Annotated in this window: 85 protein-coding genes and 1 pseudogene; 42 read left to right on the top strand and 44 right to left on the bottom strand. The window is 64.1% G+C overall.

Going from position 1 to position 115,343, the window contains the following annotated elements; genetic code table 11:
* Positions 1 to 138: 138 nt before the first annotated feature.
* The 7 genes from LIX93_RS14235 (at position 139) to LIX93_RS14265 (ending at position 9,964) form a co-directional block, all read left to right on the top strand.
* Positions 139 to 951: a methyltransferase domain-containing protein gene (locus LIX93_RS14235; RefSeq protein WP_226504696.1), complete on the top strand. Its 813-nt coding sequence runs from the start codon at positions 139 to 141 to the stop codon at positions 949 to 951.
* A 211-nt stretch (positions 952 to 1,162) separates the two neighbouring features.
* A complete protein-coding gene (locus LIX93_RS14240; protein WP_226504697.1) occupies positions 1,163 to 3,103 on the top strand; it encodes a glycosyltransferase in 1,941 nt (646 codons plus the stop codon).
* Positions 3,104 to 3,267: 164 nt separating this feature from the next.
* Positions 3,268 to 4,188: an ABC transporter substrate-binding protein gene (locus tag LIX93_RS14245; RefSeq protein WP_226504698.1), complete on the top strand. Its 921-nt coding sequence runs from the start codon at positions 3,268 to 3,270 to the stop codon at positions 4,186 to 4,188.
* A complete protein-coding gene (locus LIX93_RS14250; protein WP_226504699.1) occupies positions 4,185 to 6,341 on the top strand; it encodes a phosphotransferase in 2,157 nt (718 codons plus the stop codon). The genes LIX93_RS14245 and LIX93_RS14250 overlap by 4 nt, the downstream gene beginning before the upstream one ends.
* Positions 6,342 to 6,441: 100 nt before the next feature.
* On the top strand, positions 6,442 to 8,598 hold the full coding sequence (locus LIX93_RS14255) for a TonB-dependent siderophore receptor (RefSeq protein WP_226504700.1): 2,157 nt from the start codon (positions 6,442 to 6,444) through the stop codon (positions 8,596 to 8,598).
* Between the two features lie 13 nt (positions 8,599 to 8,611).
* A complete protein-coding gene (gene pnuC, locus LIX93_RS14260) occupies positions 8,612 to 9,196 on the top strand; it encodes a nicotinamide riboside transporter PnuC (protein ID WP_226504701.1) in 585 nt (194 codons plus the stop codon).
* 48 nt (positions 9,197 to 9,244) lie between these two features.
* Entirely contained in the window at positions 9,245 to 9,964 is a 720-nt protein-coding gene (locus tag LIX93_RS14265) for a UTRA domain-containing protein (RefSeq protein WP_226504702.1), read from the top strand.
* A gap of 85 nt (positions 9,965 to 10,049) precedes the next feature.
* On the opposite strand, the gene LIX93_RS14270 is transcribed toward LIX93_RS14265, so the two are convergent.
* From LIX93_RS14270 to LIX93_RS14305, 8 genes are all read right to left on the bottom strand, one after another.
* Entirely contained in the window at positions 10,050 to 12,083 is a 2,034-nt protein-coding gene (locus LIX93_RS14270) for a M10 family metallopeptidase C-terminal domain-containing protein (protein ID WP_226504703.1), read from the bottom strand.
* A 251-nt stretch (positions 12,084 to 12,334) separates the two neighbouring features.
* Entirely contained in the window at positions 12,335 to 13,966 is a 1,632-nt protein-coding gene (locus tag LIX93_RS14275; RefSeq protein ID WP_226504704.1) for a rhodanese-like domain-containing protein, read from the bottom strand.
* A gap of 19 nt (positions 13,967 to 13,985) precedes the next feature.
* Positions 13,986 to 15,368: an MmgE/PrpD family protein gene (locus tag LIX93_RS14280; protein ID WP_226504705.1), complete on the bottom strand. Its 1,383-nt coding sequence runs from the start codon at positions 15,366 to 15,368 to the stop codon at positions 13,986 to 13,988.
* Between the two features lie 36 nt (positions 15,369 to 15,404).
* Positions 15,405 to 16,706, bottom strand: a complete 1,302-nt coding sequence (locus LIX93_RS14285) for an NtaA/DmoA family FMN-dependent monooxygenase (protein WP_226504706.1) — start codon at positions 16,704 to 16,706, stop codon at positions 15,405 to 15,407.
* Positions 16,703 to 17,944 (bottom strand): acyl-CoA dehydrogenase family protein, encoded by a 1,242-nt coding sequence (locus LIX93_RS14290; RefSeq protein ID WP_226504707.1) that lies wholly within the window; start codon positions 17,942 to 17,944, stop codon positions 16,703 to 16,705. The genes LIX93_RS14285 and LIX93_RS14290 overlap by 4 nt, the downstream gene beginning before the upstream one ends.
* 3 nt (positions 17,945 to 17,947) lie before the next feature.
* Complete coding sequence (locus tag LIX93_RS14295; RefSeq protein ID WP_226504708.1) at positions 17,948 to 18,961, bottom strand: hypothetical protein; 1,014 nt, start codon at positions 18,959 to 18,961, stop codon at positions 17,948 to 17,950.
* Positions 18,962 to 19,004: 43 nt separating this feature from the next.
* Entirely contained in the window at positions 19,005 to 19,763 is a 759-nt protein-coding gene (locus LIX93_RS14300) for an ABC transporter ATP-binding protein (protein ID WP_226504709.1), read from the bottom strand.
* Positions 19,750 to 20,637: an ABC transporter permease gene (locus LIX93_RS14305; protein WP_226504710.1), complete on the bottom strand. Its 888-nt coding sequence runs from the start codon at positions 20,635 to 20,637 to the stop codon at positions 19,750 to 19,752. The genes LIX93_RS14300 and LIX93_RS14305 overlap by 14 nt, the downstream gene beginning before the upstream one ends.
* Positions 20,638 to 21,615: 978 nt before the next feature.
* Between LIX93_RS14305 and LIX93_RS14310 the strand changes: the two genes are divergently transcribed.
* The 12 genes from LIX93_RS14310 to LIX93_RS14365 all read left to right on the top strand — a co-directional run bounded on the left by LIX93_RS14310 (position 21,616) and on the right by LIX93_RS14365 (position 34,824).
* Positions 21,616 to 23,208 carry an ABC transporter substrate-binding protein gene (locus tag LIX93_RS14310; protein ID WP_226504711.1) on the top strand — a complete coding sequence of 531 codons (1,593 nt, stop codon included), beginning with the start codon at positions 21,616 to 21,618 and terminating at the stop codon, positions 23,206 to 23,208.
* 26 nt (positions 23,209 to 23,234) lie between these two features.
* Positions 23,235 to 24,044 carry an SDR family oxidoreductase gene (locus LIX93_RS14315; protein ID WP_226504712.1) on the top strand — a complete coding sequence of 270 codons (810 nt, stop codon included), beginning with the start codon at positions 23,235 to 23,237 and terminating at the stop codon, positions 24,042 to 24,044.
* A gap of 1 nt (position 24,045) precedes the next feature.
* Positions 24,046 to 25,026, top strand: a complete 981-nt coding sequence (locus tag LIX93_RS14320) for an ABC transporter permease (RefSeq protein ID WP_226504713.1) — start codon at positions 24,046 to 24,048, stop codon at positions 25,024 to 25,026.
* Positions 25,023 to 25,853 carry an ABC transporter permease gene (locus LIX93_RS14325; RefSeq protein WP_226504714.1) on the top strand — a complete coding sequence of 277 codons (831 nt, stop codon included), beginning with the start codon at positions 25,023 to 25,025 and terminating at the stop codon, positions 25,851 to 25,853. The genes LIX93_RS14320 and LIX93_RS14325 overlap by 4 nt, the downstream gene beginning before the upstream one ends.
* Positions 25,850 to 26,878 (top strand): ABC transporter ATP-binding protein, encoded by a 1,029-nt coding sequence (locus LIX93_RS14330; RefSeq protein ID WP_226504715.1) that lies wholly within the window; start codon positions 25,850 to 25,852, stop codon positions 26,876 to 26,878. The genes LIX93_RS14325 and LIX93_RS14330 overlap by 4 nt, the downstream gene beginning before the upstream one ends.
* The gene (locus LIX93_RS14335; protein ID WP_226504716.1) at positions 26,875 to 27,846 is read left to right on the top strand and encodes an ABC transporter ATP-binding protein; all 972 of its coding nucleotides are present in this window, start codon (positions 26,875 to 26,877) and stop codon (positions 27,844 to 27,846) included. Before LIX93_RS14330 ends, LIX93_RS14335 begins: the two co-directional genes overlap by 4 nt.
* The gene (locus LIX93_RS14340; RefSeq protein ID WP_226504717.1) at positions 27,843 to 28,643 is read left to right on the top strand and encodes a class II aldolase/adducin family protein; all 801 of its coding nucleotides are present in this window, start codon (positions 27,843 to 27,845) and stop codon (positions 28,641 to 28,643) included. The genes LIX93_RS14335 and LIX93_RS14340 overlap by 4 nt, the downstream gene beginning before the upstream one ends.
* A 3-nt stretch (positions 28,644 to 28,646) precedes the next feature.
* Positions 28,647 to 29,789, top strand: a complete 1,143-nt coding sequence (locus LIX93_RS14345; protein WP_226504718.1) for an LLM class flavin-dependent oxidoreductase — start codon at positions 28,647 to 28,649, stop codon at positions 29,787 to 29,789.
* A gap of 26 nt (positions 29,790 to 29,815) precedes the next feature.
* Complete coding sequence (locus LIX93_RS14350) at positions 29,816 to 31,408, top strand: rhodanese-like domain-containing protein (RefSeq protein ID WP_226504719.1); 1,593 nt, start codon at positions 29,816 to 29,818, stop codon at positions 31,406 to 31,408.
* Positions 31,409 to 31,549: 141 nt separating this feature from the next.
* A complete protein-coding gene (locus LIX93_RS14355) occupies positions 31,550 to 33,127 on the top strand; it encodes an ABC transporter substrate-binding protein (RefSeq protein ID WP_226504720.1) in 1,578 nt (525 codons plus the stop codon).
* Positions 33,124 to 34,302, top strand: coding sequence for an alpha-hydroxy acid oxidase (locus tag LIX93_RS14360; protein WP_226504721.1), 1,179 nt, complete (start codon positions 33,124 to 33,126; stop codon positions 34,300 to 34,302). Before LIX93_RS14355 ends, LIX93_RS14360 begins: the two co-directional genes overlap by 4 nt.
* 132 nt (positions 34,303 to 34,434) lie before the next feature.
* Positions 34,435 to 34,824 carry an acyl-CoA dehydrogenase family protein gene (locus LIX93_RS14365; RefSeq protein WP_226504722.1) on the top strand — a complete coding sequence of 130 codons (390 nt, stop codon included), beginning with the start codon at positions 34,435 to 34,437 and terminating at the stop codon, positions 34,822 to 34,824.
* A gap of 36 nt (positions 34,825 to 34,860) precedes the next feature.
* Here LIX93_RS14365 and metC read toward each other — a convergent pair.
* From metC to LIX93_RS14415, 10 genes and pseudogenes are all read right to left on the bottom strand, one after another.
* Positions 34,861 to 37,576: pseudogene (gene metC, locus LIX93_RS14370) on the bottom strand (cystathionine beta-lyase).
* A 33-nt stretch (positions 37,577 to 37,609) separates the two neighbouring features.
* Positions 37,610 to 38,260: a glutathione S-transferase C-terminal domain-containing protein gene (locus LIX93_RS14375; RefSeq protein WP_226504723.1), complete on the bottom strand. Its 651-nt coding sequence runs from the start codon at positions 38,258 to 38,260 to the stop codon at positions 37,610 to 37,612.
* Entirely contained in the window at positions 38,257 to 38,847 is a 591-nt protein-coding gene (locus LIX93_RS14380) for a cysteine dioxygenase (protein WP_226504724.1), read from the bottom strand. The genes LIX93_RS14375 and LIX93_RS14380 overlap by 4 nt, the downstream gene beginning before the upstream one ends.
* 40 nt (positions 38,848 to 38,887) lie before the next feature.
* Positions 38,888 to 39,706: an amino acid ABC transporter ATP-binding protein gene (locus LIX93_RS14385; protein ID WP_226504725.1), complete on the bottom strand. Its 819-nt coding sequence runs from the start codon at positions 39,704 to 39,706 to the stop codon at positions 38,888 to 38,890.
* Positions 39,696 to 40,376 carry an amino acid ABC transporter permease gene (locus LIX93_RS14390; protein ID WP_226504726.1) on the bottom strand — a complete coding sequence of 227 codons (681 nt, stop codon included), beginning with the start codon at positions 40,374 to 40,376 and terminating at the stop codon, positions 39,696 to 39,698. The genes LIX93_RS14385 and LIX93_RS14390 overlap by 11 nt, the downstream gene beginning before the upstream one ends.
* Positions 40,366 to 41,091, bottom strand: a complete 726-nt coding sequence (locus LIX93_RS14395; RefSeq protein ID WP_226504727.1) for an amino acid ABC transporter permease — start codon at positions 41,089 to 41,091, stop codon at positions 40,366 to 40,368. Before LIX93_RS14395 ends, LIX93_RS14390 begins: the two co-directional genes overlap by 11 nt.
* Positions 41,088 to 42,308 carry an aminotransferase class I/II-fold pyridoxal phosphate-dependent enzyme gene (locus tag LIX93_RS14400; protein ID WP_226504728.1) on the bottom strand — a complete coding sequence of 407 codons (1,221 nt, stop codon included), beginning with the start codon at positions 42,306 to 42,308 and terminating at the stop codon, positions 41,088 to 41,090. Before LIX93_RS14400 ends, LIX93_RS14395 begins: the two co-directional genes overlap by 4 nt.
* Complete coding sequence (locus tag LIX93_RS14405) at positions 42,305 to 43,723, bottom strand: FAD-binding oxidoreductase (RefSeq protein WP_226504729.1); 1,419 nt, start codon at positions 43,721 to 43,723, stop codon at positions 42,305 to 42,307. The genes LIX93_RS14400 and LIX93_RS14405 overlap by 4 nt, the downstream gene beginning before the upstream one ends.
* Positions 43,720 to 44,556 (bottom strand): transporter substrate-binding domain-containing protein, encoded by an 837-nt coding sequence (locus tag LIX93_RS14410; protein WP_226504730.1) that lies wholly within the window; start codon positions 44,554 to 44,556, stop codon positions 43,720 to 43,722. The genes LIX93_RS14405 and LIX93_RS14410 overlap by 4 nt, the downstream gene beginning before the upstream one ends.
* A 22-nt stretch (positions 44,557 to 44,578) precedes the next feature.
* A complete protein-coding gene (locus LIX93_RS14415; RefSeq protein WP_226504731.1) occupies positions 44,579 to 45,418 on the bottom strand; it encodes a transporter substrate-binding domain-containing protein in 840 nt (279 codons plus the stop codon).
* 348 nt (positions 45,419 to 45,766) lie between these two features.
* On the opposite strand from LIX93_RS14415, the gene LIX93_RS14420 reads away from it, so the two are divergent.
* Positions 45,767 to 46,624 (top strand): LysR substrate-binding domain-containing protein, encoded by an 858-nt coding sequence (locus tag LIX93_RS14420; RefSeq protein ID WP_226504732.1) that lies wholly within the window; start codon positions 45,767 to 45,769, stop codon positions 46,622 to 46,624.
* A 114-nt stretch (positions 46,625 to 46,738) separates the two neighbouring features.
* Here the strand turns inward: LIX93_RS14420 and LIX93_RS14425 are convergent, their stop codons facing one another.
* The gene (locus tag LIX93_RS14425) at positions 46,739 to 47,623 is read right to left on the bottom strand and encodes a LysR family transcriptional regulator (RefSeq protein WP_226504733.1); all 885 of its coding nucleotides are present in this window, start codon (positions 47,621 to 47,623) and stop codon (positions 46,739 to 46,741) included.
* 144 nt (positions 47,624 to 47,767) lie between these two features.
* On the opposite strand from LIX93_RS14425, the gene LIX93_RS14430 reads away from it, so the two are divergent.
* Together LIX93_RS14430 and LIX93_RS14435 are read left to right on the top strand one after the other, a co-directional pair.
* Positions 47,768 to 49,135, top strand: a complete 1,368-nt coding sequence (locus tag LIX93_RS14430; RefSeq protein ID WP_226504734.1) for an MFS transporter — start codon at positions 47,768 to 47,770, stop codon at positions 49,133 to 49,135.
* A complete protein-coding gene (locus LIX93_RS14435; RefSeq protein WP_226504735.1) occupies positions 49,132 to 49,575 on the top strand; it encodes a type II 3-dehydroquinate dehydratase in 444 nt (147 codons plus the stop codon). The genes LIX93_RS14430 and LIX93_RS14435 overlap by 4 nt, the downstream gene beginning before the upstream one ends.
* Positions 49,576 to 49,685: 110 nt before the next feature.
* On the opposite strand, the gene LIX93_RS14440 is transcribed toward LIX93_RS14435, so the two are convergent.
* Complete coding sequence (locus tag LIX93_RS14440) at positions 49,686 to 50,141, bottom strand: bifunctional diaminohydroxyphosphoribosylaminopyrimidine deaminase/5-amino-6-(5-phosphoribosylamino)uracil reductase RibD (RefSeq protein WP_226504736.1); 456 nt, start codon at positions 50,139 to 50,141, stop codon at positions 49,686 to 49,688.
* A 158-nt stretch (positions 50,142 to 50,299) separates the two neighbouring features.
* Here LIX93_RS14440 and LIX93_RS14445 point away from each other — a divergent pair, with 158 nt between their 5' ends.
* Positions 50,300 to 50,608, top strand: a complete 309-nt coding sequence (locus tag LIX93_RS14445; RefSeq protein ID WP_226504737.1) for a putative quinol monooxygenase — start codon at positions 50,300 to 50,302, stop codon at positions 50,606 to 50,608.
* Between the two features lie 85 nt (positions 50,609 to 50,693).
* Here LIX93_RS14445 and LIX93_RS14450 read toward each other — a convergent pair whose 3' ends face one another.
* Positions 50,694 to 51,395 carry a CerR family C-terminal domain-containing protein gene (locus LIX93_RS14450; protein WP_226504738.1) on the bottom strand — a complete coding sequence of 234 codons (702 nt, stop codon included), beginning with the start codon at positions 51,393 to 51,395 and terminating at the stop codon, positions 50,694 to 50,696.
* Positions 51,396 to 51,505: 110 nt separating this feature from the next.
* Here LIX93_RS14450 and LIX93_RS14455 point away from each other — a divergent pair, with 110 nt between their 5' ends.
* The 3 genes from LIX93_RS14455 to LIX93_RS14465 are packed head-to-tail and all read left to right on the top strand — an operon-like array spanning position 51,506 to position 55,600.
* A complete protein-coding gene (locus LIX93_RS14455) occupies positions 51,506 to 52,615 on the top strand; it encodes an HlyD family secretion protein (RefSeq protein ID WP_226504739.1) in 1,110 nt (369 codons plus the stop codon).
* Entirely contained in the window at positions 52,608 to 54,179 is a 1,572-nt protein-coding gene (locus LIX93_RS14460; RefSeq protein ID WP_226504740.1) for an MDR family MFS transporter, read from the top strand. Before LIX93_RS14455 ends, LIX93_RS14460 begins: the two co-directional genes overlap by 8 nt.
* The gene (locus LIX93_RS14465; RefSeq protein ID WP_226504741.1) at positions 54,176 to 55,600 is read left to right on the top strand and encodes an efflux transporter outer membrane subunit; all 1,425 of its coding nucleotides are present in this window, start codon (positions 54,176 to 54,178) and stop codon (positions 55,598 to 55,600) included. Before LIX93_RS14460 ends, LIX93_RS14465 begins: the two co-directional genes overlap by 4 nt.
* Before the next feature lie 52 nt (positions 55,601 to 55,652).
* On the opposite strand, the gene LIX93_RS14470 is transcribed toward LIX93_RS14465, so the two are convergent.
* From LIX93_RS14470 to LIX93_RS14480, 3 genes are all read right to left on the bottom strand, one after another.
* Positions 55,653 to 57,041 (bottom strand): FAD-linked oxidase C-terminal domain-containing protein, encoded by a 1,389-nt coding sequence (locus tag LIX93_RS14470; protein WP_226504742.1) that lies wholly within the window; start codon positions 57,039 to 57,041, stop codon positions 55,653 to 55,655.
* Positions 57,042 to 57,169: 128 nt separating this feature from the next.
* Positions 57,170 to 58,795, bottom strand: a complete 1,626-nt coding sequence (locus LIX93_RS14475) for a methyl-accepting chemotaxis protein (protein ID WP_226504743.1) — start codon at positions 58,793 to 58,795, stop codon at positions 57,170 to 57,172.
* A gap of 218 nt (positions 58,796 to 59,013) precedes the next feature.
* A complete protein-coding gene (locus tag LIX93_RS14480) occupies positions 59,014 to 60,129 on the bottom strand; it encodes a Gfo/Idh/MocA family oxidoreductase (protein WP_226504903.1) in 1,116 nt (371 codons plus the stop codon).
* A gap of 349 nt (positions 60,130 to 60,478) precedes the next feature.
* Between LIX93_RS14480 and glgX the strand changes: the two genes are divergently transcribed.
* The 11 genes from glgX (at position 60,479) to prpF (ending at position 76,694) form a co-directional block, all read left to right on the top strand.
* On the top strand, positions 60,479 to 62,665 hold the full coding sequence (glgX, locus tag LIX93_RS14485) for a glycogen debranching protein GlgX (RefSeq protein ID WP_226504904.1): 2,187 nt from the start codon (positions 60,479 to 60,481) through the stop codon (positions 62,663 to 62,665).
* Between the two features lie 155 nt (positions 62,666 to 62,820).
* Complete coding sequence (locus LIX93_RS14490; protein WP_226504744.1) at positions 62,821 to 63,864, top strand: LacI family DNA-binding transcriptional regulator; 1,044 nt, start codon at positions 62,821 to 62,823, stop codon at positions 63,862 to 63,864.
* A 214-nt stretch (positions 63,865 to 64,078) separates the two neighbouring features.
* Positions 64,079 to 65,431 (top strand): glucarate dehydratase, encoded by a 1,353-nt coding sequence (gudD, locus tag LIX93_RS14495; protein ID WP_226504745.1) that lies wholly within the window; start codon positions 64,079 to 64,081, stop codon positions 65,429 to 65,431.
* 126 nt (positions 65,432 to 65,557) lie between these two features.
* Complete coding sequence (locus LIX93_RS14500) at positions 65,558 to 66,979, top strand: sodium:solute symporter family protein (protein ID WP_226504746.1); 1,422 nt, start codon at positions 65,558 to 65,560, stop codon at positions 66,977 to 66,979.
* Positions 66,980 to 67,036: 57 nt separating this feature from the next.
* Positions 67,037 to 67,990 (top strand): 2-hydroxyacid dehydrogenase, encoded by a 954-nt coding sequence (locus LIX93_RS14505; RefSeq protein ID WP_226504747.1) that lies wholly within the window; start codon positions 67,037 to 67,039, stop codon positions 67,988 to 67,990.
* A gap of 246 nt (positions 67,991 to 68,236) precedes the next feature.
* Positions 68,237 to 69,640, top strand: coding sequence for an MFS transporter (locus LIX93_RS14510; protein WP_226504748.1), 1,404 nt, complete (start codon positions 68,237 to 68,239; stop codon positions 69,638 to 69,640).
* Positions 69,641 to 69,740: 100 nt separating this feature from the next.
* Complete coding sequence (locus tag LIX93_RS14515) at positions 69,741 to 70,451, top strand: GntR family transcriptional regulator (protein WP_226504749.1); 711 nt, start codon at positions 69,741 to 69,743, stop codon at positions 70,449 to 70,451.
* Positions 70,448 to 71,338: a methylisocitrate lyase gene (prpB, locus tag LIX93_RS14520; protein ID WP_226504750.1), complete on the top strand. Its 891-nt coding sequence runs from the start codon at positions 70,448 to 70,450 to the stop codon at positions 71,336 to 71,338. The genes LIX93_RS14515 and prpB overlap by 4 nt, the downstream gene beginning before the upstream one ends.
* A 66-nt stretch (positions 71,339 to 71,404) precedes the next feature.
* Positions 71,405 to 72,532 (top strand): 2-methylcitrate synthase, encoded by a 1,128-nt coding sequence (gene prpC, locus LIX93_RS14525; protein ID WP_226504751.1) that lies wholly within the window; start codon positions 71,405 to 71,407, stop codon positions 72,530 to 72,532.
* A 251-nt stretch (positions 72,533 to 72,783) separates the two neighbouring features.
* Positions 72,784 to 75,378, top strand: coding sequence for a Fe/S-dependent 2-methylisocitrate dehydratase AcnD (gene acnD, locus LIX93_RS14530; protein WP_226504752.1), 2,595 nt, complete (start codon positions 72,784 to 72,786; stop codon positions 75,376 to 75,378).
* Between the two features lie 134 nt (positions 75,379 to 75,512).
* A complete protein-coding gene (gene prpF / locus LIX93_RS14535) occupies positions 75,513 to 76,694 on the top strand; it encodes a 2-methylaconitate cis-trans isomerase PrpF (protein ID WP_226504753.1) in 1,182 nt (393 codons plus the stop codon).
* Between the two features lie 170 nt (positions 76,695 to 76,864).
* On the opposite strand, the gene LIX93_RS14540 is transcribed toward prpF, so the two are convergent.
* Positions 76,865 to 77,941 carry a glycerophosphodiester phosphodiesterase gene (locus LIX93_RS14540; protein WP_226504905.1) on the bottom strand — a complete coding sequence of 359 codons (1,077 nt, stop codon included), beginning with the start codon at positions 77,939 to 77,941 and terminating at the stop codon, positions 76,865 to 76,867.
* Between the two features lie 303 nt (positions 77,942 to 78,244).
* Between LIX93_RS14540 and LIX93_RS14545 the strand changes: the two genes are divergently transcribed.
* From LIX93_RS14545 to LIX93_RS14560, 4 genes are all read left to right on the top strand, one after another.
* Complete coding sequence (locus tag LIX93_RS14545) at positions 78,245 to 78,973, top strand: DUF4198 domain-containing protein (RefSeq protein WP_226504754.1); 729 nt, start codon at positions 78,245 to 78,247, stop codon at positions 78,971 to 78,973.
* Between the two features lie 175 nt (positions 78,974 to 79,148).
* Positions 79,149 to 80,765, top strand: coding sequence for an acyl-CoA synthetase (locus LIX93_RS14550; protein ID WP_226504755.1), 1,617 nt, complete (start codon positions 79,149 to 79,151; stop codon positions 80,763 to 80,765).
* A gap of 111 nt (positions 80,766 to 80,876) precedes the next feature.
* Positions 80,877 to 83,816, top strand: coding sequence for a DUF6543 domain-containing protein (locus tag LIX93_RS14555; protein ID WP_226504756.1), 2,940 nt, complete (start codon positions 80,877 to 80,879; stop codon positions 83,814 to 83,816).
* Between the two features lie 198 nt (positions 83,817 to 84,014).
* The gene (locus LIX93_RS14560; RefSeq protein WP_226504757.1) at positions 84,015 to 85,346 is read left to right on the top strand and encodes a hypothetical protein; all 1,332 of its coding nucleotides are present in this window, start codon (positions 84,015 to 84,017) and stop codon (positions 85,344 to 85,346) included.
* A gap of 121 nt (positions 85,347 to 85,467) precedes the next feature.
* Here LIX93_RS14560 and LIX93_RS14565 read toward each other — a convergent pair whose 3' ends face one another.
* The 19 genes from LIX93_RS14565 to LIX93_RS14655 all read right to left on the bottom strand — a co-directional run bounded on the left by LIX93_RS14565 (position 85,468) and on the right by LIX93_RS14655 (position 114,167).
* On the bottom strand, positions 85,468 to 86,121 hold the full coding sequence (locus LIX93_RS14565) for a methionine ABC transporter permease (RefSeq protein ID WP_226504758.1): 654 nt from the start codon (positions 86,119 to 86,121) through the stop codon (positions 85,468 to 85,470).
* Positions 86,114 to 87,205, bottom strand: a complete 1,092-nt coding sequence (locus LIX93_RS14570; RefSeq protein WP_226504759.1) for an ATP-binding cassette domain-containing protein — start codon at positions 87,203 to 87,205, stop codon at positions 86,114 to 86,116. Before LIX93_RS14570 ends, LIX93_RS14565 begins: the two co-directional genes overlap by 8 nt.
* Positions 87,202 to 88,044, bottom strand: a complete 843-nt coding sequence (locus LIX93_RS14575; RefSeq protein ID WP_226504760.1) for a MetQ/NlpA family ABC transporter substrate-binding protein — start codon at positions 88,042 to 88,044, stop codon at positions 87,202 to 87,204. Before LIX93_RS14575 ends, LIX93_RS14570 begins: the two co-directional genes overlap by 4 nt.
* A 213-nt stretch (positions 88,045 to 88,257) precedes the next feature.
* A complete protein-coding gene (locus tag LIX93_RS14580; protein ID WP_226504761.1) occupies positions 88,258 to 89,109 on the bottom strand; it encodes an ABC transporter permease in 852 nt (283 codons plus the stop codon).
* Entirely contained in the window at positions 89,106 to 90,077 is a 972-nt protein-coding gene (locus tag LIX93_RS14585; RefSeq protein WP_226504762.1) for an ABC transporter permease, read from the bottom strand. Before LIX93_RS14585 ends, LIX93_RS14580 begins: the two co-directional genes overlap by 4 nt.
* Positions 90,078 to 90,141: 64 nt before the next feature.
* Positions 90,142 to 91,809 carry an ABC transporter substrate-binding protein gene (locus LIX93_RS14590; protein ID WP_226504763.1) on the bottom strand — a complete coding sequence of 556 codons (1,668 nt, stop codon included), beginning with the start codon at positions 91,807 to 91,809 and terminating at the stop codon, positions 90,142 to 90,144.
* A gap of 24 nt (positions 91,810 to 91,833) precedes the next feature.
* Positions 91,834 to 93,564: an ABC transporter ATP-binding protein gene (locus tag LIX93_RS14595; protein WP_226504764.1), complete on the bottom strand. Its 1,731-nt coding sequence runs from the start codon at positions 93,562 to 93,564 to the stop codon at positions 91,834 to 91,836.
* Positions 93,561 to 94,955, bottom strand: a complete 1,395-nt coding sequence (locus LIX93_RS14600) for an LLM class flavin-dependent oxidoreductase (RefSeq protein WP_226504765.1) — start codon at positions 94,953 to 94,955, stop codon at positions 93,561 to 93,563. Before LIX93_RS14600 ends, LIX93_RS14595 begins: the two co-directional genes overlap by 4 nt.
* Before the next feature lie 36 nt (positions 94,956 to 94,991).
* Positions 94,992 to 96,230 (bottom strand): SfnB family sulfur acquisition oxidoreductase, encoded by a 1,239-nt coding sequence (locus tag LIX93_RS14605; protein ID WP_226504766.1) that lies wholly within the window; start codon positions 96,228 to 96,230, stop codon positions 94,992 to 94,994.
* Positions 96,231 to 96,234: 4 nt separating this feature from the next.
* Positions 96,235 to 97,470, bottom strand: coding sequence for an SfnB family sulfur acquisition oxidoreductase (locus LIX93_RS14610; RefSeq protein WP_226504767.1), 1,236 nt, complete (start codon positions 97,468 to 97,470; stop codon positions 96,235 to 96,237).
* Positions 97,471 to 97,671: 201 nt separating this feature from the next.
* Positions 97,672 to 102,822: an AAA family ATPase gene (locus LIX93_RS14615; RefSeq protein WP_226504768.1), complete on the bottom strand. Its 5,151-nt coding sequence runs from the start codon at positions 102,820 to 102,822 to the stop codon at positions 97,672 to 97,674.
* Between the two features lie 331 nt (positions 102,823 to 103,153).
* Positions 103,154 to 103,894, bottom strand: a complete 741-nt coding sequence (locus LIX93_RS14620) for a GGDEF domain-containing protein (RefSeq protein WP_226504769.1) — start codon at positions 103,892 to 103,894, stop codon at positions 103,154 to 103,156.
* Between the two features lie 14 nt (positions 103,895 to 103,908).
* The gene (locus tag LIX93_RS14625) at positions 103,909 to 104,295 is read right to left on the bottom strand and encodes a DUF1987 domain-containing protein (RefSeq protein ID WP_226504770.1); all 387 of its coding nucleotides are present in this window, start codon (positions 104,293 to 104,295) and stop codon (positions 103,909 to 103,911) included.
* Positions 104,296 to 104,316: 21 nt separating this feature from the next.
* Positions 104,317 to 104,874, bottom strand: a complete 558-nt coding sequence (locus LIX93_RS14630; RefSeq protein ID WP_226504771.1) for a SiaB family protein kinase — start codon at positions 104,872 to 104,874, stop codon at positions 104,317 to 104,319.
* 11 nt (positions 104,875 to 104,885) lie between these two features.
* Positions 104,886 to 106,118, bottom strand: coding sequence for a SpoIIE family protein phosphatase (locus LIX93_RS14635; RefSeq protein ID WP_226504772.1), 1,233 nt, complete (start codon positions 106,116 to 106,118; stop codon positions 104,886 to 104,888).
* Positions 106,119 to 106,234: 116 nt separating this feature from the next.
* Positions 106,235 to 108,496 (bottom strand): catalase/peroxidase HPI, encoded by a 2,262-nt coding sequence (katG, locus tag LIX93_RS14640; RefSeq protein WP_226504773.1) that lies wholly within the window; start codon positions 108,494 to 108,496, stop codon positions 106,235 to 106,237.
* Between the two features lie 255 nt (positions 108,497 to 108,751).
* Complete coding sequence (locus LIX93_RS14645) at positions 108,752 to 109,444, bottom strand: HAMP domain-containing sensor histidine kinase (RefSeq protein ID WP_226504774.1); 693 nt, start codon at positions 109,442 to 109,444, stop codon at positions 108,752 to 108,754.
* Entirely contained in the window at positions 109,441 to 111,045 is a 1,605-nt protein-coding gene (locus LIX93_RS14650; protein ID WP_226504906.1) for a tetratricopeptide repeat-containing response regulator, read from the bottom strand. The genes LIX93_RS14645 and LIX93_RS14650 overlap by 4 nt, the downstream gene beginning before the upstream one ends.
* Positions 111,046 to 111,134: 89 nt before the next feature.
* A complete protein-coding gene (locus LIX93_RS14655; protein ID WP_226504775.1) occupies positions 111,135 to 114,167 on the bottom strand; it encodes an FAD-binding and (Fe-S)-binding domain-containing protein in 3,033 nt (1,010 codons plus the stop codon).
* Positions 114,168 to 114,314: 147 nt separating this feature from the next.
* On the opposite strand from LIX93_RS14655, the gene LIX93_RS14660 reads away from it, so the two are divergent.
* Positions 114,315 to 115,220: a LysR substrate-binding domain-containing protein gene (locus LIX93_RS14660; protein WP_226504776.1), complete on the top strand. Its 906-nt coding sequence runs from the start codon at positions 114,315 to 114,317 to the stop codon at positions 115,218 to 115,220.
* Positions 115,221 to 115,343: the final 123 nt, after the last annotated feature.

Raw genomic sequence — 115,343 nt, forward strand, 5'->3', positions numbered from 1 at the left:
TACAGCAAGCCATCAATACGACAGCCTCCAACGTCGTACACCTGTGGGAGCAGCGCTTGCTCGCGACGCGGCCAGTGCTGACACCCCCTCTCAACCTGCTACCTTAGATCCGGACCTTCTCTCAATCCAAGGACATCCATGAACCGTTCGCTACTGGCCCTGACCCTCGCCACTCTGCTGGCACCTGCCCTGTCCCACGCCGCGACTTCATCTGCCGCGATTACCGATACGCAATACCAGCAAGTCCTCAAAGGCCCATGGCGCGCGCCGGAAAACAGCGTCCGCGACCCGTACCGCCACCCCGAACAAACCCTGAAGTTCTTCGGCCTGCGCAACAACCAGACGGTCATCGAGATCACCCCAGGTGGCGGCTGGTACAGCGAAGTCCTCGCGCCCTTGCTCAAGGATCACGGTCGCTACATCGCCGCCCTGCAAGGCCCGACGCCCACCGACACCCTCAAGCGCAAGTTCGATGCCGACCCCGAGCATTACGCCAAGGCGCAATTCGTCACCTTCGATCCCGCTGCGCCGATATTCGGCAAACCGGCCTCCGCCGACCTGGTGCTGACTTTTCGCAACGTGCACAACTGGGTCATGGCCGATGACGCCGCGCAGATGTTCTCGGCCTTCTTCAAGGTGCTCAAACCAGGTGGCGTGCTCGGCGTGGTCGACCACCGCGCCAAGGATGGCGTCGACCTGCAGAGCATCAAGGACAGCGGCTACCTGCCCACCGCCTATGTGGTGAAGCTGGCGACCGCGGCGGGCTTCAAATTGCAGGCACAAAGCGAAATCAACGCCAACCCCAAAGACACCAAGGACTACCCGGCAGGCGTGTGGACGCTGCCGCCGACCCTGAAACTGGGTGATCAGGACCGGGCCAAGTACGTGGCGATCGGCGAGTCGGATCGGTTGACGTTGCGGTTCGTGAAACCTGGCAGAGTCGAGCAGTAGATCGCCTCCCCCGACAACAGGCAGCAATGCTCGTAGCAGAGCGCCTGCTTCGCGCAATCCGCGCAGGGGCCAAACCGCCCCTGTGCGATGGCTCATCGGCGATGCCATTACCCGCCAGGGGCGCCTCTGCGCGCACACCTGTCAGATCTGCTAGTACACCTTGCCCACCGAATAGCTGAGACTCGCACCTGTCGCAATGACCGGATGCAACGTGTTTGGCCTTGAGCGCCTTGCTGGATATCCGCCAATCACCACCAAGCGTGGCGATGCAACTGGTCAGCACAAAGCGTTTCATGCCCATGAGACAAGCGAGGACCTATATGTCATGGAAGGACTCTATTTTCCCGCGTTCTACTACTGCATCGCCCCCCTCATCATTTTCAACAGATACCGGTTCGGATTACTCAGCGACGGCCTGTGGGGGATCCTGTGGCTAGGTGGCCTGATCGGCGCCGCAGCTTTGGCCATATCGATCACAGCTAACGCGCACACGGTTTTGATCGCAAGCGTGGCGGTTCTCTCGTTCGGTGCCTTGGCCAAAACGTCGATGCCCTGCATCAATCTCTTCGGGGTAGGGTACCTGATGTGCAAATTCAGCTTGCCAGTGGGGGTCGTGGTTGCCGCCGATAACGCGATGCAATCTATAAACCCTGCACCCCCCGCAGCGTTCATATATTACTTGCTGCTAACACTGTTCTTGGGCGGAGCAATATTCTATACACTCTGCAGTCTGCTTGTAGACTTGCCGAAGTACACCCTCAACTACCCAAAACGTACGGCCACCCAAAAAATCATAGACGCGCAACAGAGCAAAACGACGCCTAAAGTATCTATTCATCTGCCCTGCTATTCAGAACCTCCGCATTTGGTGATCGACACATTGAATGCGCTGTCGCGACTCAATTATGTGAATTTTGAAGTACTGGTTATCGACAACAACACTCAGGATCCTGCTCTGTGGCTGCCCGTAGAGCAGCACTGCAGAGCGCTAGGTACCCGATTTCGCTTCTTCCACGTTGCACCGCTTGCCGGTGCGAAGTCTGGCGCTTTGAATTTTGCGCTTCGCCACACTGCGGCCGATGCGGAACTGGTCATGACCGTGGACGCGGATTATGAAGTGCTGCCCGATTTTCTGATCAGATTTGTGCCCCTCTTCGAAGACCAAAAAACAGGCTTCCTACAAACCAGCCAGGATTATCGTGAGTGGCAGCAAAACGAATTTCTCCGTGGCGTTTACTGCCATTACACTCCAGGCCACAAGAGCATCAACCCTGCGTTGAACGAGTACAACGTTGGTTGTCTGGCCGGTACGGTGTGCCTGATCCGCCGCACACTGTTCGACGAAGTCGGCGGCTGGGCCGAATGGGCTTTGGCAGAAGATCTGGAGCTTTCCATCAGGATAATGTCTGCGGGCTATACGGGGCACGTGATCGCTGAAACATGGGGCCACGGGCTGATTCCAGAGACGATCGAAGGCATGCATAAACAACAATTTCGCTGGTGGGCCGGCGCCAACCAGGATTTCCGAATACATTGGCGGCGATACATCGGCCTCGACAACACCCAAAAACTTACAACTGCACAGCGAAGTTTTCGATTCTATGCCTTTACCAAGGATCTGATGCATACCGGCCGCTTCATTACCGAGCTCCTGCTCTTGATTCCCTGCGTATACCTCATTGCCAACGACAAAGATATCTACCTCCCGTATGGGCTCATGTTTTTAAGCCTGGCGTTCATTCCAGAACAAAACATCAGGCTATGGATCGAGGTCAAGGATCTGGGGGGACGTCATTATAGCGACTATGTCCTGACGCTGTTGCTCAAAGGTTCTCTTCGGTGGATCAAAATTCAGGCGTTTGTGCTGCCAATGCTCGGCAAGAAAATGTCATGGGTAAGAACCAATAAATTCAAACAATCCAGCAGCCTCATCGAAAGTGTCTACTCCTCGCAGGCCGAAACGCTGATTGGCATCGGGTATCTGGCCGTTGCCGCTACGATATTTTGCTTTGCGCACTTCAGAAATCTCGATTTTTTGGCACTCGTAGCTATTGCGTCATTCGTCAACGGTGTGACTTTGATGTCCGCCCTGATCATGGCAATCATCAGCGACCGATCCCTGCAACGCCTGCGCGATACGCCAGCATCATGACGCTTGGACCCAGCGCTCAAAATACCGTGCTGGCATGCGCGTAGGCCGCCTGTTGCCCGGCCCACCCCGCTAACCGGATCTAAGCATAGGCTTATCTACTATTTGGTATATACCAAATATCTGGATTATAAAGAGCGCCCCCCACCGTGCAGGCAATCTGATTCATGGCGTCGCTGAAAATAATGCTCGAGTACTTCCACCCTTGGCCGAATTCGGCAGGGTTCTACCTGGCCCGCGAACGTGGCTGGTACGCCGAACTGGGCCTGGATGTAGAGCTGCGCGTGGCCGATCCGGAGCGCGGCGACAGCCTGCAGCACTTGGTCGAGCAGCAGGTGGAACTGGCGGTATGCCCAAGCAATCGTCTGCTGGTACGCCGCGATCGGGGTCAAGCGCTCACGGGCGTCGCCGCCATCAACCATGCCGGTCTGGAAGCGTTTCAAACCCTCAGGGAATTCGCCATCGAGCGCCCCCGCGATTTGATGGGCAAACGCCTGGCCCTGAATCCCACACCCCGTGGCCTGGCAATGGTCCGCGACTTGGTGCGCCGCGATGGCGGTGACCCCGATGCGGTGATCATCGTCGACAGCGGCGCCCGCGAACTGCGCCCAGAAGAACTCGCCGCCGGGGTCGCCGACGCCAGCTTTGGCGGCTATTGGGCCTGGGAAGCCTTGATGGACAGCCCCATACCCGCAGAACGTCGGGTGGTGCACCGCGTCAGCGATTGGGGGGCTGTGGCCTACCACAGCTATCTGCTGGCGGCAGGCGATGCCTGGCGGGCGGCCAACGAGGCAACGCTGCGAGCGTTTCTGCAGGCCAGCAAACGTGGCTTCGAGGCCGTTGCGCAAGAGCCGGGCCTGGCATTGGCGGCCTATGAGCGGGTCATTCCATACTTCCCCACCACACTGATCGAGCGCTCGCTGCACCTGATCGCGCCGACCTGGCTGCATCAAGGGCAATGGGGCCAGCAACGTCAGGCACTGGTGGAGCCTTATGCCCACTGGCTGCACGAACACGGTATCGTTACCCACCCGCATGCCTGGCAGCAGGCGATCACCAACGACTACCTGACGGAGCCTCAGGCATGAGCCAACCCCTGCACACCCATGGTCTGGCCGGCGAACAAGTGGCCGCCGACTGGCCGGCACTGAGCAGCAGCGACGTGAACAGTGTGCTGAGGCATTTCCCGCACCTGGGCGAACTGTTGCGCATCGATTGGCACAGCCCGCGGCCGTTCTCCTCGGCAGCGTTGATCAGCACCGATCGCGGTGAATGGTTCGTCAAGCGTCACCATCACACGGTGCGCGAGCCTGCGTGGCTGGAGGAGGAACACGCCTTTATCGCACATTTGCGCCAGCGCGGTATAGGCGCCCCCGAGGTGCAAGCCAGCAGTGACGGGCGCAGCGCTTTGCAGATCGGCGACTGGACCTACGAGATCCACCGCCGCGCCGGCGGCCAGGACCTGTACCGCGATGCGCAGTCCTGGTCGCCGTTCCAGACCCGCGCTCACGCCTATGCCGCCGGGAAAAATCTGGCGCAGTTGCACAATGGCGCCGAAGGGTTCAGCGCGCCACTGCGCCAGGCGCAGGTGCTGACCAGCCGTTGGCAAGTGTTCGCCGCTGAGGATCCCCTCGCAGCGTTGACGGGCTACCTGCGCGCACATCCGGCCGTGGCCGCGTACCTGGGGCAACGGGACTGGCAGGCCGAGCTGCAGCGCCACGTGCTGCCGGCACTGCATGCTCTGCGCCCCTGGCTGGCCGACCAGCCGCCCTTGTGGACGCACAACGACTGGCACGCTTCCAATCTGCTGTGGGACGCCCACGACCAGGTCGAGAGCGTGCTGGATTTCGGCTTGTGCGACCGCACCTTCGCGCTCTATGACCTGGCCACCGCGCTGGAACGCAATACCGTGCCCTGGCTGCAACTGGACAGCGACGGACAGGCCCGTGCCGACCTGGGGATGGTCGACGCATTGCTGGAGGGGTATCACGCGCTGCGGCCGTTGTCCGCGCCATCGATCACGGCCCTGACGGCTTTGCTGCCGGTGGTGCACGCCGACTTCGCGCTGTCGGAGATGGTCTATTTCGCCGAGGTCCTGGGCAATCTGGAGAGCACCGATATCGCCTGGCAGCGGTATCTGCTGGGGCATACCGAGTGGTTCGCCGGGGCCGAGGGGCAGCGATTGCTGGCGCATCTGCAGCGCAAACGATTTTCGTCGGGGCCGGCGCAGGAGCTGACGGATCTGTGCGAGCAGGGCTGGCCTCTTCGCGGGCAAGCCTTGCTGCCACAGAGACAACAGGCACAGAGTCGTCCACTTGCGGGAGCAAGACTTGCCCGCGAAAAGGCCCCTACAGACACCCGAGAAGACACTGACCCACTGGTATCCATAGATTGGCTCGCCGCCCATCTGCACCAGCCCGGCCTGGTCATTCTCGACGCCACGGTCGTGCTGCCCTCCCCGCGTTTCGACGGCGACTATCGGGCCGACAGCGGCTACCCAGGCTGGCTCGACGAGCACATCCCTGGCTCCCGCCATGCCGACCTGACCCGCGATCTGCACAACGCCGACGCTGCCTACAGCTTCGCCATGCCGGGCCTCGACGCCCTGGCTGCGCAGTTGCAACGCCTGGGCATCGACGATCACAGCCGCATCGTCATCCATGATCGCAACGACGGCTTCTGGGCCGCGCGCCTGTGGTGGATGCTGCGCAGCGTCGGCATCCAAGCCAGTCTCCTCGACGGCGGGCTGACAGCCTGGCGTGCTGCGGGCCTGCCGATCGACACAGGGCCGGGCCGCGAGCAGCCGAGCGTCTCGGTTCCGACGCTGCGCCCACAGCCCGGCCATTGGGTCGATCAACAACAGGTGCTGGCCGTCAGCCAGGGCCAAACTACGGGCCGACTGGTCTGCGCCTTGGGCCAAGGGGTGTTCGAAGGCACTGCCGCCACCCGCTATCAGCGCCGCGGGCACATCCCCGGCAGCCTCAATCGCCCTGCCCGGCAACTGTTCGACGAGCAAGGCCGCTACTTGCCCCGCGCTCAGCTAAAAGAAGTCCTGGGTGCGGCGTTGCTAGTCAGTCACGAGCCCCTGCTGCTGTACTGCGGCGGTGGCATTTCAGCGGCTGCCACTGCTTTTGCCCTGACCCTGCTGGGGCGCGCCAACGTGATGATCTACGATGGCTCGCTACAGCAGTGGAGCGCCAACCCCGCCTTGCCAATGACCACCGGACCAACTCCGGCCTGATTTGCCGATTCAATTCCAATGCCTCATCCTGCGCTCCCAATAAAAAACGGCGCAGCGGATGAGTGCGCTCGGCCATCCCTCTGTCATGCAAGGAGCTGTAATGATTCATCGCCTTCCCTTCCCCGTCCGGGCACTGGTCGCGAGCATGAGCCTGCTCTCGCCCTGGGCATTCGCCGACGACGCCACCACCCTGAGCGCCATCACCGTCACGGGTGAAGCCGCCGACAGTTATCGCGCCACCGAAGCCTCGGTCGGCGGAGGCAAGCCAGCGCCGCTGATCGATACCCCCGCGGCCATCTCGGTCTTCAACAGCCAGCTGCTGCAGGATCAGCAGGCCCGCTTGCTCAGCGAGGTGCTGCGCAACGATGCCGCGGTCGGCGACAGCTATGCACCGGTCGGCTACTACGAGAACTTCGTGGTGCGCGGTTTCTCCCTCAACGCCGCCAGCAGCTACAAGATCAACGGCCGCACCGTGACCGGGGAGCAGAACATCGCCCTCGAAAACAAAGAGCAGGTCGAGGTGCTCAAGGGCCTGGCCGGCCTGCAAAGCGGCGTCAGCGAGCCCGGTGGCGTGGTCAATTACGTGACCAAGCGGCCCAAGGACGTGCGCTCGATCACCGCCGGTACCGACGAGCAAGGCGGTCGCTACCTGGCCACCGACCTGGGTACCTGGTTCGGCAGCGAGCAGCAATTCGGCGTGCGCGCCAACTTCGCCCATGAAGACCTGCGCTCCTATGTCGACCACGCCGACGGCAAGCGCGATTTCGCCTCCCTGGCGGTGGACTGGAACATCGATCCACGCTCGACCCTGCAGCTGGACCTCGAGTACCAGAGCCGCGAACAACGCTCCGTGCCCGGCTATCAGCTGCTCGGCGGCACCGCACTGCCCCATCACGCCAATCCCCACGATCTGCTGGGCTATCAGAGCTGGTCGAACCCGGTCGGTATCGATTCGCTGAACATGAGCGGACGCTATGAATACCGCCTCAGCGACGACTGGAGCGCGCGCCTGAGCCTGTCGCGCAGCCGCGTGGTCATCGATGATTACAGCGCCTTCCCCTGGGCCTGCTACGGCGCTGCCAGTTGCGCCGACACGGCGGTGCCCAATACATTCAGCCGCGAAGGCGACTACGACATCTATGACTTTCGCAGCCCCGACGATACGCGGCGCACCGACGAAGCCGAAGCGGCGGTGTCCGGGGAGTTCTTTACCGGCGGCCTGCGCAATGAACTCGACCTGGGCGTGAGTGCGTTCCGCCGTACCGTCGACAAGCGCGAAGCCATCAACCAGTACGTCGGGGAAGGCAATATCAACGCGTATCCCGACACCTTCGCGCCCTACGATGGCGCCCTCAACCACACCTACCGCAACCTCGACAGCCGCCAGTACGGGTTGTTCTTCAACGACCGTTTGCATCTGAACGAGCAGTGGCAGCTGCTACTGGGCGGCCGCGAAGTGCGCCTCGACGAGAAGTCCTACGACACCGACGGCAGCGTCACCCGCCATACGCAAATGTGGGAGTTCTTGCCCAACCTGGCAGTGCTCTACAAACCGCGCGCCGACCTGTCGCTGTACGCCCGCTACAGCAAGGGTTTGTCGCTGGGCAGTGCGGCGGCCTGGTACACCACCAATGCCGATCAGACCCTGGCCCCGAGTGTCTCGCGGCAAGTGGAAATCGGCATCAAGCAGGACTGGCAACGCCTGAGCCTGGGCGCCGCGCTGTTCCAGATCACCCAGGCGTATCAATATTCGCGCCCCAACGACGATGGCACCAGCACCTACGTGCAGCAGGGTCAGCAGAAGAACATCGGCCTGGAGCTCACCGCCAGCGGCCGCGCCAGTGAGCGCTTGCAGGTGTCTGCCAGTGTCGCGGCGATACGGGCGAGGGTCACCGGCAGCGGTACCGATGCCTACGAAGGCCATCAATCGATCAATGTGCCAACGCTGCGTGCCAGCCTGTCGGCCGATTACAGCGTGCCGGGCATCGACGGTCTGTCGCTGCTCGGCGGCATGCAGTACAGCGGCGCCAAGTACGCCGACCGCAGCGCCGACGTCAAGGTCGGCGACTACGCGGTGTTCAACAGCGGCGCGCGATACACCACCCGCATCGACGGCTATGACACGGTGTTTCGCCTGACGGTCGACAACCTGTTCGACAAACGCTACTGGCGCGACGTTGGCGAGTCCGTCGGCGACGGTTACCTTTTCCTCGGCGCCCCGCGTACCGCGCGGCTGTCGGCCACAGTCAACTTCTGAAGGAGTCTGCGCGATGTCCCCTCTTGAAATCATTGCTGTACTGGTCAACGTCCTGGGTGTCTGGCTCACCGCGCGGCGCACGCCATGGTGCTGGCCGGTCAGCGTGGTCGCGGTGCTGCTGTACGTGTGGATTTTCTATGACGTGAAGCTCTACTCCGACATGCTCCTGCAAATCGTCTTCGCCTTCCTGCAGGGCTACGGCTGGTGGCGCTGGCAAACCGGGCGCATGGACCACGGCAAGGTGCGTATCGAACCCCTGGCACCACGCCTGGCGCTGGTCAGCCTGGCAGTGGGCGCCGTGATCTCGGTGGCGCTAGGCGCTAGCATGGCGCATTTCACCGATGCTTCGCTGCCCTGGCTCGACGCCAGCCTGACCGGCTTCAGCCTGGTGGCCAGCTACTGGGCAGCGCGCAAGTTCATCGCCAGCTGGTGGCTGTGGATCATCCTCGATGCCATCTACAGCGGCCTGTACTACTACAAGGCGCTGCCGCTGACCGCCGTGCTCTACGCCGGCTTCATCCTGCTGGCAGCCTATGGCCTGCGCGCCTGGCAGCGCGATGTGGAGAACGACAACGCCGCCGCGCCGGTGCCGTCATGAGCGCGGCCCCAGTATCGACATCGTCTGCATGCACGCACAGGTCCCGGAATGAGCAATAAAGCCCCGCAGCATCAGTACCTGCGCATCAGCGAGCAACTCAGCGCGGACCTCGATGCCGGCCGCCTGCAACGCGGCGAGCGGCTAGCCCCCGAACGCGAGATGGCCGAGCACTTCGGCTGCACCCGCGTGACCCTGCGCCAGGCACTGCAGCGCCTCGAAGCACAGGGCAGCCTGTACCGCGGCCCGCGCCGCGGCTGGTTCGTATCACCATTGGCGGTGCACTACGACCCGACCCGCACCACCAGTTTCATGGACTACGTCACCGCCCAGGGCCGCGAACCGCGCACCGAATGCCTGATCGCCGAATACCGCCCGGCCGGTCCGTGGCTGGCAGCAAAAATGCAGGTCGATGCCGCCGAGCCGGTGTACTGGCTGCAACGGCGGCGCTGGGTGGATGGCGTGCCGGTGCTGCTGGAGACCAACGTGCTGCGCGCCAGTAACTGCCCCGACCTGCTCGACCAGCCCTTGAATGGCTCGCTGACGACCCTGCTGCGCGAGCGCTTCGACCGCCGCCTGGCACGCAGCGAGATCAGCCTCAAACCGCTGCTGCTCGATCAGCAGCAGAGCGACCTGCTGGACATCGCCGAGGGCTCCAACGGCCTGCACCTGCAACGCCTGTGCTTCGATCAGAGCGGTGCAGTGGTGGAGTATGACCAGGAGCATTGGCGGGCGGATGCGGTAGAAGTGGTGATGGCGATCAGTGGGTGAGCGCTATCTTGTCGGGCCGATGCAGGCGCATGACCGGGCAGAGACCGGTCACACAGGTGCAAGGTGCTGCGAACCAAGTGGCTACTCAGCCCAGCACGTCATGATGCAAGGTGTCCGCCACCCCTAGCGCCACCAGTGGCACTTCGGGGGCTGCCAGCGCCGCCGCGGCCTTGGCGAAGGTCACGTTGGAGCGAGTCAGGTCGTACTCGACATCGCCCTGGATGGCGATTTCGAAGCGATGTCCTTGCGCATCCGGTTGCAGGTCCTTGAGGTAGGTGCGATCGAGCGCGCCGTTGTAACTGATCTTGAGGGTGTGGTCGGTGCCATCGCCATAGCCGGTGTAGCCCAGCCTGGAGACGTCGATGCGGTCCTGGTACAGCTCGAAGTCGGCGATCAGATCGCCGTGGCTGACCTGGGCGGTGCGATAGCTGTCACTGGCCGCAGTGTAGAGGAACACGTCCCTGCCGCTGCCGCCGTTGAGCACATCGCGGCCGGCGCCGCCCACCAGCACGTCACCACCGCCCGCCCCAGACAGCTGATCGTCGCCGGCGCGGCCGAGGATGATCTCGTCGATGGGCGAGCCACTGAGCACGTCATTGCCCGCCGTGCCGAGGATTTGCGGCGTGCTGAACAGCACGTTGTCGCTGTTGAGTTGCCCGGCATAGTCGCCGTTGAGGACGAGCTCGAAACGGTGGCCGCTGGCGTCGGCGTCAAAACTTTTCAAATAGGTGAAACTACTGTCGTTGTTGGCAACCACCGCCAGGGTGCCATTGTGGCCGTCGCCCAGGCCGGTAAAACCCAGGGTGCTGAGGTCGATGCGGTCCTGCTCGGCGTTGAAGTCGACGATATGGTCGCTGGCGCTGGTGGTCGCGGTGCGATAGCTGTCGTCGCGCGAGGTGAAACGGAACACGTCCGCGCCGCTGCCGCCTGCCAACTGATCGCGACCGCCACCGCCCTCCAGCACATCGGTACCGGCCAGGCCTTGCAGGGTCTCGGCGGCAGCGGTACCCACCAGCACGTCGTCTACCGCCGAACCCTGGATATAGGACTTGCCGTTGGGGCTGGCGAAGGTGGTGTCGAGCGAGCCGTCGCTGTCAAGGCGGATGATGCTGTAGTCCTGGTTGTTGCCCAGTGCACTGGTGCCGGCGACGAGGATCTTGCCGTCGGCAAGCACCGTTACCGAGTGGGCTGCGTCGTGGCCCTGGACGTCCAGGGTGGTCTGGCCATCACCGCTGAAGGTGGTGTCGAAGCTACCATCGGCGTTGAGCCGTACCAGGCCAAAATCCGCAGAACCGGCGCCGGCGATGAGGATCTTGCCATCGGCCTGCTCGGTCACCGCACTGGTGTAATCCAGGCCCGTGCTGTTGCCCAGCACCACCTGCCCATTCGTACCGAAGCGGGTGTCGAGGCTGCCATCGGCGTTGATCAGCGCCACGGCATATTGATAGCTGCCGTCGGCGTAGACGGTGCCACCGAGCAGCAGCTTGCCATCGGCCAGCAACGTGGCACGGGCGTCAAACAGCTCGATGCTGGAGATGATCATAGTGCCCTGGTCGCCGAAGTTGCGGTCGAGGCTGCCATCGGCGTGCAATTGGGTCACCACGACGTGATCGTCGGCAGTACCGGTCAGCAGGATCGAGCCATCGGCGTTGAGCTTGATCGTGGCGCTGCCCGGGTCGATCCCGGCGGCGATATCGACCCGGCCAGTGCCGTTGAACGCGCTGTCCAGCACCCCTTGGGCGGTGAAGCGGGTGACCTGGAAATCGAAGCTGCTGCCATTGTAGGTCATGTAGGACATCAGCAATTTGCCATCGGGCTGCACGGCCAGGGTGTAGCCCTGATCGATGGAGACCTCGGCATCGATCACCGTGCGCCCGTCCGTGCCGTAGCTGTGGTCAAGGGTGCCGTCGGCGTTGAGGCGCACGATGGAGTAGTCGTAGGCGGTCTCGATGATACCGCCGTAGAAGGTGAAGCCGGCGACGAGGATCTTGCCGTCGTCCTGCACGGCGATGCTCTGGTTGAGGTCGTCAAACCCGGTGACGTCGAGCACAGTCTTGCCTGGGGAGGTGCGGGTGGTGTGGGCTGTGGTGTCAAGTGCGGAGGTATCGAGAGCGGCCATGGGACAGTCCTTTGCGCGGGTGGTAAGGAAAGAGGCGTCGCGCCTCGGCTCCTTGACCCTAGCGGCTTTTCGGGCCTGCGCCAGAAGGGTGAAAGGTCAGTCGTCGGAGTGGTGCGGTGTGGCACATGGCCTCTTCGCGAGGAAGCGTTGCGCCCGTGGGTGTTAGCCGATATCGAGTCGTATTTAGCTGTGGGAGCAAGGGTGCGCGCCGGGCAGGTCGGGCCCACGGGGCGAGCCCCCTTGCGACAGGTTCAGAGTGCGGTCACCGCAGGAAAGGTCTTGAACCGCGATGTCCCATCGCGCTGCAACTGCTCTACCAGCCCCAGCTCCCAGTCCAGATACTCGCGGAACGCGGCGTTGCGATCCTGCAGCTGATACGGCGAACGCCACACATCATCGGTGCTGTCCCACAAGCGCTGCTCCCCTTGCTCGAGCTTTTGCCCGGCCTGGCGCCAGGCCTGGGTGCCCCCTTCAAGCACCAGCACCTGGCGCACCACGTGCGCCTGCACTTCGGCCGCAGCTAGCTGGGCGATACGTCCGTCACTGGAGGTGAGCACTACCGCGCCGCTGCCGGGCAACTCGCGCAACCGCTGGTCGAGCCGTGCGCGAATGGCGAACCAGGCACCCGGCACATGCCCCTCGCGATACGCCAGGCTGCTGTCCAGGTCGAGTACTACGGCGTCACCCGCAGGCAACAGCTCGGCCAACGCCGCCGGGGTCAGACGCTGCACCTTGGGCAACGGCGCGCGCAACGGCTGTGGATCATCGCCGCGTTCGCTGGCCTGCGCGGCGTCGACACGCAGGATCGACACCTCGGCCCAACCGATCTGCGCCAGCCACGAGCCCGCCGCCGCCGCGCGCACGCCATGCTCATCGTCGACCAGCACTACCCGCGCGTTCTGCACGCCGATGTACACGTCCACTCCCTGTACCAACTGCCCGCCTTCGGCCCAGCGTGCGCCCGGCAGATGCCCGGCCTGGTACTCGGCGCGGGTGCGCACGTCATACAGGTACAAGGTGCGCTGGGTCGCTTCCAGGCGGTAATGCTCCAGCGTCGGCAGATCGATCACCGGCACCCTGAAGTGCTCGATCAGGTGCCTGGCTGCGGCATCCGCGGCTTGCAAGCGTGCCGGGGCCGCCACTGTGGCCTCGACACCGCTTTGCAGATCGAAGCCAGCCGTGAGCCAATCCATGGTGCCGTTCTCCAGGGCCAGCACCGGGTTCTTGAGCCCGGCGTTGATCAGCGTCTGCGCGCCGATGATCGAGCGCGTACGCCCGGCGCAGTTGATCACCACTGGCGTGCTGTCGTCGGCCAGCAGCGGATGCACGCGATAGACCAGCTCGCCATTGGGGCACGCCTGGGCGCCGGGAATGCTGAAGGTGTCGAATTCGGCGAGGGTCCGGCCATCGAGCAGGACGATCCGTTCACCGTTGTCGAGGCGCTGCTTGAGGGCCTCGGCGCTCAGGTGCGGCGTGCCGTACTGATGCTCGACGAATTCGCCAAAGCCTTTGCTCAGGGCGCTGGTGCCGGTGAACAGCTCGCCACCCTGGGCCCGCCACGCCGCGACGCCGCCCAGCAGCACACTGACCTGGTTGTAGCCCAGTGCCTGCAGCTTGGCAACGGCGCGGCGGGCCAGGCTTTCGTCCCCGGCATCGGTGACGATCACCGGGGCGTGCAAGCGCGGCAGCAAGGTCGCCGCGCGCAACTCCAGTTGGCTCAGGGGCAGGCCGGCGCTGCGCAGGATGTAACCGTCGCGCGCCTGCACACCCTGCTCGCGGACATCGATCAAAGCGATTTCGCCGGTGCCGGCCAAGCGCTCGCGCAACTGGCCGACGGTCACGGTCGGGACGATGGCCTGTTCGGTATTTTGGGGAGCTGACATGTCGTGATCCTTCATCGAGTTAGTGAGTGGGCGAGGGACATCCGCGGGAAAATTGACGCAGCGCTTCGCGGGCAGAGCCCGCTCCCACAGGGACAGTGGCGTGTTCGAAATGGCGCAAGCGCTCCAGCAACGCCAGGCCGTCGATACCGGCTTGCGCGCCGCAGCTGGCAGCCTTGGCGGCAAATTCGGCAGCGCTCAGCGGTTGCTGACGCGAGCCCGGCAAGTGCGCCTGCAGCGCCTCCAATACCCGTCCGTCACGCAGGGTGATGGCCACGGTCACCGGGGCGAAATCATGGTTGTTGCGCGGGTCGACGCGCAGGTGCACCTTGCGCAGCACCCGGGCGATGTCGGCGTCCTGCAGCGCCTCCGGCCGCAGATGGGCGAAGGTCACCGGGCCGCGCAACACGGCGGTTGCCAGGTGGTAGCGCAGGTTGAACTGGGCGAGCATTTCCAGATCGCCCTCCAGGCTGAACTCGGCCCCCACATAGCGAAACATGAAGGGCGAGACGTAGGCGACGATCTCCAGAATTTCCTGCTCGTCAACCTCATGGCGCTGACGCAAGTCCAGGGTGGCTGCGATGGCCGCCTGGCTGCAAGCCGACACTGGCCAAGGCTTGAGCGAGGTGTCGAGCAGTTGCCAGTCTTGCCACAAAGCGCTGAACAGGCGCTTGTCGTCGCCTGCCTCATACAGCGCACGCAAGCCGAAACGCCCCTCTACCGCCTGGCTAGCCGCCGTGGCACCGGCCGCAGCCAACTGCGCGGCGAACACGCCGTTGCGGCTGGCGAAGGCCGGTTGCAAACGCCGACTGATCGCTGCTTCCAGACTGCCCTGCTGGGTGCCCGCGCCCTGGGCCAGGGCCAGGCCCATGGCATCGGCCAACTGCTCGGGCGCTAACTTCATCAGCAATCCTGCGGCCAGTGCCGCGCCCAGGCATCCGTACAAAGAGGTGTGCGACCAGCCCGCGCTGCGCTGGGTGGCATGGTGGGACAAACGCCCGACGATCTCGCTGGCGGCGACGAACGCCAGCAGCAACTCGGCGGCGCTGCTGCCCAGGTGTTCGGCCATGGCCCAAGCGGCCGGCAGGCACACGATGTCGGCATGGACCTTGTCATTGATGCTGGCGTAACCGGGCATCGCCGCGTGCAGGCTGTTGATGAAGGCCGCGTCCACCGGCGACATCGGCGCGCGGTCGTCGACGAACCAGGCGTGGCAGTTGCCGACCGAGGGCGCCAGGGTGGCGCACAGGTTGCGGGCCAGGGTCGAGGTCTGCCCGGCGGCCGCAACCAGCAAGGTGTCGGTCATCAACAAGCGTGCCTGATCCACCACCTCGCCAGGCAGATCGTCGTAGCGCAGGCGGCTGGCGGCCGTGGCCAGGCGCAGCGTGATGGAGTCACCGCGCATGCGCCCTCCTCCAGCCCCCGTCGAGGCGTCGCACCTTCACGACCACGGCAATTGCAGCCCGAGGTTGCCGCGCAAGGTGCTGGCCTCGTATTCGCGGCGGAACAGCCCGCGGCGCTGCAGTTCCGGCACCAATTGCTCGACGATCGCTTCCAGGCCCTGGGGAAAATAGTCGGCGTTCAAATTGAAACCGTCGGCGGCATGCCCGCGAAACCACTGCTCGATGGAGTCGGCGACCTGCTCGGCGGTGCCGACGATATTGCGGTGGCCATTGGGGTTGCGCTTGAGCAGCTCGCGCACGGTCAGGCGTTCGCGCGCGGCCAAGTCCAGCACCGCCTTGGCAAAGCCCTGGCCCGCACGGCTGCGGGCGGCATCTTCGATTTTCGTCCACGGCAGTTGTTCGTCGAGTTTCAGGTGTTGCGCGTCGATGGCCAAAGAGTTGGCCAGGTCAAGGCGCTCGCGCTCAAAGCCGGACACTTCATCGAGCCAATCCTTGCGCGCGATGGCCTCGGCTTCGGTACTGCCAAGAATCGGCAGCAGCCCTGGGAGAATCAATATTTCGTCGGCGCCACGCCCGTATTGCGCGGCTTCGGACTTGATGCTGCGATAGAAGGCCTGCGCCGCCTCGAGGCTGTGATTGACGGTAAACACCGCATCGGCATGCCGCGCCGCCAGGCCCATGCCCTGCGGCGAGCCGCCAGCCTGGAGCACCACCGGACGGCCCTGGGGCGAGCGCGGCACGTTCAGGGCGCCCTTGACCTTGAAGTAGGTGCCCTGATGATCGATGGGGTGAATGCCCCGCACATCGACGAACTGGCCGCTGCGCTGATCGCCGCGCAGCGCATCCTTGTCCCACGTGCCCCACAGCGCCTTGACCACTTCAACGGCCTCCTCGGCGCGGGCGTAACGGGCGTCGTGGTCGAGCAGTTGCTCCAGGCCGAACAGCTGCGCCACTTCCGGGGTGCGCGTGCCCACCACGTTCCAGGCCGCGCGACCGCCGCTGATAAAGTCCAGCGACGCTACAGTGCGGGCGATGTTGTAGGGCTCGTGAAAGCTCGATGACACCGTCGCCACCAGGCCGACATGCTGGGTCACCCGCGCCACGGCGGTGAGAGGAATGAAGGGATCGAGGGCTTGCCAGGGGCGCTCCACATGGGGGCCGCCATAATCGAAGCCGTCGGAGAAAAACACCGCGTCGAGCTTGCCGCGCTCGGCCAGGCGGCCGATGTTCTCGTAGAACTCCAGGCTAAGAAACCCCAGCGGATCATCGGCCACGCGCCACGAGGCGGGATGACGACCACTGTTGTTGACGTTGACGTTCAGGTGCAATTGGCGGGTCATGCGGGTACCTCCTGAGCTGCGGCGAGGCGGGCAAGGCGGTGTGCGGTCAACAGCTCGTCATAGGGGCGATACGGATGGCCGATGCTCCAGGGGTCGGCGACGATCCGTTGGCTGGCCCACAGGCCGATGGAATGGGGTTTCCAGCGCACCGCATCGTGCAGAGTGTGGGTGCGCGCATCGCGCCAGTAGCGATCCAGGCCGCTGCCGACCCGCGCCGAACTGGCACCGCCGACATCGAAGAGCGCCGAGCTGACCTCCAGCACCGCGCGAGTCGTGAGAACCTTGGCCTGGGCCACTTCATAGAAGATATCCAGTACCGTCGCCAGCTCGGTGTGCGCGTCGCTGGCCGCCAAACGCCGCGCGGCGCTTTCGGTCAAGCGCCGCGCGGCACCGGCCAGCAGCACCAGTTCGCCCAGCTGCGCGATGCCCAGCACATCATCGGCGAATGCCTTGGCACCGCTGCCGCGGCCACCATGCACATGCCGCGACAAATCCACTGCACGCTGCAGCGCGCCCTCGGCCAAGCCGACGTCGATGGCCGCGTGCAGCAGTTGGCTTTGCGCCGAAATCCGGTAAGACACCTGCGGATCGCGGGGGTGGCTGATCACCCCCAGGGCCGACACCGGAGTGTCGACGAACACCGAGCTGCCAGAGGCCGTGGTGCGCTGCCCAAGACCGTCCCAATCGTCAGTGATCGTCACGCCTGCGGCGCCCCGGGTGACGATGGCCGAGCAGGCGCGGCCGGTTTCGTCCAGGCATTGCACGCTGATGTGATCAGCGAGCAAGGCACCGGTGGAATATACCTTGCGGCCATTCAGGCGCCAGCCCTCAGCCGCTGGCGTCAAGGCGGCAGCGGCTTCCCCGGGGTAGCGTTCGCCGGGCTCGGCGGTGGCATTGCCGAAGAACTGCCCGGCGCCGATCTGCGACAGATAATGGTCGCGCTGCGCCGGGCTGCCGGCGATGCGCAGACGCTCGACGGAGTTGAAATGGTTCTGCGGGATCTGTCCCAGGCTGCCATCGGCCTTGGCGACGATGGCCACCGCCTGGATCAGCACCTCATGATCGAAGCCCAGGCCGCCATAGGCCACCGGCACGTTGAGGCGCCAGAAGCCCAGCGCGCGCAATTGATCGATAACGTCATGGCCGTAGGCGCGCTGGCGGTCGCGCACGTCGGCGCTGGTAGCGATACTTTCGGCCAGAGCGCTCAGCTCGGCCAGGAATTTCACGGCGTCGGTCATGGCTCAGCGCCCCGCCACTTGTGGAGGAACGGCCTGCTGCACGGCGTTGTAGCGGTCATCGAAACCGACCTTGACGTCGACCTTCTTCTTGATCGCGCCACCGGCGAACAAGGCGTCGGCGACGTTCTGCTCTTCGGCCAGCAACTTGGCATCGAACGGCCGGAAGGCACCGCTGCGCACCTGATACTCGTAGACCGCCCGCTCCGGCGTCAGCTTGAGGGTGGTCTGCAGCACCGCGGTGGCTTCCTGCTGGTGGCTCTTGTGCCACGCCCAGTAGTTGCTCACCCGTTGAAAGAAGCCCTTGAGCGCTTCGCTCTTGGCAGGGTCGGCAAGTACATCGGCGCGGGCGGTCCATACCCCCAGGGCCGGAATACCCGTGGCGCGATCATCGAGCAGCACCTTGGCCTGACCACCGCGTACGCTCTGCAGAATCGGCCCCAGGCTGCCGGAATAGGCGTCGGTCTGCCCGGAGTTGAACGCCGCCGCCGAAGATGCGCCGTCGTTGAATTTGAACGGGCTGATGTCTTTTTCCGTCAACCCGGCTTTGACCAGCGACACCAGGTACTGGGCGTGGTTGTAGCCGCCGTAGTTGTAGGCCCAGCTGTGGTGGGCGAGCTGCGCCGGGGTGTCGATGTGGACCGAAGTGCGTACCGCGGTGACCAGCGGCGAGTAGTCGGGGCTGTAGTCGTTGCGCCAGCCGGCGACGATTTTCAGCGGCGCGTCGGCAGCCGTCCAGTCAGTGCGCGCATTGGCCTGTTCGATGGTCAGCGAGGTGTCGCCCATGTGGCCCACATCGATGGCCTTGCCGTACAGCGCCGAGAGGTTGGCGGCCGGGCCGGTGAGCAATACCCATTTGACGTCGAACGGCGCGCCGTCGAGGACCTTGGATTCCTTGATCAGAGCCGGGAAGCCGGCATCCTGATAGGCGATGGTGAGCGTGGTGCGCTCCTGGGCAGTGGCGTGGAATGCAATCAGACCCAAGGTGGGCAGCAACAGCCCGCGGACAATCTTGTTCATCGATGTTCTCTACTTTTGATAAGGGCATCTAGCGGAAGGCGAGTCAGGCGACGCTGCCAAGGTGGTGCAGCACGCTGCGCTTGATCTGGTTGAAATCGCTGGCGGTGGGGTCACGCTTGCGCGGCAGGTTGACCGGGATGTCGGCCTTGACGAAGCCCGCACCGAGCACCAGCACGCGGTCGGCCAGCAAGATCGCCTCTTCGATGTCGTGGGTCACCAGCAACACGCCTGGCTGATGCTCGCGCCACAGCTCGATCACCAGGTCCTGGGCCTTGCGCCGAGTAAAGGCGTCCAGCGCGCTGAAAGGTTCGTCGAGCAGCAACAGGTCGGGCGCGCGGTACAGCGCGCGGGCCAGGCCGACCCGCTGCGCCTCGCCACCAGACAGGCTCGAAGGCCAGGCATCGGCCTTGTTGCCCAGCCCGACTTCGGTCAGCGCCGCTACGGCACGGGCATAGCTGTCGGGGGCCTTGTGGTCTTGCAGCACGACGTTGCGCCAGACCCGCTGCGCAAGGATCAGGCGCGGGTCCTGGAACACCACCGAGGTGCGCTCGGCGATCGCCGCACTGCCGCCACTGGCGGTTTCGAGGCCACCGACGATGCGCAGCAAGGTGGTCTTGCCGGTGCCCGAAGGCCCGACCAGAGCAACGAACTCGCCTTTGCCCAAGGTGAAGTCCAAGGCGTCGAGAATCACCTGGTCGCCATAGCGTTTGCTCAGGCCTTGCAGGTCAATGACGGCGGGCGTGGCGGCAGGCGGCGTCAAGCGCGCGGCCTGATACGGGCCGAGGCTTTCAAGATGGCTCATGACGGGGTCTCCAGCTGAGCAGCGCGCGTTCGATCAGGCGCATGACGATGTCGACGATCACACCGAGCACGGCATAGATGAGGATGCCGGCGATGATGATGTCGGTGCGTTGAAACTGGTTGGCGTTGTTGAGGATGTAGCCGATGCCAGCGTTGGAGTTGATCTGCTCGGCGGCCACCAGCCCCAGCAGCGCGGCGCCGGCGGCATAGCGCCAGCCCACAAGAATGCTCGGCATGGCCAGCGGCAGTACGATAAGGCGCACTACCTGACGCTGGTTCATGTCGAAACTGACGCCCAGTTCCAGCAGGCGTTTGTCGATGGCGCGAATGCCGTGGTAGGCGTTGAGGTACACCGGGAAGATCGACGCGCCGATGATCAGCAGTACCTTGGACCACTCGCCAATGCCGAACCACACCACGAACAGCGGCACCAGGGCAATGAACGGAATGGTGCGCAGCATCTGCAGAGGCGCGTCATAAAGACGCTCGGCCAAGGTCGACAGGCCTGCGATGACGCCCAGCACCAGCCCCAGGCCGCCGCCGATCAACAGCCCCAGCCCGGCCCGGCCCAAAGACACCGGCAGCGCCGCCTGCAGCTCGCCGGTGTGCCAGAGTTCCTGATAGGCCTGGATGATGCTCCAGGGCGAGGGCAAGACGAATTCGCTCAGCCAGCCAGCCTTGGCGCTGAGTTGCCACAGGACCAGCAGCACAATCGGGATGAGCAACCGCAACCCGCCCAACCGACCGGCCTGACGCCGCACCCGCCCCAACCAGCCAGCGGGCACCAGCACGCCATCGTGAAACCGGTACTCGACCAAGGGCACATCGGCGACTGTGAGTGCGGGCGGCGACAAGGGCGAAGCAGGCTGACGCATGACGATGACTCCTTTACAGAATGTGCATTGACACGGCGACTTTCAAGCAGTCACTCGCGCAGTTACGGCACAGCAGTAATAGAGCAAAGCCATATGGAACGGAAAGAGCGTTATGTTCTATGGTTATATAAACGCCTGAACACTATTGATTAATGCTCGAGGTTATAAACTTAAAACCAATTGGCACTTTGATTTTGTTTCGTCCTTTCGCTTGGAGCTTGCATCGAACGATGTCGCTAGGGACTTGCATTGAACAACGCAGGTATTTATGCCGGAGGTTTTTTGGAGGTGGGGTCTGAGATTGGGGTAGTCCTTTGCTGCGGGCCTGTGCGGCGCGCCCTGCCCATTGGCCCTTCGCCTAGGCTCAGGGTACCCGCGTTCCGGCACCTGAAGAGAGGGCACGGCGCACAGGCCCGCAGCAAAGTACCAGCCGAGATTTGGGCGGCGTCCTAAAGCTTTTTTGAAGAAACGGCACTGATGTCACTGTTCTGCTTTCGAGTCAGCCTTGGGGTCGCGGCCCCCTTCCAGCAGGCCGCGTTTCGACGCACTGACGAGGGGATAGCCGGCATGGATGCCGGCTAAGCCCCGTTGGGCCATGGAAGGCCCATCGGGGCGTGCCCCTCGTCAGTGCGTCGAAGCGCGGGAACCCCGAGCGTCAGCGAGGGGCCAATGGCGGGGGCGGCGACCCCAAGGCCGACTCGAAAGCAGAACCAGCGCAGTCCCCAAAAAAACGACAAGTCAGAAATAACCACCCAAGGAATAAGCTTATATCCCCAACCCGCGCTTATTTCGAATAATCCTCATCGCCTAAGAATATGCACTAACGATATTGGCACTACGCAGCACGACTCTATAGCGTGGCCACACCGGAATACCGGCTCCCTGCGCGTATCAGCCTGAACGCCAAACGCTTTCTTCTGGAGTCGCCACGCGAAGCAGACCGCCAACGATCTGCGCGGGCCTGACTGGATATCGTCAATGAGATTCGACCTGTCATCCCTACGTCGTAGTGGTGTGCCCGTGATCGCCGCCGGTTTGATCACGCTGCTCGCCAGCGCCCAGGCCATGGCCGTGACCCTGACCGCCATCGTGCAGCCGGAACCGGTGGCCCTGACCTCGAGCTTCAATACCAACTTCCCCAACGGCGTGGTCTCCAACAACATCTATGAAGGGCTGGTGAGCTATGACCAGAACATGCAGCCACAACCGAGCCTGGCGCTGTCGTGGGACATCGCCAAGGACGGCCTGAGCATCACCTTCCACCTGCGCCACGGGGTCAAATGGCATGATGGCCAGCCCTTCACCTCGGCCGACGTCAAATACTCCGCACTGGAAGTCTGGAAAAAGGTCCACCCCCGTGGGCGCACCACCTTCGCCGCGCTGGAAGACGTGCTCACCCCCGACCCCTACACCGCCGTATTCAAGCTCAAGCAACCGTCGCTGGTCATCCTCAGCTCGATCAACGCCAATGAAGCGCAGATCCTCCCGGCGCACCTGTATGCCGGCACCGACATCCTGAAAAACCCGCACAACCTCGACCCTATCGGCACCGGCCCATTCAAGTTCGTCAAATGGGAGCGTGGCCAATACATCGAGCTCACCCGCAACCCGGACTATTGGGACGCTGGCAAGCCCAAGGTCGACAAGCTGGTGTTCCGCATCATCCCCGACGCCAGCTCGCGCGCCGCCGCATTGGAGACCGGCGAGGTGCAGTACTCGCCCTACGATTCGGTGCCTTTCAGCGATGTCGAGCGCCTCAGCCACAACCCTGAACTGGTGGTCGCCAAACGCGGCTATGAGTCGTCCGCCGCCTACGTGTTCCTCGAATTCAACTTGCGCAACCCGGTGCTGGCCAACCTCAAGGTGCGCCAGGCCATCGACCAGGCGATAGACAAACAGGCGCTGATCGACGTGGTCTGGTATGGCCTGGGCAAACCCGCCACCGGGCCGGTGCCCTCCTCGCTCAAGAACTTCTACACCACCGACGGCGTCCAGCAGTACCCCTTCGATATCGCCCAGGCCGACAAGCTCCTCGATGAAGCCGGCTACCCCCGTGGCGCCGACGGCGTGCGCTTTCGCATCAACATCGACTACCAGCCGTTCCATGAAGGCTTCAAGAACCAGTCCGAATTCATCCGCCAGAGCCTGAAGAAAGTCGGCATCGATGTCACCGTGCGCACCCAGGACCTCGCCGGCTTCATCAAACGCGTCTACAGCGACTACGACTTCGACATCAACACCGGCCGCTGGGTACCGATGATGGACCCGCAGATCGGCGGCCTGCGCCAGTACTCCACCGCCAACATCACCCCCGGCGTGCCGTGGAGCAATGCCTCCGACTACAGCAGCCCGGCCATGGACAAGGTCATCGCCGCCCTGCAAGGCGAGATCGACCCGACGCGGCGCCAGCAGGACTTCTACGAATTCCAACGCATCGCCCAGCACGACCTCCCGGTAGTACCTCTGTTCGAACAACAGAATTTCACCGTCTACAGCAAGCGCCTGCAAGAGGTGAGCGTGGCGCCGGACGGCGCCTTGTCATCCCTCAAAGACGTGTCCATCGCGCCCTGACCAGCCCGTGTATAAGGAGTACTGCCATGCACCTGCAACTCACTGACAAGCACGTCGTCATCACCGGCGCCAGCAAGGGCATCGGCCTGGCCATCGCCCATGCGTTCGCCGCCGAAGGTGCGCGCCTGAGCTTGATCGCCCGCGACCCGGCCACCCTCGAAGAGGCCCGGCGCCAGTTCGCCCATGCCGGCATCCAGGTGCAGGTGATCAGTGCCAACCTCAGCGACGCCGCTGCGGCCGAAGCGGCGATTGCCGATGCCGAAACCCGCCAAGGACCGATCGATATCCTCGTCAACAGCGCCGGTGCGGCCAAGCGTACCGAGCCCGAGCTTCTCGACGCGCAGACCTGGCAAGCGGCGCTGGACGCCAAGTTCTTCCCCACCATCCATACCCAGGATGCCGTGCTCAAGCGCCTGCTGGCCAGGGCCGAAGCCAGTGGCCAGCCGCTGCAGAGCGCGGCCATCGTCAACATCGTCGGCACCGGCGGCAAACACCCCACCGCCACCCACCTGCCCGGGGGCTCGGCCAACGCCGCCCTGCTGCTGTCCACCGTCGGCCTGGCCAAGCACTATGCCCGTCACGGCATTCGCATCAACGCCATCAACCCGGGCTTCACCTACACCGGCCGCGTCGACCAGGCCATCAGCCTCGAAGCCACCCGCCGCGGCATCAGCAAGGAGCAAGCGCTGCAAGATGCCGAGGCGCAGATTCCACTGGGCCGTTTCGCCCGCCCCGAAGAAGTCGCCGACCTCGCCGTGTTCCTCGCCAGCGCCCGCGCCAGCTACATCACCGGTGCGGTGATCCCGGTCAACGGCGGCGCGGACCCGGTCATCTGACATGCCAGCCCTCGCCAAATACATGCTGCGCCGGCTCGCCCAATTGCTGCCGGTGGCCCTGATCATCGTGCTGTCCTCGTACCTGCTGCTGCGCCTGGCGCCCGGCGACATGGTCGACGTGATGGCCGGCGAATCCGGCGCGGCGACCCCGGAATACATGGCCCAGCTGCGTGAGCAGTTCGACCTCGATGCCCCCGGCTACGTGCTGTTCGGCCGCTACCTGGACAACCTCGCGCACCTCAACCTCGGCTACTCGTTTCGCAACAGCATGCCCGTGGCCGAGCTCATCGCCGATCGTGTGCCGGCCACCCTGACCCTCATGCTGGTGGCGGTGTTCATCGCCGCAGTGCTGGGCATCGCCCTGGGCGCCGTGGCCGCCCGCTATCGCGGCCGGTGGCCGGATGAAGTGATTTCGACCCTGTCCACCATCGGCTTTGCCACACCGGTGTTCTGGGTCGGATTGATATTGATCGTGGTGTTTTCGATCAACCTGCGCTGGCTGCCCTCGGCCGGCATGCAGACCATCGGCGGCGTCGACGGCGCCTGGGCCTCGTTCCTCGATCGGCTGCGCTACATGGCCTTGCCGGCGTTAAGCCTGTCGTTTTTCTACCTGTCGATCTATGTGCGCATGACCCGCTCGGCGATGCTCGAAGTCTACGGCCTCGACTTCATCCGCACCGCACGCGCCAAAGGCATCAGCGAAGCGCGAGTCGCAGTGCGGCACGTGTTGCGCAACGCACTGCTGCCCCTAGTGACCGTCACCGGCCTGCAACTGGGCTCGCTGATGGGCGGTTCGATCGTGGTCGAGACCGTGTTCTCCTGGCCGGGCCTGGGGCGCCTGGCGTTCGACGCGGTGTTCCAGCGCGACATCAACCTGTTGCTGGGGATTTTCCTGTGCAGTTCGTTTCTGGTGATCCTCATGAACCTGCTGGTCGACCTGCTCTACGCGCTGCTCGATCCGCGCATCGAGATTCGCTCATGAAACGCGTCCTGCGTCTGGGTCATTCCCGCGCACTGCTGCTCGGGCTGGCGATCCTGCTGTCGATCAGCATCGCCGCGCTGTTGGCCAACTGGCTATACCCCGCCGACCCGTTCGACATCGTCGGCCGCGCCAACCAATGGCCGGGCAGCAACCCGCGCTACCCATTGGGCACCGACATGCTCGGCCGCGATCTCACCGCCGGCATGCTCCACGCCGCACGCGTGTCACTGCTGGTCGGCGTCGGTGCCGCGGCCCTGTCAGTGCTGATCGGCACCACGGTGGGTGTGGTCAGCGGCTACACCGGTGGCTGGCTCGACGACTGCCTGATGCGACTCACCGAGCTGTTCCAGACCATGCCCAGCTTCCTCTTCGCGATCCTGCTGGTAGTGATCTTGCAACCGTCGATCGCCAGCATCGTGTTCGCCATTGGCATCACCTCATGGCCGCAGATTTCCCGGCTGGTGCGGGCCGAAGCGCTGCGCGTGCGCCAACAGGATTTCGTCAGCGCAGCGCTGACCATGGGCATCCGCCACCCGGCGATCATCTGGCGGCACATTTTGCCCAACAGCATTTCGCCGGTGATCGTCGCCACCTCGATCCTCATCGCCCAGGCGATCCTTACCGAGGCATCGCTGTCGTTTCTCGGCCTTGGCGACCCCAGCGTCATCTCATGGGGCAGCATGGTCGGTGCCGGGCGCTCGTCCCTGCGCACCGCGTGGTACATGACGGCGATCCCCGGCGGCGCGATCTTTGTTGCAGTGATGGGCTTCATGTACCTGGGCAACGGCCTCAACGACCTGCTCAATCCGCGCACGGAGTCACGATGACCACACTTGCCAGCACGCCATTACTGGACGTACGAAACCTGCGCGTGGAGTTCGGCAAGCCGAGCACGCCACTGATTGCCGTCAACGACCTGTCACTGCAGGTACAGGCCGGTGAAACCCTGGCCATCGTTGGCGAATCCGGTTGCGGCAAGTCAGTCACCGCGCTGGCGCTGACCCGTCTGCTGCACGGCAGCCAGGCGCGCCTGAGCGGTTCGGTGCGCTACCGGGGCGAGTCACTGAGCGACCTCGACGAGCGCGCCATGCGCGCCATTCGCGGGCGGCACATCGGCATGATTTTCCAGGACCCGATGTCGGCACTCAACCCGGTGATGAGCATCGGCGACCAACTGATCGAAGCCATCCAGGCCCATCACCCCCTGCCCCGCGCCCAGGCCCGAGCCCGCGCAGTCGAGCTGCTGGAGCGGGTGCGCATCCCGGAACCGCACAAGCGTCTGGACGACTACCCGCATCGGTTCTCGGGTGGCATGCGCCAGCGCGTGGTCATCGCCATGGCCCTGGCCGGCGGCCCGTCGCTGCTGATCGCCGACGAGCCGACCACCGCACTGGACGTGACCATCCAGGCGCAAATCCTCCACCTGCTCGCCAGCCTGCAGCGCGAAATGGGCATGGGCCTGATCCTGATCACCCACGACCTTGGCGTTGTCGCCGAAACCGCCGACCGGGTGATGGTCATGTACGCCGGGCGCAAGGTCGAAGAGCAGCCGGTGCACGGCCTGTTCGCCCACCCGCGCCACCCCTATACCCGCGGCTTGATCGGCGCGCGCCCGGCCCTGCAACTCGAGGCGATCGGCCCCGGCAAGCGCCGCGTACGCCTCAAGGAAATCCCCGGCATGGTCCCGATGCTCTCGCAACTGCCCGTCGGTTGCGCCTTTGCCGCGCGCTGCGAACATGCCGACGTGCGCTGCCAGCAATTGCCTGAGCTGCTGCCCTTCGAGCCACTGGCCGCAGTCGCCTGCCATCACCCCTGTCCAGCGCCCCAGCGGCTGCACCGGGCCATGGCATGAGCCGTCTATTGGAAGTGCGCAACCTCTCGGTGCGCTACCCCACTGCACGCGGCGAGCTCAATGCCGTGAGCGCTGTGAATCTGGACCTCGACACCGGTCAGACGTTGGGCCTGGTGGGTGAATCGGGCTGCGGCAAGTCCTCGTTAGGGCGCACTCTGGTGCGCCTGGTCAAGCCCAGCGAAGGTGAGATCCGCGTCAACGGCACCGATTTGGCGAGCCTCTCCGGGCGCCAGTTGCAAGCCCGCCGTCAGGACGTGCAGATGGTGTTCCAGGACCCGTCCAGCGCCCTCGATCCTCGCCTGAGCCTGTTCGACTCGATCGCCGAACCCCTGCGTGCCCGCGGCGAACTCAACCGCCAGCAACGCCAGGCGCGGGTCGCCGAATTGATGCAGCAGGTGGGCCTGCACCCGGACCTCGCCAGTCGCTTGCCCCATCAACTGTCCGGCGGCCAGCGCCAGCGCGTGGTCATCGCCCGCGCCCTGGCACCACGCCCGGCGCTCATCGTGTGCGACGAGCCGGTGTCGGCGCTGGACGTCTCGTTGCAAGCGCAGATCCTCAACCTGCTGTGCGACCTGCAGGCGCAACTGGGCGTCGCCTACCTGTTCATCAGCCACGACCTGTCGGTGGTCCAGTACCTGGCCGATCGTATCGCCGTGATGTACCTGGGCGAGATCGTCGAGATCGGCGACCGGGCGTTGTTCTGGCAACGCCCGGCCCACCCTTACAGCCAGGCGCTGATCGCCGCCGTACCGATCATGGACCCGAGCCGCAGCCGCGCCGCCGACAAGCAGGTGCTGGCCGGTGATGTACCAAGCCCGTTCACGCCGCCCAGCGGCTGCCGTTTTCATACCCGCTGCGCGCACGTCCACGCCCGCTGCCGCGAACAGGCACCGCGCCTGCAAGCGCTGCAAGCCGGGCACCACGTCGCCTGCCACCTCTATGACGCCACCTCCGGAGCGCCCGCATGACTGTTCTTTCGCAAGCCCACGCTGGCGCGCTCGGCGCCCCCGTTGCCGCACAGCAGCAAGCCCGCGAGGACCTCGCCGCCGCCCACCGCCTGGCCGTGTGGCACGATTTCAGCGAGGGCATCTACAACCACTTCACCGTGGCCGTGCCGGGCAGCAGCGACAGTTTTCTGCTGCCGCCCTTCGGTCTGCATTGGTCAGAAGTGATGGCGAGCGAACTGATGGAGATCGGTTTCGACGGTCGGCAGCTCAGCGGCGAAGGCATCATCCAGCGCTCGGCCTACTGCATCCACGCACCGATCCACGCCGCCCATCCCAAGCATGCCGCCGTACTGCACACCCACATGCCCTACGTCAGCACCCTGACCCGCCTGCGCGACCAGCACCTGCACGCCGTGGGCCATCTGGAGGCGCAACTGGTCGACCAGATCGCCTACGACGAAGACTACGACGGCCTGGCCCGCGACCCGTCCGAGGGCCAGCGCCTGGCGGACATCCTCGGTGAACGCAGCATCCTCTTCATGGGCAACCATGGCGTGCTGGTGACCGGGCGCAGCGTTGCCGAAGCCTACGACCGGCTCTACACCCTGGAGCGCGCTGCACGCCTGCAAGTGTTCGCCCTGTGGACTGGCCAACCGCTGCGAGGCCTGAGCAGCGCGCAGGTCGACAGGGTCCAGGACCAGATCCACAACACACCGCTGCACGACGCCGCCAGCACGACCTACAAGCCGGGCTATCAGCTGCATTTCGAAGCCCTGCGCCGGCTGCTCGACCGCCGCGAACCCGACTACCGGAACTGACCCGTGCCCACGTCTCTGCCCGCACTCCCCGCCCACAGCCCGCTCGGCCAGGCCCTGCGCCAGCCGTTGCTGCTGGGGTTGTTCCTGCCGATCCACAACGGTGGCTGGACCATGTCCAGCTACCCGCGCGACACCGACTGGACCTTCGACTACAACGCCGCCCTCACCCAGCAGGCCGAAGCGCTGGGTTTCGACCTGGTGTTCGGCCCCGCGCATTGGCTGTCCAAGGGCGGCTTCGGCGGCGAAATGCACTACCGCGAAACCGCCCTCGACACACTGATGACCAGCGCCGGGCTGGCGGCGATCACCCAGCGCATTCTATTGATCTCCACCGTGCATGTGTTCTATGGCCCTTGGCATCCGCTGCACCTGGCCAAGTTCGGCGCCACTCTGGACCACATGTCCGGGGGCCGCTGGGGGCTGAACCTGGTGACCGGTTTTCGCCAGGATGAATGGGCCATGTTCGGCCAGCAGCAGATCGAACACGACCGCCGCTACGAACTGGCCGGCGAATACGTCGATATCCTGCAAACCCTGTGGAGCAGCGACGAGAACTTCGATTATCACAGCGAGCAGTGGCAGCTGAACAAGGCCTTCGTGACGCCCAAGCCGGTGCACGGTCGGCCGATCATCGTCAGCGCCACCAGCTCGGCGGCAGGCATCAGGCACGCCGTGGCCCAGGCCGATCTGATCTTCGTCACCAGCCCGGCGGGTGCCTGTTTCGACGCCGCCATCGAGGCCTTGCCGGCGATCAATCGTCAGGTCAAAGAGGCCGCCGCCGCCATCGGCCGCGACGTGCGCACGCTGGTCAACCCGATGATTATCGCCCGCGACACCGAGGCCGAAGCCTGGGCGGTGTATCAGGCGATTCTCGATCAGGTCGATGACGCTGCGGTGGCCGGTTTCTTCCATACCCACGCCACCGGTGACAGCCGCTCCTGGCGCGGCCATCAACGGGACGAGCGCATCGTTGGCGGCAACATCCAGTTGATCGGCACCCCGGCGCAGATCGCCGCACAGATCATCCAGCTCAAGGCCGCCGGTTGCGACGGCTTGCAGCTGTGCTTCGTCGACTACCAGTCGGAGCTGGCGTATTTCGGCGAGCACATCCTCCCGTTGTTGCACCAGGCGGGCCTTCGGCTATGACCACTCACTTGCGACAAGGAACGAGCATGAGCGCAGATCCTCAGATTGAAACCCCCTTAGCCAACGCGACGCTGATCGATATCGACACGCTGCAACAGTGGCTGGACGACGGCGCCGAGCTGGCGTTCGTCGACATCCGCGAAGAAGGCCTGTTCGGCGAAGATCACCCGCTACTGGCGATCAACGTGCCCTACAGCCTGCTGGAAACCGAGCTCCCTTCGCGGGTGCCGCGCCTGGGCACACGGATCGTGCTGCTGGCCGAGCACGATCGCCATGGCCAGCACGCCGCACAGCTGCTGGGCCAGTTGGGCTACAGCGTCGTGCACGTGCTAGGTGGCGGCCTGCAGGCCTGGCAGCAGGCCGGGCTGGCAACCTTTCAGGGCATCAACGTGCCGAGCAAGGCCTTCGCCGAATGCGTCGAGCACAGTCTGCACACCCCGGCCATCGCCCCGGACGCGCTGCAGCGCCTGATCATCGATGAAGCCGACTACGTGCTGCTCGACAGCCGCACCCTGGAGGAATACCAGCGCTTCCACGTCCCCACCGCCAAGGGCGTGCCGAGCGCCGAACTGCTGTACCGCTTCGATGACCTGGTGACGTCGCCAGACACCCTGGTGGTGGTCTCTTGCGCAGGCCGTACCCGCGGCATCGTCGGCGCGCAGACGTTGATCAACGCCGGGGTGCCCAACAAGGTGGTGGCGCTGGCCGGCGGCACCCAGGGCTGGCGCCTGGCCGGACTGTCGACGGTGAACAACGACTCGACCCGCTACTCGGGCTTGAGCGCCGGTGCCCGGCAACAGGCGATCCAGCGCGCCCACGCCTTGGCGGCGCGGCATGCCTTGAAGTTCATCGACGAGCAGACGCTCAGCCGCTGGCAGGCCGACGCCGAACGCACTACCTATGTGTTCGATGTGCGCAGCCGCGAGGAATTCGCCCACAGCCATCGCGCCGATGCCCGCCACGTGGCCGGCGGCCAGTTGGTGCAGGCGCTGGACCTGTGGGTAGGCACGCGCAATGCGCGCATCGTGCTCAACGACGAAGACGGCGTGCGCGCCATCACCACTGCCCATTGGCTGCAGCAACTGGGTTGGGAGGCCAGTGTGCTGATCGGCATCGCCGCCAACGCCATGCCGCGGCCACTGCCGCAAGCCGACTGGAGCGGCCTGGAGCACATCAATGCGCAGACCGCCGCGCAGTGGCTGAGCGAAGGCGCCGTGGCCTTGAGTGCCGACCGCAGTGGTGATTTCCAGCAGGCTCATCCCCAGGGGGCGCAGTGGGTCAACCGCTCGCGCTTACAGGCCCTGGCGGCACAGTTGCAAGGCGCCGAGCGGGTGCTGGTGTTTGCCGAAGCGCTCGAATTGGCTCGCGGCGTCGCGCGGGAACTGAGCCAGGCCGGCTTGCCGGTGTATGTGGTGAATGCCGGGGTGCGGGACTGGCAGGCGGCGGGCATCGAGGCGGTCGACGGGCCGCTGGAGGACGGGCTGCGGGTCGATTATCTGTTCTGGCTGCATGACCGCCATGAGGGCAATACCCAGGCCAGCGCGGCGTATATCGCCTGGGAAGAAGACCTGCCACGGCAGATCGGCGATCACGCCAATGGGCGGTTCCGGATCAAGTGATCCGGTGCCTGCTCCGACCCTGTAGCGAGGGGGCTTGCCCCCGCTGACAGTGTGTCAACCACATTGATTTATCTGACACACCGCGATCGGGGGCAAGCCCCCTCGCTACGGTGGTGTGCATTGATCCGGAGTCGCTTCATCGTGTTTAAAGCCTTGCTCAGTTCCATCGCCTTGTTCGCCTGTCTGGCCGGGCCGGCTGCAGCCGATACACCGCGCCCCGGCGGGACTCTGACGGCCATCGTGCAGCCAGAACCCACGGCGATGACCAGCGCCATCAACAACACCTATGCCAACGGCGTGGTCTCGAGCAATATCTTCGACGGCCTGGTGACCTACGACGCCCAGTTCAACCCGCAGCCGTCGCTGGCCAACGCCTGGGAAACCTCGGCCGATGGCCTGACCATCACCTTCCACCTGCGCCACGGCGTGAAGTGGCACGACGGCCAGCCGTTCACCTCCGCCGACGTCAAGTTCAGCCTGGAAGAAGTCTGGAAAAAACTCCACGCCCGCGGCCGCGTCACCTTCGCTGCCGTGCGCGAAGTCGACACCCCGGACGACTACACGGTGATCCTCAAGCTCGACCACCCCTCGCCGGTAATTTTCAGTGCGGTCAACGCCGTCGAGGCGCAGATCCTGCCCAAGCACCTGTACGCCGGCACCGATATCGCCAACAGCCCGTACAACGTCAAGCCCATCGGCACCGGCCCGTTCCGCTTCAAGCAGTGGCAGCGCGGGCAGTTCATCAGCTTGGAAAAGAACCCCGATTACTGGGACGCCGGCAAGCCGCTGGTGGACAAGCTGATCTTCCGGATCATCCCCGAAGCTGCCTCGCGTGCCGCCGCTCTGGAGACCGGCGAGGTGCTGTATGCGCCGTACAACCCGGTGCCGCTGGCCGATGTGCAACGGCTCAAGGCGCTACCGGACCTGGCCGTCGACACCCATGGCTACGAGTGGCAAGCGCCCTACTATTTCATCGAGTTCAACCTGCGCCGGCCCGAACTGGCCAACCTCAAGGTGCGCCAGGCCATCGCCCACGCCATCGATCGTCAGGGCCTGATCGATACCGTGTGGTACGGTTTCGGCAAGCCGGCGGACAGCCCGATCGTCTCGGCGGTGACGCGCTTCCATGCTCCGGACCTACCGCAGTACGGCTTCGATCCGGCGCTGGCGGAAAAACTCCTCGACGAGGCCGGTTACCCACGCCATGCCGACGGCGTGCGCTTCAAGATCACCCTCGATCACCAGCCGTTCAACGACACCTTCGCCAACACCGACGAGTACCTGCGCCAGAACCTCAAGCGCGTCGGCATCGACGCCACGGTGCGCAACCAGGACCTGCCGAGCTTCCTGCGCAAGGTCTACGGCGAGTATGACTACGACATCGATGGCGGGCAGTTCTCGGGTTACTCCGATCCGCAGATGGGCGTGCTGCGCCAGTACTGGTCGAAGACCGCCAAGGCCGGGATTCCGTGGGTCAACGCCTCCAACTATCACAGCGCGCAGATGGATCAGGTGATCGAGGCGCTGCAGGTGCAAGGCGATGGTCCGCAGCGGGTGGCCAGCTTTCATGAATTCCAGCGCATCGCCCAGACCGATCTGCCGGTGCTGCCGTTGTTCGAGATGCAGAATTTTTCGGTGTATTCCAAGCGCCTCGGTGGCATCTCGCAAGCTCCCGATGCGGCCTTGTCGTCGCTGAAGAACGTATGGATCAAGCCATGAAGGCACTGGAGCGTACCTGCAATATCGACGACCTGCGGCGCCTGGCCAAGCAGCGCCTGCCACGCGGGGTGTACGAGTTCGTCGCCCGCGGCACCGAGGACGAAGTGGGCCTGGGGCACAACCGCACGGTGCTCGACAGCATCAAGATCAAGCCGCGGGTGCTCACCGATGTCAGCCGCCGCGACACCTCGACGACGCTGCTCGGCCGAGGGCAAAAACTGCCTCTGATCGTTGGCCCCACCGGCGCCGCCGGGCTGCTCTGGTACCAGGGCGAGGCGCAACTGGCGCGGGCTGCGGCGGCGGCCGGGGTGCCCTATGTGCTGGCGATGTCGTCGATCACGCCGCTGGAGGACGTGCGCGCGGCCTGCGATGGGCAGCTGTGGTTCCAGCTGTACCTGTCGCCGGAACAGGAAATCAGCGATGGCATGATCGACCGCGCGCGGGCGGCCAGATTCGATGCGCTGGTGCTCACCGTAGACACCGTGGTGTCGCCCAACCGTGAATACAACTCGCGCAACGGCTTCAGCGTGCCGGTGACCGTCAACCGGCGCAATATCTTCGACTTCGCGCTTCATCCGCGCTGGACCCTTGGGGTGATCGGCCGCTACCTGGCCAATGGTGGCATGCCGCGTTTCGAGAACTATCCGCAGGGCATGCGCAACAGCGTGGCCGGGCGCCAGAAGCAGCGCTGGGCGCCGGTCAAGCGTGACGAGTCGGCGGACTGGCGCGCGGTCGCGCAGGTGCGCAAGCGCTGGTCCGGGCCGCTGATCGTCAAGGGCATCGGTTGCGTGGAGGATGCCTTGGCGGCGGCGCAGGCCGGGGCGGACGCGATCATTGTCTCCAACCACGGGGGGCGCAACGTCGACAGCGCGGTGAGCCCCACGCAATTGCTGCCGCGGGTGGTGGCGGCCGTGGCTGGGCGTTGCCCGGTGTGGGTGGACAGCGGCTTTGTGCGCGGCAGCGATGTGTTCAAGGCACTGGCCCTGGGCGCCGAGGCAGTACTGCTCGGCCGCGCCACGTTGTACGGCCTGGCCGCCGGTGGCGAAGCGGGAGGCTTGCGCAGCTTGACGTTTTTCAAGGAGGAGCTGGACCGCTGCATGGCGTTTGCCGGCACGCCGGATCTGGCGGCAATCAACGCCCATTGCCTGCAGGATTTCGGCTTGGTTTATCGATGATGGCGATCATTACCCCCCTTCGCAGGCAAGCCTTGCTGCCACAGGTGTACCGCTTAATCCTGTGGGAGCGAGGGTTGCCCGCTAAGGGGCCCTTGCTGTCTGCACAACACCCCCTTGCACAAGGAGTAGCACATGTCACAGATCAACCTGGCCTGGGGCCGTCCGCCCAGCGCTGACTATGAAGCGCTGGCCGAACGTTTTCGGCCGATCTTCCAGCGCATTCGCACCGGCGCCGTCAGCCGCGACCTCGAACGACGCCTGCCCACCGAAGAGATCCACTGGCTGCGCGAGGCCGGCTTCACCGCTTTGCGTATTCCCCGCAGCCATGGCGGCAGTGGTATCCCTATCAGCGAACTGTTCGCCCTGCTGGTCGAGCTGGGGGAAGCCGATTCCAACGTGGTGCAATCGCTGCGCGCGCACATGAGCTTCGTCGAGAACCTGCTGTACGGCGTCGACAGCCCGCGCCGCGAGCGCTGGCTGACGCGGATCGGCGCAGGTGCCATCATTGGGGTGAGTGATTGAAACCACCATCCTGTAGCGAGGGGGTGGTGCCGTTGTTCAGATGGCGGCGAAGCCGCGTTGCAGGTCGGCAGTCAGCGAGGTCAAGTCTTCCAGGCCGATATGCAGCCGCACGACCGCGCCCTGCGTAGCCACCGGATAGTGCCGGTCGCCCAGATCGGCGAGGGTCACCAGACTCTCATAGCCACCCCAAGAAGCCCCCAGCCCGAACACCTGCAGCGCATCGATAAACGCCTCGGCCCGAGCCAGCCCCGGCTCGGCGAATTCGAACGACAGCAAGCCATTGCTGCCCGCGCAGTCGCGCTTCCACAGCTCATGCCCCGGATGGGAGGCCAGCGCCGGATGAAACACCCGGGCCACCTCCGGCCGCGACTGCAGCCACTGAGCCACTTCCAGCCCCTGACGCTCATGCACCTCCATGCGGCTGGCCAGGGTTCGTGCGCCGCGCAGCACCAGCCAGGCATCGTCCGGGCTCACAGTGTTGCCGAAGGTATCGCTCATGCGCGACAACGGCTCAAAGGCCCCCTCAAGCGTGCACACGCTGCCCATCACCACATCGCTGTGGCCCGCCAGGTACTTGGTCAAGGCCATGATCGAGATGTCGGCACCCAGTTGCAGCGGCTGATACAGGTAGCCGCTGCCCCAGGTGTTGTCCACTGCCAGCAGGGCCTTGTTGGCCTTGCACAGCGCCGCGATCGCCGGCAGGTCGGCCAGCTCATAGAGCAACGAGCCCGGCGACTCGGCATAGACCATCCGCGTATTGGCCTTGAACGCCGCCGCCAGCCCCTGCCCGTCGGCACGGTAATAATCGACCTCGATGCCGAACGGCAACAGGAAATCCCTGGCCAGGCGCCGCACCGGGCCATACACGCCGTCGGTGATCAGCAGGTGGTCACCGGGGCGCAGATACGCCAGGAAGGTCTGCGCAATGGCTGCCAGGCCCGTGGCGAACAGCTTGGTGCGATGGCCGCCCTCGAGATCGGTGACCAGGTCCTCCAGCGCATAGGCCGTGGGATTGCCTCGGGCGCCATAGCTGAGCACCCGCTCGTGGTCACGCCTGGCGCGGGCATCACGCATCTGCGCCAGGTTGTCGAACAGCACCGTGCTCAAACGCACCAGCGGCGGGTTGACCCCTTGCGCGCCGGCGCCGCGCGGCCCACGACCGCCATGGATCAAACGAGTACGCAAGGGTTGCTCATGCATGCTGCACCCCGGTAACGGCTTGCAACGGCGTGAAGCTGGCGATTTCCTGGGCAGTCATCTGCGCGATGAGGCCGGTTTCCCAGGCCAGATATTGGCGGGCCGCCTCTTTATTGCCGGCATGCCGGTCGTGGACGAAAAACAGGAAGTCGATGCACTGAGCATCGGCCAACGACAAGTCGTTTTCGACCTGCGGCAGGTCCAGCCTTTGCCAATCGACCAACACCGAGGTGCGCTGGCGCTGCACCGCAGGCAGTTCACGCGCGGCCAATTGCGCCACCTGCGGGTCGTCGGCGACCAGCACCAATGGCCGCGTCTCATCAGCGACCTGCTCCGCCAGCAGTGGACGAATCGACCACTGCGCGCCCTGCAAATGAGCCTTGCGATAAAGCGTGCTCGGGCGCAGATCGATGATCCGCGCAGCGCTTAGCTCGGCGGTCGTGGCAATCGGCAGATCGAGCGCGACGCCCGCTGCGCTCGGCAGCACCAGCCCGCTGTCGAGGCCACCTTCGAGCACATAGGCTTCATGCCCCAACTGCCGCAGCCAGCTGGCGACCACCGGAGCGCGTACGCCATCGCTGTCGAACAGCACGATGCGGGCCTTGCGCACCCCGACGTAAAGGTCGGTGCCTTGAATCAACTGCCCACCCGGCGTGTGCTGAGCGCCCGCAAGGCTGCCCGCCGCGAATTCTTCCGGCGTGCGCACGTCGCCCAGAAACAGGCTGCGCTGGTCATCATCGGCCCACTGACGAACCTGCTCGGCAGTCACCCACTGCACCCCGGTCTGCTCGCCCAGTTGGCGCGAGCGCTGCAGCTGTTCGGCGGTCACCGGGCCGCGTGACGGATAGTGCTGCTGGTTGCCATGCTCCAGCGTCTGATCGGCCAGGAACCAGCCCTGGGTGCCGTTTTCCAGCGCATAGATGGGGTTCTTGATACCGAGGTTGAGCAGCGTCTGCGCGCCGATGATGCTGCGGGTACGGCCGGCGCAATTGATGACGATCGGCGTGTGTTCGTCACTCACCAGATCCTCGAGGCGATAGCTCAGTTCGCCGTTCGGGCAGCACACCGCGCCCGGGATGTTCATCTTGCGAAACTCGTCCAGCGGCCGACCGTCGAGCACCACCAGCGCGCTGCCTTGCTGCTGCCATTGCAACAGCTGTGGCGCGGTCACTCGCGGGGTATCGCAGGCATGTTCGACGATTTCGCCAAAGGCCTTGGAGGGCAGGTGCACGCCCGCGAACAACTGATTGCCGGCGGCTTGCCAACCGTCTGCGCCGCCCTCCAGCGCCCAGGTATTGCGATAGCCGAGGTTGGCCAGGCGCGCCAACGCCAATTGCGCCAGCGCACCGCCGTCCTGGTCGTAGACCACCAGCCGCACATTGGGGTTGGGGGCCAGGCGTGGCACCTCGATTTCGAGCCGGCTGTAGGGCAGATTGACGCCGTAGAACAGATGGGCTTCGCCGTACTGGCCGTGCTCGCGCACGTCGAACAGGGCGATTTCCTGTCCGTCGAACAGCCATTGCTTGAGTTGCGCGGATGTGAGGGTCTGGCTCATGAAAGTACCGTCGAAACTGAATGGAAAAAACCGTTACTCGAGGATCAACGAGCGCTCGCCCGCCGCCACGCTGGCGCCGCTGGCATAGGCGCGCTGCACCGCCGGACGCGCCTTGAGGCGTTCGCGCCAGGCATGAATGTGCGGATACGCGGCCAGCTCGATGCCTTGGCGCGTCGGCTGGATCCACGGGAAGATGGCCATATCGGCGATGGAGTACTCACCCGCCACGAATGGCTGCTCGGCCAGGCGTCGCTCGAGCACGCCGTACAAGCGCTTGGCCTCGCCTTGCAGCAGGTCGAGGGCAAAGGGAATCGGCTCCGGGGTTTTCTCGAGGAACACCTGCAACTGGCTCAGGTACGGGGTCACATGCCCGACCTGCCAGAACAACCACTCCTGCACGCGCTGGCGCTCGACGCTGCCTGCGGGCGGCAGAAAGCGCCCGGCCCGATCGGCCAGGTAGTTGAGAATGGCCCCCGACTCGAACAGGCTCAGGGGTTCGCCTGCGGCCGCATGATCGACGATGGCCGGAATGCGGCTGTTGGCGCTGATGCGCTGGAAGCTCTCCAGGCGCTGCTCGCCGGTGCGGATATTGACCGGGATCAGACGGTAGTCGGCGCCCAGCTCTTCGAGCAGGATGCCGACCTTCAGGCCATTGGCAGTGGGCCAGTAGTAGAGATCGATCACAGTCCGTAGGCCTCGATCGAGGGGGTCATCTGCGACTTGTTGTAGAGCACCACGGCGCCGTCGGCCTTGACCCCGTAACGGTTTTCCAACGACTCCAGCGGGCGCCCGTACAGATGGAAATGCAGGGTCGCGTGCTCGCCATCGACGCGAATGCCATGCAGGTCCTCACCGAGGAAAGAGATCGAGGTGCCGGGCTGCACGATGACTTTCTGCTCCAGCTGCAGATCGGCGCGGGTCGGGTCGCTGCCGTCGTCGGCGCGGCGGAACACTTCATTGAGTTCCTGGCCTTCGATGGCGACGATCACGGCCCAGGTCTCGTGGTTGTGGGGGATGGTGCTCTTGCCCGGCAGCAGCGAGTTGACATACAGGGTCGGGGTCTGGCCGTCATCGTTGAGGCGATAGCGGAACTGTGTGGTGCCTTGAGCTTCGGTGGGCGCCGGGAAGCGCTCGAAGTTGAACAGCTCGCGGCGCTCGGCCAGGCCTTCGAGCAGGCTGACGATCTCTTTCAGCGCTTCGCGGTCGACGCCGCGCTGGTGGATCACACGGATTTTTTCGAGGAACGATTGCACAACGGAATCAGCGGACATGATGAGGTCTCTTCTCAGGCTGTTGGTTGGAAACGCACGGTTAAACGGAAATGCTGTAGCGGCTCAGGTTGCTGAACACATCCGGGCCGGGCTTGGCGTGGCGACGGCCACTCTCACCCAAGGCATGCCGCAGGAATTCCTGGGTGCGCTCGTTTTGCGGGTATTGGAAAATCTGCTCGGCGCTGCCTGATTCGGTGATCAGGCCGTTTTCGGTGAAATACACCACGTCGCTGATTTCTTCGGCGAAGCGCATCTCGTGGGTGACCAGCACGCAGGTCATGCCCTCTTCGGTGAGCTCGCGGATCACGGTGAGCACTTCTCCAACGGTCTCTGGGTCCAGCGCCGAGGTGACTTCGTCGAACAGGATCAGCTCCGGGCGCATGGCCAAGGCGCGAGCGATCGCCACCCGCTGCTGCTGACCGCCGGACAACTGCCCGGGGTAGGCATCGGCCTTGTGCTCCATGCGCACCTTGGCCAGCAATTGCCGGGCTTCGCGCTCGGCGTCGGCGCGGTTGCGGCCGAGCACCTTGCGCGGGGCGATCACCAGGTTCTCGAGTACCGAGAGGTGCGGGAACAGGTTGTATTGCTGGAACACGAAGCCGACACGCTTGCGCAGGCTGATGAACTCGGCCTCGCTGCTCAAGCCGTGCACTGCGGTGTCGGCGACCCGCAAGGTACCCGCCTGGGGGCGCAGCAACCCGGTGATGCAGCGCAGGATGGTCGACTTGCCCGAGCCCGACGGGCCGATGATCGACACCGCCTGACCACGCTCGACATCCAGGTCGATGCCTTTGAGCACGCGGTTGTCGCCGAACGCCAGTTGCACATCGCGCAGGCTGATCAGGGGTTCAGAAGGCATAACGGCGCTCCAGGCGTTGGGTCAGTCGGGAAATCGGATAGCAATAAGCAAAAAACAGCGCCAGCAGACTGAAGTAGATCAGCACCGTGAAGCCGGTGAGGTTGACGGTATTGCTGGCGATCTGCGCGGTGTCGATCAGGTCGTGCACGCCCACCAGCGACGACAGCGCAGTGCCCATGGTGACCACCGCGTAGAGGTTCATCCACGGCGGCAGCATGCGCTTGAAGCACTGCGGCAGGATGATCGAGCGAAAGATCTGACCGCGATCGAAGGCCAGCGAGCGCGCGGCTTCCCACTGGGTGCTGGGGATCGAAGCGATGGCGCCACGGAAGATCTCCGCCACGTTGGCACTGGCCGGCAGTGCCAGGCCGACGGTGACCTTGAGCCAATCCGGGAACGGCAGGTAGTGGCCGCCGACATGGATCTCGAACGGGAACACGTAGGTGGTGAAGTAGATCAGCACCAGCCAGGGCGCGTTGCGAAACACCTGCACCCACACTTTCGCGGCCCAGCGCAGCGGCTTGAGCGGCGACATCGCCAGTGCGCCGATCAACAACCCGGCCAGGGTGCCCAGGCCGATGGCGGTGATGCTGATCAGGATGTTCTGCAGCAGGCCGATGCCGAGTGCAGGCGACCATTGCCACAGCGCGGCGAACACTTCAGTGACCATAGCCAGGCATCCTCAGGCGTGTTTCAAGGGCACGGCCGACACAGTTGACCACGAAGCTCAGCAAGCCGAAGAAGGCCAGCAGCAGGATCATCAGCTCGATGACGTTGTCGCTCTGGGTCCAGATCATGATCGAGGCGTAGGTGACGTCGTTGACGGCGATGGCCGAGGCCACGGCGGTCATCTTCACCAGGTCGATGAGGTTGTTGACCAGCGCCGGCAAGGCGAAGCGCAGCGCCAACGGCAGTTGCACGTTCCACAGCAACTGGCGGCGATCGAAGGCCAGCGAGCTGGCGGCTTCGAGGGTCACCGCGGGCACCGCTTCGACACCCGCCCGCAGGGATTCGGCGTGGAAGGCGCCCTTGTGCAGAGAGATGACGATCACCACCCAGGCGAACGGCGTCAGCGGGTTGGCCGCGCCCACGGCCTGGGTCAGCAGCATGTTGAGGACCAGGAAGGCGCAATACAGCTGCACCAGAGTCGGGGTGTTGCGGGTGATCTCGATGAACACCCGCGCCGGCACTGCCAGCCAGCGGCGGCCACTGGTCAGTGCTGCTGCCAGGCCGACACCGACCAGCAGGCTGCCGATGATGGTCAGCAGGCACAGCCACAGCGAGGTGACCGCGCCGTCCAGCAACGTACCGCGCTGATAGGCGTCGAGCAGGAACTGGTAATTGAGGCCGAACTTGGCGGCCCCATCGACGAACCCTTGCATCATGCAGCGGCCCCGCGCGGCTTGAGTCTGGCGCAGGCGCTGGCAATGCGTTTGCCGGCTTCGGCAACACTGTCGGTGGCGGTCGCGATGGACAATCGGAACCACGGCGACAGGCCGTAGGCGCTGCCAGCCACGGCGGCCACGCCCTCCTCCAGCAACCAGTCGACCAGATCGTTGTCGCTGTCGATAACCTGGCCGCCCGGCGTGCTGCGGCCGATCAGGTCAGCGCAACGGATAAACACAAAGAATCCACCTTCGGGCTCGAGCACTTGCAGGCCTTCGACCTCGCTCAGCGCCTGCACCAGCAGATCACGGCGTTCACGGTAGGCGGCCACCTGTGGCTGGAGAAACTCCAGGCCGCCTTCGAAGGCGGCCAGTGCGGCGGCCTGGCCAACCGACGAAGCCCCTGATGCCGACTGCGACTGCACCACGGCCATGGCCTGGACGAGTTTTTGCGGGCCGGCACCGAAGCCGATGCGCCAGCCGGTCATGGCGTAGGTCTTGGAGACGCCACCGACCAACAGGCTGCGCGCCTTGAAATCAGGCGCTACGTTGAGCAGGTTGAGGGGCTGGCCGCCATCGAAGCGAATGTGTTCGTAGAGCTCATCCAGCAGCACCAGCACCTGCGGATGACGGCGCAGCACCACCGCCAGTGCTTGCAGCTCCGCAGCGCTGTACACGGCGCCGCTGGGGTTGCTCGGGCTGTTGAGGATCAACCAGCGGGTGCGCGGCCCGATCGCCGCTTCGAGCTGCGCCGGGGTGAGTTTGCAGCCGTGCTCGAGCGGGCATTCCAGCAGGATCGGCACGCCGCCGTTGAAGCGCACGCTGTCCGGGAAGGTCGGCCAGTACGGCACCGGCACCAGGACTTCGTCGCCGTCGTCCAGGGTGGCAGCGAAGGCGTTGAAGATGATGCCTTTGGCGCCGTTGGCGACGACGATCTGCCCCAGCTCGTAGGCCAGGCGGTTCTCGTCCTGCAACTTGCGCTGGATGGCCAGGCGCAGGGCTTTCACGCCCGGCGTCGCGGTGTATTTGGTGGCGCCGCGCTCGATGGCCGCGTAGGCCGCCTGCTTGATGTGCTCGGGGGTGTCGAAGTCCGGCTCGCCGGTGGTCAGGTCGAGAATGTCGCGACCCGCTTCACGCAATTCGGTGACCCGCGATTTGGCCGCGGCATTGGCCGACAGCGAGACGCGTTGCACGCGTTGGGACAGTTGCAGACTCATGAGGCCTCCAGCGGCAGGACCTTGCCGGGGTTGAGCAGATTGTGGGGATCGAGGGCCTGCTTGATGCGACGCATCAGGTTGAGCTCTACCTGGCTTTTGTAGCGTGGCAGCAGGTCGCGCTTGCGCTGGCCGACGCCGTGCTCGGCGCTGATCGAACCGCCAAAGGCGTGGGCGCTGTCGTGCACGAGCTGGCTGAGCACGGCGTAATGCACCATGTGCTCGGCGACGCTGGAGTTCAGCGGGTGAGCGACGTTGTAGTGCAGGTTGCCGTCGCCCAGATGGCCGAAGGTGAAATTGCGCACGCCGGGGAAGTGCTGCTGCAGCACGGCGTCGGTGTGCTCGACGAACTCATTGATGCGCGAGACCGGCAGCGAGATGTCGTGCTTCATGTTGCGCCCGGCGCGGGCCTGGGCTTCGCTCATGTTTTCGCGCAGCTGCCACATGGCTTCGCTCTGGGCCAGGCTCTGGGCGATGACCGCGTCTTCGATCAATTGGCTTTCCAGCGCGCTGCCGAGCACGGCTTCAAACAGGGCGCGGGCGCTGTCCTCGGCTTGCGGGTGGGACAGCTCGATCAAGGCGTACCAAGGCTGCGCGCGTTCACCGAACGGGAGCACCGACTCGGGAAACTGTTGTTGCAGCAAGGTCAGGCACGCTGCCGAGAGCAATTCGAAGGCGGTCAGGCTGGCGCCGAAGCCGCCGCGCGCATGGGACAGAAAGCCCACGGCGGCGGCCAAGGTGGGGAAAGCGACGAATGCGGTGCAGCGCGACTCGGGCAGCGGAAACAGTTTCAGCGTTGCTGCAGTGATGATGCCCAGGGTGCCTTCGCTGCCGATGTACAGGTCGCGCAGGTCGTAGCCGGTGTTGTCTTTGCGCAGCCCGCGCAGGCCGTGCCAGATCTCGCCTTCGGCGGTGACCACTTCCAGGCCCAACGTCAGCTCGCGGGTGTTGCCATAGCGCAGCACCCCGGTGCCACCGGCGTTGGTGCCGAGGTTGCCACCGATGGTGCAGCTGCCTTCGGCGCCCAGGCTCAAGGGGAACAGGCGCCCTACGTTGCGTGCGGCGGTCTGCACGTTGGCGAGAATGCAGCCGGCTTCGACGATGAGGGTGTCGTTGTCGGTGTCTACGTCGCGCACGCGGTTCATGCGGTCGAGCAACAGCAGCACCGAGCGGCCGCTGTCGTCAGGGGTCGCGCCGGCCATCAAGCCGGTGTTGCCGCCCTGCACCACCACCGGCGCCGAATAGGCCGCACAGGCGCGGACCACGGCGGCAACCTCTTCAGTGGAGCCAGGGTGAACGATGGCGGCGACGCGGCCGTGGTATTGGCGATGCTTGTCGCTCAGGACCGCCAGGCTGCTGTCCTCAGCTTGCACGTAACGCTCGCCGAGCAACGCCTGCAGGGTGGCGAACAAGCTCATTGCGCGGCGGCCTGCAACGGCGCCGCGTCTTTGTACTTTTCGTGCAGGGCCAGCAGCGCGGCGGAGGGGTGCATGCCGGTGCGGTTGCCCAGTTCGATCAACCAGCCGGAGCGGTGCCAGTCACGCACGATGGCGTCGATGCGCGCCTGGGTATCGTGCTCGCCCTTGCGCACCCAGATCACCGAATCGGACGGGATCAGATCGGTGGGCAGCGGGATTTCGTAGTCGGCCCATTCGGCGTTATCCAGCAAGCCGTGCATGGTCGGGCTGACGTGCACCGCGGCTACGCAACCATTGCCACGCAGCGACAGCAGCGACTCGGACTGACTGCGGAAAGCCTTGATCTGCGCGCCGTACTGCTGTTGCAGCGGCTCGATGAAGTTGCTGCCCTGGGACACGCACACCGGCTTGCCCTTGAGGTCGGCCCAGCTCTTGATGCCGGCACCCTTGCGGATGATCGCCGCGCCACCGACCTGTTCGTACGGGGTCGGCACGTAGTCGAGAATCTGCGCGCGCTCGTCGGTGTACTGCATGTTGGCGATCAGCACGTCGACCTTGCCCTGCTGCAGGAACTGCACACGGTTGGGCGCCAGCACAGAGACGGTTTCGGTGGCCACGCCCAGGCGCTTGCCTAGCTCTTTGGCCAGCTCGACGTTGTAGCCTTCCTGTTCGCGGGTCTGCGGGTTGATGGTGCCAAACGGCGCGCCGGTGAGCATCACGCCCACGCTGATCTGGTGGCGTTGCTGGATCTTGTCGAGGGTGGCATCGGCGTGGGCGACGCCCAGGCTGAGGCTGCAGAGCACCGCGAGGGTGGCGGCGATTGGGGTTTTCATCATCAGGTCCTTATCGGAGTATTCAGGCGCCTTCGGCGCTCAGCTCTTTATGCAGCTTGACCAGCGTTGGCGAGGCCGGGGTGATGTGGTTACTGCTCTCGTGCTCGATCAGCCAACCGCTGCGGTGCCAGCCTTTGACGATGGGGTCGAGGCGCGCCTGGGTGTCGGTTTCGCCGAGGCGGGTCCAGATCACCGAAGGGGCCGGATTGAGTTCCGGGGTAATCGCGCGGTAGGCCTGCCATTCATCGCCACGGGCCAGCAGTGGGTTGATCAACGTGGCGTCGTGCACGGCGGCAACGCAGTTGTTGCCGCGAAAGGCCAGCAGCGACTCGGCGGAGCCTTTGAAGGCTTTGAGCTCACCGCCCAGTTGGGTGATCGCCGGGATGTAGCTGCTGCCTTGGGAGATGCACACCGGCTGGCCCTTGAGGTCGGCCCAGGCGTGGTAAGGGCTGTCGGCGCGCACCAGCGCCGTGCCGCCCACGGTGTAGAACGGGGTGGCCACGTGGCCGAGGATCTTGTCGCGCTCGGCGGTCCATTCCATGTTGGCGATCAGCAGATCGACCTTGCCCTGCTGCAGGAACTGCACGCGGTTGGCAGGCAGCACCGAGACCAGCTCGACCTCGACGCCCAGCTGGCGGGCCAGGTCGTTGGCCATGTCGACGTTCAGGCCGACCGGTTTCTGCGTGCTGGGGTCGATGGCGCCGAACGGGCCGCCGGACAGCAGCACGCCGATCACCACTTTGTGGCGCTCCTGGATCTTGTCCAGCGTGGCATCTGCATGGGCTGTCGCGCAGACGCTTAGCGTGGCGGCAGCGACCAGAGCACTCAGTACCTGAACACGAGCCTTGAACAGTAACGACATGATGAACCCCCCTTCCCTGCCGCAAAAGGCGGCGCAATGGTGGGGCATGCTAGGGAGTTGGCGGGGCGGAAGGAAATTCAAATATCTAATATTGTTATAACTTAAAAGTCAGCCGGGCGTATCCGCCGGGCGCCTGACCTAGAAACATTGGGCTTCAGGTTTATGAGGATGGGGCTTTACATCCAAATACATAATGATTTTTAATGTTTTATCGTTGAATGCTTAAGCGTTGCGGACTGCTTTGCAAGGCTCGCTCCCACAGTGCCAACAGGTCCAGCGTCATGCACCTGTGGGGGCAAGGCTTGCGCGCGAAGAGGCCCTCAAGATCGCCCCACCTGGACCCTGCCAATGACCCAATCCACCCTGGAACTCGAGCTCCTGCGCACCTTCGTCGCCGTGGCCGACCAAGCCAGTTTCGGCGCCGCCGGGCGACAGCTGGGGCGCACGCAATCGTCCGTGACCCAGCACATGCAGCGCCTGGAGCAGCAAGCCGGCGTCAGCCTGTTCCACAAACAAGGCCGGCAAAAAGCCCTCACCGACGCCGGCCGCCAACTGCTGCGCCACGCCCGGCAGATGCTCGCCCTCAACGACGACATCCTTGACCGCCTGCGGGACAACAGCTTGAGCGGCATGCTGCGCATCGGCTCGCCCCACGACATCGCCGACACCATCCTGCCGCCGATCCTCAGCCATATCGCCCGCTCGGCGCCGAACCTGCGCCTGGAAATCGACGTCGGCCGCAGCCCGTTCCTGATGGACGATCTGCACCGCGGTAAAGTCGACATGATCATCTCGACCCGCACCGACCCGACCCTGCAAGGCTTCGCCCTGCGCACCTCGCCGGTGTGGTGGATCTGCGCGGCGCAGTATCAGCACGACCCCTCGCAACCGCTGCCGCTGGTGGTGGTGGATGAACCGAGCATCTTCCGCCGGGTGGCGCTGGAGGCCTTGGAAGCGCACAACATCCCGTGGCGCCAGGCCTATCTGGCCTCCAACCTGATCGGCATCAAGGCGGCAGTGCGGGCAGGGCTGGGGGTCACCGCGCGGAGCATGGAAATGGTCGGCCCGGACATGCGCGTGCTGGGTGAAAGCGATGGGTTGCCGCGGCTGCCAGATGTGACGTATTACCTGTGGGTGCGGCGTAACGCGGTGAATCCGTTGGTGCAGAAGGCTTATGAGCTGATCCGGACGAGTCAGGGGTTGTGAGGGCTTTTTGCGGGCAAGCTTTGCTCCCACGGTGCTAGCCGATCTTGAGTCGCACACCTGTGAGAGCAAGGCTGCGCGTTCGGCGGCGAAGAGGCCATCCGCATCAACACCCCCCTACCCCCAACCGTTAGCCTCGTCGATAAAGTGCATCACCGCACTCGAACGCTCATCGATACGGCAAATCAACGACAGTTCACTGACCATCTCCGGCTGAGGCAGCTCGATGAAATGCACCCCCGGCATGCTCAGTTGAGCCAAGGTCTGGGGCACGATGCTGATGCCGATCCCCGCCGCTACCAGCCCGGGGATGCTCATCAGCGACGGCACGTGAAGGATGTCCTGCGGGTGCAATTGATACGGACGGCACGCTTGCAGGGTATGGGACGTCAGGCCGATACCCGTCGGGTCCTGCAGGAACACGAAGCGCTCGTTGCGCAGGCTCGCCAGTTCGCCATTGAAGCCGGCCATCAGTCCGTGATTGTCCGGCACCAGCAGCACCAGCGGGCACTGGCTGAAGCTGTGGGTGCGCAGGCGCTCGGGCAGGTGGTCCTTGAATACCCGAGCGAAGCCCAGGTCCAGGTCGTGGCCGAGCAACTGCTCGAACTGCGTGCGAATACCGGCATCTACCAGCGATACCTTCACGCCGGGGAACGCGGTGAAGTAATGGCGCAGCAACTGCGGCAGGTTCGGCTCCAGCAGCGCCGAGTGGTAGCCAAGCTTGATCTCCCCCACTTCGCCACGCCGTGCCTGCCGCGCCGCCGCCACCGCCAGATCGCTCGATGCAATGGCTTGGCGGGCATGGGGTGCGAAGGCATGGCCAGCTGCGGTAAGTATCACTCCGCGGTTCTGCCGTTTGAACAACACCAGCCCCAGCTCGTGCTCCAGGGTGCGGATCAACTGGCTGAGCGCCGGCTGCGCGATGCCCAACTGTTCGGCGGCACGGCTGAAATGCTGGAGCTCGGCCGCTGCGACGAAGGCCTTGAGGTGTCGTAATTCCATGGCACTCCGCCATAAGGTGAACTTATCGATTTGTCGGGTTTTCGATAATTATCTTCTACTCCCGCAGGCGTACTGTCTACCCAGGTCGACAGCCCGCCCGGTGCGGCTATCGTCACCTTCATAACAACAATAACGAGGCCCAGCATGAGCACTTCGTCCGCAACGCCGCACGACTCGCGCATGTCGCGCAAGGCCGTGACAGCCGCCACCCTCGGCACCGCCTTGGAGTGGTTCGACTTCACCCTCTATGGCGCCGTGTCGGCGACCATTCTGCCCAAACTGTTCTTCCCGGCGATGGAGCCCACCGCCGGGCTGCTGGCCTCATTGGCGACCTTCGGCGTGGGCCTCGCGGCGCGACCACTGGGGGCGATCACCTGCGGCTACCTGGGCGACAAGCTGGGCCGCCGGCGCCTGATGCTCGCCACCGTGACATTGATGGGGCTGGCCTCGGTATTGATGGGCCTGCTGCCCACCTACAACCAGGTAGGGGTGTGGGCACCCATCTTGCTGGTGGTGTTGCGCATCATCCAAGGCTTCGCCCTGGGCGGTGAATCCACCGGCGCACAGTTGATGGCGCTTGAGCACGCCGCCCCCGATCGCCGCGGTCGCTATTCGGGGCTGCTGGGCATTTGCTCGCCTTTGAGCCAGATCCTTGCCAACGCCGTATTGCTCACCCTGGCCGGATTGCTCAGCGCCGAGCAGTTCGAGAGCTTCGGTTGGCGCATCCCCTTCGTGATGAGTTTCGTGCTGGTGCTGGTGGCGATCTTCATCCGTCTCAAGGTCGATGAAACGCCCGCCTTCGTCGCGTTGAAACAGACCCCGGTGAAGAAGGAGCGCAGCCCGCTCAAAGCGGCGCTGGGCAGCCATCGCAAGGCCATCCTGCGGCTGATGTTGTTCTTCTGCTCGCCGGCGGCGCTGTTCTACCTGATCGTGATTTTCACCCTCAGCTACCTCACCAAACACTTGGGCCTGAGCCAGTCGCTGGGCTTCAGCGCGCTGATGGTCGCCAATCTCTGCGCCATCGTCGGTGCCCTGGCTGGCGGTTACCTGTCGGACCGCTGGGGCCGGCGCAAGGCGTTGATGCTGGGATCGATCATGACCCTGGCGATCATGCTGGTGTACTTCCCGATCCTCGATACCCGCAACACCTTCGCCATCATGGCGATCATGGGCCTGTTCCTCGGCTTTACCCAGTTCCAGAGCGGGATCCAGCCAGTGGCTTTCGCCGAAGCCTTCCCCACTCAGGTGCGGTATTCCGGCTCGGCGCTGGCCTACACCGGCGCCAACCTGCTGGTCGGCGGGCCGATGCCGATGGTCGCCGTATGGCTGATGAGCCAATCGGGCAACTCGCCCTGGCCGCTGGTAGGCCTGTGCGCGGTGATCAACCTGGTGTCCCTGGCGATGATCGCCATCGGCCCGGAAACCCGCGGTGTCGATCTGGATCGCGTCACCGAAACGGCACCCGCCAGCCCCCAGAACCTCTCCACCTCCACACTCGTCGAGCAGCCATGATGAAAACCGTGTACATCCTCAACGGCCCCAACCTCAATACCCTCGGCCGCCGCGAGCCGCACATCTACGGGCACACCACCTTGGCGCAGATCCAGCAGCTGTGCGAGCGCACGGCCGACGGCCTGGACCTGACGTGCGAGTTTCGCCAGACCAATCACGAAGGGGTGATGGTCGACTGGATTCAGGAGGCGTTCGACTGCGGGGCGGCGCTGATCATCAATCCGGCGGGGCTGTCGTTTCATTCGATCCCGGTGCTGGATGCGTTGAAGCTGATCGAAGCGCCGGTGGTGGAACTGCATTTGTCGAACATCCATGCGCGGGATGAACTGCATCGGCATTCGATCATGTCGACGGTGGTGGATGGGGTGATTTGCGGGCTGGGGGCCAAGGGGTATGGCTTGGCGTTGCAGGCGGTGGCGGGGTTGCTGGAGGGGGACTGAGTAGCGGGTCGCTGGTGGCATGGGCCGAGGCACCCTTATAGAAATCCAGACCTTCATGGCTGAACCTCCAGCGATGCGGAACTCCCGTATCGCCGCAGGAACGGTGTTGCTCAGGCCGCAGGCAATTCCGGCGGCTTCATCAAATACTCCCCCATCTCTTCAGCTGCCTCATCCGCCAACACCCCCACCACTACCGTAATCCCCGCGTCGCGAAGAATCTCGATCCCCGCTCCCGAGTTCCTCGGATCAGGGTCAAGCATCGCCACCACCACTCGATCGACGCCGCTCTCGACCAGCGCCTCCGCGCACGAGGGCGTGCGGCCATGAAAGGCGCAGGGCTCAAGCGTGACGAACGCAGTCACCCCGTAACAATCGTCAGGCAGCCGACTCAACGCCATGGCTTCGGCATGATGTTGCCCGGGTGGCTGGGTGAACCCTTGGCTGAGCACGGCATCGTCCTTCACCAGCACGCAGCCCACCGGTGGATTGGGCAGGCACCCAGGCAAGGCCAGGCGGCCTTGGGCCAGGGCGAGACGCATGAAGTCGATATCGGTGGAACGGGTCATATTCAGCTCACTGGTAAATACGGCCGACAAGCGCTACTGGCTTGTGGCTAAGGCGTGCATCATGACAGGCGCAGCAACTTTTCTGAATGAAAGGATTCAGGGCCGGGTCTCAAGCACTAGCGGCGCCGCCCCGGTACCGCCCTGCAAGGACACCGTGCATGAACCTGCCCCTGAACGTCGTCGCCATCATGAAAGCCAAGCCTGGCAAGGAAGCTCAGTTGCACACCTTGCTGCAAGCAGCCCTGCCCCATTTCCAGCAGGAACCCGGCTGCCAGGCTTACGCACTGCTTACCGATCTTGAGGACCCGACCCGCTTCGTGTCCTACGAAAGCTGGGACGACGAGGCGGCGCTGCAAGCCCACATGAAGGCCCCGACCTTGACCAACGCCATGCCGGCGCTGGAAAAGATCCTCGCCGAGCCCATGCAGCAAATCCGCCTGAATCAATTGCCAGGCAGCACCGTTTGACTGCGCTGCTCCTGTAGCGAGGAGGCTTGCCCCCGCTTAGCGACGCTGGGGCATTCTAGCGGGCGCCCCCCCCTCGCACCAGACGTCAGGCGTCGCGCTGTTTGACCAGGCCTTCGAGGGTGATGCGCGTTTGCGCTACCAGCAAATCGCGCACCCGTTCCATGCGCTCACGGTCGATGCTGTCCCATTCCAGCGCCTTCAGGACCTTGCGCCGCAGCACGCGAAACGCCATGGCCTGGCTGTTGATGGCGAAGGTGCGGATGATGGTTTCCTCGTGCTTGGCCGGCATGCCGGTCAAGCGGCCGATGATCGCGCAGGTCACCTCGCCGATACGTTGATGCACCGAGTTGTCAATGCGCTCGAACGCGGGTGCCGGCCCGAGCTCGGCGTGCTCGCGCGCCATGAACTGCCGCCAGCTGGTCGACTGCGGGGTGTCGTGAATGAACGAAAAAAAACAGCCAAGAATGCGCAGGTGCGCGTCGATCAAGTGCGCGTCATCGGCTTCGTCAGCGCTCAGCAGCGCCTCTGCTGCCTCGACGGGCACCGCCACCTGCAGCCACACGCGCTTGAGAATGTACTCGATGCAAGCAACGTAAACGCCCTCTTTGTTATCGAAGTAGTACTGCAGGGCTGGGGCATTGACCCCCGCTGCTGCAGCGATCTCGCGGGTGGAGGCACCTTCGTAACCGCGCTCGCCGAAAATGCCCAGGGCCGCCTCGATGATGCGCTCGCGGGTCTCTTCACCGCGCTGGTAGCCGCCTTCAGCGGCGGGTTTATGTCGTGCCATGGGGAAGTTCTTCCTGAATTTGGATGAGGCGCGCTGACGAAAATATATCATTTGACAAAAATTCCGCCAAACTTCAACTTATTCCGACTGGAATACTTTGGAGCACCCGCATGACCGCTCAGCCCACCGCGAGCCCGCCTACCCCCACCGAGCAGCCCGCGCCTCCCGCCCAAGCCAAGCGTTCACGCTGGGTGCTGTTGTCCCTGCTGATCGTCGCCTTGGTCGCCGCCCTGCTGTGGGCCGGGCAATGGTGGCTGGTCGGGCGCTTTATCGAAAGCACGGACGACGCCTTCCTGCAAGCGGACAGCATGACCGTGGCACCCAAGGTCGGCGGCTATATCGCGCAGGTGCTGGTGGGCGACAACCAGACGGTGACCGCCGGTCAGCCCGTGGCCCGCCTGGACGATCGCAAATACCGCGCCGCCTTCGACGAAGCCCAGGCCACAGTCGCCGCGCGCCAGGCCGATGTCGCCAAGGCCGAAGCCGATCTGGTCCAGCAGGACGCCAGCATCGCCCAGAGCCGCGCCGACATGCAGGGTGCCCAAGCCGATGCCGGCCACGCCAAGGCGCAGGTCCAGCGCTATGCGCCGCTGGCGCGCTCGGGTGCCGAGACCGAAGAGCGACTGGCCGATCTGCAAAATGACATGGCCCGCGCCAGCACCAGCCTGGCCGCGCGTCAGGCCGCCTTGCGCGCCAGCCAGACCCGCATCGGCACCTTGCAGGCGCAGTTGCTGCAAGCCCGCGCACAACTGGCGGTGGCTCAGGCCAGCGCTACGCAGGCGGGGCTTGATCTTGAGGACACCACGGTGCGTGCGCCCATCGATGGCCGCGTGGGTGATCGCAGCGTGCGCGTTGGCCAGTTCACCCAGCCCGGTACCCGCTTGCTGACCGTGGTGCCGGTGCAGGCGCTGTACCTGACCGCCAACTTCAAGGAAACCCAGATCGGCGGCATGCGCCCTGGCCAGACGGCCACCGTGCACGTCGATGCGCTGTCCGGCCGCGACCTGGTAGGCCATGTCGACAGCATCACTCCGGGCACCGGCTCGCAATTCGCCCTGCTGCCGTCGTCCAACGCCACCGGCAACTTCACCAAGATCGTCCAGCGCGTACCGGTGCGCATCCAGGTGGACATTCCCGATGACGTGCGTCAGGTGCTGGTACCGGGCCTGTCGGTAAATGTCGATGTCGATCTCCGCAGCCAGGCCCACGATCGTGGCTGATGCCCTGCCCCTCAGCGCTGCCGGCAAACCCGCCAACGCCTCGTTCACCGACTGGATCGCCGTGGCGGCCGGGTCGCTGGGGGCATTGCTGGCCACCCTGGACATCTCCATCACCAACTCCGCCTTGCCGCAGATCCAGGGCCAGATCGGCGCCACTGGCACCGAAGGCACCTGGATTTCAACCGGTTACCTGCTCTCGGAAATCGTCATGATCCCGCTGGCGGCGTGGCTGACTCGGGTGTTCGGCTTGCGGCGCTTCCTGATGACCATGGCGGTGCTGTTCACCCTATGCTCGATGTACTGCGGCATGTCCAACAGCCTCACGGCGATGATCATCGGCCGCATCGGCCAAGGTTTCGCCGGCGGCGCGATGATTCCGACCGCGCAGACCATCATCCGCACGCGCCTGCCAGCGCACCAGATGGCCATCGGCATGACGGTGTTCGGCCTGACCGTGCTGCTCGGCCCGCTGATGGGCCCGGTGGTGGGCGGCTGGCTGACCGAAAACGCCAGTTGGCGCTGGTGTTTCTTCCTCAATCTGCCGGTCAGCGCGGCGCTCATTACTTTGCTGTGGACCGGGCTCAAGTCCGACAAGATGGACCTCGAGCAGTTTTTCAAGGCCGATTGGCTGGGCATTCTCGGCCTGGCGCTGGGCTTGAGCTCGCTGACCGTTGTGCTCGAGGAAGGCCAGCGAGATCATTGGTTCGAATCGACCATGATCGTCACCCTCAGCGTGCTGATGGTGATCGGCTTCCTGCTGATCGCCGTCGGCCAGTTCACGGCGAAAAAGCCCATTGTGCGCCTGGCCCTGCTGCGCAATCCGCGTTATGCCAGCGTGATTATCATCGTCGCCGCCGTCGGAGCAGGGCTGTATGGCGTGTCGTATCTGCTGCCGCAGTTTCTCGGCACGGTGGCCGGTTACAACGCGCAGCAGGCCGGCGGCATCATGTTGTTGTCAGGGGCTCCGGCGTTCTTGTTGATGCCGTTTTTGCCGACGCTGCTTAACCGCTATTCGGCGAGGGTGCTGGTGTGCATCGGCCTGCTGATGTATTTCGCCAGTTGCATGCTCGACATCAGCCTGACCGCCGACAGCGTGGGCCACGACTTCTATCTGTCGCAGATCCTGCGTGGCTTTGCCCAGATGCTGGCGATGATGCCGCTCAACCAGGCGTCGATGGCCGCCGTGGAGGCTCACGAAGCAGGCGATGCGGCAGGCCTGTACAACATGGCGCGCAACCTCGGCGGCTCGATCGGCCTGGCCTTGCTCGGCGTGTTGATCGACCGCCGCACGCACTACCACGACGAGGTCATTCGCGAGTCGCTCACCGCCAACAGCAGCATCGGCCAGGCACATATCGCCAGCAGCAGCGCCTCGTTTCTAGCCCAAAGCGGTGACACCGCCCTGGCGCAACTCCAGGCTTACGCGCAGCTGGCCAGTACCATCGCCCGCGAGGCGACCGTCATGACCTACAACGAATCCTTCTTCCTGCTGGGCCTGGCGCTGCTGGCCTGCGTGCCCTTGGCATTGACCCTGAAGAAGCGCCCGGCGAGTGTTAAACAATGATCCAGCGTTCCCTGTTATCGACCCTGATCCTCATGGCCCTGGCCGGCTGCACTGTGGGCCCTGACTACCACGGCGCTCCCGCGGTGGCTGAGCACACCCTGCAGGCCCGGCGCCTGCCCCATGCGCCCGAGAGCCCGCAGGCTGCACCGGCCGTTGCGCGGTGGTGGCAGCGCCTGGCTGACCCCGAGCTGGATGCGCTGATCAGCGCGGCACTGGCCCACAACCCCGACATCGCCTCCTCCCGCGCGGCCTTGCAACAGTCCCGCGCGGGGCTGCGCAGCGAGCAGGCCAGCGGCATGCCCAAGGCCAGCATGAGCGCCAACATGCTGCGCATGCGCTCACCCGATATCTCATCCTTTACCGGCGGCGAAAGTGGCGGCGGACGCGGGCCGTTGAGCCTGTATCTGGCGGACTTCGATGCCAGCTGGGAAGTGGACATGTTCGGTGCCACGCGCCGCGCCATCGAGGCGGCCTCGGCCAGCGCCGACGCCGCCGCCGCGCAACTGGCCGATGCGCAGGTGCAACTGACGGCCGAAGTCACCCAGGCTTACGTCGGGCTGCGTGAACAGCAGGCGCGCCTGGCGTTGGTGGATGCCACCGCCGACCTCGAGGCCCAAGTGCTCGACCTCACTCAGCAACGCCGCAGCCGTGGCGTCGCCTCGCAGTTGCAGCTTGAACAGGTGCTCACCCAGGAGCAGACCACCCGCTCGCAACGCTTGCCGTTGCAGGCGCAGATCATCGAATCCCAGGATCAATTGGCCGCCCTGTGCGGCCTCGAACCGGGTGAACTGGACGCCCGCCTCGGCCCGGTCAAGGCGCTGCCGACACTGCCTGAGCAACTGCCGATTGCCGACCCCGCCGCGCTCCTCAAGCAGCGCCCGGACATCCGCGCCGCAGAGCGCCAGTTGGCGTCGAGCAACGCTCAGATCGGCGAAAAGACCGCAGACTGGTTTCCCAAGCTGAGTCTGATGGGCGACCTGGGCTTCTCTGCGGGTGATCCTTCGCATCTGGTACGCAAGGACAACGGAACCTGGCTGATGCTGCCGCGATTGACCTGGAACGCCCTGGATTTTGGGCGCGTTCGGGCCAGCGTCGACAGCGCCAGGGCCGGCCGGGACCAGGCCGAGGCACACTATCGCGGCGTAGTGCTGGGCGCCTTGCGCGATGCCGATGTGGCGCTGTCGCGCTACGGCCATGACCGCCAGAACCTGGCCCTGCTGATCAGCATCGAAGACTCCGCTGCCCGCGCCGCCGAGCTGACCCGCGAACGCTATCGCGCCGGTACCGCCAGCACTCTCGACTGGCTGGACGCGGAACGCACGCGCTTCGACGCTCAGCAGAATCGCATCGGTGGGGATGCGCAGTTGCTCAAGGATTTTGTGTCGTTGCACAAGGCGCTGGGGCTGGGTTGGCAGTCTTGAGGCTGGGCAGTATGCGGCGTTTGCGGGGCTCTACAGGACCTCTTGGCCGCCGCTACTCCTGTGGCAACACCTTGCCAGGATTGAGAATCCCCAACGGATCCAGTGCCCGCTTGATCGCTTGCATGGCCTGCAGCGCGGCGCCGTGCTCCAGGGTCATGAATTTGATCTTCCCGGATCCAATGCCATGCTCGCCGGTGCAGGTGCCTTCAAGACGAATCGCCCGCTCCACCACGCGCACGTTAAGCGCTTCGGCTTCCGCCAGCTCGGCAGGGTTGTCGGGGTCGACGACCATGCCCAAGTGGAAGTTGCCGTCGCCCACATGGCCGACCATACCGACGAAAAACGACGCCTTGTCGACATCTTCGGCGGTTTCGGCAATGCACTCAGGCAACGCCGAGATCGGCACGCACACATCGGTGCTCCAGATCCGCGCATTGGGACGCATCGCCTGCATGGCATAATGCACGTTGTGGCGCGCACGCCAGAGGCTGCGACGGGCATCGTCATCGGCGGCGAACTCGAAGCTCACGGCGCCCATGCCCTGGGCGATTTCACGGGTCAATTCCAACTGCTCGGTGACGCTGGCCGGCGTGCCACCGAACTCGAAAAACAGCGTCGGCGCCTCCACCAAGGCCAAGCGCGAGTAGCGATTGACCGCCCGCACCGTGCGCGCGTCCAGCAGCTCGACCCGCGACACCGGAATACCGTACTGAATGATCGCCACCACTGTACTCACCGCCGCCTGCACATCCCTGAAGGCACACACTGCGGCGCTGAGCACTTCCGGAATACCGTAGAGGCGCAGGGTCACTTCGGTGATGATCCCCAGGGTGCCTTCAGAACCGACGAAGACCCGCGTCAGGTCATAACCGGCCGCCGACTTGCGCGCCCGGCTCCCGGTCTTGATGATCTCGCCGTTGGCCAGCACCACGGTCAGGTTCAGGACGTTCTCGCGCATGGTCCCGTAGCGCACCGCGTTGGTCCCCGAGGCACGAGTCGCAACCATGCCGCCGAGGGTGCTTTCACCGCCCGGATCCACCGGAAAAAACAACCCGGTGGTGCGCAGCTCGGTATTGAGTTGCTGACGGGTCACGCCGGCCTCGACCGTGACGTCCAGATCATCGGCGCGCACCTTGATGATCCGCTGCATGCGGCTGAGGTCGATACACACACCACCTTGCTGCGCCGCAACGTGCCCCTCCAGCGACGTACCGCCGCCAAAGGCGACGATCGGCACACGCCGTGCCGCGCAGACCCGCACAATCGCCGCGACTTCCTCGGTGGTTTGCGCATAGCACACGGCGTCGGGGGCCTGGCTGGCGTGGTAGGACTCGCCGCGACCATGCTGTTCGCGCTCGGCCAGTCCGGTGCTCAAGCGCTCGCCGAGGATGCTGCGCAAGGCGTCGAACAGGTCTGGCACAGAGAAGAGAATAGCGCTCATGAAAGGGCCCTTCAGGCGGATTATTGTGGTTTCCCGACGCAGGAAATGGCTCAAGCGTAGACGATCCGCCGAGAGTTCGCCGCCCCTTCACACGCGCACCATTCATTCCCGCGCCTGGACAACCTGAATCAGACCTTGAAGCGCGCTACCACTTGATTCAGCTCCACGGCCAGGCGTGACAGTTCGTGGCTCGAAGCACTGATCTGATCCGCCCCCGAGGAAGACTGCACCGACAGATCGCGGATGTTGACGATGTTGCGATCGACTTCGCGGGCCACTTGGGCTTGCTCTTCTGCGGCGCTGGCAATTACCAGGTTGCGTTCGGAGATTTCGTTGATCGAGGTCGCGATACGGCTCAACGATTCACCCGCGCCCTGGGCCAGGGCCAAGGTCGAGCCCGCTTGTTCGCGGCTGACCTGCATCGATGCGACCGCCTCGCTCGAACCGCTGCGCATCGCCGAGACCATGCTGTCGATCTCCAACGTCGATTGCTGGGTGCGATGGGCCAAGGCGCGAACCTCGTCGGCCACCACCGCAAACCCGCGCCCCGACTCACCGGCACGCGCGGCTTCGATGGCGGCGTTGAGCGCCAGCAGGTTGGTCTGCTCGGCGATGGCGCGAATCACGTCAAGCACCTTGCCGATGTCCTGGGAACGGTCGGCGAGGTTCTGCACCAGCACCGAAGTGCCCTGGACCTGGGTCGTCAGGCTTTCGATCGACTGCACCGTCTGCAGCACGCGGCTCTGGCCATCCTGAGCGGCGCTGTTGGAATCGCTGGAGGCCTGCGAGGTGGACACCGCATTGCGCGCCACTTCGTCCACGGCCGAGGACATCTCGGTGACGGCCGTTGCCGCCTGTTCGATCTCGGCGTTCTGCTGATGCAGGCCACGATGGCTGTCTTCGGTCACGCTGTTCAGCTCGGTGGCCGCCGACGACAACCGGGTTGCCGAGTCGTTGATCAGTCGCAGCGTGGTGCGCAGGTTGCCTTGCATCTGTTCGAGGGCGCGCTGCAGGCGGGTGACTTCGTCCTGGCCGTCCACTTGAATCGTTTGTGTGAGGTCGCCGGCCGCCACTTGCTCGGCAGCGCGCACGGCGCCTTCGAGGGGGCGAATGATGCTACGGGTCAGCCACAGGGCTAGGATCACCGTCGCGACGCCGGCCAGCAGAATGAACACCAGCACGACGTTGCGCGACTGGTCGTATTGGCTCTTGGCGGCCTGGCCTTGCAGGTCGACCTGCTTCTGGTAGTAGTCGCCCAGGTCAGCAAGCTGCTTGCCGGAACCGTCGACCACCACCTTCATGTCCACCAGCAGCAGTTTGTTCAGCGCGGCCATGTCGCCACGCTCGGCGATCACAAACGATTGCGCCAGGCCTTGCTGGTACTCGGCGAGATTCTTGCGAAAGGCGTCGTCGAGGGTTCTTTCTTCGGCGGTATCGACGTATTTGCTGAACGTCTGCAGGCGCTCGGCGAGCTGCTGGCTGCGGGCGTCCATCTGGCTGTGATAGGTGCTGATGTTCTTGGGGTCCGGATCGAGCGCCATGCGCAGGGAGATGGTGCGGATGCGCAACATCGCTTCCCGGATATCACCCACTACGCGCAGACTCGGCAGCAGGTCGGTCTCGACCTGTACTTCGTTCTGGCGGATGTCAGACATCTGACTCATCGCGAACCAGCCCAGCAGGGCCACCAGCAGCGAAATCAAGGTGAAACCGATGCCCGCGCGGCGGGCGATGGTCAAATTGCGTAGGGTCATGACCGTAGGCTCGTTATTGTTGGGGTGTACGATCGGATAGTCGTCGTACGCCTCAACGCTATCGGCGGATCAGGGTGCGACTTGAGGCAGTCCGGTTATGCGCGGTGAGGCGAATGGCCCCTTCGCGAGCAAGCTTTGCTCCCACAGTGCACACCGGTCCAGAGTCCTTTGTGGGAGCAAGGTTGCGCGTTCGATGGCGTGCAGGCGCGGATGACGTGTCACGCTTGCTCGACAACCACCCAGCGCGACTCTTGCGCCGCCAGTCGAATTGCCGCCGCCAGCCGTTCCACCGCCAGAGCCCCAGCAAAATCGGTGCCTCGCTCGCCCCGCCCCGCCAAGGCCATGATCAATTCATGGACTTCCAGGGTTTTCAGTTCGTTGTAGCCCAACTGGTGCCCTGCCGCCGGGCTGAACGCGGCGTAACCCGGCAGGTGCGGCCCAGCCAGCAGGCGCTGGAAGCCTGCCTCGCCCGCGCGGCACAGGCGCAGTTCGTTCAAGCGCTCTTGATCGAAGGCCAAGGTGCCCCGAGTGCCGCTGATCTCGAAACTGAGGTGGTTCTTGTAGCCGTGCTTGAGCCAACTGCTGCTGACAGTGCCTCGCGCACCGCTGGCGAAACGCAGCAGTGCGTGGACCTGATCGTCGACGCCGATATCGCGCAACTCCAGGCTGCCTTTGCTGGCCGGGCGCTGGCGATGCACGGTGTGGGTGTCGGCGCACACCGCTTCGACATCGCCCAGCAGGTAGCGCGCCATGGACAACAAATGACTGCCCAGATCCGCCAGTGCGCCGCCCGCATGCTGCGCCTCGCAGCGCCACGACCACGGCGATTGCGCGTCGGCCATGAAGTCTTCGCTGAACTCACCCTGAAAGCTGATGATCTCGCCCAGCTCGCCGCTGTGGATCAACTCACGCGCCCACTCGATCATCGGGTTGTGCTGATAGTTGTAACCAACACGGGTGACCACCCCGGCCCGCTGCGCCGCCTGTTGCATCTGCTCGGCCTGCTCGAGGCTCACCGCCAGGGGCTTCTCGCAATACACCGGTTTGCCGGCGGCCAGAGCAGCCATCGCCATGGGGTAATGCAAATGATTGGGCGTGGTGATGGCGATGAGGTCCACAGCAGGGTCGTCGATCAACTGCTGCCAATCGCTGTGGGCCTGGGCAAAGCCCCAGGCCTGAGCACACTGCCGGGCTCGCGAGGCATCGGCATCGGCCAGCGCCGCCAGTTTGAGCTGGAATGGCAGCTCGAATACCGCGCTGACGTTGCGAAACGCCAAGGCATGGGCCCGGCCCATGAATCCTGTGCCGATGAGTCCGACGCCCAGCTCAGGCAAGGGATGGCTATGGTTGGAATGCTCGGCCATGGGGAAGATCACCTTTGAAATTTTTGTTTTGGGTACCGTCTTTATAGAATAATAATTCCCGCTCATCAAGAAATAGAAAAATTATCCCCGATGCCTACAGCTCCATAGCGGCCCCCTGAGGAATCGCATCGTGGGAATGCAGGCTGTGCCGGTGACAGCTCCTTGTCTCGACCCACCGACGGTTTCAAACATCGACCCAATGAAATTTTCTGAACTGTCCGAGTCGGCCGGCGCTCTACCTATCACGCAGCGTCCGCCTGGCGTTCGCGGCTTTCTTGCCGCGATTCAATTTGACTGAAGAGCTATGCCCATGAACACGATGACGCTTGATGGCGGGGTTTCGAGTGCCGCCGAGACCGCTTTCCAGAACAAATCCCAATCGCGAGTCCAAGAAGGCCAGCCTTATCCGCTAGGTGCCAACTGGGACGGCTCGGGAGTCAATTTCGCGATCTTTTCCGCCCACGCCACCAAGGTCGAACTGTGCCTGTTCGACGCCGAGGGCAAGGAAGAAATCGAACGGATCGAGTTGCCCGAATTCACCAACGAGATCTGGCACGGCTACCTGCCCAATGCCCGCCCTGGCACCCTGTATGGCTACCGAGTGCACGGCCCGTACGATCCGAAAAATGGTCATCGCTTCAACCATAACAAGCTGCTGATCGACCCCTATGCCAAGCAGATCGTCGGTGAGCTGCAATGGGATGACGCGCTGTTCGGCTACACCATCGGCCACCCCGATGCCGATTTGTCGTTCGACGAGCGTGACAGCGCGCCGTTCATGCCCCGCTGCCGGGTCATCGATCCGGCCTTCACCTGGGGCAACGTGCCTAAGCCCAGCGTGCCGTGGGACAAGACCATTTTCTATGAGGCCCATGTGCGCGGCTTCACCAAACAGCATCCGGGCGTACCGGAAGACGTGCGCGGCACCTTTGCGGCCTTCCATGAAAGCGATGTGGTGGACTACATCAAATCCTTGGGCGTGACGTCGGTCGAGCTGATGCCGATCCACTATTTCCTCGATGACAATCATCTGCTGGAAAAGGGCCTGCACAACTACTGGGGCTACAACACCCTGGCCTTCTTCGCCCCTCACGCGCGCTACATGGCCGGGCAGTCGATCGGCGAGTTCAAGGTGATGGTCTCGCGCATGCACAAGGCCGGGCTGGAGGTGATTCTCGATGTGGTCTACAACCACACCGCCGAAGGCAACGAGATGGGCCCGACGCTGTCGCTCAAAGGCATCGACAATGCCAACTACTATCGCCTGATGCCGGATGATGCGCGCTACTACATCAACGATACCGGCACCGGCAACACGCTCAACATGAGCCATCCTTGCGTGCTGCAGATGGTCACCGACTCGCTGCGCTACTGGACCCAGGAAATGGGTGTGGATGGTTTCCGCTTCGACCTGGCGACCATTCTTGGCCGCGAGCCCCATGGTTTTGACGAAGGCGGTGGTTTTCTCGACGCCTGCCGCCAGGACCCGGTGCTCAACGGCATCAAGCTGATCGCCGAGCCATGGGACTGTGGCCCGGGCGGCTATCAGGTGGGTAACTTCCCGCCCGGCTGGATGGAGTGGAATGACAAGTTCCGCGATATCTCGCGCGCTTTCTGGAAAGGTGATGACGAGCAGATCGGCGATTTCGCCAAGATCCTGCTGGCGTCGGGCGACCAGTTCAACCAGCGAGGCCGCAAGCCGTCCTCGTCGGTGAACTTCATCACTGCGCACGATGGCTTCACCCTCAACGACCTGGTCTCGTACAACGAGAAGCACAACGAAGCCAACGGCGAAGACAACCGCGACGGACACTCCGACAACCGCTCGTGGAACTGCGGCGTGGAGGGCGAGACCGACGATCCCGAGATCATCGAGCTGCGCTACCGGCAGATGCGCAACCTGCTGGCCACCTTGTTCCTGGCTCAGGGCACGCCGATGCTGCTGGCCGGCGACGAGTTCGCACGCACCCAGGGTGGCAGCAACAACGCCTATTGCCAGGACAGCGAAATCGGCTGGATCAACTGGGAGATCAGCGAGAAGAGCGCCGAGCTGCAGGACTTCACCCGGTATTTGATCGACCTGCGCAAACGTTATCCACTGCTGCGTCGCAATCGCTTCTTTACCGGGATGTACAACGAGCAGTTGGACATCAAGGACGTTACCTGGCTGCAGCCCAGCGGCGAGGAAATGGGCAGCGAGCAATGGAGCGATGGCAACAACCGCTGCATGGGCATACTGCTCGACGGCCGTGCGCAACCGACCGGGATTCGCAAGGCCGGCGGTGATGCCTCGTTGCTGATCATTGTCAACGCGCACTATGACGTGGTGGACTTCGTCTTGCCGGCCGTGCCGCAAGGTCAGCACTGGCTGTTGCAACTGGACACCAACCAGCCAGATCTGGATGCGGGCGACAAGTTCGAGTTCAACAGCAGTTACCAGGTAACTGGGCGCTCGACCCTGCTGTTCGAAATGGCAGTGAGCAAGAAGAAGCGCCGCGCTTCGTAACACCCTGTGCTCGCGAAAGAGCTTTAGCCGCACGGTAAATTCTGTGCTGCTTCCTCCAGCCGCTTCGCGAGCACGCTTTACTCCCCCAGCCATAGCGTCCAACCGCCTGTTGCAGCTACGATGCGATTCAAAACGTGGCCGCAGCAGGACCCCTCGTGGTAAAAAAATCCAGACGCGAACTGGCTTCTCTCGACGCCGTCTCCCGAGATATCCCCCTGACGCTCGCCGATGTCGCCCGCCATGCCGGGGTATCGACGATGACCGCCTCGCGCGCCCTCAGCCGCCCGGAAATGGTCAGCCAGAGCACCCGCGAAAAAGTCCTCGAATCGGTGCAGACCCTCGGCTACGTGCCCAACCTGCTGGCCGGCAGCCTGGCATCGAGCAAAAGCCGCCTGGTGGCCATCTTGCTGCCCACTATCAGCCACTCGCTGTTCGCCAACACCGTGCAAGCGATCATGGATCGGCTCACCGAGGCCGGCTATCAGACGCTGCTGGGGCCCACCGGCTATTCACCGGAAAAGGAACAGGCGTTGCTCGAAGCCATTCTCGGTCGGCGCCCCGATGGCATCGTCCTGACCGGCTCGCTGCACACACCCAACAGCCGCGCACGCCTGGTCGGTGCCGGCATCCCGGTAGTCGAAGCCTGGGACCTGAGCGACCAGCCGCTGGACATGCAGGTGGGGTTTTCTCACGAAGCGGTAGGCACCGCCCTGGCCACCCACTACCTGAACAAAGGCTACCGACGCTTCGCCGTGATCACCGCCGACGATCCTCGTGGCCATCGACGCTGCCAGGCGTTGGTTCGGCAGTTGGCGCAAAGCGGAATCAGTGACGTGCCCGTGCAGGTCATGCCGCTGCCCGCCACCTGGCAACTGGGCCGCGAGGGCCTGCGCCAGTTGCTCGCCTTGCCAGTACCGCCGCAACTGGTGCTGTGCAGCTCCGACACCATCGCCCTGGGCGTGCTCGCCGAGGCCGCCAGCCGGGGCCTGCGAGTGCCCGAGCAACTGGCGGTGGTGGGTTTTGGCGATTTGAGCGAGGCGAGTTTCGCCCACCCGTCGCTGTCCACGGTGAGCATCAATCCCGCGCGGATGGGCTTGCAGGTGGCCGAAGCGCTGTTGGGTCGCTTTGCCGATGGAGCGTGCAACCGCGCCTTGGCAGTGGATACCGGGTTCGTGCTGCAGGATCGGGGCAGTAGCTGATGTCAAAAAACCTTGGCGCCAGCAGGACGCTACGGTTGTTCGCGACAGATAACTGCAGGCGAGCGCAGACAGACGACAGAAAAGAATTCTGACCATCGGTCTTGAATGATAGCGCTATCAGTATATTATCTACCACGTAGTTGTACGATGACGTACGATATTCAATCGACCGTCTGCTGCGCCTTTCGATATCAACGACGAGCATCTAATAACAATGAACTCACTGACTCAGCACACCCAGACCGGCACCCCCGTCATCACCGAACTGCACGTGGTACCGGTGGCTGGCCACGACAGCATGTTGATGAACCTCAGCGGCGCCCATGGCCCCTACTTCACCCGCAACGTGGTGATTCTCAAGGACAGCGCCGGCCACGTCGGCGTCGGTGAGGTGCCCGGCGGCGAGGCCATTCGCAAGACGCTCGAGGACGCCCGCCCGCTGGTACTCGGTGCCTCCATCGGCCGTTATCAGAACATCCTCGAACAGGCCCGCATGGCGTTCGCCGATCGTGATGTCGGTGGCCGCGGCCTGCAGACGTTCGACCTGCGCATCGCCATCCATGCCGTCACCGCCCTGGAAGCCGCCCTGCTCGATCTGCTCGGCCAGCACCTCGACGTACCGGTCGCCGCCTTGCTCGGCGAAGGCCAGCAGCGCGACGCGGTGGAGATGCTCGGTTATCTGTTCTATGTCGGCGACAGCAGCCGTACCGACCTGCCCTATCGTCGCGAAGACGACGCCGACAACGCCTGGTTCGCCCGCCGTCACCACACCGCGCTGACCCCCGAGGCGGTGGTCGAATTGGCCGAGGCCGCCTACCAGCGCTACGGGTTCAAGGACTTCAAGCTCAAGGGTGGCGTGCTCGCGGGCGGCGCCGAGATCGAGGCGGTAACGGCCTTGCACGAGCGTTTTCCGGACGCGCGCATCACCCTCGACCCTAACGGCGCCTGGTCGCTGAAAGAAGCCATCAGCCTGTGCCGTGACCAGCATCAGGTGCTGGCCTACGCCGAAGACCCGTGCGGCGCCGAAAACGGCTATTCGGGCCGTGAAGTGATGGCCGAGTTCCGCCGCGCCACGGGCCTGCGCACCGCTACCAACATGATCGCCACCGACTGGCGCGAAATGGGCCATGCCATCCAGCTGCAATCGGTGGACATCCCGCTGGCCGATCCGCACTTCTGGACGATGCGCGGTTCGGTACGGGTGGCGCAGATGTGCAACGAATGGGGCCTGACCTGGGGCTCGCACTCCAACAACCACTTCGACATCTCGCTGGCGATGTTCACCCACGTGGCGGCGGCCGCGCCGGGCAAGATCACCGCCATCGACACTCACTGGATCTGGCAGGACGGCCAGCGCCTGACCAAGGCGCCGCTGCAGATCAACGGCGGCCTGGTGCAGGTACCGAAGAAGCCGGGGCTGGGCATCGAGCTCGACTGGGATGCGCTGGCCGCCGCCAACGAAACCTACAAGGGCATGGGCCTGGGCGCACGCAACGATGCGGTGGCCATGCAGTACCTGATCCCCGACTGGCAGTTCGACGCCAAGCGCCCGTGCCTGGTGCGCTGACAAATCCGTAGCGAGGGGCTCGCCCCTGATAGATGTATCAACTTTTCGGGGCAAGCCCCCTCGCTACAAAAAGCCTCACCCATCCAATAACAATGTTCGACCATTCTCTGGAATGAGGAGACCGCAATGGATACAAGAATAATGATCATCCTGGCCCTGACGGCAGGCTACTTTGTGGTGATGTCGTGCATTGGCTACGGCGTGCGCAAACACGCCAAGAGCAGCGACGGCTTCACCGGTGGCGGGCGCAGTTTCCCGCCGTTCCTGATCGGCGCGCTGTTGCTGTCCGAATTCATCGGCAGCTCGGTGAGCATCGGCACCGCGCAGAAGGGTTTCGAAGCAGGCATCTCGGCCGCCTGGAACCTGGTGGCGCTGGCCTTGGGCTTTCTGCTGCTGGCATTGATTCTGGCGAAAAAGTACCGCGAGACCGGGCTCAACACCATCTCCGGCATCCTCGCGCAGAACTACGGCCAAGGCGTGCGCTACGCGGCTTCGATCCTGACCATCTGCGCGCTGAGCATCGTTTCGGTGGCGCTGTACGCCAGCGGCGGCGCGGTGCTGGCAGCGGTGCTGAACATCGACAAGACCCTCGCGATCCTGCTGGTGGGCGTGGTGACAGTGTTCTATGTGAGCCTGGGCGGCATGCGCTCGGTGGTCTACACCAATTTCATTCACGCGACCATCAAGTACATCGGCATCGTCCTGGCGCTGGTGTTCGCCCTCAAGGCCAGCGGCGGTATCGCCAACCTGCAGGCCAACCTGCCGAGCAAGATGTTCGACCTCACCGGCGTGGGCTGGGGCCAGATCATGGCGTGGATGATCGGCGGCATCGGCTCGATCTTCGCCACTCAATACGTGATCCAGGCACTGGTCAGCACCAAGGATGAAAAGACCTCCAAGCGCGCCTGCTTCTACGTGTCGTCGCTGATGATCCCGTTCGGCCTGATGGCCGCGACCATCGGCATGTGCAGCGCCTTCCTGTATCCGGGCATCAAGTCCATCGACGCCTTCCCGGCACTGATCGCGCACATGCCCACCTACTCCGCCAGCCTGGTGGTGATCGGCCTGGCCGGTGCGCTGTTCGGCGGTATCTCGGCCAACACCCTGGCCTCGGCGACCCTGGCGCTGAAGGACTTCTACGACCCCTTCTTCAACAAGGAAAAGAACGACCTCAAATCGGTGATCTTCGTCAAAGTCGCCATCGTGGTCATCGGCTTCCTGCCGCTGGTGCTGGCGCTGTACGCCGACAAGATCCTGCTCATCGCTTTTCTCGGCAAGGCCCTGCGTGCCACCCTCGCGGTGATCGTACTGATGTGCTTTTATGCACCGAAGTTTGGCACGCCGCGCGGTGCGCTGGTTGGCGTGATCCTCTCGGTGATCTCGACCATCGGCTGGTTCGTGGCAGGCAACCCCTACGGCATCGACAGCTCGTACTTCGCGCTGTTCGCACCGATCCTGACGATGACCGTCGCCCATCTGTTCAAGGGCAAAGACGCTACACTCAGCACGGCGCCAAACCCGGCACCGCTGAGCACCGCTCGCCGCTGAAGCCGGCTGTTCATTCATTCCGGCCCCAATGTCGGGGCCGCTGCAACGGAGTCAAGCATGACCGCAAGCAAAGCCGATGTACTGGCCTGGGCCGAATTGAACCCTTCACTCATGGCCAACCTGCGCCGTGACTACACCGTGCACCTGCGCAACGAGATCACCGATCTGGCCAGTTGGGGTGATACCCACGGCAGCAAGATCAAGGCCGTGGTCACCACCGGTGCTTTCGGTACCGAAATCGACGTGCTCGAGCGCCTGCCCAACCTGCAAGTCGTGACCAGCTTCGGTGTCGGCTACGACCCCATCGACATCGACTATCTGAACGAACGCGGCATCCCGGTCAGCAACACCCCGGACGTGCTCAACAACGCGGTGGCCGAAACGGCTCTGGCGCTGATGCTGGGCCTGACCCGTCGCATCCCCGAGGCCGACCGCTTCGTGCGCAAGGGTGCCTGGCCGACCGGCAAGTTCCCGCTGGGCCGCCAGCTCACCGGCAAGACCTGCGGGATCGTCGGCCTCGGCAAGATCGGCAAGACCATCGCCAAGCGCGCCGAGGCGTTCGAGATGCAGATCGCCTATTACCGCCGCGGTCAGGCCTACAGCGATGTGAGCTACACCCATTACAGCGATCTGGCGGAACTGGCCAAGGTTTCCGACTACCTGGTGCTGATCGTGCCCGGCGGCGCCCAGACCCAGCACCTGGTCAACCGCGAGATTCTGCAGGCGCTCGGCAAGGACAGCTATCTGATCAACGTCGCGCGCGGTTCGGTAGTGGATGAAAAGGCCCTGATCGCGGCGTTGCAGGCCGGTGAGATCGCCGGTGCGGCGCTGGACGTGTTCGAGGACGAGCCTAATGTGCCGCCAGCGTTGTTCGGCATGGACAATGTGGTGCTGGCCCCGCATATCGGCAGCGGCACCCATGAGACGCGCCAGGCGATGGCGGATCTGGTGTTCGCCAATCTGCAGCAGTTTTTTGCGGATGGGACGTTGATCACCCCGGTCATTGATTGACGGATACGCTGTGTGGACCTGGGAGCGGGCTTACGCGTTCGACGGCGAACCCGCTGCGGCCGATATGACGCCTGCGCGGCCAGAGCCCGCTCCCACAGGGGCCGCTGATAACCTGCAGTTATCGGTTACTGAACATTTACCATTGGTACTTATCGTAGCCAGCTTCTAGCGTGAAGGCCTTGCCTGCATGCGTTCCAGACTGTCGTTCGGCCTTGCAGGCCTATAAAAACAACAGCGAGGCCCGTCATGCCCACCCATGCCACCCCAGCCGTCACGCCCCCTGATGCCAAGCAACTGCGCCGCGCCATATTCACCGGCGCCGTCGGCAGCGCCCTGGAATATTACGACTTCGCCATCTATGGCCTCGCCTCAGCGCTGGTCTTCGGGCATATCTTCTTTCCCTCCCTGGGCACCACAGGAGCCCTGCTGGCCAGCTTCGCCACCTATGGCGCGGGCTTTCTGGCGCGGCCGTTCGGCGGATTGTTCTTCGGTTCGCTGGGCGATCGCAAAGGCCGCAAGCTGGTGCTGTTGTTGACCATCGGCCTCATGGGCCTGGCCACCACCGCCATCGGCCTGCTGCCCACTGGCAGCCTCGGCGCGGTGTTGCTGGTGCTGCTGCGCCTGCTGCAGGGCTTCGGTGCCGGCGCCGAACAGACTGGCGCCGCGACCTTGATGGCCGAGTTGGCCCCCGCCAAGCGCCGCGGGCTGTATGCGGCCTTGCCCTTTATCGGCATATTCAGCGGCCTGGCCCTGGCCACCGTGACCTTTCGCGTGATGCAGGCGTTGCTCACCCCAGAAGAAATCATCGCCTGGGGCTGGCGCCTGCCGTTTCTGGCCAGCGTGGTGTTGATCGTCATGGCCATCTGGATTCGCCTGACGCTCAAGGAAAGCCCGGTGTTCAAGCAACTGGCCGAATCGAAGAATGTCATTGCCTCGCCGATGCGCTCGATGCTGCGCAACGCCCGCCGGCCGCTGCTGGCCACGACCCTGATGCGCATGGCCGAAACGGGCTCGTCAACGCTCTACACCACGGTATCGATCGCCTTCCTGACCAGCTTCGCTTCCCAGCACATGGCCAACGGGAGTGCCGGCCTGGGCACCATCGGCACCAACGCCGTGTTACTGGCGAGTCTGGCCAGCATCGTTACGACACCGCTTTTTGGCGCCTTGTCGGATCGCATCGGGCGCTTGAAGGTATACCGCGGCGGGGCGATATTCGCCGCACTGTGGGCCTTCCCGGCGTGGTGGATGATCGATACCGGCCAGCAAGGCTGGGTCACCCTGGCCACGGTGGGCGGCTTTGCCATTGGCGCCAACAGCATGCTCGGCGCGCAGTGCGCGCACTTCACCGAACTGTTCGGCAATCGCTATCGCTACTCCGGCGTAGCGCTGTCGCGCGAAGTCGGGGCCATGCTATCGGGCGGCATCGTGCCGATCCTGGGGATTTTCCTGGTCGGGATCACGGGTGGCGCCTACTGGGTGCTGGCGGTGTACACCTTGGTGCTGGCGGTGCTGACCCTGATCGGCACCTGGCTGTCGGTCGAAACCCGTGGCCGCGATCTCACCGACCTGGCCGATGCCGTGGGCAGCGGCTCGAACCTAAGCGTCGAAGAACGCCGCCGTTCAGCAGCGCCCGCGTGGGAGCGCTAGTACGGCACCGACCAAGGATTGTCGACACAAGAACATATTAATTTGACTGAAAGCCCTCCAATGATTAGATTCGAGGCAGTCCAATCATAATGTGTCGACAATGTCAGACCCAATCGAAATCTCCAACGCCGACTCGGCCACTCTGGCGGAAAACATTTTTCGTCGCATCCAGGCGGCTATCGTCGGTGGCGAGATCGCCCCAGGCAGCAAGATTTCCGAGCCCGAACTCGCCCGCACCTACGGCATCAGCCGCGGCCCCCTGCGCGAGGCCATCCACCGCCTCGAAGGCCAGCGCTTGCTGGTGCGCGTGCCCCATGTCGGCGCTCGGGTAGTGTCGCTCAACCGCGCCGAACTGATCGAGCTGTATGAAATCCGCGAATCCCTCGAAGGCATGGCCTGCCGTCTGGCAGCCGAGCGCATGACCCAGGTGCAGATCGACGAGCTGCGCCACGTGCTCGATACCCATGAGCGCGATGCGGCGTTCCGGGCGGGCGTCGGCTACTACCAGCAGGAAGGCGATTTCGACTTCCACTACAAGATCATCCAGGGCAGCGGCAACCGTACCTTGACGCAGATGCTGTGCGGCGACCTGTACCAACTGGTGCGCATGTACCGCATTCATTTCTCGGCCACGCCCAATCGCCCGCGCCAGGCCTTCGCCGAACACCATCGCATCCTCGATGCCATTGCCGACCGCGACGGGGAGCTGGCCGAGCTGCTGATGCGTCGGCACATCGCTGCATCCAAACGTAACGTCGAGCGTCATTACCAGGACGCCGCCCATAACAACAGCCTACGAGGTGAGTCATGAGTCAGTCCAACAGCCCCGGCCAGCGCTTTCGCGACGCCGTTGCCAGCGAACACCCACTGCAGGTGGTCGGTGCCATCAACGCCAACCACGCCCTGCTCGCCAAACGCGCCGGATTCAAGGCCATCTACCTGTCGGGGGGCGGTGTCGCGGCAGGCTCGCTGGGCCTGCCGGACCTGGGTATCAGTGGCCTGGATGACGTGCTCACTGATGTGCGACGCATCACCGACGTCTGCGACCTGCCACTGCTGGTGGATGTCGATACCGGCTTTGGCTCCTCGGCGTTCAACGTGGCGCGCACGGTCAAGTCGATGATCAAGTTCGGCGCGGCGGCCATGCACATCGAGGATCAGGTCGGCGCCAAGCGCTGCGGCCATCGCCCCAACAAGGAGATCGTCACCCAGCAGGAGATGGTCGACCGCATCAAGGCGGCTGTGGATGCGCGTACCGATGACAGCTTCGTGATCATGGCGCGCACCGATGCGCTGGCGGTGGAAGGCCTGGAATCCGCACTGGAACGCGCCGCCGCGTGCATCGAAGCCGGTGCTGACATGGTGTTCCCCGAGGCGATCACCGAACTGGACATGTACAAGCTGTTCGCCGCCCGAGTGCAGGCGCCGATCCTGGCCAACATCACCGAGTTCGGCGCCACGCCCCTGTACACCGTCGATGAATTGCGCAGCGCCGATGTGTCGCTGGTGCTGTACCCGCTGTCGGCGTTCCGGGCGATGAACAAGGCGGCGGAAAACGTCTACACCGCGCTGCGCCGCGATGGCACGCAAAAGAACGTCATCGACACCATGCAGACGCGCATGGAGCTGTACGACGCCATCGATTACCACGTGTTCGAGCAAAAACTCGATGCGTTGTTCGCGCAGAAAAAAGCCTGACCGTGGTGCGCCTGCCTGAAGGCGCGCAGTACTGAGACGCATAACAACAAGATTGGAGAAAAACTCATGGCCGAAGCAAAAGTATTGAGCGGAGCTGGCCTGCGCGGCCAGGTCGCCGGGCAGACCGCCCTGTCCACCGTGGGCCAGGCGGGTGCCGGCTTGACCTACCGTGGTTACGACGTTCGCGAGCTGGCAGAGCACGCGCGTTTCGAGGAAGTCGCCTATCTGCTGCTGTACGGCGAGCTGCCGACCCAGGCCGAGCTCGACGCCTACCTGAACAAGCTCGGCGCCTTGCGCGAACTGCCCACCGCACTCAAGGAAGTGCTGGAGCGCATCCCCGCCGACGCCCATCCGATGGACGTGATGCGCACCGGCGCGTCGTTCCTCGGCAACCTCGAGCCAGAGACCTCGTTCGAACAGCAACGGGATGCCACTGACCGATTGTTGGCCCTGTTCCCGGCGATCATGTGCTACTGGTACCAGTTCAGCCACTACGGCAAGCGCATCGACTGCGACACCGGCGAACCCTCCATCGGCGGCCACTTCCTGCACCTGCTGCATGGCAAGGCACCGAGCGAGCTGCACCGCAAGGTCATGGACGTGTCGCTGATTCTTTACGCCGAACACGAGTTCAACGCCTCGACCTTCACCGCGCGGGTCTGCGCCTCGACCCTGTCCGACCTGCACTCCTGCATCACGGGCGCCATCGGCACCTTGCGCGGGCCGCTGCATGGCGGCGCCAACGAAGCGGCGATGGCGATGATCGAGAAATTCTCGTCGGCGGACGAAGCCGTGAGCGGTACCTTGGCCATGCTTGCCCGCAAGGACAAGATCATGGGTTTCGGCCATGCCATCTATAAAGAGTCCGACCCGCGTAACGAGGTGATCAAGGTGTGGTCGAAAAAACTCGCCACCGAGGTCGGTGATACGGTCATCTACCCGGTGTCCGAGGCCATCGACAAGACCATGTGGGAGCAGAAGAAACTGTTCCCCAACGCCGACTTCTATCACGCCTCGGCCTATCACTTCATGGGTATTCCTACCCCGCTGTTCACGCCGATCTTCGTCTGCTCGCGGCTGACCGGCTGGGCGGCGCACGTGTTCGAACAGCGCGCCAACAACCGCATCATCCGCCCGAGTGCCGAGTATGTCGGGGTTGATCAGCGCCGTTATGTGCCGATTGGCGAGCGGTGAGCTAGCTGGCGGCGATGGCGTCCTTACGGATGCCTTCGCGGGCAAGCCTTACTCCCACAGTGCACACAGATCCAGCGTCGTACACCTGTAGGAGCAAGGTTGCGCGTTCGGCGGCGAACAGGCCGGTACTGACAGCAACAAATACAGGCGCCGAGCGCACACCCTGTGGAAGAGGCCAGCAGATATACCCCCCAACAGACCAGGGCCACCCACAAGAGCCCAGCCCAATTACCGTGAGCGAGTCCCAGACCATGAACACTGAGTACCGCACCAACCTTCCCGGCACCCCCCTGGACTTCTTCGACGCCCGCGCGGCAGTCGATGCAATCCAGCCAGGCGCCTACGCCACCCTGCCCTATACCTCGCGGGTGCTCGCCGAAAATCTGGTGCGGCGCTGCGATCCGGCCGCGCTCACTGCCTCCCTGAGCCAACTCATCGAGCGCAAGCGCGATCTGGATTTCCCTTGGTACCCGGCACGCGTGGTGTGCCACGACATTCTCGGCCAGACTGCTCTCGTCGACCTCGCCGGCCTGCGTGACGCCATCGCCGACCAAGGCGGCGACCCGGCGCAGGTCAACCCGGTGGTGCCCACGCAACTGATCGTCGACCACTCCCTGGCCGTGGAAAGCGGCGGCTTCGACCCCGACGCCTTCGAGAAGAACCGCGCCATCGAGGACCGCCGCAACGAAGACCGCTTCCACTTCATCAACTGGACCAAGAAGGCCTTCAAGAACGTCGACGTGATCCCGCCCGGCAACGGCATCATGCACCAGATCAACCTGGAGAAAATGTCGCCGGTGATCCAGGCGCGCGAAGGGGTAGTGTTCCCCGACACCTGCGTCGGTACCGACAGCCATACGCCCCATGTCGATGCACTGGGGGTCATCGCCATCGGTGTCGGCGGCCTCGAAGCCGAAAGCGTGATGCTCGGCCGCGCCTCGTGGATGCGCCTGCCGGACATCATTGGCGTCGAGTTGAGCGGCAAACTGCAACCGGGGATCACCGCCACCGATATGGTGCTGGCGCTGACCCAGTACCTGCGCCAGCAAAAAGTGGTGGGCGCCTGGCTCGAATTCTACGGCGCGGGTGCGTCGGCGCTGACCCTGGGCGATCGCGCAACCATCTCCAACATGGCCCCGGAGTACGGCGCCACGGCGGCGATGTTCTACATCGACCAACAGACCATCGACTACCTCAAGCTCACCGGCCGTGAAGACCAGCAAGTGCAGTTGGTTGAGCAATACGCGCGCCTTACCGGCCTGTGGGCCGACAGCCTGGCCAGCGCCGAGTACGAGCGGGTGCTGCGCTTCGACCTGTCCACCGTAGTGCGCAACATGGCCGGCCCCAGCAACCCCCACGCACGCCTGGCCACCACCGAGCTCGCGGCCAAGGGCATTGCCGGGCATTGGGATGAGGTCCCCGGGCAGATGCCCGATGGCGCGGTGATCATCGCGGCGATCACCAGTTGCACCAACACCAGCAACCCGCGCAATGTCATCGCCGCCGGGCTGATTGCGCGCAACGCCAATCGTCTGGGCCTGACACGCAAGCCATGGGTCAAGTCCTCGCTGGCGCCCGGCTCGAAAACCGTGGCGTTGTACCTCGACGAAGCCGGCCTGACCACTGAGCTGGAGCAGTTAGGGTTCGGTATCGTGGCCTTCGCCTGCACCACCTGCAACGGTATGTCGGGCGCGCTCGACCCGGTCATCCAGCAAGAGATCATCGACCGCGACCTGTACGCCACCGCCGTGCTCTCGGGTAACCGCAATTTCGACGGGCGCATCCATCCCTATGCCAAGCAGGCGTTCCTCGCTTCGCCGCCGCTGGTGGTGGCCTACGCGATTGCCGGGACCATCCGTTTCGATATCGAGAAGGACGTGTTGGGCGTCGACACCCACGGCAACGAGATTCGCCTCAAGGACATCTGGCCCAGCGACGAAGAGATCGACGCGGTGGTCAAGTCGTCGGTCAAGCCCGAGCAGTTTCGGCAAGTCTATATCCCGATGTTCGCCATCCATGAAGACACCGGCCCCAAGGTCGCACCGTTGTATGCGTGGCGCGAGATGAGCACCTACATCCGTCGCCCGCCTTACTGGGAAGGCGCGTTGGCCGGCGTGCGCAGCCTGACCGGCATGCGCCCGCTGGCGGTGCTGCCGGACAACATCACCACCGATCACCTGTCGCCGTCCAACGCAATCATGCTCGACAGCGCTGCGGGTGAGTACCTGGCGAAAATGGGCTTGCCAGAAGAAGACTTCAACTCCTACGCCACCCATCGTGGCGATCACTTGACCGCCCAGCGCGCTACTTTCGCCAACCCCAAGCTGTTCAACGAGATGGTGGTCGAGAACGGCAAGGTCAAGCAGGGCTCGCTGGCCAGGGTCGAGCCGGAGGGCCAGGTGATGCGCATGTGGGAAGCGATCGAAACCTACATGGCGCGCAAGCAGCCGCTGATCATCATCGCTGGCGCCGACTATGGCCAGGGCTCTTCGCGCGATTGGGCCGCCAAGGGCGTCAGGCTGGCGGGAGTGGAAGCGATTGCCGCAGAAGGCTTCGAGCGCATTCACCGCACCAACCTGGTGGGCATGGGCGTGCTGCCGCTGGAGTTCCAGCCGGGCACCGATCGCCATACGCTGGCCATCGACGGTAGCGAGACCTTTGACGTGATCGGCAAACGCACGCCGGGAGCGACCCTGACCCTGGTACTGACGCGACGCAACGGCGAGCGCCTGGATGTGCCGGTGACCTGCCGCCTGGACACCGCGGAGGAGGTCTCGATCTACGAAGCCGGTGGCGTGCTGCAGCGCTTTGCCCAGGACTTTCTCGAGTCGTCGGCGGTGGCGTGATTTTGTAGCGCCTGCAAGGGCCCTTTCGCGGGCAAGCCTTGCTCCCACAGATGCACGCCCGTGGGAGCAAGGCTTGCCCGCGAAGGGGCCGGTAGCAACACCGCTATCCCAAGCCTTATTCGGAGACAATCACCATGCCCCATCCACCGCAACTCCGTATCCCTGCCACCTACCTGCGTGGCGGTACCAGCAAGGGGGTGTTCTTCAAGCTCGAAGACCTGCCCGCTGCGGCCCAGGTACCCGGCCCCGCCCGCGACGCGCTGCTGTTGCGAGTCATCGGCAGCCCCGACCCCTATGCCAAGCAGATCGACGGCATGGGCGGCGCCACGTCCAGCACCAGCAAGACGGTGATCATCTCGCGCAGCGAGCGCCCCGGCTTCGACGTCGATTACCAGTTCGGCCAAGTGTCCATCGATTCGGCCTTCGTCGACTGGAGCGGCAATTGCGGCAATCTCTCTGCTGCGGTAGGTCCGTTCGCCATCGCCAACGGCCTGATCGACCCTGAACGCATCCCCGAAAACGGCATCGCCACTGTCCGTATCTGGCAGGTCAACATCGCCAAGACCATCATCGCCCATGTGCCGATCACCGCCGGGCAGGTCCAGGAAACCGGTGATTTCGAGCTCGACGGCGTGACCTTCCCGGCGGCCGAAGTGCAGCTGGAGTTTCTCGACCCGGCCGCCGATGAAGGCGACGGCGGCGGCGCCATGTTCCCTACCGGCAACCTGGTCGATGACCTTGAAGTCCCGGGCGTGGGCACCTTCCGCGCGACCCTGATCGACGCCGGCATCCCGACCATCTTCATCGACGCGCAGGCGCTGGGCTACACCGGCACCGAGCTGCAGGACGCAATCAACAGCGACCCCAAGGCCCTTGCCATGTTCGAGACCGTGCGGGCCTATGGCGCCCTGCGCATGGGGCTGATCAAGCACCTGGACGAAGCCGTCACCCGCCAGCACACGCCCAAGGTCGCGTTCGTCGCGCCACCCGCGAACTATGTCGCCTCCAGTGGCAAGGCCGTGGCGGCGAGTGACATCGACCTGTTGGTCCGGGCGCTGTCCATGGGCAAGCTGCATCACGCGATGATGGGCACGGCGGCTGTGGCCATCGGCACGGCGGCGGCGATTCCGGGCACGCTGGTCAACCTCGCGGCCGGCGGAGTCGAGCGTACGGCGGTGCGCTTCGGTCATCCGTCCGGCACCCTGCGCGTCGGCGCCGAGGCCCGGCTCGAGAAGGGCCAGTGGGTGGTGACCAAGGCGATCATGAGCCGTAGCGCGCGGGTGTTGATGGAAGGCTGGGTGCGAATTCCGGGCTGATCCGCTGCCTTCTCGCTACAGAGTAACGCTGTCAAGAGAGCGTCGGCAGCCAGCCTACTGCCGGGCTGTCGAAACGAACCAGTGCGGCCCCGTTCTCTTGTTGCTTTCAGGGCGTGTGGCGGGAAAGTCTTCGCCGCATGTTCCGCCCCTTCGCCAACACTACAGACAACTCAATACCCCTGCTCCTTCAAGATTTCCGCCACCGACCGCGTCGCCGGGCGCTTGTAGAACTTCAGCAACTCGCTGGCACGGTTGGTGAAGATGCCGTCGGCACCGGCCTCCATGACTTTCTTGTAATCCACCGGATCATCCACCGTGTACACGTGCACGAGCAGGCCTTTGTCGTGGGTGAGTTTATTCATCCAGGGTTGCACCAGGTCCATGTAGCTCTGGTCGCCGCCTTGAGTGAGGGCCGCCGAGGGGCCGGTGCCGGCAGCGCCGTTGGCCTTGGCAAAGTCGATCCAGCGCTCGAACTCGGCGTGGTCCTTGGGTTGTTGCTGGGCGTAATAGGCGGCCTTGGTCTGGCCTGTGGTGGCATCGAAAGCCTTGTCCGACGCCGGCTCCATACCGCCCTCGCCGACCCACAGCAGCAGAATCTTCGGCACCTTGTGCATGTACTGATCGAGCAGCGTCAGGCTGTTGCGCTCGAAGGTCTGCAGGATCAGGTGATGACCGCTGGCGACATCGCCATTGGCGGTGATCCAGCCGCGCTGCTGGAGCTTGGCGTGAAGGTCTTTTTCGATCCCCGGAAACAGCTGGGGTGCCTTGGTCTCGATGTACAGGCCGGGGCGATGCTGCGGGGTCTGCTCGGCGATATCGATGATCTCGTCGAGGGTGAGAATCTTCAGCCCCGCGTAGCTGGCGCGCGCACGTTGCGGATAGGCCTGGTTGAACCAGCTGCCGGCATCCAGGGTGCGCAGCTCGGCCAGCGTGAACTGACTGACGGGCTGGTCCTTGCGCTCGGGAAACTTCTGGCCGATATCGGTGGTGCGCTTGAGGTTGGTGTCGTGCAGCGCGATCAACTGGCCGTCGCGGGTACGCTGCAGGTCCATTTCCAGGTAATCGGCACCCAGCTCGCGAGCCAGCAGATAGGACGCGCGGGTCGATTCCGGCGCATCGAACGACGCCCCACGGTGGGCGATCACGGCCGGCCAGGGAATGCCTGCCGCCTTGGCCAGCGCCTCGCCCGGTGATGGCGCGGCGTACACGGTGGTGGTAGCGAGGGCCAGCGACAACGCGCTGATCAATAGGGTTTTGTGCCAGCTGGACAATAGCGACGCTCCTGCGTGGGTAGTTTTTGTGGTTCGAGGACGACCATAGTCGGTGCCGAAGATTACAGACAAATGTACCCAGGGTAATCCGGGGAAACATCCTGAAACAGCGTGGGCAAGCAGCCCACTTGCAGTTGCCGTTAGGATGCGCAAATACGAATGATATGCATCTGTATATTCTGGATTTCAGACGCTCAGGGCTTCGAGCCGAGCCTCCATCGGCCCCCTCGCAGCGCCTTCGTATGACCCCTACCCTGCCATCACTCAAGGATCTGCCCAATGCGTCACCTGCCCAAAACACTGCTCGCCGCTGCCCTCGGCGTATTCATCAGCGCCAATGCCTGCGCCCATGGCCTGTGGACCGAAGAACGCCGCGGTCATATCGAGGTGGTGTTCGGCGATGGCGCCGAAGATGACGCCTACCAGCCCGAACAGATCAAAAGCGCCTGGGCCTATGACCCGGCCGGCAAGGCAATCGCCGTGAGCATCGATCCCCAGGCCGACCACGCCCGACTCAAACCCTCGAGCGAGGCTGCCACCCTGTTCGTGGTCATGGACGGCGGCCTGTGGGCGCAAAAACCGGACAAGACCTGGGTCGCGCAGGGCAAGCGCGATGTCCCTGGCGCCCTCGATGCCTTGCGCAGCGTGCGCTACAGCCTGGCCATCCATGAGGAGAAAGCCAAGATCGTGGTGCCCAAGGACGTACACTTCGTGATCGTGCCTCAGGTCGATCCGCTGCACGTCGGCGTGGGCAAAGAGTTGCCTGTACAGGTGCTGCTCGACGGCAAGCCGGTCAAGGACGTGTCGCTGATGGGTGATTTTCGCGGCGCACCGCATACCGTGTCGGCCAAGACCGACGCCGAAGGCCGCGCGTCCATCCCGGTGCGCAACGACGGACTCAACATCATCGCCGCCTATACCTCGCAGGAGGTGGCCAAGGATGCCGATGTCAACAAGAATAGCTACTTCACTTCGTTGACCTTCATCGGTACGCCCGAGCACGAGTGATACCGGCTTTTGCTGCAGCGTGGAGGCTTGCCCCCTCGCTGCATCAGGTAGCGATAACGGCTGCCTTTCGCCGACTGTCCAGCGCCGCATTACCGTGGCATAGTTCGCCCTGCACACCCGATGCCCGGCCCAGACGCCGTGCACTACAGAGCTAACAAACGCCACAGGTGCCCGCATGTCGATCTACACGCAAGGCCTGGCCAAAGGGCCAGTCAATCACGTGGCCCTCACCCCGCTCAGTTTCATCGAGCGAACCGCCCACACCTACCCCGATCACCTCGCGGTCATTCATGGCTCGCTACGCCGTACCTGGGCGCAGACCTACGCGCGCTGCCGGCGCCTGGCCGCTGCCCTCGCCACCCACGGCATCGGCCCTGGCGACACCGTGGCGACCATGCTGCCGAACATCCCGCCGATGCTCGAAGCGCACTTTGGCGTGCCCATGCTGGGTGCGGTACTCAATACCCTCAACATCCGCCTCGACGCCACGGCCATTGCCTATATGCTGCGCCACGGCGAAGCCAAGGCATTGCTGGTCGACCGCGAGTTCGCCACAGTGATCCGCGCCGCGTTGGCCCAGCTCGACAACCCACCGCTGGTGATCGACGTCAACGACCCTGAATACCCCCAAGGCGAGCCCATATCGGACCTCGACTACGAAGCGCTGCTGGAAAGCGGCGACCCCGATTTCGCCTGGGCCTGGCCTGCGGACGAATGGGATGCCATCTCGCTCAACTACACCTCCGGCACCACGGGCAACCCCAAGGGCGTGGTCTATCACCACCGCGGCGCGTTCCTCAACGCCGTCGGCAACCAAATGGCCTGGGGCATGGCGCACCATCCGGTGTACCTGTGGACCTTGCCGATGTTCCACTGCAACGGTTGGTGCTACCCCTGGACCATCACCGCCCAGGCCGGCACCCACGTGTTTTTGCGCAGGGTCGACCCGGTCAAGATCATCGAGTTGATCCGCGAACACCGCGTCAGCCACTTCTGCGGTGCGCCGGTGGTGCTCAACGCACTGGCCAATGCGCCGGACACCACGCCCTTCGAGCACCCTGTGGCAGTCATGACGGCGGGTGCGGCGCCACCGGCGCGGGTGATCGCCTCGGTTGAAGCCATGAACGTGCAGGTCACCCACGCCTATGGCCTGACCGAAACCTACGGCCCGGTGACCGTCTGCGCCTGGCATTCCGACTGGGACCAACACAGCGCCGATGAACGCGCCCGCCTCAAGGCCCGTCAAGGCGTGCGCTATGCGACCCTCGAAGGGCTGATGGTCGCCGATGCCGACACAGGCCTCGCCGTGCCCCAGGACGGCAAAACCCTCGGCGAGATTTTCATGCGCGGCAACACGGTGATGAAAGGCTACCTGGGCAACGAGCAAGCCACGGCCGAGGCCTTCGCCGGCGACTGGTTCCATACCGGCGACCTGGCCGTGTGGCACCCGGATGGCTACGTCGAGGTCCGCGACCGGCTCAAGGACATCATCATCTCCGGCGGCGAGAACATCTCTACCATCGAGGTCGAGAGCGTGCTCTACCGTCACCCGGCGGTGCTGGAAGCGGCCGTGGTCGCGCGCCCAGACGACAAATGGGGCGAAACGCCCTGCGCGTTCGTCACCCTCAAGGACAACCACAGCGCCACCGCCGAGCAGATCATTCTCTTCGTGCGCGAACACCTGGCCAGCTTCAAGGCACCCAAAACCGTGGTGTTCACCGTGCTGCCAAAAACCTCCACCGGCAAGATCCAGAAGTACGTGCTGCGCGAGGAGGCCAAGAAGCTGCAATAAACCAAGTGGCGTTGCGGTGGCAATCCGCGGGCCGTGGCGGTAACCATCTACCCCTTGAGAAAGCTGGCTCAGCCCTAGGCTCGGCATCCCTTTCTCAAGCGGTACACCGACATGAGCGCCACCGGCCCCCTGGAACAACTCGAAGCCCTGGATCAAGCGCTGCATGCCCAGTGGGCAAGCACCCCGTCCCTGAGCAAGCTCCTTGCCAAACGCATCGCCGACCGGCTGCCGAGGCTGGATACCACCACGCTGCACATCGGCCTGCGGACCCTGCCCGAGGCGGTGATCGCCCGACTCAATGGCGAGCTGCAAGACGATGCGACGATCCTGCAGGCTGACGGCACCCCATTACCCGAACCCAGTCACCAACACCTGCTCGACGGTATCAGGCAATTGGCCGGCCAACTGCCGTTCACTGCCGTGGACCATGCCGTCGGTTTCTGGAAAACCGCGCGCTGGCCAGGCACGCAGTTGACCGCACTGCAAGGCCTGGCTGCGGAGCTGCAACAGCGTTGGCGCGTGCAACTGGAACTGCGCCGTGAAGATCACACCCTGGAACCCGACAGCGTCGCGCTGATGCACCGGGCGCTGGCAGGCACTACCGATGGCGTTTGGATCAAACAACTGCACCTGACGACCGAGACTGAGGTATCAGGGACACAGCTCTGCGGGCCTGAGCGATCGAGCCTGGCCCTGCCGGGGATCTTCGTCATCGGTGACGACAGCGCCCCGGCCGTCTTGCTGCATAGCATGGCGTTCGGCTTCGAACGCTTCGCGTCCTTGGCCCGCCTCGAACGCGAGTTCAGCGAACGCCTGGACGACCCACGTCAAGGCGGCGCTCTGCTGGCGCCGTTGACCACCGCCCAACGCCACCAGGCCTATCAGGCCGATGCCCTGACGTACGAAACTCTCCAGGGCGCACTGGCCATAACCATCGCCCGCGACCTGCGCGAATGGCATCTGCGCCAACTGCGTCAGGCCTGGGATAATCGGCCGTCGAACGCCGACCTGGCGACCCTTGAACAGCACCTCAATAAAAGCTCGGACCTGGCGCAGCTGCTGCATCGCCGTGGCGCACTGCAAACGCGCTATGCCTTGTTGCTGGCCCGGCACATGCTGCCCTGGTTCAAGAACACCGCCGAGGCGCACAAGATCGATGCCATGCAGGCCATTCGCGAGTTGATCCTGGCCATGACCCTGGCGCGCACCCCGGCACTGCCCAGCGTCAATCGGTTCAGCCAGCGCGAAGAATTGCTGCGCTACGCTGCTACCCAACTGCGCCAACGCATCCGTATCGAATTGGCTATCGACGTCGACCCCCATCAGGTGATGATCGCCACCACCAAGGCGGTGCGTACCGGCGCCCTCCTGCATCCACTGCAACCCAGTAGCTACATCGCCGGCGTACTGCGAGACAAGACAGGAGAGTCGCTGAGCCTCATCACGCACCGCCGCAGCCTGGCGGTCCTGGCGCTCGAGAATGTCAGCCTGCTCGACCTTGATTTTATCCTGACGGCGCGGGTCACCATCGACGGCGCACCCGCCCCGCGCGGGCTGACCGCTGGCCGGGTGAAAACCCTCGTGCGCCAGCTCAGCCTGGGCAGTACCTACGCGGAGTTTCTGGAGCAACGGCTGCTGCGTGACAGCGATGCGCAATGGCGGCGCGAGCGCTACCGTCATCTGGCACTGGCGCGCATGCGCTATGAAGCCTACAAGGGCAATGCCAGCGGGCGATTTCTCGCCCATCCACAGCAACGGGGCTTCGCCTGGGCCTGCGCCGTGCTGAATCACCCGGTTGCCCACCAACGCCAGTCACTGCAACGGTCCGAGCAACTGGCGGTCAATCAACTGCTGGTTCAAGAGGCAACCCTCAACGGGGTACTGGTCATCACCGCGACGCAGCCGCATGCGCCGTCCAATGTCGTGGTCTACACGCCTGCCGCTCCCGATCGGCGCAGTTGGCGCGAGTTCGCCAGCCGTGCGGAATTTTTACGCGCGTTCGCCAGCACGCCGATCCTGCTGGATTATCTGGTCAACAGGGCCAGCCTGGGCGAGCAAGCACGAGTCAGACGAACCCTGAGCAATACCAGCGGGGGCGCCAACGTGAGGTTGGCCGCCATCGATGGCGACTTCATCGAGCGCTGCTATGACGCTGAAGTCCGGCAGGTGCTCGCCGATGTCCGGGCCCAGGCCATCAGCACCCTGAGACTGGAGGCCACCGCCTTTACCCAGGCCGGGCTCTCGATCCTCGAGATGATGGCCAGCCTGGCCCCGGCGCCGGTACCGCTGCAAGTGGCACTGGCGCGGGCGCTTGGCACCCTGTGGGAGGGCCTGGAGAACCGCCATGATCGCGATATTGCCCTGCAGCACTTCATGAGCAGCATCACTTATCTGGGCGATGTCGGCATCAGCCTGGCGGGCTCACCCACATTTGCCAGGTCCTTCCGCAATCTGCCGTTGCAACCGCCTTCGGTGCTCAACAGCGTCATGGCCGTGCCGCGGGAAAATACCCGTCTGCGTTACCGCATCGACGGCATCTATCGCGAGGGGGTGTATGAAACCCTCGGCGAAGACGGTGCCGCTGCCGAATACCTGATAGAAGACCGCGCCGGGCGGCGCTACAAGATCGAATTCGACGGCGATTACTGGCACATCATCGATGCCCGGAACCCCGAAGCGAATCATCCCCCGCAAGTGCGCAAGAACGCGGCAGGCCACTACGAAATCGTCTCGGATCTGTATTGGCAAGGCACCCAGCCGGATCTGCGCAGACTACTCACCGAGGCGCGCTTGCAACCCGCCCCTGAGGGCCTGAACGTCAATCGCCGGGGCATGGCAACACGGGACCATCAGCGATTCGTGCAACTGGGAGAGCGCTTCTACGAGGTGCGTAAAAGCCTGGTACGGGGGCGCTACCGACTGCTATTGGCGCACAGCAGTGATGTATTGCGCCCCGCGACGGTGTTGTTGCGGCGCGACCCAAATGATCGACGCTGGCAGATCATGGTCAAGCAGACAGGCATCAGCAGTCCTTGGCTGGAGCTGCCGTGAATGGCCGCGCATACCCTCAGAACCTGGGCAGAAGAAGACTGATGCGAGTCCCGGGGCCGACCTACCCTGGATGCCACTCACCCTTATTGGCATACCACAAGCTAGTTGTTCTGCGAGCTGTGCCTAGCCCGTGGCCTCAATATGCTGCTTGGCACCGAATCATTACGGTTCATCTGCAACCCCACCGAGGTGAGCACCATGGTTGATCAACATCAAGCAAAAAGACCGGGGGATCTCAACCCGGTGTTCAACAACGGCAAAGTCACGCTCGACCATACGGGCGCCGACGGTTACCTGGTCTGGCTCGAATTGACTGCCCAAGGCAACATACTGGTGCTCTCGCGTCGCTCCGGCGTTCAGCAAGGCTACTACCTCTCCCGATTCACCCCCCAAGGCACGCTGGACACATCATTCGGGGCCACAAAGGGATTCTTTCTGTTCGAGGACCCCGTCTTCCCGGATCGCGACCAATTTCACCAGTTGGACGATGGATCGTTTCTGGTGACGGGCGGCGGGCATGCCGACCAGTTATCGATTACGCGCTTCCACGCGCATGGCGCTTTGGACACCGCCTATGGCGTAGGCGGGCACGCCATCGTCCGGGTGTCCGATCTGAACATCGAAGGCCGTAAAGACCCTCGTATTCTGGTAAGCAGTCCAGACCTGGGGCTCACCACTGATCAGCAAAAGCGCCTACCGCCGAAGTCCGCAACGGTGTACAGCGCCGCTGACAGCCTAGGCGCATACTTAGTGTTTACCGCGACATGGGGCGATTTTGAACAACTGAACGCGGTCGTTGTACGAATCGACGGGTCAGGCGAGCTCGACAGAGCGTTCAATAAAACCGGTTACGTAGTGGAGACATTGGCAGGGTCCGGCATCACCTACAACGTCGCCAGACAGGCAGTACTACAGACGAGAGGTCAGCAAAGCGAACTCGTCATACTTGTTCAGGAAGCACTGAAGATCGTCGATCCACTCGAAGGCAACTACTTCATGCTGCGGTACGACGTGACAGGCCAGCGCCACTTTGACTTCGGCGGTTGCGGTAACGACCAGGGATTGGCGCGCATAGACTGGCAAGATTTTTTTATCGTCTACAGCTTATGGGCCGGCGAAGATGGTGCTCTGAAAGTGATAGGCAGTACGTTCGACGATGAAAATTTCATCGGGGCGGTTCGCGGATATACCGATCAAGGAAAACAAGATCTTTCCTTCTATGGAGGGCAGTTGCTGCTGACCGAGATCGAGCCAGGATACGGCAATTGGCATAGAGGTATCTTTTACACAGAGAAGGGGGAAACCCGAATGGTCCTGTCCGGCCCCATCCCGTCTCGAAGACTCATCGGCATCGCACGCCTGCTCGGCGATGGCCAGTTCGATAAGAACTTTGGAGAAGACGGAAAGGCAGCTTTCGACAGGTCCGCCGGCCCCACTACCACGTCGCACATCCAGCTTTTGTCAGATAAAGACATTATCCTCGGTGATAGAAACGATATCTGGTGGCTCAAAGGCGGTGAGCCCCAATAACACCCGGCGATAAGGATGCTACGCACTCTCCCGAGTCGGCAGATCCTGAATCGAATGCGACACCACCAGCCGCCCTTCGGGTAACCGCAGGGCGGCAGGTCACGTCACTCCCGCAGGGCATTCATCGCGCCCGCAAATGCTGCACGTAGCGATCGCCCAAATACTGAATCCCGCACACCAGCACGATCAGCATGGCAATCACGCACAGCATCACCTGGGTGTCATAGCGTTGATAGCCGTAGCGAATCGCCAGATCGCCCAAACCGCCCGCACCAATGGCACCGGCCATGGCCGAGGCGCCGATCATCGCCACCAAGGTGATCGTGAAGCCGCCAATGATGCCCGGCAACGCTTCGGGCAGCAGCACATTGAAGATGATATGTCGGCGCTCGCACCCCAAGGCCTGGGCTGCCTCGATCACCCCACCGCCCACTTCACGCAAGCTGACTTCGGCGATGCGCGCGAAGAATGGCGTGGCGCTCAGGGTGATAGGCACCACCGCCGCCCAGACTCCAATGGTGGTGCCCGTCAACAAGCGTGTCAGCGGGATCAGCGCCACCAGCAAGATGATGAACGGCGTGGCCCGAAAGCCGTTGACGATGCCGCCCAGTACCCGGTTGAGGGTCGGTGCCTCGAAGATCGCCCCGCGGGCCGTGGTGATCAGCACCATGGCCAAGGCAATGCCGGCGAACCATACCAATACGCCGGAGATACCGACCATGGTCAGGGTATCGACAAAGGCCTTCCACAACGCTTTAAGCATGAATTCAGACATGACCGATCACCTTGGCGCTGCTGAACAGCCCGGTTTTTTCCAGAAAGGCCGCGACACGGCTGGCCGGCGCAACGGTAGAAATCAGCAACCGTCCCTGCGCGCGGCCCTGGATCCGATCGATACCGCCATGCAGCAATTCGACCTGGCCACCCAGTGCCTGGCCGATGGCGAACACATCAGGTTCGCGCGCACTCTGGCCATCGAAGATCAGCTCCAGCACGGTCGCACCGCTGCCATCGCTGGCCTGCAAACGCGCCGCCAGGTCGCTTGGCAATTGCGTTGACAGTGGCGCCAGCAACGCTCGGGTGGCTTCGGCCTGAGGCTGGCCGAAGATCTTCCACACCGGGCCCTGCTCCACCACACGGCCCTGCTCCAGCACCACGACGTGGTCGCAGATCTGCCGGATGACCGCCATCTCGTGCGTGATCAGCACCAGGGTAAGGCCCAGACGCTGGTTGATTTCCTTGAGCAGCGCGAGCACTGATTGGGTGGTCTCCGGGTCCAGCGCGCTGGTGGCCTCGTCGCACAAAAGGATCTGCGGTTCGAGCATCAGCGCCCGGGCAATGCCCACGCGCTGCTTCTGGCCGCCGGACAACCGCGATGGGTAGACCTTCTCCTTGCCCTCCAGGCCGACCAGCGCCAGCAGTTCGCGAGCGCGCTGTTCGATCACCGCGCGGCCGATGCCCGCGGCTTTGAGTGGCAGCGCGAGGTTTTCCAGCACAGTCTGCGAAGAGAGCAGATTGAAGTGCTGGAAGATCATCCCGATGCGCCGTCGCAACGCTACCAGCTCCTTGCCGTGCAAGGTGCCGATGTCGACACCGTCGATGCTGACGCTGCCCTCGGTCGGCTCCTCCAGGCGATTGAGCATGCGAATCAGGCTCGACTTGCCGGCACCGCTGCGGCCGATAACACCGAAGATCGCTCCGCGTCGAATGCTCAGGTCAACCCCGGTCAGGGCTGTGACCGCGCCGCTGCCGGCCTGATAGGTCTTGCCCAGCTGGGTGATCTGCACATGCACCTGAGCGGCGTCCGGCACCGGCTCAGCCGCACGCGTCAATGGACGCAGTGGCACCACCTGGCTCATCGCGAAGCCTCTTTGGCGTCATCGAGCCAGCCCAGCGAGTAGAGTTTCGGGTTGCCGTAGGACTTTTCGATGGCCGCGCGCACTTCAGGGTCGTTCTGGAAAATCTGCACGAACTCCTTGATGGCCGGGTTATCGAGGTTCTTGCGTGCTACTACGAAACGCAGTGCATACAGGTGATCGCCCGGAGCGTTCTGGCTGAACAGCAATGCGTTGTTCGGGTCCTTGCCGGCGGCCAGCATGTGCGACGGGTAGCTCTGAGCGATGGTGACGTCATCCACCACGCGTGCCAGTTGCGGGCCGGGCAGCTCGATGAATTTCAGGTGTCTGGGATTGCCGGTGATGTCTTGCAGACCTGCTTTAGGCCCGGCATCGGCGCGCAGGGTGATCAAACCGGCCTGCTCGTACAGGTGCAGGCCCCGGCCCTGATTGACTGGATCGTCGGCCACTGCAACGGTGTCGCCATCCTTGACCTCATCGAAAGATTTGACCTTGTTGGAGTACAGCCCGACGCGGTTTTCCACGCCTAGGCCGATCGGCACCAGATCGAAGCCGTTCTGCTTGTTGGCGTTATCCAGAAAGGGTTGATGCTGGAAGTAGTTGACGTCGATATCACCGTTGTTGAGCGCGATGTTCGGCGTGTTCCAGTCGCTGAACGACACCAGTTCAACGTCAAGGCCCTTGGCAGCGGCGCGCTTGGCGGCCACCTCGAGCGCGACGTTCTGCGGGCTGTCGTTGATGCCGATACGGATGTGCTGAGTGGGCTGGGCGGCAAAGCTCGCCAGCGGTGTCAGCAACACGGAAAACAACAGAGAGTGACGCAAAACGGACCTGATCGACACGGCAAAGCTCCTGAAGGAAGCGATCTCCGGTAGTCCGGTCGAGGCAGGGATTTAGGCTAGGAGCACTAACGTTATACGAATAAGCGCAGAGGTTTAAATACTCTAATGGAATATAAATATGCCAGCAACGAGGGGGACTTGCCCCCCGATTCGGCATGCTCTACGCATTGATGGCGCCAGTACGATTTTCGCGGGCTATCCCCCTCGCTACATTCAAACCAATGCCGCGCCGCGCTGCCGGGCGAGCTTGGGATTGAGCGCGGTATTGAGCGCATCGCCAAGCAGATTCAACGCCAGTACCGTGAGCATGATCGCCGCCCCAGGCAACGCGGTCATATAAGGCGCGGTACGCAACGCCTCGCGCCCCACACCGACCATGCTTCCCCAGCTCACATGGTTAGGATCGCCCAACCCCAGAAACGCCAGACCCGCCTCGGACAATATCGCGTTGGCCACCAGCAGCGCGGTGCTGACGATGATCGGCGTCAGCGCGTTAGGCAGAATCTCCCGCACCATCAAGCGCAACGGCGATGCCCCGAGCGCCTCGGCGGCGCGCACGAACTCGCGCTCGCGCAACACCAGGAACTCGCCACGGGTCAGGCGCGCGATGCCCGTCCAGGACGTCACGCCCAAGGCGAACACCAGGGTTGCCAACGACGGTTGCAGCACCGCCACCAGGATGATCGCCAGCAAAAACGCCGGGATGGTCTGGAAAAACTCGGTGACGCGCATCAGCGCTGCATCCACCTTGCCGCGATAGAAACCGGCCAAGGCACCGATCACGATACCGATGCTCAAGGCGATCAAGGCCGCCACCCCGCCCACCAGCAACGACACCTGCGCGCCGTGCAACAGCCCGGCCAGCAGGTCACGGCCCATGAGGTCGGTGCCGAGCGGCAAATCGCCGTCCTCCCCCGGTGCCAGATACGGCGCCCCGACCATCTCGAGCGGGTCGCCGGGGAACCACAGGCTCGCGCTCAGCGCGGCGCCTGCGACCATCAGCAACATGATCCCGCCGACCCAGGCCGAGGGTTGCCGCGCCAGATTGCGTAACAGCTGTTTCATGGCTCATGCCTCACTCGTGGATCGAGCACGCGATACAGCAGGTCGACCAGCAGATTCAACAGCACCACCAGCACCGCACTGAACAGCAGGATGCCGAGCAGCACATTGAGGTCGCGATTGGTAATGGCATCGAACGACAACTGCCCCAGCCCCGGCCAGGCGAACACGCTTTCGACCACGATGCTGCCACCGAGCAAGGCACTGCTCTGCAAGCCGAACATGGTCACCACCGGCAGCATGGCGTTGCGCAGGGCATGCCGCCATACGATCCGCGGGCCACGGTTGCCCTTGGCGCGTGCGGTGCGGATGAAATCCTCTTGCAGGGTCTCGATCATCGAAGCCCGCGACAGCCGCGCGAACACCGCCAGGTAATACAACGCCAGGGTCGACGCCGGTAGTACCAAGTGCCGCGCGCGGTCCAGCCACAGCGCCGCACCGTGGCGGTCGACGCCGATTTCCTCTGTGCCCGAGACCGGCAGCCAGTCCAGGTGCACGCCGAACAGCACGATGAGCATCAGCGCAGTCCAGAACATCGGCGCGCTGTAGCCCAGGGTCGACAGGCTCGACAACACAGTGTCGAGCCAGCCATGTGGGCGCTGCGCCGAGGCGATACCGAACAGCACCCCGAAGACCACCGCCAAGGTCAGCGCCGCGCCCACCAGCGCCAGGGTCGCCGGCAAGCGCCCGAGGATCAGGCCAAGCACCGATTCGTTGTAGCGAAACGAATGGCCTAGATCCAGGTGCGCCAGCTGCCACAGATAGTGCCCCAGCTGGATCAGCAGACCGCTGTCCAGCCCATAGGCGGCGCGCAGTTGCGCCATGTATTCAGGGGTGGCCGAGCCGCTCTGCACGGCGATGACATCCACCAGATCGCCGGGCACGGCCTTGAGCAGAAAGAAATTCAGCACCGCCGTAGCCAACACCGTCAACACGATCAACGGCAGGCGGCGCAATACCAGGTTCAGCATGGCTGTGTCACCGGGTCAGGTCCTGCGCAGGACGCCTGCAAAGGCGCCCCGCGGACAGGAGGTATTACTGGGCGCCGGCCTTGGGAGCGAGCCAGACGTGGGCGAAGTTGCTTTGCGAGTGATCGTAGGTGTCGGTGACGTTGTGCAACTGGCGATCCCAGATGCCGAACCACCGGAACTCGAACTGCACGATCTGTGACAGATCACGCTGCGCCAGCTCCTGCACCTTGTTGTAGTCGAGCACGCGCTTGGCCGGATCGAGCTGGGTCTGGGCATCTTCCAGAGCCGCGTCCATCTCCGGGTTGGCGTAGCCGGTGGCGTTCAACCACGGGGTGCCTTTGCTCTCGGACCTGGACCAGAAATGCTGCTCGACCCCCAGTTGCGGATCCTGCCAGTTGGCGCCCCAGGAGCTGACCAGCTGGAAGTTGTAATCGGTGAACACGTTCTTGGTCCAGGTGGCCAGGTCGAGGCTGCGCAGGGTCACGTCGATACCGACCTTGCGCAGTGCCTGGCGGACGAACTCGCCGGTGCGCTTGTAGTCATCGCCATAAGGGATGTAGTCGTGGTTGAGCTTGAACCGCCAGCCGTCGGCCTGCCGTGGGAAGCCCGCCGCATCGAGCAGCCGTTCGGCCTCGGCAGGGTCGTAGTTGTACTGCTGGGTGTCCTTGTCATAAAACCCCTTGAGCAACGACGACACCGGCCCGGTGGCAGGTACCGCATAGCCATTCCACACAGTCTTTACCAGTGCCTGGCGGTCGATCGCGTGGGCGATGGCCTGACGCACCTGCAGCTTGCCGAGGATCGGATCGCGCAGGTTGGGCATCAACCAGAACCACGAGGCGAAGCCGTTGTAGCCGTCGGTGGAAACTTCCAGATCAGGCAGCTTGGCCAGGCGCTTGGCGTCGGCGAAGGTCACCGGGTTGCGCTCGCCGTATTGCACGTCACCGGTTTCGAACGCGGTGGCGCGGCCGGCGACATCGGGGATGATCTTCCACACGATACCGTCCAGATACGGCTTGCCGGCTTCCCAGTAGTGCTCGTTGCGGGTCAGGCTGATAAAGCTGCCGCGCTGCCATTCCTTGAACACGAATGGCCCGGTGCCCACCGGCTTGTTGTTGTACGGGTTGTTGAGGATGTCGGTACCTTCGTACAGGTGTTTGGGCAGAATCGGCGCGCTGACCACGTCCAGGGCGTTGACCAGCACCGGCGCCGGCTTGGACAGGTGCAAGACCACGGTGAGGTCGTCCGGGGTATCTACCGACGTCAGGTTCTGGAAGATCCGCCGCGCGGTGGGAGCGTACTTTTTCCAGATCACTTCAGCGCTGAACTTGACGTCGGCGGCGGTGAACGCCTGGCCGTCATGCCATTGCACATTGGGCCGCAGCTTGAAGGTAACAGTCAGGCCGTCAGGGGAGATGTCCAGGCTTTGGGCCAATTGTGGACGCGGCTTCAAGTCCGGCCCGTAGTCGAACAGGCCGTCGAAGATCTTGCTCGCCACGGCGCGGGTCGGCGTGGCGGTATTGATGAAAAACGCCAGGGTCGGCGGCTCGGGCTGGATCACCGCCTTGAGCACGCCGCCGCGCTGGGCGCCCTGCTCGCTGGCCGCAGCGTTGCCGGTAGCGGGCGCAGCGTCGGCGGCAAATGCCGTGGCACTCAACAACAAGCTGCCAGCCAGCACCGCGTTGGCCACCATCGCGAATGCGCGGCGGGGCACCAATGAAAGGTCGTGCATGAGGTTGTTTCCTTGAGAGCGCCTCTATAGCGCTTGAGCGGCGGACACTGCCGCGGGCCGGGACAGGGATTGCCAGCTCGCCACGGGCCGACAGCTCGGCACCGCCTCGATCAGGCTCTGGGTATACGGGTGTTGCGGGTGCTGCCAGACCTGCTGGTGGTCGCCGCTTTCGACGATGCGCCCGGCGTTCATCACCAGCACCTGATCGGCGAAGTAGCGCACCACCGCCAGGTCGTGAGAAATGAAAAAGTAGGCCAGGTTGAACTGCGCCTTGAGCTCGACCAGCAGATTGAGGATCTGCGCCTGCACCGAGACGTCCAGCGCCGACACCGGCTCGTCGCAGATCAACAGTTGCGGCTCCAGCAGCAGCGCCCGGGCGATGCCGATGCGCTGGCGCTGGCCGCCGGAGAACTCATGGGGGTAGCGCGCCAGGGCGCTGCTCGGCAGGCCGACGGCATCGAGCATGCGAGCGGCGCGTTGCTGGCGTTCGCGGCGATCGCCCACGGCATGGATGCGCAGCGCGGTGTCGAGCAAGGTCGCCACCGTCTGGCGCGGGTTGAGCGAAGCGTAAGGGTCCTGAAAGACCATCTGCACCCGGCGGCGGAACGGCTTGAGCGCGCGCCCGTGCAGCGCGGTAATGTCCTCGCCGTCGAGCACGATCTGCCCGCCGACGCTGTCCACCAGGCGCATGATCGCCCGCGACAGGCTCGACTTGCCGCACCCTGACTCGCCTACCAACCCGACGGTCTGGCCGCCACGCACCTCGAAACTGACGCCGCGCACCGCCTCGACGCGCTGGCCATGGGGCGCGCTGTAGTGAACCTTGAGGTCGCGCACCTGCAACAACGGCTGACGGCCGATCGGCAACAACTGTACGGGCTCAGGGGTGAAGCCCTGAAACAGCACCTGGCCTTGAGCATCTTCGCGCACGCGGATCTCGCTCAGACGGTTGTCGCGGTAATGGCCCTTGCCGCCGTCGTGCATCGACGCCTGCAACAGACCGGCAGCATAGGGGTGCAACGGCGGCTGCGGATGGGCCGCGAACAAGCGCTCGGTGCTGGCCTGCTCGACCTTGCGCCCACCGTGCATGACCACCACGTGGTCGGCCCACTGCCCCACTACGCCCAGGTCGTGGGTGATGAGGAGCAGGCCCATGCCCAATTCGGCACGCAACTCATCAAGCAAAGCGAGTATCTGTGCTTGCAGGGTGACATCCAGGGCAGTGGTCGGCTCGTCGGCGATCAGCAGGCGCGGTTTGCAAGCGATGGCTGCGGCGATCATCACCCGTTGCCGCTGACCGCCAGACAGCTGATGGGGATAGTCGAGCAACCGCTTGTGCGCTTCAGGCAGCTTGACCCGATCAAGCAAGGTCAGAGCCTCGGCCAGCGCTGCCTGGTGGGTCATGCCGCGATGCAGCACCAAGGTTTCGGCGACCTGCTGGCCGATGCTCTGCAGCGGGTTGAGCGAGGTCATGGGCTCCTGAAAGATCATCGACAGCGCATCGCCACGCAACTGGCTCATGTGCTTGTCCGAGAGGCCGAGCAGCTCGCGGCCCTCGAACAGCAGTTGCCCTTTGACCTCGGCGTGTTTGGGCAGCAGGCGCATCAGCGCCATTGCGGTGCTGGACTTGCCGCAGCCGGATTCGCCCACCAAGGCCAGGGTCTGCCCAGCCTCGAGGGTGAAGTCCAGATCGCGGACCACGGCCTGGCCGGCGAAGCTGACCTGCAGACCGCGGACATCCAGCAGCGCTGTCATGAACGGGCCACTTTGGCGTTGTCGGCCGAAGCGGGCGCCTGACGCCAGCGCGCGCCGCTGTGCTCGGCGGGCAAACGATCGCCCTGGCCGAACAGCTTGTGGCGCAGGCTGCCCTGGGCGTATTCGGTCTTGTACAGGCCGCGGGCCTGCAACACCGGGATCACCAGGTCGATGAAGTCTTCGTAGCTTTCCGGGGTCACGGTGCGGGTCAGGTTGAAGCCGTCCAGGCCGGTGTCTTCGATCCAGGCCTGCAACGCATCCGCCACTTGCTCGGGGTCACCGACCAGTGCCGGGTAGCGGCCACCCAAGGCGTTTTCTTCAAGGATGCGGCGTACCGTCCAGTCGTTGTTGCGGGTCAGGGTCTTGACCGCCGACTCGATGGCATTGTTTTTCTCATAGCGGATCGGCTCGTCCAGTGCATAGCGCGACAGGTCGATGCCAGTGGACGCGGCATAGTGCGCCAGGCCCGCCTCGGGATTGGCATAACGCAGGTATTCGGCGTGTTTCTCGCGGGCCAGGGCCTCGGTGGCGCCGACCACCACGCTGATGCCCATGAACACCTTGACCGCCTGGGGGTCACGGCCGGCCTTGCGCGCGCTGTCGCGAATGGTGTCGACCGCGACTTTGACTGCCGCACGGCTCTGGCCACTGATGAACACGCACTCGGCATGCTCGCCAGCGAAACGCTGGCCACGGGGCGAAGAGCCGGCCTGGAACAATACCGGGGTGCGCTGCACCGAGGGCTCGCACAAGTGATAGCCCTCGACCTGATAGAACTCGCCACGGTGCTCGACCTTGTGCACCTTGCCGGGCTGGGCATAGACGCGGCGCTCGCGGTCCTTGACCACGGCGTCTTCTTCCCAGCTGCCTTCCCAGAGTTTGTACAGCACCTCGAGGTATTCATCGGCCTGATCGTAGCGTCGGTCGTGCTCGACCTGGGCCGGGCGGCCCATGGCAGTGGCAGCGCTTTCCAGATAACCGGTGACGATGTTCCAGCCGATGCGGCCGCGGGTCAGATGATCGAGGGTCGACATGCGCCGGGCGAACAGATACGGCGCGTCGTAGCTGAGGTTGGCAGTCAGGCCGAAGCCCAGGTGGCGGGTCACCGCGGCCATGGCCGAGACCAGCAGCAAGGGATCGTTGACCGGCAGCTGGATGCTCTCCTTGAGCGTCAGGTCGATGCCCTGCTGGTAGACGTCATAGACCCCGACGATATCGGCAATGAACAGCCCGTCGAACAGCCCGCGCTCCAAGGTCTTGGCCAGGTCGGTCCAGTATTCGAGGGTGTTGTATTCGGTCGACCGGTCCCGCGGATGGGTCCACAGGCCGTGATTGATGTGCCCCACGCAGTTCATGTTGAAGGCGTTGAGCAGGATCTGTTTGTGTGCCATGGAGTGATCTCTTGGTGGCGCGAGCAGCTTGCGCAGTCAGATGTAGCCTTTGCGCGGCGGCAGTTGCTGATTGAGGTGGAAGTTGCCGATCGCGTGGTACTTCCAGCGCACCGGGTCGTGCAGGGTGTGCACGCGGGCGTTGCGCCAGTGGCGATCCAGGCCGTGCTCGCTGAGGGACGCGCGGGCGCCACCCAGTTCGATCAACTTGCTGCCGGCAGCCAGCGATACTTCCGTGCTCAAGGCCCGGGCGGCGGCCACCGCCAAGGATGCGTGGGCAACATTCGCGGCATCGGGCGCGTGCAGCGTGGCATCGACGGCGGTGCCTGCGCGTTCGAGCAAGGCTTCGGCGGCGTGCAGCCGGATCGCCAGGCGGCCGATCTCGCTGATGGTCAGTGGGTCCTCGCTGGCCTTGTCGACGCCGGAATCCGGCCACGGCCGTGCGTGTTCACGCACGAAGCGCAGGGTGTCTTCATAAGCGGCGCGGGCGATGCCGGTGTCGATGGCAGCATGCATCAATTGTGCGTGCGGGCCGACGCTGGTCGGGCGATCGAACGACGCCTGAAACGGCACGATGTCGCGCGCTTGCACGTAAACGTTGTCGAGCACCACAGAGCCGCTGCCGGTGGTGCGCTGGCCGAAGCCGGACCAGTCGTCGACGATCTTCAGCCCTTGGGTATCGCGATCGATGAAGACCATCTGCTGCACACCCTGCTCGTCCACCGCCGAGGTCGGAATCCGCTGGGCATACAAAGCCCCGGTAGAGTAGAACTTGCGGCCGTTGATGCGATAACCCTCACCGTCGCGGGTCAACGCAGTGGTACGAATCTGCGAGGTGCTGGTGCCCAGCTCAGCCAGCGCGTTGCCGAAGCGCGCACCGGCCAGCACTTCGGCGAACAAGCGCTGCTGCTGGGCCAGGCTGCCGTTGACGCGCAACACTTGCAGTGCATAAAAATGGTTCTGCGGAATCTGCCCCAGCGAGCCATCGGCCTGGGCAATCCGCGCGATCACCTTGGCCAGCGTCACGCTGCTGACCTCGGCACCGCCAAAGGCTCGCGGCACCGTGATGCCCCATAGCCCGGAGCGAGAAAACGCTTCCAGTTCGGTATGCGGCAAGCGCCGCTCGCGATCACGCAGCGCAGCGTCAAGGCTGAACTGCTGCGCCAATACCTCGGCCGCAGCGAGGGCCTGGGCATCATTCTCGATCAGCACAACGCGCCCTGTAGCGAGGGGGCTGGCTCCCGACGAAGATGTACCTGATTGCAAGGGTGCGTTCATGGGCTCAGATCCAGGAGTGGCGCGCAGGCAATGCGCCGTTGAGGTAGTAATTACCGACGGCGTGCACCTTCCAGCGCACTGGGTCATGGAGGGTATGGGTGCGGGCGTTGCGCCAATGGCGATCGAGGTTGAACTCGGCCAGGGTGGCGCGGCTGCCGGCCAGCTCGAAGAGTTTTTCGCTGGCCTGCAGGGCGATCTCGGTGGTCAGCACCTTGGCCTCGGCCACCGCGATCGAAGCTCGCGCAGCGCTGGCATCATCCAGTGGCTGCGCGGCGACTTCATCGAGCGTGCGGCCAGCCCGCTCGAGCAGGGCGTCAGCGGCCAGCAGTTCGATCTGCAACTTGCCGACCTCGGCGATCACAAAGGGCTCCAGCCGCGCGTGCTCGACCTGCGCGTCATGCCAGGGCCGCGACTTGTCGCGCACGAAAGCGATGGCATCGGCCACCGCGGCATGGGCGATGCCTGCGTCGATGGCGGCCTGAATCAACTGCGAGAACGCGCCCTGGATATTCGCCACCTGCGCCAGATGCCCGCTGTGGATGACCCGCTCGGCAGGCACCACCACGTCGTCGAGCAACACGGTGCCGCTGGCGGTGGTGCGCTGGCCGAAACCGGACCAGTCATCGACGATGCGCAGGCCAGGGCTGCCGCGCTCGACGAACGCCATCACCGCCTGGCCGTCCTCGTCCAGTGCCTTGACACTGACCCAATGGGCGAACAAGGCGCCGGTGGAATAGAATTTTTCGCCCTTGATGCGGTAGCTGCCATCGGCCTGGCGCTGTGCAGTGGCGCGCAGGTCGAGGGTATGTCTAGTGCCCCGCTCCGGGCCGCCGTTACCGATGCGCCGGCCTTCGAGGATGCTCTGGAACAACGCCTGTTGTTGCGCGGGCTCGGCCACATGGCGCAGCACACTGAGCACCCCGAAGTGATTCTGCGGGATCTGCCCCAGCGCCGGGTCGGCCTGGCAGATGATCTTGAACACTTCGGCGACGGTCACATAGCTGACCTCGGCGCCGCCGTACGCACGAGGGACGGTGATGCCGCCCAGACCGCTGGCGGTGAAGCGCTCAAGCTCGGCCCAGGGCAGCCGTCGCTCGCGATCACGCAAGGCCGCATCACGGCTCGCGTACTCGGCGAACTCGCGGGCCGCCTGCAGGGCTTCGGCGTCGGTGGCGATCACATGGGCGGGGAACACAGCCGGAGCGGTGTCTGCCGGGAGCTGCGCGGAAAAGGTAGTCACACGGGCCTCGCTTCATTGGCGTAGGCCGGAACTGCGGGCAGGTCCGGTCATCGTTTGAAATGCTGTTTTGCTAGAACGGCGGCGATGTCCGGTGGACCGGTGTGCTTATGTTATGCGGGAATAAAAAAAATGATAAATAGCGATTTAGAATATATATATTCGCGTTGCTGCTGAGCCCCTTAAATCACTTCGCATCGCCGGTCAATCAGCGCGCCCCGGCAGCAACAGCACAAATATCGTCTCCCCGCCTCGCCCATGCACCACCATCAGCCGCCCACCATGGGCCTCGACAATCGACTTGCAGATGGCCAGGCCCATGCCCATGCCGCTGGCCTTGGTGGAGTAGAACGCCTGGAAGATCTGTTCGCTGTTTGCCGCAGCGACGCCAGGGCCGCTGTCCTCGACCATCAACAGCACCCCTTGCGGCAGCGCCCGCAGCTCCAGGCGCAGCAGCCGTGCGGCGGGCTCGACCCGGTGCATGGCCTCCACCGCATTGCTGATGAGATTGAGCACCACCTGCTGCAATTGCACCGGGTCGCCCTGCAGCGCGGGCAGCGGATCGATGAGCATCCGCACGGCGACGTGTTTGTCCTCCAGCTCCGCGCGGGTCAACTCCACGACGCGACGCACCAGTGCGTCGAGGGCCAGCGGCTGACGGCGCATGGGTTCCTGGCACGCCAGCGAGCGCATGGCACTGACGATATCGGCGGCGCGGCGGCCGTCGCTGAGGATGTCGCGCACGCTCTCGGTGGCTTCTTCCAGTGCCGGGGTATCGCGTTCCAGCCAGCGCAGGCTGGCACTGGCGTTGGCCAGGATCGACAGCAGCGGCTGGTTGATTTCGTGAGCGATCGAAGCAGCGAGCTCGGCCAGCACCGTGCGTTGGCTGATCTGCGCCATCTCCGCCCGCGCGCTGCGCAATGCCGCCTGGGAGCCCACCAGCCGCGTTTCGCTGTCGCGCCGCCGGCGGTTCTCTTCCAGCAAGTCTTCGTAAAGCCGCGCGGTGGTCAGGGAAATCGCCGCCTGCGCGGCCAGTACTTCGAGCACGTCGACCCTGGCCGGGTTGAACACCCCGGCCACCAGTAGATTTTCCAGGTACAGGGCGCCAATGATCTCGCTTTGTTTGAGCAACGGCACGCACAGCACCGAGCCGGTGCGGCGGCCACGCAAGTACGGATCATCGACGAAGCGTTCGGGATAGCGGGCATTTTCAATGACGATCGAGCGCCGGCTGCGCAAGGCGGTCCGCACCAGGCTCAAGGGCAGTTCATCGGCCCGCGGGGCATGGCGCACCAGGCTGACGTCAACGCCCTCGGCACTGGCGTGCCCGAGCGCTTCGACGCTGAGGTTGTCGCCCTGCATCAGCAGCAATGTGGCATGGCTGGCGCCGGCATGCACGATGGTATTGGCCAGCAGGGTCTTGAGCAGTTGCTCGACCTGCAGCTCGCGGGAAAGCGCCTGGCAGGCCTTGGTGATGGACATCATGTCCAACTGTTGCTGACCGCCTGGCAGATCGACGCTGGCCCGGGGGCCCATGGCTTGCTCTTGCAGATAAGGATGTTGCGCTTCCATCTGCTCGGCCAAGCCGTGGGCACCCCATTGCCGCCAGGCATCGCGCGCCTTGCGCAGGTGGGTGCGGGTCGACACCGTCAGGCCCAGTGCCTGATGACAGCGGCTGGCCAGCTCGTGGGCCAGGCCCTGAATGTGTACCGCGCCACAGCCCAGCGCCTTGGACACCGACGCGTCGTACAGGCGCAGCGCCTCCAGGGTTTTGCCTTTGGCGCGCAACACCTCGGCGCGGCCCAGATCGAGACGATCGCCGAACGCTTTGGGGTTGAGCGACGCCAGGTACTGCAGGCGCTCCATCGGGTGCTCCAGTGCGCTCAGCGAGGCAGGCGAACCGTCCAGCCGGGCTGCACTGTTGAGCACCGAGAACAACGCCAGATCAATCAGATGAATATGCGCCGGCGCCGCCCAGCTGAGCGCCCAGGCCTGATCCAGTTCGAGGCTGGCGCGCCGGAAGTCGCCTTCAAGATAGAAGAACAGCCCTTCGAACAGGTGCCACCAATACTGCGCCGGCCCGACGTGCGTCACCGCCATGCGCCGAGCCATTTCGTCACGACTGGGCAGCGCTATAGCGCCCGAGCCCCCTCCCGCCAGCCGGCGAATGTACAGGGCCTGGATGAACAGAATGTTCTGGGAGTCGATGAATTCGAGGTTCTGCGCCAGCGCCAGGCCGGTGTCGATCTGGCGCAGCGTACGCTCGATCGGCGCGCCCATCACCAACAGGTCGGAGACGATATGGTTGTTGGCATAACAGCCCATGACCGGCGTATCTTGCGCCAGGCTGGTGCGCAGCGCCTGCTCGGCACAGCCCAGAGCGAAGGGCAACGGCCGGGCCCAGGCGCTGATGCGGTCCAGGGCCAGCAGCACCGAGGGGCGCTGCTCGACATAGCCGCGCTGATCGACCAGATGCAGCGCCATCTGCGCCCATTCGAAACCTTCGCCATGGCTGTCGTGGCGGTGCGCGCTGGACACCCCGAACCAGGCGAAGGTACGGGCGGCCGCAGCGCTGAGGCCATGTTCAAGGCTCAGGCGCACGCCATGGCAGAGCAGCACGAACATCAAATTGCGCTGCACGAAGCAGCCGATGATGCCGGCGGTGGTCAGCAATCCGACCAAGCGGGCGATACGGCCGTCAGTGGTGACGGGCAGCTCGCTCAGGGAAGCGACCTGGCGCCCTGCCAGGCTAGCCTGTACCGCCCGCCAGGCTGCGTCGGCCTGGGCGTCATCGGGCGCGACATCGACCTGCAAGCCCAGGCATGCCAACGCTTCGACGGCGGCACCGACGGCCCCGGCATAGTCGCCGGCGAGCAGCAGAATCTCGGTCTTGAGAACGTACAGCGACGACAACGCCGCGCTGTCATCGACCCAGCCGAGCAACGCGACGATCTGTTCATCGGCTTTCAGGTACTGGGTGCTGAGGATCAGGCACTGGGTGCTGAGGATCAGGCACTGGGCGCGCAGAAAGGCCATTTCATAGATCAGCGGCGAATCCGCTGGCGTCCCCTGTTCACTCAGCAAGTGCTGCGCGTGGGCCAGGTAGTCGAGCGCGAAGGTTGCCGCAGCGGCGTCCTTGGCTCGATAGGCGGCGCGCAGCAACAGATGAATGAAAGCCTGGCGCTGCTCATCGCTCAGCACCTGACTGTCGGATTGCAATACGTGGGCGGCGGTACGGAAGAGCTGCTCGGCAGTGGCGTTCGGGCACAGCGCTTGCACCAGACGCGTGGCGATACGGGCGTGCTCGGCGCCCAGTCGCTTGGGCAGCAGACGCAGGGCAGCTTCTTGTACCTGGTCGTGACAGAACAGCAGGCCATCGTGACTTTCGCGAATCAGGCGGGCGCTCAAGGCAGGCGTCAGCAGCTCATCCAGTGCACTCGGGCAGACACCGCAACCCGCCGCCAGCGAGGAGCGCTCGACGTGGCTGCCGAGCAGCGCCATGCACCCGAGCAATCGCCGGGTCGGCTCGGGCAGGCGCGCCAGGCGCACGTCCATCACCTCGATCAGGTCCCCCACCGCCAAGGCTTCGGCCTGCGGCGGGCTCTCTTTGAAAGCCTGCAAGGCTTGGCTGACGAACAGTGGATTGCCGTCGCCCTGCGCCTGCAGCCGCTGCGCCAAGCGCAACGCGTCAGGCTCGGCGAGGGCCAGGCCGGCCCGTACCATGGCCAGCACTTCAACGGTCTTGAGCCCCTGCAGCTGCACCTCGTCACGCGGTACGGGCAAGCCTCGCGCAAAGCTTAGGAGGCTCTGCAATGCCGTATTCTCGACGTCGCTGCGGTAGGCCGCGATCAACAGCAGGTGCTGGAAATCCTCCGCGCGCAGCGCCTGGAAAAACGCCAGGCTTTCGCTGTCGAGCCAGTGCAGGTCATCAACGAATACGATCACCGGGCGCTCGGCACTGCCCAGCGCGCGCAAGGTGCGCAGGAACAATCCCAGCAGGCGTCGACGGTCTTGGGCGGCGATGGGCTCGTTGTCGCCGGGCAGTGGCCCAGTGACCCATTCCAGTTCCGGCACCAGGCGTGTCAGCAATTGTCCATGGGCACCCAATGCCGCCTTGAGACGCACACTGCAGCGTTCGAGCTCCTCGGGCTCGTCACCCACGACCCGCGTCAGCAATGAGGCCAGCACGCTGGAGAGCGCCGCATAGGGGCTTTTCTGCAGCCCCGCTTCGAATTTGCCACTGCCGAACATCAGCGACCCACCCGCGAGCTCGCCGCGCAATTGACGCACCAACGCGGTCTTGCCCATCCCCGCAGGCGCCGAGATCCAGAGCATGCCACCCGATCGTCCGGCACTCAGGCGCTGAGCACTGGCGAGCAATTGCTGGTACTCGAGCGCGCGCCCGAGCAGCGGCGCGGGTGCGCTGACCAGGGCCTCGGCGTCGTGGGCGCCGATGGGTTCGTTGATATGACCGAATTCGTTCCACTCACTCAAGGCCTGGCGCAGCTGCGCGGCCAGCACCGCCGCACTGGCGAAGCGTTCGCTGGCGGATTTGGCCAGCAACCCGTCGATCAAGCGTTGCAAGGCGTTGGGCAAACCCGGGCGATACTGCGCCAAGGGCACCGGCGCTACCGCGACGTGCTGGTGCAACCAGCCTGCGGCATCGTTGGCGTTGAACGGCAACTGCCCGGTGAGCAATTCGAAGAGGCAGACGCCCAGCGAATACAGATCGCTGCGCTGATCAGCCCCGTGATTGAGGCGTCCGCCCTGCTCCGGGGACATGTAGGGCAGGCTGCCGCTGATGGCATCGGCGTCCGATGGCTGGGGCAACTGTGGATGTGCCGCCAGCATGAAGCCGCTCAGGCGCAGCTGATTGTCGCTGCCAAGGATGAAATGCGCGGGCTTGATGTCGCGGTGGGTGATGCCCTGATCGTGGGCCGCCGCCAGGGCCGATGCTGCCGCCGTGGCCAGACGCAGAAAACGCCCGACCGCAATCTGCCCATCCGCCAAGGCCGATAGCGGCCGCCCGCCGTTATCATCGAGCACCAGCAGCGGCCCTTCGCTGGAGTGCAGCTTGAGCATCGGCAGCACCGCCCAAGCCGGTTGCAGGTAACCCGCAAACAGCAACTCGCGGTCCAACCGACGCACATCGGCCTCACTCGCCTCATCGCGCGGGCGCACCACCAACCAGCTGCGCGTGGCCATGGGCGAGCGCACCCGCCACCACACCAGGCCGCCGTGATCCTGCAGCAGCGTCCACTCCAGATCACCCAGCCACTGCTCGTCGAAACGCTCGGCATCGGTCCGCAGATTGACGGCAGCCCAGGCCAGGCTATGGGGGTCGAGTGCGGTCATGGTCGCAGGCTGTCCATGGGGTTAATGCAACACGCACGACTCAAGCGTGGCTGCGGGGCAAGGGTTCAATGCACAGAGAGTATGGCGTTATAGCGAAGCAACTGATTTGCTCGCAAGTTTATTGCCTGCAGCATGAATGCTATGGATCGAGGCGAAACGCCCTGTTTACGGGGACTCAGGGCAAAGCAGGGCGCGAGCGTGGCCAGATTGAGCACCTCAATGTCCGTATTGGGCACCAAGCGTTAGAGCGAAAACACCAGAGCGCCAGAGATGACATTCGGGTCAATATTCCCAGGCATATGCACAGGCATGCAGCGCCTGACCTGACCCGTCACTCGTGCGGCGCGCACTCGACGCGGTTGCGCCCTGCTCGTTTGGCTCGATACAGCGCCGCGTCTGCCGCGCCGTAGGCCGTGTCGAACGGCGTGCCGGCGGCATTGGCGCTGACGCCGAAGCTGGCGGTGATCAGCCGTTGTACGGGTGTGTCGAACACGTGCTCGGCGATGGCCAGACGCATGGATTCGGCCAGCGTCTGGCCCTGTTCGAGGGAAGCCGCAGGAACGAGAACGGTGAACTCCTCGCCCCCTACTCGCCCCACCTGTCCGCTGACACCGACGACCTGGCGCAGGCAGTCGACGATGCCCTTGATTACCGCATCGCCCACCGGATGACCGAAATCGTCATTGACCCGCTTGAAATGATCGATGTCCAGCACGACCACCACGGCGCCGGCAGTGCCTAAGATTTCGCAGGCTCTATCGATGATCGCTCCGCGGTTGAGCACCCCGGTAAGGGCATCGTGGGTGGCACGGTATTCCAGCTGCCGGGCCAGGGTGCCGAGTTGCAGGTTGAGGGCGTTCATCTCCCGTTCGGCACGGTCGCTACGGCCTATCAGACGGCGGGTCTCGCGCATCAGGCGTTCGAAATGCAGCATGATTTCCACCAGCGATTCGCGGTACACCGTCGCGGTGACGCCTGACGCCGCGAGGGTCTGGCGTACGCGTTCCAGGGCCTGGGTTTCGCTTTCGAAAAGGTCGGGTAAATGCGCTGCAGTGTTGGCGATACTGTGCATGGCCCTGGCTCCTGTCAGGTGGTCACCGGATGATCGGTGAAGAGGATCGCGGTGAAATCGGCTTGCAGCTCTTCGCCGAACTCGAAAATGGTTTCGTCTTCAGCGTCGTGGTACCAATTCATGTGCACGGTGTTGCCGGCCTGAGCGGCCTGGTCCAGCGCGTCGAACAGGCTGAACAGCATCTTGGTGCTGGAGCTGTTGAAGTACGCCAGCGCGATATCGGCAGTGATGGTCTGGCCTTCGCAACCGGCCAGGTACTCACGTAGCTGCTGGATGATCGGCGCGTAAAAGGCGGCGGCGTTTTCGGGATACGACTCGCCCTTGAGCGTCAGCCGATGCTCATCGAAGCGAAAGTCGACCCGCGGTGACGTGGCCGTTGCAGCAATTGACAGGTTATCCATGGAGTCGGTCTTCCGTTGCAGTCAGATGATGGCCTTGAGGCAGAACACGGTGGTCTCAGGATCGTCCTCGCGGACCCTGAAGGCGAACTCCAGCGGTGCGCTGGCGTCCCGCGCCATGGTCAGGAACCCCAATCCCGCGCCCTTGCTGTGCTCGGGCGTTTCGGCGCGCAGCGAGACCTTGTAAGCCTGTTTTATTTGCTCCAGCGACATGCTGCGCAGTGGCTCGAGCTTGTCGCGCAACGCTTGGACTTCGCCACTGGCGATGGGGTTGGCACATAGCATGAAGTGCTGGTCACCCTCGACGCTGATGCACACCGCGCCCTGGCGCACCGAAGCCTCGTCACTGCCCAGCGCATCGGACGAGTAGTGAATGATGTTCTGCGACAGCTCGACAAACGATGAAAACAACCGACGCCGGGTCGGGCCGCTGACGCCCGCCACCTCCAGTTGCAGCTTCACCACTTCGGCCATCGCCGAGACGATGCCATGGGAGAAGTAACCCTGGTGATAGAAAATCACCTGGCGCTGCTGGGCGAGCTCCAGGAACGCATAATCGTGTACAGACAAAGCACAGGTCATTGACGGCTCTCCTAGAGGCGGGCACAAAAAAGGGTCAGGTCATCGCGGCGCACCTGTTCGCCCTGCCACTGCCGCAGGGCAGCTTGCAAGGCCTCGCCCATGGCGTTGGCGGGCGCATGGCGGTGCGGCAACAGTGTCTCCATGGCGCGGCGCCGGCCGAAGGCGATGCGCCGTGGGCCGCCGATCTGATCGGTGAGGCCATCGGTGCAGATGAACATCAGGCTGTCGGCCGGCATGGGCACGCAGATATCGGTCCATTGCTGGTCGATATCGCTGTCGACATAACCCACACCCATGCGCTGACCCGGGATGGACTCGAAGGCCTCGGCATCAGGGCGCAATACGTGCAGCGCGATGCGTGCGCCGGCGAACGTCAGGGTCTGGTCGACGTTATCGAACCAGAACAACGCTGCATCCAGGCCGTCGTCGGACTCCGGCACCTGCGCGGTGCCCTGCTCCTGGCCCAGCAGGCTCTTGACGCTGCGGTTCACTGCAGCCAGCAAGGCGCTCGGCTGGCGAGGACCGAGCTGCGCCAGTGCCTGGGTCAAGGACGACGACGCGATCAGGGTCATGAACGCCCCTGGCACCCCGTGCCCGGTACAGTCGGCGATCGCGCCGAACCAGCCATCGTCATAGCTGGCAAAGTGATAGAAGTCGCCACCCACCACATCCCGCGGCGCCCACAGCAAGGCGGCGTCTGCCAGGGTGGCGGCCAGCGTATCGCGCGAGGCCCGCAACATGGCGCGCTGAATGACGCTGGCGTACTCGATGCTCTGCATCATCTGACGGTTCTTTTCCGCCTGCATCTCGGCCACCACGGCCATCAACTGCAAGCCGTTGCCAAGGCCGGCGAATTGGCCGTCACGGGTGATGATAAAGCCGTCGGCCAAGGCCTTTTCGCCCGACTCGACTGTCTTGAACGTCAGCGCTTCGATGCTCATCTGCGCGTCGACGATCAGCGGCTGCTTGTCCATGAAGGCAATGCAGCTTTTACGATCGTAGAGCTCGCGGTGAAAGGGCCGGCTCATCTGCGACATGAAAATAGTGCGATTGATCAGGCCGATCGGCCGACCGTGCTCGAGCACGGCCAGGGACACCAGCTCGCGGTGCGTTGAAAACAGGTCCATGACCACGATATTGAGCGCATCGGCATCGACGGTCGGCGCCGCTTGGCACAGGTCGAAGGCGCAACGACGATTCCACGATCCGTCAGTGGCCGGCAGGGAGGGTAGCTTGGCGTTCATGCGACATACTTCACGCAGGTTTGAACGGGCGAGCTTAGGCCAGTGATATTAAAGTGATGTTACAGCGAAAAAAAGCGGCGGCCGCAGCCAAGACTGCGACCGCCGTGGGGGCAGTGTTACTTGAGATCGAACCGGTCCAGATCCATCACCTTCGTCCATACGGCCACGAAGTCACGCACGAAGCGTGCCTGGGCGTCACTGCTGGCGTACACCTCGGCGATCGCCCGCAGTTGCGCATGGGAGCCGAACACCAGGTCGACCCGGGTGGCCGTCCACTTCGGCGCGCCGGTGGTGCGATCGACACCGTTGAAATAGGTGGTACCGCCGGCCACCGGCTTCCACTCCGTGCCCATATCCAGCAGGTTGACGAAGAAGTCGTTGGTCAGGGCTTGCGGACGTTGAGTGAACACGCCATGGGCTGCACCGTCGACATTGATGTTCAACACCCGCAGGCCGCCAAGCAGCACGGTCAGCTGTGGCGCCGTGAGGGTCAGCAGTTGTGCCTTGTCGACCAGCAGCGCCTCGGCCGAAACCTTGTACTCACCTTTGAGGTAATTGCGGAAACCGTCGGCGATGGGCTCGAGAAATCCGAACGACTCGACATCGGTCTGCGCCTGTGAAGCATCGGTACGCCCTGGGGTGAACGGCACGATGATCTGCGTGTGCCCGGCGTTCTTGGCCGCTTGTTCGACCCCGGCGGCGCCGGCCAGCACGATAAGGTCGGCCAGGGAAATTTTCTTGCCCCCGGCCTGCCCCGCGTTGAACTCGGACTGGATGCTTTCCAGGGTCTTGAGCACGCTGGCCAGTTGCGCGGGCTGATTGACGGCCCAGTCTTTCTGCGGCGCCAGACGCAAACGACCACCATTGGCGCCACCGCGCTTGTCAGAGCCACGAAAGGTCGACGCGGCCGCCCAGGCGGTAGACACCAGCTGCGAGACCGACAGACCCGAGTCGAGCACCTTGGCCTTGAGCGCGGTGACGTCGTCGGCATCCACCAGTGGGTGATCCACGGCCGGAATCGGGTCTTGCCAGAGCAGTTCTTCGCTGGGCACTTCCGGGCCCAGGTAGCGCGCCAGCGGGCCCATGTCGCGATGGGTGAGCTTGTACCAGGCGCGGGCGAAGGCATCGGCCAGCTGCTCGGGGTTGTCCTTGAAGCGTCGGGCGATCTTTTCGTATTCCGGGTCGAAGCGCAGGGCCAGGTCCGAGGTGAGCATGGTCGGCGCGTGACGCTTGGCCGGATCATGGGCATCGGGAACGGTGCCGGCACCGCCGCCATTGACCGGCCGCCACTGGTGGGCACCGGCCGGGCTCTTGGTCAGTTCCCAGTCGAAGTTGAACATGTTCTCCAGGTACTGGTTGCTCCAGCGGGTCGGCGTCGAGGTCCAGGTGACTTCCAGGCCGCTGGTAATGGCGTGAGCGCCCTTGCCAGTGCCGAAGCTGTTGCGCCAGCCCAGGCCTTGTTCTTCAAGGCCAGCGGCTTCGGGCTCGGGGCCGACGTTTTCAGCGGGCCCGGCGCCGTGGGTCTTGCCGAAGGCGTGGCCTCCGGCGATCAGCGCGACCGTCTCTTCGTCGTTCATGGCCATGCGCCCGAAGGTCTCGCGGATGTCCTTGGCCGAAGCGACCGGATCGGGATGGCCTTCCGGGCCTTCAGGGTTGACGTAGATCAAGCCCATCTGCACTGCGGCCAGGGGGTTTTCCAGGTTGCGACCGGCGCCGTCGGTGCGGCCGTGCTCAGTGCCATGCAGGTCGGGCTCGGCCACCAGGGTGCCCTCGCCAGCGGCGGCTTTGCCGTAGCGTGAGTCGCCACCCAGCCAGGTGGTCTCGGTGCCCCAGTAGACGTCCTCGTCCGGCTCCCACACGTCAGCACGACCGCCGGCATAGCCGAAGGTCTTGAAGCCCATGGACTCGAGCGCGACATTGCCGGTGAGGATGATCAGGTCGGCCCAGGAGATATTGCGGCCGTATTTTTGCTTGACCGGCCAGATCAGCCGACGGGCCTTGTCGAGGCTGACGTTGTCGGGCCAGCTGTTGAGCGGGGCGAAGCGCTGCTGGCCGGCGCCGGCACCGCCACGACCATCGCCGGTGCGATAGGTGCCGGCGCTGTGCCAGGCCATGCGGATGAACAGCGGGCCGTAATGGCCGAAATCCGCTGGCCACCAGTCCTTGGAGTCGGTCATCACCGCCAGCAGGTCGGCCTTGACCGCCGCCAGATCGAGGCTGTTGAAGGCGGCGGCGTAGTCGAAATCGCCGCCCATGGGGTCGGACAGTGAGGAATGCTGGTGGAGAATCTTCAAGTTCAACTGCTTGGGCCACCAGTCATGATTGGTGGTACCACCGCCAGCGGCGTGATTGAACGGGCACTTCGATTCTGTAGCCATGGTTGCTGTTCCTTTGGTCTTGATCACCCGCTGCTGCCCTGGGGGCGGCGATGTCCGGATGTGGTCGATGGCATGGTCAGGAGCATATTGGCCTGTACCGATTGCGCATTCAGTTGTGATCATCAGGCTCTGACGAATCGGCATGGGCCGATGCAGCTTCAAGATTAGACGCCGAAGGGAAAGAGTGCCACACCCACCTGGCGGTCGTGGTGAAACTGCTGTTTTTGGCCAGTCAATGCAGATGCCAAAGATCTCTCAGGGCAGATACAACCGGAACAATCCGCCGCCCAGCGCGCCGCCGTTGGCCAGTTCGATCCGGCCATGCACGCCATTGCGCTGATGCCGCTCGGCGATGCGAGCAGAGAAGTACAGGCCCAGCCCGGTGCTGCCGCTCACCGGATTGATGCCCTGCACGAAATCGGATTGGCGCTCGATCATCTCGGCGGGATAACCCGGGCCGTCGTCATTGATGCTCAGCACCAGTTGCCCTTGCGCTTCGCTGACCGAGACCTGAATGGCCTGGCGCGCGTAGCGAATGGCGTTGATGAGCACATTGCCGACCACCGAGCCGATCAGTTCGCGGTCGAAGAAACCCAACGGGCAGAATGCATCGACCTCGCAGGTGGCGGTGATGCCGCGGCTGTCGAGCACCTCCTGATGCCCGGCCAGTTGCGCGCCGATGAAGTCATCCAGCTCGTGGTAGTCGGGCCGCAGCGGCAGTTGATTGACCCCCAGCTTATAGAGCCCCAGCAACTGCACCATCATGCCGTTGAGGTGGGCGAACTCGTAGTCGATCACCGCGCGTTCGGGGCCATGGCGTTGCGCCTCGGGCAAACGCCCGAGCCATTCACCGTGGGCGCGCATGACCGCGGTCAAGGCGTTTTTCATGTCGTGCACGGTCGAGGCGATGACCATGGAAAAATCCAGACCCGCTTGCGATTCACTCATGCGCCGAACGCCCTGATCTGCAGTTTCTGGAAGCGCTCGAAGCGCGGATCGGTGGACGGCATCTTGCCGACCATGCGCAGGCAGTTCTGGCACTCCTTGAGCTGGGTCAAGTCCTGCTCCTCGCCTTTGCCCGGCAGCAACGCCTGCGCCAGGTTGAGGGCGATACTGATGTTTTTCGGCTGCAGCCCGAGGCCCTTGCGAAACATCTCTCGGGCCTGATCCATGTCGCCCGCCTTGTATGCGCGCACGCCCTGCAGGTTGAAGTCGATGGCCGCCTTGTTGGCACCCAGAATCGCCGGATCGTCGGTCTTGGCGGCGATGCGCAGCATGACCTGCGGGTCGTCACCGTAGATTTCCGCACAGCTTTTCAAGACCCCGGCAGCGGCCCCGGCCTGACCGAGGTTCTGCAGTTGGGTCGCCACTGTCAGCGCGGCGCCGGAGGTCATGAACTCGTCCATGCGTTGAAGACGTTCCATGGCTTCCTGGGTCAGCTTGGCGGCGGTCTCCGGATCGGATTTCTGCAGGCTGGTGGCGGTCATCAAGCGGGTACGGATCTGCAGGCCTTCGTCGCTGCCGTGCTCCTTGGTGACTTCACCCAGGGTGTTGTTGAGTTCGATACGGCTGCGGGCATCGAGGCCCTGGTCACCGTTCTTGTTGAGCAGCGCATTGGCGAAGCCGAGATTGGTTTCCGGATTCTTGAACCGCGAGTGCTGCCCTTGCGAGACCGCGCTGCGATAGGCGCGGGTCGAACTTTCGAAGTCTTCGTTCTCGAACGCCAGGCGGCCCAACAGGCTTTGCCGGCGCACCGCCAGCGGCGACAGCTTGACCGCATCTTCGAGCACGCGTTGGGCGCGGCGCACTTCGCCGGCGGACACCAGCACGTCAGCAAGGCCGTCGTAGAGCGCCGGGAACATCGGGAAAGCTTCCAGCGCGTGCTCGTAGACGCCCTGCGCCTCGGCGATCTTGTTGCGCTTGAACAGCAGCGTGCCAAGCATCCGATACGCCCAGGGCGTGGGCCGATCGGCAATGATGCTCTTGAGCAGTTTTTCCAGCGCGTCGTGCTGATTGAGGTCACGCAGGGCGTCGGCCTGATAGCGCAGGCACAGCGGCGCGTAGCGTTGATCCTGCTGGGTCAGCTGCGCACAGGCGGCCAGCACCTCGTTCGGCTTACTGCGGTCCAGCGCCTGCAGGATCGGCTTGAGCAGGGTCTTGCGCTGGACCAGTTTATCCAGCCGCTGGGCCAGGCCGGCGCGGTTGAACGGCTTGGTCAGATAGGCGTCCGGCTCCCATTCCAGGGCGCTCATGACCATCGCCTGAGTGTTCTCGGCGGTGACCATGATGAACACGCATTCGCGGCTCAGCAGCTTGTCGACCATCAGGTCCTCTAGCACGTGCTGGCCGTTCTTGCGGCCGTCGCCGAGGTTGAAGTCGTGCAGGATGAAGTCGTAGCGCTTGGCCGCGCACATCTTCAAAGCCTGCTCGCCAGTGTCCGCCGTATCCACGTCCTTGACCCCGAGATCGCGCAGCATCGAACGCACGGAGCTACGGAAATCGGAGAAGTCATCGACGATCAGAAACTTTTTTTGGGTGTACGCCAAGATCAGCATCCTGTCAGAAAGGCCACAAGGTACCGGCCGGGGCTTTGCAATAGAGACACTATCGGCATGGCGCGGCACTTCTTGAGGTTAGCTCACTGCACTGCCGCCCTCGCCCGCAAATTGGCCAGCACCACCTGTAACGGATGCTGCAAGCTGCGGCCATCCTGACGCTTGACCTGACTGCGGCACGAATAGCCATCCGCCAACAGCCTGCCCTGCTGCCCATGTCGGGCCACCAGTGGCTGCCAGGATTGCCCGTAGATCACCTGCGAGGTCTGCAGGTTGCGGGCTTCGTGGCCATAGGTGCCGGACATCCCACAGCAGCCGCTGGGCAGCACCTCCAGGCGCGCGCCGAACTTTTCGAACACCTGGCGCCACGCCTCTATGCTGTTCGGGGCGTTGGTTTTCTCGGTGCAGTGTGGCAGGAACTGCCAGGTTTCGCCGGTCGCGTCCGCGTCGGCCTTGGGCAGCACGCCAGCCAGCCACTCCTGGGGCAAAGCGACGTTGGGGGCGTTGTCGCCGCCGAGGGTTTTCGCATATTCCTGGCGATAGACCAGGGTCATGGCCGGATCCAGCCCTACCAACGGCACGCCGCACGCCTGCAACTGCAGCAGGCTCTGGGCATTGCGCCGCGCCGCCTTGGCGAAGGCGCCGAGGAAGCCTTGCACCTGCAACGGCTTGCCGTTGGCCATGAACGGCGCCAGCCAGACCTGATAGCCCAGGCGCGACAAGGTCTCCAGCCATTCGGCCAGCAGCGGCGTCTCGAAGTAGCGGGTAAAGGCATCCTGGACCAGCACCACACTGCGCTGGCGTTCGGTATCCGACAACGCAGCCAACGCGCGAGGCGTGGCCAGCTTGACCTGCCAGCGGTTGCACGCCGCCTGGAAGTCGACTGCGCTGAGCAGCGGGCTGTCGACCATCCCTGCGCCATGCTCCAGCAGCCAGCGCACCGGAGCAGCGCCCATCACCGCGTTGTACGCGCGGGGAAAATGGGCTAGATGCGGAATGCTGAACTCCAGCGAGCCGATCAGGTAATCCTTGAGCGGGCGCAGATAGCGGCTGTGGTACAACTCGAGAAAGCGCGCTCGGAAATCCGGCACGTTGACCTTGACCGGGCACTGCCCCGCGCAGGATTTGCAGGCCAGGCAGCCGGCCATGGCGTCATAGACCTCGTGGGAAAAATCCCCACGCCCACGCAGGGTGTTCCATAGCCGCGCCACCAGTGGCCGCACCTTGGCGGCGCCGTCCAGCACATTGACGCCCTGCTCGCCTTGGCGTCGCAGCCACTCGCGAATCAGCGAGGCGCGGCCCTTGGGCGAATGAATGCGGTTGCGCGTGGCCTTCCAGGACGGGCACATGGCGTCATTGGGGTCGAAGTTGTAGCAGGCGCCGTTGCCGTTGCAGTGCACGGCGGACTCGTAGTGCTGCCACACGCGCTCATCGATGGTGCGATCCAGTTCACCGCGCAGGGTCACCTCATCCACCGCCGTCAGCCGTGCATCGGGCAGGCTGCTGGGGGTGGCGATCTTGCCGGGATTCAGCTGATTGCCGGGGTCGAAAGCCGCCTTCAGCGCTTGCAACGCCGGGTACAGCTCGCCGAAGTACTCGGGCACGTACTGCGAGCGCAGGCCTTTGCCATGCTCGCCCCACAGCAGGCCGCCATGCTTTTGCGCCAGCGCCGCGACGGCGTTCGACAATGGCCGAATCAATGCTGCCTGGGCCGGATCTTTCATGTCGAGGATCGGCCGCACGTGCAACACGCCGGCGTCGACGTGGCCGAACATGCCGTATTGCAGGCCGTGGCTGTCGAGCAGTGCGCGGAACTCGGCAATGTACTCGGCCAGATGCTGCGGCGGCACGGCGGTGTCTTCCACGAACGGCTGCGGCCGCGCTTCACCTTCGACATTGCCCAGCAGGCCTACCGCGCGTTTGCGCATGCCATACACGCGACCCACCGCCTGCGCGCCGATCGCCAGGGTGTGCCCCAGGCGCACCACCGAGGTGTCGGTTTCCAGGTGCTGGATAAAGTCGTGCACGCGCTGTTCGAGCTCGGCCTGATCGTCACCGCTGAACTCGATGAGGTTGATGCCTAGGGTGGGGGCCTGTTCATCCGCCGGGAAATACTCGGCCACGCCATGCCAGACGATGTCCTGCATAGCCAGCAGCAGTACCTTGGAGTCGACGGTCTCGATGGACAGCGGCTTGTGCGCCATCAGCGCGTTGGCATCGCGCAGCGCATCCATGAAGCCGGCGTAGCGCACGTTGACCAGAATCGAATGACGCGGGATCGGCAAGACGTTCAGCCGCGCTTCGACGATAAAGCCCAGCGAGCCTTCGGAGCCGCACAGCACGCTGTTGAGGTTGAACTGGCCCTGCCCGTCGCGCAGGTGCGCCAGGTCGTAGCCTGTCAGGCAGCGGTTGAGTTTGGGAAAGATCGCCTGGATGCGCTCGGCTTCGTGTTCGGCGATCTGCGCGGCGCAGCGATAGATTGCGCCAATGCGATCGTTGCGTGCGCTTGCTGTTTGCAGCGCGGCGGCATCGATCGCGCCGCTGTCCAGCGGTGTGCCGTCGAGCAGGATGGTGCGCAGATCGAGCACGTGGTCGCGGGTCTTGCCGTAGGTGCAACTGCCCTGACCGCTGGCGTCGGTGCTGATCATGCCGCCGATGGTGGCGCGGTTGGACGTCGACAGTTCGGGGGCGAAGAACAGCCCGTGGGGCTTGAGCGCGGCGTTGAGCTGGTCCTTGACCACGCCACTTTGCACCCGCACCCAGCGCTGCTCGACGTTGATTTCGAGAATATTGTTCAAATGCCGTGACAGGTCGACGACGATGCCGTCCGTCAGCGACTGGCCGTTGGTACCGGTGCCGCCGCCACGGGGCGTGAGCACCACGGTGCTGTATTCGGGCCGGGCGGCGAGGCGCGCCAGGCACTGCACATCGGCCTCGTCGCGGGGGAACACTGCCGCCTGGGGCAGGCGCTGATAGATCGAGTTATCGGTGGCCAACACGGTGCGCAAGCCGAGATCGTCAGCGATCTCGCCCTTGAAGCCCGCCTGGGCCAGCTGGCGCAGAAATTCCTGATAACGCTGCGGCAAGGTCGATTGAAGCGGGAGATAGGCAATCATGGTCGGCGGTCTCGGCAGGCAAATGCATTCCATGCACGGGTACGGCGGGCAGGCTGGCCCGTGCTTTATAGGATGATCGCTTGATTTTCCGGGGTTTGGCGGGGTAAAACAAACGTAATTCCTGTCCGTTTTGCATGAGTTTCATGAATGAACCCCAAGCGTCTCACGCCGTCGATGTCCTTGCTGCTGGCCTTCGAGGCAGCAGCCCGGCATTGCAGCTTCACCAAGGCGGCCGATGAACTGGCGCTGACCCAGAGCGCCGTCAGCCGTCAGGTGCAGGCGCTGGAAGCTTCGCTGGAGGTGGCGCTGTTCAAGCGCGAGGGGCGGCATATCGAGCTGACCGCCGCCGGCGCCCTGTATCAACAGGAGCTGGCCGGTGCCCTGGCCCGCATCCGCAGCGCCACCTTGCAGACCATCGCGCGCAAGGCCGAGGGTGACGTGCTGCACCTCGGGGTGTTGCCGACCTTCGCGTCGAAGTGGCTTATGCCGCGCATGCCGGAGTTCTACGCCGGCCACCCGGACAATCTGGTGCACATCCATTCACGGATATTCCCCGCCGACCTGTCCCGCGATGCCAGCGACATGACGGCGCTGATCTGCGCCGGCTCGGGCGATTGGCCGGGTTTCGTCGCGCATCGGTTGCTGGCCGAAAAGATGGTCGTGGTCGCCAGCCCGGCGGCCTTGCCCGAGCAGGCCGGGGTGGCGTTGCAGAGCCTGACTCAGCAGGTGCTGCTCAACGTCGTGTCGCGCCCGCATGCCTGGGGCGAGTATTTCGAGAGCATCGGCATGACGCCCGCCGCCACCCTGCGCAACGGGCCGAGCTTCGAGCTGACCGCGCACCTGATTCAGGCCGTGGTGGCAGGCATCGGTATCGGCCTGGTGCCCAGCATTCTGGTCCAGGACGAACTGGACAGCGGCGCGCTGGTTGCCCTGCACGCGCCCACCGACAGCGGCCGCAGCTACTATCTGGCGTATCCGGCGCCGTATCAGCAGTTGCCTGCACTCAAGGCTTTCAGGGAGTGGCTGCTGGATCACTCATTTACTGAAGGCTGACGCGCCAAGAAGCGAGTGGCGCCCCACGCGGGGATGACACTGGTCGGCCCGTATCGCTATTGACGGAGCAATGATGGCACAATGACGCCTTACTCAGACTGCACATTCATCAGTCCAGGCTGT

Source organism: Pseudomonas sp. MWU16-30317 (assembly GCF_020515695.1).
Taxonomy (GTDB): Bacteria; Pseudomonadota; Gammaproteobacteria; order Pseudomonadales; family Pseudomonadaceae; genus Aquipseudomonas.

Excerpts from the sequence above, each read along its gene's own strand:
- LIX93_RS14235 (WP_226504696.1), top strand. The coding sequence starts at position 139 with ATGAACCGTTCGCTACTGGCCCTGACCCTCGCCACTCTGCTGGCACCT.
- LIX93_RS14245 (WP_226504698.1), top strand. The coding sequence starts at position 3,268 with ATGGCGTCGCTGAAAATAATGCTCGAGTACTTCCACCCTTGGCCGAAT.
- LIX93_RS14250 (WP_226504699.1), top strand. The coding sequence starts at position 4,185 with ATGAGCCAACCCCTGCACACCCATGGTCTGGCCGGCGAACAAGTGGCC.
- LIX93_RS14255 (WP_226504700.1), top strand. The coding sequence starts at position 6,442 with ATGATTCATCGCCTTCCCTTCCCCGTCCGGGCACTGGTCGCGAGCATG.
- pnuC (WP_226504701.1), top strand. The coding sequence starts at position 8,612 with ATGTCCCCTCTTGAAATCATTGCTGTACTGGTCAACGTCCTGGGTGTC.
- LIX93_RS14265 (WP_226504702.1), top strand. The coding sequence starts at position 9,245 with ATGAGCAATAAAGCCCCGCAGCATCAGTACCTGCGCATCAGCGAGCAA.
- LIX93_RS14270 (WP_226504703.1), bottom strand. The coding sequence starts at position 12,083 with ATGGCCGCTCTCGATACCTCCGCACTTGACACCACAGCCCACACCACC.
- LIX93_RS14275 (WP_226504704.1), bottom strand. The coding sequence starts at position 13,966 with ATGTCAGCTCCCCAAAATACCGAACAGGCCATCGTCCCGACCGTGACC.
- LIX93_RS14280 (WP_226504705.1), bottom strand. The coding sequence starts at position 15,368 with ATGCGCGGTGACTCCATCACGCTGCGCCTGGCCACGGCCGCCAGCCGC.
- LIX93_RS14285 (WP_226504706.1), bottom strand. The coding sequence starts at position 16,706 with ATGACCCGCCAATTGCACCTGAACGTCAACGTCAACAACAGTGGTCGT.
- LIX93_RS14290 (WP_226504707.1), bottom strand. The coding sequence starts at position 17,944 with ATGACCGACGCCGTGAAATTCCTGGCCGAGCTGAGCGCTCTGGCCGAA.
- LIX93_RS14295 (WP_226504708.1), bottom strand. The coding sequence starts at position 18,961 with ATGAACAAGATTGTCCGCGGGCTGTTGCTGCCCACCTTGGGTCTGATT.
- LIX93_RS14300 (WP_226504709.1), bottom strand. The coding sequence starts at position 19,763 with ATGAGCCATCTTGAAAGCCTCGGCCCGTATCAGGCCGCGCGCTTGACG.
- LIX93_RS14305 (WP_226504710.1), bottom strand. The coding sequence starts at position 20,637 with ATGCGTCAGCCTGCTTCGCCCTTGTCGCCGCCCGCACTCACAGTCGCC.
- LIX93_RS14310 (WP_226504711.1), top strand. The coding sequence starts at position 21,616 with ATGAGATTCGACCTGTCATCCCTACGTCGTAGTGGTGTGCCCGTGATC.
- LIX93_RS14315 (WP_226504712.1), top strand. The coding sequence starts at position 23,235 with ATGCACCTGCAACTCACTGACAAGCACGTCGTCATCACCGGCGCCAGC.
- LIX93_RS14320 (WP_226504713.1), top strand. The coding sequence starts at position 24,046 with ATGCCAGCCCTCGCCAAATACATGCTGCGCCGGCTCGCCCAATTGCTG.
- LIX93_RS14325 (WP_226504714.1), top strand. The coding sequence starts at position 25,023 with ATGAAACGCGTCCTGCGTCTGGGTCATTCCCGCGCACTGCTGCTCGGG.
- LIX93_RS14330 (WP_226504715.1), top strand. The coding sequence starts at position 25,850 with ATGACCACACTTGCCAGCACGCCATTACTGGACGTACGAAACCTGCGC.
- LIX93_RS14335 (WP_226504716.1), top strand. The coding sequence starts at position 26,875 with ATGAGCCGTCTATTGGAAGTGCGCAACCTCTCGGTGCGCTACCCCACT.
- LIX93_RS14340 (WP_226504717.1), top strand. The coding sequence starts at position 27,843 with ATGACTGTTCTTTCGCAAGCCCACGCTGGCGCGCTCGGCGCCCCCGTT.
- LIX93_RS14350 (WP_226504719.1), top strand. The coding sequence starts at position 29,816 with ATGAGCGCAGATCCTCAGATTGAAACCCCCTTAGCCAACGCGACGCTG.
- LIX93_RS14360 (WP_226504721.1), top strand. The coding sequence starts at position 33,124 with ATGAAGGCACTGGAGCGTACCTGCAATATCGACGACCTGCGGCGCCTG.
- LIX93_RS14365 (WP_226504722.1), top strand. The coding sequence starts at position 34,435 with ATGTCACAGATCAACCTGGCCTGGGGCCGTCCGCCCAGCGCTGACTAT.
- LIX93_RS14380 (WP_226504724.1), bottom strand. The coding sequence starts at position 38,847 with ATGTCCGCTGATTCCGTTGTGCAATCGTTCCTCGAAAAAATCCGTGTG.
- LIX93_RS14385 (WP_226504725.1), bottom strand. The coding sequence starts at position 39,706 with ATGCCTTCTGAACCCCTGATCAGCCTGCGCGATGTGCAACTGGCGTTC.
- LIX93_RS14390 (WP_226504726.1), bottom strand. The coding sequence starts at position 40,376 with ATGGTCACTGAAGTGTTCGCCGCGCTGTGGCAATGGTCGCCTGCACTC.
- LIX93_RS14395 (WP_226504727.1), bottom strand. The coding sequence starts at position 41,091 with ATGATGCAAGGGTTCGTCGATGGGGCCGCCAAGTTCGGCCTCAATTAC.
- LIX93_RS14400 (WP_226504728.1), bottom strand. The coding sequence starts at position 42,308 with ATGAGTCTGCAACTGTCCCAACGCGTGCAACGCGTCTCGCTGTCGGCC.
- LIX93_RS14405 (WP_226504729.1), bottom strand. The coding sequence starts at position 43,723 with ATGAGCTTGTTCGCCACCCTGCAGGCGTTGCTCGGCGAGCGTTACGTG.
- LIX93_RS14410 (WP_226504730.1), bottom strand. The coding sequence starts at position 44,556 with ATGAAAACCCCAATCGCCGCCACCCTCGCGGTGCTCTGCAGCCTCAGC.
- LIX93_RS14415 (WP_226504731.1), bottom strand. The coding sequence starts at position 45,418 with ATGTCGTTACTGTTCAAGGCTCGTGTTCAGGTACTGAGTGCTCTGGTC.
- LIX93_RS14420 (WP_226504732.1), top strand. The coding sequence starts at position 45,767 with ATGACCCAATCCACCCTGGAACTCGAGCTCCTGCGCACCTTCGTCGCC.
- LIX93_RS14425 (WP_226504733.1), bottom strand. The coding sequence starts at position 47,623 with ATGGAATTACGACACCTCAAGGCCTTCGTCGCAGCGGCCGAGCTCCAG.
- LIX93_RS14430 (WP_226504734.1), top strand. The coding sequence starts at position 47,768 with ATGAGCACTTCGTCCGCAACGCCGCACGACTCGCGCATGTCGCGCAAG.
- LIX93_RS14435 (WP_226504735.1), top strand. The coding sequence starts at position 49,132 with ATGATGAAAACCGTGTACATCCTCAACGGCCCCAACCTCAATACCCTC.
- LIX93_RS14440 (WP_226504736.1), bottom strand. The coding sequence starts at position 50,141 with ATGACCCGTTCCACCGATATCGACTTCATGCGTCTCGCCCTGGCCCAA.
- LIX93_RS14445 (WP_226504737.1), top strand. The coding sequence starts at position 50,300 with ATGAACCTGCCCCTGAACGTCGTCGCCATCATGAAAGCCAAGCCTGGC.
- LIX93_RS14450 (WP_226504738.1), bottom strand. The coding sequence starts at position 51,395 with ATGGCACGACATAAACCCGCCGCTGAAGGCGGCTACCAGCGCGGTGAA.
- LIX93_RS14455 (WP_226504739.1), top strand. The coding sequence starts at position 51,506 with ATGACCGCTCAGCCCACCGCGAGCCCGCCTACCCCCACCGAGCAGCCC.
- LIX93_RS14465 (WP_226504741.1), top strand. The coding sequence starts at position 54,176 with ATGATCCAGCGTTCCCTGTTATCGACCCTGATCCTCATGGCCCTGGCC.
- LIX93_RS14470 (WP_226504742.1), bottom strand. The coding sequence starts at position 57,041 with ATGAGCGCTATTCTCTTCTCTGTGCCAGACCTGTTCGACGCCTTGCGC.
- LIX93_RS14475 (WP_226504743.1), bottom strand. The coding sequence starts at position 58,795 with ATGACCCTACGCAATTTGACCATCGCCCGCCGCGCGGGCATCGGTTTC.
- glgX (WP_226504904.1), top strand. The coding sequence starts at position 60,479 with ATGACGCTTGATGGCGGGGTTTCGAGTGCCGCCGAGACCGCTTTCCAG.
- gudD (WP_226504745.1), top strand. The coding sequence starts at position 64,079 with ATGAACTCACTGACTCAGCACACCCAGACCGGCACCCCCGTCATCACC.
- LIX93_RS14500 (WP_226504746.1), top strand. The coding sequence starts at position 65,558 with ATGGATACAAGAATAATGATCATCCTGGCCCTGACGGCAGGCTACTTT.
- LIX93_RS14505 (WP_226504747.1), top strand. The coding sequence starts at position 67,037 with ATGACCGCAAGCAAAGCCGATGTACTGGCCTGGGCCGAATTGAACCCT.
- LIX93_RS14510 (WP_226504748.1), top strand. The coding sequence starts at position 68,237 with ATGCCCACCCATGCCACCCCAGCCGTCACGCCCCCTGATGCCAAGCAA.
- LIX93_RS14515 (WP_226504749.1), top strand. The coding sequence starts at position 69,741 with ATGTCAGACCCAATCGAAATCTCCAACGCCGACTCGGCCACTCTGGCG.
- prpB (WP_226504750.1), top strand. The coding sequence starts at position 70,448 with ATGAGTCAGTCCAACAGCCCCGGCCAGCGCTTTCGCGACGCCGTTGCC.
- prpC (WP_226504751.1), top strand. The coding sequence starts at position 71,405 with ATGGCCGAAGCAAAAGTATTGAGCGGAGCTGGCCTGCGCGGCCAGGTC.
- acnD (WP_226504752.1), top strand. The coding sequence starts at position 72,784 with ATGAACACTGAGTACCGCACCAACCTTCCCGGCACCCCCCTGGACTTC.
- prpF (WP_226504753.1), top strand. The coding sequence starts at position 75,513 with ATGCCCCATCCACCGCAACTCCGTATCCCTGCCACCTACCTGCGTGGC.
- LIX93_RS14545 (WP_226504754.1), top strand. The coding sequence starts at position 78,245 with ATGCGTCACCTGCCCAAAACACTGCTCGCCGCTGCCCTCGGCGTATTC.
- LIX93_RS14550 (WP_226504755.1), top strand. The coding sequence starts at position 79,149 with ATGTCGATCTACACGCAAGGCCTGGCCAAAGGGCCAGTCAATCACGTG.
- LIX93_RS14555 (WP_226504756.1), top strand. The coding sequence starts at position 80,877 with ATGAGCGCCACCGGCCCCCTGGAACAACTCGAAGCCCTGGATCAAGCG.
- LIX93_RS14560 (WP_226504757.1), top strand. The coding sequence starts at position 84,015 with ATGGTTGATCAACATCAAGCAAAAAGACCGGGGGATCTCAACCCGGTG.
- LIX93_RS14565 (WP_226504758.1), bottom strand. The coding sequence starts at position 86,121 with ATGTCTGAATTCATGCTTAAAGCGTTGTGGAAGGCCTTTGTCGATACC.
- LIX93_RS14570 (WP_226504759.1), bottom strand. The coding sequence starts at position 87,205 with ATGAGCCAGGTGGTGCCACTGCGTCCATTGACGCGTGCGGCTGAGCCG.
- LIX93_RS14580 (WP_226504761.1), bottom strand. The coding sequence starts at position 89,109 with ATGAAACAGCTGTTACGCAATCTGGCGCGGCAACCCTCGGCCTGGGTC.
- LIX93_RS14585 (WP_226504762.1), bottom strand. The coding sequence starts at position 90,077 with ATGCTGAACCTGGTATTGCGCCGCCTGCCGTTGATCGTGTTGACGGTG.
- LIX93_RS14590 (WP_226504763.1), bottom strand. The coding sequence starts at position 91,809 with ATGCACGACCTTTCATTGGTGCCCCGCCGCGCATTCGCGATGGTGGCC.
- LIX93_RS14595 (WP_226504764.1), bottom strand. The coding sequence starts at position 93,564 with ATGACAGCGCTGCTGGATGTCCGCGGTCTGCAGGTCAGCTTCGCCGGC.
- LIX93_RS14600 (WP_226504765.1), bottom strand. The coding sequence starts at position 94,955 with ATGGCACACAAACAGATCCTGCTCAACGCCTTCAACATGAACTGCGTG.
- LIX93_RS14605 (WP_226504766.1), bottom strand. The coding sequence starts at position 96,230 with ATGAACGCACCCTTGCAATCAGGTACATCTTCGTCGGGAGCCAGCCCC.
- LIX93_RS14615 (WP_226504768.1), bottom strand. The coding sequence starts at position 102,822 with ATGACCGCACTCGACCCCCATAGCCTGGCCTGGGCTGCCGTCAATCTG.
- LIX93_RS14620 (WP_226504769.1), bottom strand. The coding sequence starts at position 103,894 with ATGCACAGTATCGCCAACACTGCAGCGCATTTACCCGACCTTTTCGAA.
- LIX93_RS14625 (WP_226504770.1), bottom strand. The coding sequence starts at position 104,295 with ATGGATAACCTGTCAATTGCTGCAACGGCCACGTCACCGCGGGTCGAC.
- LIX93_RS14630 (WP_226504771.1), bottom strand. The coding sequence starts at position 104,874 with ATGACCTGTGCTTTGTCTGTACACGATTATGCGTTCCTGGAGCTCGCC.
- LIX93_RS14635 (WP_226504772.1), bottom strand. The coding sequence starts at position 106,118 with ATGAACGCCAAGCTACCCTCCCTGCCGGCCACTGACGGATCGTGGAAT.
- katG (WP_226504773.1), bottom strand. The coding sequence starts at position 108,496 with ATGGCTACAGAATCGAAGTGCCCGTTCAATCACGCCGCTGGCGGTGGT.
- LIX93_RS14645 (WP_226504774.1), bottom strand. The coding sequence starts at position 109,444 with ATGAGTGAATCGCAAGCGGGTCTGGATTTTTCCATGGTCATCGCCTCG.
- LIX93_RS14655 (WP_226504775.1), bottom strand. The coding sequence starts at position 114,167 with ATGATTGCCTATCTCCCGCTTCAATCGACCTTGCCGCAGCGTTATCAG.
- LIX93_RS14660 (WP_226504776.1), top strand. The coding sequence starts at position 114,315 with ATGAACCCCAAGCGTCTCACGCCGTCGATGTCCTTGCTGCTGGCCTTC.